The organism is Bacillus sp. RC51 (assembly GCF_044908115.1).
Classification (GTDB): Bacteria; Bacillota; Bacilli; order Bacillales; family Bacillaceae_G; genus Bacillus_A; species Bacillus_A mycoides.
The window spans coordinates 57672-173014 of sequence record NZ_JBIYCW010000005.1 but is presented as its reverse complement, the minus strand read 5'-3'; the positions used below and the strand labels follow the sequence as shown (position 1 = coordinate 173014).

Genomic DNA, 115343 nt, shown 5'->3' with positions numbered 1-115343 from the left:
TGATTTTAAAACATTCAAACCAGATTCATTTATTTTCGTTAATGTCGTGTTACTTGTCGTTGTTTCAGTAATAGGCGGCTCTGTTTCACTTACAGCAAATGTAGCCGTAACATCCACAAAGTTAACAACTGTTCCACCTTGAGGTATGCTCGTTACCATCTCTTGGTATGTGACAAGTACAAAATCACCTACAGGTATATCTGGAACTGTAAAGCCTATGAACGGATCTAATCCAGGTTCTGGTATTCCGTTTATACTCACACTTCCTGGAACAAATGCTACACCACTCGTACTAGAATCAAGAAATTGAACATTTGTTGCCGGCACTGTTCCAAAGTTAAAAATTAGTACATCGTAAGTTAATATTTCTCCAACCGTTGCTGCCTCTTTATCTACTAGTTTTAATGGGAAAATAGACGCTATATTAATCGTCGTAACGACTAAATTTGTTAATATCGTTTCCGTAATCGGTGGTTCCTGCGGATTTGGTTGTGAAGTAAATGTAACGTCAGCATCGTTTAATATGACTTCATTATCTGGAATCTCTGTAATCGTCACTTGGAATGTTACCGTAATACTTCCACCAGCATTTAATGACGGAGTAACTGTAAACCCTATTTCAGGATTTACACCAAGTTGCTGTATTCCACCTATCGTTACACTATTTGCGACAAATGTTGATCCTTCTGGAATGACATCTTGGAAGAGTACATCTGTAACAGGTATAATTCCTACATTCGTTATTAGAACGGTATACGTTAATACATCTCCAACAGCTCCAGCAGCAACATTTACAGTTTTTGTTGCTGTTACTTCACCAGGAGGAGGTAACGGTATTGTAACTACTGTCGTATTACTTGAATTTGTCGTTGTTACAGGCGGTTGTAAAGGATTTAATAAAAAAGTGGCTGTAGCAGATGCTGTGTTCAGTACTGCTCCACGTGTAGACGGTGCAACTACCGTAACTTGGAACGTTACTGTCAATGATGTTCCAGCTGCGATATTAGGGAGCGGGAAACCAACATTTGGGTCAAAGCCAGGTTGAGGCGTTCCATTTATCGTTACACTATTTGCGACAAATGTTGTTTCTGTTGCAATCGGATCAATGAAAGAAACATTCGTCGCTAGTACTGTGCCATTATTTCGAATGACAACAGAATACGTGTAAGTCTCTCCAAGTGCTGCTTGTTGTACAGATGAAGATTTTTGTATATTTAACTGTGCCGTATTTACCTGTGTCACTACAAAATTACTATTCGTAACAGTCGTTATAGGAGGTCCTGCCGGATTTATAAGGAAACTTGCAGTAACGTTCGATTGATTTCTTATATTCCCTCCACTTGGAACACTCGTCACTGTAACTTGAAACGTAATGGTAGCGGTTTGCCCGACTGGAATATTTGGTACTGGAAAACCTGTCATAGGATTCGCGCCTTGCTGAACAACTCCATTTATCGTTACACTATTCGCTACAAATGTAGCTCCAGTTGGGATTGGATCTTGAAAAATGATATTTGTTGCAGGAACAGTTCCTGTATTTTGAATAAGAATCGTATACGTTAACGTATCTCCTATACCTGCTTGTGGTGTATTTACACTCTTCATTACATTAAGTGATCCTACATTCACTCGCGTCACAACAATATTACTAATCGTTACAATTGTAATTGGTGGCTGGAGAGGACTTACTTGGAAATCAGCAGTGACATTCGCATTATTCGGAAGAACTCTATTTGATGGTACACTTGTAATTAACACTTGGAAAGTAACTGTTACCATCGTACCTACCGGAATATTAGCAAGCGGAAATCCAGTTGTCGGATCTAAACCAGGTTGAGATATCCCGTTTATTGTTACACTATTCGCAACAAACGTTGTTCCAGATGGAATCGGATCAACGAATGATACATTTGTCGCTGCTACTGTTCCACTATTTTGTATACGAACTGTATACGTTAGCGTATCTCCTACACCAGCTTCACTAGCACTTACGCTCTTCATTACATTTAGCCCTGAAGAATTCACAACTGTCATAACAGTATTACTTGGTACTGTTACAGTAATTGGTGGCTCTGTTGGATTTACAAGGAAATCTCCAGTTACATTCGCATTATTTACGACATTATTTCCTTGGGGAATTTCATCAATTAATACTTCAAACGAAACAATTACACTTGCGCCAGTAGGCAAATTATTTAGTGGGAATCCAAGTTCTGGATCTGCTCCTTCTTGTAAAACACCATTAACTAATACACTGTTTTCAATAAATAATGTCCCTTGCGGAATTGAATCTTGGAAAAATACATTTGTCGCTGGTACACTACCTGCATTTATGATTTCGATTGTATATACTAAAACATCCCCTACCGTTGCAACATCCGTATTGACTGATTTCACAACTTCAAAATTCCCTGATTGTACAGTTGTGTTAACAATGTTACTAGGAACATTAATTGTTACTGGTGGTTCACTCGGATTCACTTGAAAACTTGCTGTTACATTTGCTTGATTTAAAATATCTTCATTTTCTGGATCCTGTACAATTAATACGTCAAATGTGACGACGACTGTTTGAGCCGCAGGAATATTTGGAAGAGAAAATCCTGGATTCGGATTCAATCCACTTTGCGGTACTCCATTAATTGTCACAGAATTTGCAACAAATGAAACAGCAGAAGGAATAGGGTCTTGGAAAAATACATTTGTTAGCGGAACGTTTCCTGTATTTTGAACGGCAATCGTATACGTTAAAGTATCCCCTACTGCTGCTTGCGTTGTATTCACTTCTTTTATTACATTTAAACCACCTGTATTAACTTGTGTTACAACGGTATTCGTTTGCCTATTAATCGTTACTGGCGGTTGATTCGGAATAACGACGAAATTAGCAGATACATTACCGCGATTCGCAATCGTGCCTCCTGATGGGGTAGATGTAACTCGTACTTGAAAAGTCACCGTTCTACTTCCACCTGGAGATATATTCGCTACCGTAAACCCAGTCGCTGGATTTGCCCCAGGTTGCGAAACTCCATCAACAGTTACACTATTTGGTATAAAAGTCGTTCCAATTGGGATTGGATCTTGAAAAATAACGTTCGTCGCCAGTACATTTCCTGTATTTTCAATTGTAACGGTATACGTAAGAACGTCGTTAACCGTCGCAAAAGCTTTATCCACTGTTTTTCTCGTTCTTATATCAGCTATATTTATTGTAGTAAATACTGTATTACTTGTCGCTTGGCCTGAAATTGGTTGTTGACCAGGAACCGGAATAAAGTTAAACGTTGCACTTGCACGGTTCGGAATTGGATTTACAAGCGGATTAGATGTCACTCGAACTTGAAAGCGTACTACAGTCGTTTGCGAAGCATTAATACTTCCAAGATTAATACTACTTGCTGGATTCGCTCCTGGTCGAGCTACTCCATTTACCGTAACACTATTTGTTACAAACATTGTTCCAGCAGGTATACTATCGACAAAAATAACATTATTTGCAGCGACATTCCCATTGTTCGTGACATTCACTGTGTACGTTAATATGTCATTAAGTGTTGCCGTCTGTAGATCTACAGATTTTTGCAAACTTACATTTGCGCGATTTACCGTCGTCTGTACTGTATTTGAAGAAGCTGTACTTGTGATAGGAGGACTTCCAACAAAAGGACGGAATTGGTATGACACCATTGCACGATTTGAAATTGGATTTGGACTTGGGAATGACGTAACTCTCACTTGAAATGTAACAACTCTTTGAGCATTATTCGGTATCGTTCCTAAATTAATTCCACTAGCTGGATTGGCGCTCGGCTGAGTTACTCCACCTACTGTAACACTGCCTGCTATAAACGTCGTTCCATTCGGAATACTGTCTTGTAATACAACGTTTTCTGCACTTCCTGTCCCTGTATTCGGAACAGTAATCGTATAAGTGAGAATATCACCTACTGCTGCAACGGTTTTATCAACAGATTTAACGGGATTTATAATTGGCCCTGTCGCATCAATTTGAACACCAAAACCAGCTGCAGCATATCCATCTCCATTTGTAACGAAGCGAACAGTCGCTGACGTTTGATTATTTACTAAGGATGACGAAGCATCTACATTCGTAATATCCCATCCTTGTCTTCGGACGGCCAAAGCTATCCCTAACGGCTGATTCAAATTTCCAAAGGTGCCAGTTGTATCTAAATTCCCACTATCATTACAAATTTGTGACTGAAAGAAATTATTTGCGGGATTTCTCGGTCCGAATAAAGCAACTGTAGCATTTGCATTCGGTCCAAAGCGAAGCTGATCTCCAACAATGCTAGAATCACCTTCTTGAGCAGTTACGAGCACTCTTCCTGTAACAGCTCCTGTTGCCGGAGTTGCAAATCCTGAAATAGTAGCATCAACTGGTGGCGATGAAGCATCGATAATTTCTTGACCTGCATATACTGACAAATTCCGAAGTGGTAAACTTGCATTTTGATAAACTACCTCAAGCGTCCAGCCAGCTGAACGACTGATTGTTGGATCAGCTGAAGTTCTTGCAGCCGGTACAGCACCCGTTGTATATGTTCCCGCTCCCCCTGTATTAACAAGATTCGTTACATTAGCAGAGCGAACATAATAAAACTGGTTCCCAACTGAACCTTGCTGCGCAGTTGCAGGATCTGGTGCAACAGAAAATGTTCCTGCTGGTGTTGTAAATGAAATATTATCATTTAAAAATGCTGTAACATCCTCTGTATCGGTCCGGTATGTGCCGGCCCATACTAGTTCTGCGTATAAAACACTACTCCCTGCTGGAAGGTTCAAAATTGCACTTGAAGAATTTAATGGCCAGTCATTCGTTGTTCCTGCCGGGAATCCAGGTACTTGAAGCGATGTATTTATCGTTGTAAACACATCAATCGTACCGAAGTTATTGTTTGGTGCAGGTGAGGTAGGACTTAGTCCCAACGTGTTCCCGGTGAACGTGACGGCACCAGTTACTGTTGTTGTAAAACGATTCATAAAAGGCACACAATCATCTCATTTCATTTATAGTAAAAAGTGCTCTATACTATAAAATGTAGACAAACTATATAATGTACGTTGTCCAACAAAATTCCACATATATGGAGAGGAGTTTACTACACTATGCGCTACGTTATCGTAACAGGAACTTCACAAGGTTTAGGTGAGGCAATCGCCGTGCAATTGTTAGAAGAAAATACAACCGTTATCTCTATTTCTAGGAGAGAAAATAAAAACCTTACAAAACTCGCAGAGCAAAACGACAGCAATTGTATTTTCCATTCCATAGATCTTCAAGATGTACATAATTTAGAAACTCATTTTAACGAAATCTTTTCATCTATTCAAAAAGACAATGTCTCATCGATTCATTTAATTAATAATGCAGGCACAGTTGCACCAATGAAACCTATTGAAAAATCAGAAAGTGAACAATTCATTACGAACGTTCATATTAATTTAATCGCACCGATGATCCTTACTTCCACTTTCATGAAACAGACGAAAGACTGGAAAGTAGATAAACGCATTATAAATATTTCATCTGGTGCAGGAAAAAATCCTTATTTCGGATGGGGAGCTTATTGTACAACGAAAGCCGGTGTAAATATGTTTACACAGTGCGTAGCTACTGAAGAAGTGGAGAAAGAATATCCTGTAAAAACTGTCGCTTTCGCACCTGGTGTTGTTGATACAAATATGCAAGCACAAATTCGTAATACAAATAAAGAAGACTTTATTAACTTAGATCGATTCACCGCATTAAAAGAAGAAGGAAAGCTACTGTCACCTGAATATGTTGCGAAAGCTATTCGTAACTTACTAGAAACTGAGAATTTCCCGCAGGGTGAAGTAATTCGAATTGATGAATAACAAAGAGGCACGCTATAATAGCGTGCCTTTTCATTCTATTTCTCTAAAAATATGAGTACAGACTCCATCATCTTCTCATAACCAATCTCTTGATAAATTTTATTTGATGTTGGATTTGCCAGGTCCGTATATAATGTCGTTGTTTTGTAGCCTTCATCTAACATACGTTGACTAAGTGCAGCGACACAACTAGATGCGTACCCTTTTTTCCGAGCTTCTTTCGGTGTATATACAAAATTAACTGTTATATTGTTTGTAGTCGGTCTCGTTTTTGCAGCTACAGAAACAATCTTCCCGTCTACTTCTAAACCAAATAGACGATGATTAGTAATTAATGTATGAGCAGTTTGTTTCGCTTCTTCTTTCGTAGTAGGAAGCTTCACATCTTCGCAAAATTGATATATCCACTGCTCTATTAATGTTAGCTCATCACTACTTACTTCTCGAAAGATTCCATCTCCGTTCCACTTTTTCTTTACTTGTTTTAATTCATATATCCCTTGCTCCATTGCAACATTAGTTTTCTTATTCTCTAACACTGCAATCTCTTCCGCTAATTTCTGTACGATTTTTTATTACCAATCAATCCAGGAATATTTGGATATACTTTCGTTAACTCTTTTGCAAGTTCCTTAATAGCTACTGCCGAAATCTCAGACGTAGCAACAATTATTTGTTTCTTTTCTTCTGTTTGAAGAAATACAGCTGCAATTTCTTCCCCTTGTTTTGCTACTCCTATAAATATCGGTTCTTGGAACATTTGTAATACACCTAATATGAGATTATTTTCCTGCTCATTCTTCTCTAAAAATGGTGTAACCTCTTCTGTAAAATTAAGAATCTCTTCATATACATGTAATTGAATCATCGACAATCTCTTCTCTCTATTTATAGTTTCATTAAGTATTGGCGATTAATTCATTAAATCCCTCTTTTACGATTCAATAATATTCGAAGCTAACGTATTCAAATCATTTTCAGCTTGTAAAATTCTTTGTTTTTCCTTTTCAAATACCTCTTCTTCTTTTTGAAATGACTCTTTTCGATTTTTAATCATACGCTCCATCTCTTTTTTACTCGGTCCACCATATACATTTCTTTTTTGAATAAAAGCTTCTGGTGATATAATTTCTTTCCACTCTTCTTCTAATAAATTTACTTTCAAATTTTCTTGTAAGTATACATTTATGTCTTTGAAATTTAATTCATGTAACTCCTTTTTCTGCTCCAATGACATATTCGCAATCGCACTTGCTGCATGATGTGCATGCCGAAATGGTATTTCATAGTTTTTTGTTAAAACATCTGCGAAATCTGTAATCGTAATCGCGTGTTTATATGAACGACTTTTTAACGTTTCCTCTTCTACTTTCATCGTTCGAATAACTGCGTTCATCATACAAAAAACACGAATCGCCTTTTCGATTCCTTTATATAAATACGGCTGCAAGTCATCCTCCGTATCGACAATATCGCCAAATGGTGTATTATGAATCATTTGAAATACAGTAAATGCTTCCCCTAAAGCACTACTCGTAATAGCACGGGCATGTTCTATTGAAACAGGATTTCGTTTTTGCGGCATAATACTACTTATTTGCACATATGGCTTCGCTACAGTAATCCCATCATATTCTTTCGTCGCTAATAGTAAAAAATCATGAATCCACCTACTCGTATTCGTCATAATTACCATTAGTAACGAGCTAACTTCTAATAAATAATCCGCTCCAGCAACAGCATCATATGAGTTCTCAATTACATTTGTAAACCCAAGTAACTGTGCCACTCGTTCTCGCTTAATTGGGAAGCTTGTTGTAGAAAGGGCAGCTGCCCCCATTGGAGAATGATTTAAAAGATGATACGCTTTTTTCATTCTTTCTAAATCTCGTTGCATCGTATCGTAAATTGCCAAAACATAATGACCAAATGTTGTCGGCTGCGCTGGTTGGGTATGTGTATACGCGGGCATAATTGTTTCCATATGTTCACCGGCGAGCTCCAGCATACTTTCTTGCAGCAATAAATGATGTTCCATTAACCGCAATACAAATTGCCGTAAACTCATGCGATACATCGTTACACCCATATCATTTCTACTTCTACCGATATGCATATTACTTACAAATTCACACTTTGCTTCTTGAGAAAGCAAATGTTCAACTAAGAAAAAAAGATCTTCATGCTGCTCCGTATATAATAATCTCTCCTTGGGAATTGCCTCTACCTTTTTAAGTGCTGTTAGTATAACTTTAGCTTCTTCTCTTTTCATCAACTTTTCTTCAGTTAACATAATAATATGTGCCCTATGCACTTGAAACATATCTTTCAATAAATAATTGCGTTGAAAATCAAATACATGCTGTAATACACAATCCACATATGTTTTCCCAGGGAAATCAGCGCCTTCACTCTTTATAAACTCTTCTTTACTCTGTTTCATCACCTTTTCCCCTCTCACCTAAGTATTACTACCCATCATACCCAGGGATGGCAAAAAAGTGCTTGTACGTAAAAATAAACTCGGTGCTTATAGCACCGAGTTTATTTAATAAAAGTCGCATCATACTTATCACTTTGCAACACTTGGAAATGTAAATTTGCTAAGTGTTTACGTATTTCAGCACTGTCATCTTCATTTAAATTATTTGCTAAGAAAACAATTTCTGTACAGTTTCCGCGTTTATCCATTGCATAAACTGCTTTAGTTACCGTCCATGGTGTATAACCATTCTTTTGTCCAGCATGCCTGAATGTTTTACGATATTTCTTTGCGCTCATATCTGTTTCAACGATATTCGCCCACACTTTTTCTTCAGCTTCTGTAAGACCACCCTTATGATTTGCCTTTTGAAGTAATACCATATAATCATTTGCCGAAGCAGCAGGCAATCTATCCGACCAAATTTTGTCGTATCGTTCCTCTAAATAAAGAGGAATTTCCTTCTGTAATAATGGTCCCTTCTTTTTTAAGCGTTCATGAATAATCATGGCATACTCTCGATATTGCTCTTGGGACATTTCTTTTAACTTTTTCTCTATTTTATATTTTGGAACATGTAATTCTTTATGCAAATATCCTGGAATATATAATGATGAAACAATCGGAAATAGTGGTTGGTGTGCAGGGAGCGATAAGCTTTGTAAATTTCGATTAATGTTATCTAGCCCTAACAATTCCATTAAATATTCAGTATTTGCATTTGAACTGAACTTAACCATTCCTTTTGCAACTTCTTCTAAAGAAACCGCTCCTTCAGTTATCTTCCCTGTTTTTTGCAAATAATTTTGCCACCTGTCTTGTGCACCACCATCTGTATTTGGTACATAATAACGATTCACATCATTAATTGAGACGAAACTATACGGATCAATTTTCCCTTCGGTAACTTGTTTCGTATATTCAAGCGCCACAATTAATTTCATCGTACTAGCAACTGGCAATACAACATTTGGATTTACAGAATAAACAACTTTATCATTTCTCTTTACTAGAAGCGCGCTATTTTTTTCATCTTTATGTTCTTCAATAAAGGATGCTATATATTCCGCATCATCATTATTTGAACTCCACACTTTTTTCACTAAAAAGTTACCTGATATTAGCAAAACAAAAATACCCACAACCACTGCGCATACTATAGTTTTTTTCAAGTAAAATTCCTCTCCTATTGTGTAACTCTTCTCTATTTATCTTTTAAAAACAAAATAATGGAGATGATTATTTAAATAATCATCTCCATTATTTTAACTTGTATGTTCCTATTATGTCTACGTCATAATTTTCACAAAATCCTCTAGAAACTTTTTATAATGTAAAGACCAGCCAATTTTAACCCAATTTTTCAACGCTTTTGCTTCAGGTTGCGGGCGAAAATCAGCGATACTTTCCCCTTTCGCAACTCCAACCGTATCTACATCAACACGACGATACACGTAATCTAAAAGAGATGGATTTGCCGCTACCATCATTGTAACAACGTCATGTACTGGACTACCTGTTATTTTGGGATTTAACTTTTTATAAGCTTTATAATAATACGTAAATATCGGTTCGATTAACTTATTAAAACTTGTTTTAGAGTTTTTCGTAATATATTTTACCATCTCTGGTGTAATAATTGCTTCGGATGTAACGTTAAGCGGCACTACTGTCACATTTTTTGCGTTTTGCATAACTAATTGTGACGCAATAGGATCACCATGAAAATTCGCCTCTGCGACTGGTGTAACATTTCCAGGCATTAAGAACGCACCGCCCATTATATAATATTCTTTCACATACTTCATCATCGGTTTTTCTAAAATAAAAGCTGTTGCCAATGTTGTTGACCTACCAGCATCAACAATAATTAATTCTCCTTTATACTTTTCAAGAATATCGAAAAATGCACAAAAGGGTTTTATATTTGGTGAAAAAGCTTTTGGGGGTTTAATAGGTCCTAAGCCATCTACGCCGTGAATTTCTGGATAATACGTCACAAAATCACCAGACAAAGGTATTTTAGCACCATTAATAACAGGTATATCTTCCCTGCCAGCTATTTGCAATAAATACGCCGCATTACTCGTCGCCTTTTCCTGCGTTACATTCCCATATCCAGTTACGACTCCAACGATATCAATATCAGGATGCAACAATCCATACATAATTGCTAAAGAGTCATCAATTCCTGGGTCTCCTAAAAATAATATTTTTTTCATAGACCTCAACTCCATCCCATCAATTGTTATTACTTTATGAATACATGACGGAATACAGAATGAAAAAGATAAATTTTGTATAAACAAAAAACGTAGGAACTTCATATTAGAAGTTCCTACGTTTTTCTATATTTTTATGCTACTTTTTTCATCGTAACCATACTACCAATTATATAAGAGATAAATGCAAAGCAAATCGGGAAAACAACTGTATGTATACCGAATGGATTAGGGTAGCAAAGGTGAATAAACATATAGGAACCTACTCCAACTAAAATAGATGCGAGAGCTCCAGTTGCATTTCCTTTTTTCCAATATAAACCTAACACAATCGGCCAAATGAACGCTGCTTCTAAACCACCGAAAGAAAATAAATTTAACCAAATTAAAAAGTCTGGTGGCTTAATAGCGGCAGCATATACGAGTAATCCTACGATACCAGTAATCAATAGGCTACCTTTCTTTATCGTACTATCCGCGGCATCTTTATTTATATAGTTCACATATATATCTTTAATAATTGACGAACTTACAAGTAATAATAATGAGTTCACAGTAGACATTATCGCTGCCATTGGTGCAGCTAAGAAAACTCCAGCTAACCAAGGTGGCAACACTTCCATCGCGAGTAGCGGCATTACTTTATCTGGTACCGTTATGCCTGGAAGGACTACTCTTGCAAACACACCTGTTAAATGCATACCGATCATAATTGTACCGACGACAACCGTTCCAATGATTAATGCTTGGTGCATAGCTTTTGAATTTTTATAAGACATAGCACGCACACTAATTTGCGGTAATCCAACGACACCAATCCCAATTAAAATCCAAAATGATGTGACATATGATTTCGTTAAACTTCCATCCGCTCCGAACGGTGTTATTAGATTCGGATTAATTTGAATAAGTTCCTGCATAATCTTTTCAACTCCGCCACCAGCAATGACAGTAGCAATTAAAATGATTGTTGTTCCGACTAACATAATGATTCCTAATAACGTATCTGATAAAGCGACTGCACGAAATCCACCAATTAATACGTACACAAGTACAGAAAAAGTAAATAAAAATAGTGCTGTTGTATAAGATAAACCCGTTAGTGATTCAATTAATCGGCCACCGCCGACCCATTGAGCTACTGTTGCTGAAAATAAGAAGATAATAATACATAACGCTGAAAGTATAACAACTGCTTTATTATTGTATCTTCCCTTTAAATAATCGATAAGAGTAATGGCTTCCATCTTTCTAGCGATAATAGCAAACTTTTTACCAATAACCGTTAAAACGATATATCCTGTTACAACTTGAATCGCTGATAACAGCACCCATCCAAGACCCATATTGTAAGCAATACCAGGCCCGCCGATAAAGCTACTTGCACTACCGTACGTAGCAATCATCGTCATAGCTAATAATAAGCCACCAAGTTCACGCCCACCAAGAAAATATTCTTGTAAAAATTTATTATTAGCGGTTGCTTGTACACGTCTTGATGCATATACACCAATTAAAAACACAACGATAAAAGAAATTATCATTGGGATTATTACATACCAATTCATCTATCATTCCTCACTTTTTTCTTCCTCATCGAGTGAAATATCTTGAAATAAAAAACGAACAACTAAAATAAGCAAAATAACCATTACGATAAATCCAACGATACAGCTATAAAAAAACCATGCTGGAAAACCTAATACATATGTATATTCACTCGGATCCTTACTTCCAAGCCCATAAGCAAATCCATACCATATTATAAAATTAATAATAGCTAATCCAAGACCAATTAACGCTTCTCTATGGGCAACTCGAAAGCGCGGATCATCATGATAATTCTTCATTTTCCCCCTCCTCTCACGATGTATAATTGTACCATTGTTCTTCTAGTTTTTCCTACTAGAAAGCAAAAACAAGCAGGATTTTTTATAATCATATAGAAGACCCTCTTACATTACATATTTTTTACAATTGTAACACAAATGAAATTTGAATTTTCAGCATTTGTTAATTATGATTTAAATTAGAGGCTTTCCATCTAGTTCCTACATCCTTGATTTCGGAATAAACGCCGTCTCGTACTGCGTTTAAATTATATTTTCAAGGGGGTTATACAATGAGTCAACTAGCTGTAAATCTTCATGAAAAGGTAGAGAAATTTCTTCAAGGCACAAAGAAACTATATGTGAACGGATCGTTCATTGAAAGCGCTTCCGGAAAAACTTTTAAAACTCCTAACCCAGCAACTGGTGAAACACTCGCTATCGTTGCTGAAGCTGGTCGCGAAGACATTCATAAAGCTGTGGTAGCTGCTCGAATGGCTTTCGATGAAGGTCCTTGGTCACGCATGAGCACTGCTGAACGCAGCCGTCTTATGTACAAGCTCGCTGATTTAATGGAAGAGCATAAAGAAGAGCTCGCACAGCTCGAAACGTTAGATAACGGAAAGCCAATCCGTGAAACAATGGCGGCAGACATACCACTTGCAATTGAGCATATGCGCTATTATGCTGGCTGGGCGACGAAAATTGTTGGTCAAACAATTCCTGTTTCCGGTGATTACTTTAACTATACACGCCATGAGGCTGTTGGTGTCGTCGGTCAAATTATCCCTTGGAACTTCCCACTTCTTATGGCAATGTGGAAAATGGGAGCTGCGCTTGCTACAGGATGTACAATCGTTTTAAAACCTGCAGAACAAACTCCACTATCCGCTCTATACTTAGCTGAATTAATTGAAGAAGCTGGATTCCCGAAAGGTGTTATTAATATCGTTCCTGGATTCGGTGAATCAGCTGGACAAGCACTTGTTAATCATCCACTCGTTGATAAAATTGCATTTACTGGTTCTACTCCAGTCGGTAAACAAATTATGCGACAAGCATCTGAATCATTGAAACGTGTTACTTTAGAGCTTGGCGGTAAATCACCGAACATTATTTTACCAGACGCCGACTTATCTCGCGCGATTCCTGGTGCACTTTCTGGTGTTATGTTTAACCAAGGACAAGTATGCTCTGCTGGATCACGCTTATTTATTCCAAAGAAAATGTATGATAATGTCATGGCTGATCTCGTCCTCTATTCTAAAAAACTAAATCAAGGTGTCGGTCTTAACCCTGAAACAACAATCGGTCCTCTCGTTTCCGAAGAACAACAAAAACGTGTAATGAGCTACATTGAAAAAGGGATTGAAGAAGGCGCTGAAGTACTTTGCGGAGGAAGTAATCCATTCGATCAAGGCTACTTCGTTTCTCCTACAGTATTCGCTGACGTAAATGACGAAATGACGATCGCAAAAGAAGAAATTTTCGGTCCAGTTATTTCTGCAATACCTTTTAACGATATTGATGAAGTAATTGAACGTGCAAATAAATCACAATTCGGCTTAGCGGCTGGTGTGTGGACAGAAAATGTTAAAACAGCACACTATGTTGCAAGTAAAGTACGTGCTGGTACTGTATGGGTAAACTGTTATAACGTCTTTGATGCAGCATCTCCATTTGGAGGATTTAAACAATCTGGCCTTGGCCGCGAAATGGGATCTTACGCGCTGAACAACTATACAGAAGTGAAGAGCGTTTGGATTAACTTAAATTAACGAGAAAGAACCTGACCTACTCGGTCAGGTTCTTTTCATTATGTATTCATTTACACTTGCAACCCACCGCTCACATTTAATACCTCTCCTGTAATGTAAGAGGCATACTCTGATGCTAAAAAGGCAGCTGCGTTTGCAATATCTTCCGGCGTTCCGATTCTTCCAACTGGAATCGCTCCAACCATTTTCTCTTTTACTTTATCCGGTATTGTTTTTGTCATATCAGTATCCATAAACCCTGGACAAATCGCATTACACGTAATACCAAAACTTCCAACCTCTTTCGCTGCTGTTTTTGTTAAGCCTACAACCCCTGCTTTTGTAGCCGCATAATTTGCTTGTCCAATATTTCCTTCCCTACTAATAGAAGAAATATTAATAATCCGTCCATACTGTTGTTGTCTCATATAAAGAAGTGCTGGCTGCATACAATAAAAAACGCCAGTTAAGTTCACTTGTAATACTTGTTCCCAAGCAGACTTCTCCATCTTATGTAACATTGCATCTTTTGTAATCCCAGCGTTATTCACTAAAATATGTAATGTACCAAATTTTTGCACCGCATATTCAATTAAAGACTTCGCTTCATTTTGATTACTCACATCACATCGATATAAACTCACATCATACCCTTCATCTGATAATTCACGTGTCGTTTTTTGTAGCTTCTCTTCATTTACATCACTAATTAATACTTTGGCCCCTAGTTTTGCAAACACTCGTGCGATTTCTTTTCCAATCCCCTGCGCAGCACCCGTTACAACAGCTGTTTTCCCATTCAACAAGTCCATCTCTATCCCCCATTTCTATTAGTTATATTGTATATTTCGGCTCTATGCTTTCCAAATCCTCTTTGTATAAAAAAGTCTATTTGTGTCAAACTAACTTTGCAACACCGCATAAAACACAAGGAGATTGTGTCGAATGAAAAAAAAGAATGTAAATCGAAACAAAGCTGCCGATGGCATTGATGTTGAGTTCGCTCGCGAACTCGCTGACCACAATGACTTAGAAGCAAACGCACGTGCAAATGCCGCTGATGCACGTCAAAAATGCCAATCAACAGAAAAATAAGGCACTACAACGTTCCTTATTCTTTTCAACAGGGACCTACTACCCATCAAAATAAACCGAGAGTATCTCTCGGTTTATTTTCTATATTTCTTTACGTAGTGCGCTAAAGCAAGTAACGGATATATATGCCCATAACTATGATAGCGAATATAAAAGCCCCCCGGTAACCCTGTACCAGTAGGATATTTTTCATTCATAGTAGACTGCGCAAGCAAATATGAAATTCCTTTTCGAATAATCGGTGTTTCTTGATCGTAGTAAGAAATGAGTGCATCAAGTGCCCACGCTGTTTGTGACGGTGTACTAAAAGGTAAAGAAATAAATTTTTTCTCTACACTACTTTGACAGGATTCTCCCCACCCTCCGTCTTCATGCTGCAAATGTTCGAGCCATGAAGCTGCTTTTTTCAACGATGGATGAATAGAAGGCACTCCTAATGCACGTAAGCCTGTCATCGTTGCCCATGTCCCATATATATAACATATCCCCCATTTTCCATACCATGATCCATTCTGTTCCTGTACATCCATTAACCATTTGATAGCTTTCTTTTTTTGCTCTTCAAGCAATTCATTCGGTGCATACGTTCCGAATAATTCTAACACCCTACCTGTAATATCTGGTGTGGACGGATCGGTTATCATATCACTCGCATTTTCAATCGGCAAATTCGATAGTAACTTGCTCGTTACCCCTCGTTCAAAAGCTCCCCAGCCTCCATCATTGTTTTGCAATCCTTTTACCCATTCCACACCTCTTCCCCACGCATCATCTACTCTATCATTCCCTCTACTTCGCGCTAACGCTCTAAGGGCAGCTGTAGTATCGTCTATATCAGGGATCGTCGTATTAACATCTGAAAATCCCCAACCGCCAGCTACAAGTGATGATGCATGTACGCTCCAATCTACCTTTTTAGTTTGTTGTTTTTGCAATAAATACTCCGTCGCCCTTTGAATCATCTTATTTTCATTTGTAACTTTAGCTTCTTGCAATGAATAGCTAAGTAAAGCGGTATCCCATACGGTAGAAGGAGAATTTTGCAAATGACTTCCTCTGTCCATCTTCCATATATAAGATTTTAATCCTGTCACAGCTTTTTCAATAATTGGAGACTGAATAGAGTGCCCTAATGCAAGCAAAGCATAAATCATATAAAACGTAGCACTGGCGTAACTATATAATGTTCCATTTTCATCTATACGCTCCTTCATAAAGCGCTCTACTTCTTCGTATCCTTTATGATGTAACGATAATGGATAAGATATTACCTTTTTCACATCACCTAAAAACGATTGAAACAGCGGAGACCGCTCCTCTCGAAACCATTGTCCACCCCCGCCTGCAATATGATTTAAATTTGGCAATAACTTTTTCTCTACACGGAATCTCTTATTCATACAAATCATCATCGGAATTAAATGTATACGCGCTGAGCTACTTAGCCCAAATATACTGAGGGGGGAGTCATTTTGTAAAAATAAGATTGGCGTTGGAAAGTGAAAAAGCGCAGGAAATTCATATTCTCCATGAATCGCTAATAAAAATTTCGTCATAAAATGAGCACGAGAAACTCCCCCGTGTTCCTTAATAAACATTTCAGCTCGCCTCATATTCATATCTTCTTTCGAATATTTTTCCGAAGCAAGTAAAGCAGCATATGCTTGAATCGTCGCGGATAAATTCCCTCCCATTTCATCTTCGTATAATTTCCAAGTCCCTTCATTTGTTTGAAGAGATGCTAACCTTTTCACAAACGGTTCTATTTCGTCATTTCGTCCTAATAATTTGAGTAAAAAAATCATGTGACAATCCGTTAGCAAAGCTCCTTCAAAACAAAATTGCCACGTTCCGTCTTGCCTTTGCATCGTTTGAAGTGCAGTCGTTCTCCGCTCTATCTCCTCATGCACTTTGTCATATAGTAGCACACCGCTCACCCACCTTTTCTAAGTCCGTATACGATATTCGAAAACTCATCTAAATATGTATGAAAACAAAGAAAAGCAGAACGTGTATTACACACATTCTGCTTACAAACAATACCCAACCCCGACAACAATTCCTAATAGTGCACCAACAACAACTTGATACGGTGTATGTCCAACGAGCTCATTTAACTTTTTATATTCTGTTTGTCTACCATGAAAAAAATCATTCAATATTTTCGCTTGCTTACTTACCGCAAGCCTTACTCCTGAAGCATCGTACATAACAATAATGGCAAAAATAGCGGCAACCGCAAATATTGGACTCTCGACACCTTCCACCACTCCGACACCTGTAGCAAGTGCAGTAACAGTCGAAGCATGCGAACTTGGCATTCCACCTGAAGCAAAGAACTTAGCAAAATCAAACTCGCCTGTTTTTATTAATTTAAAAACGACTTTCGTTAACTGTGCTAAAAACCAAGAAATTATAGCTGCTATAAGTGGATCATTATGTAAAATTGTTTCCATGTTTTTCAGCTCCTCACTGACTATAATGGAATTTCTATATAATATAAGTATAAAGAAAAATGCGTAGAAAATACTACGCATTATGATACTTTTGCTGATTTATTTTTAATAAATTTTGGTTGCTTCTGTAGTAGAAACTTTGTTTTCGCCATTGAAAAGACAAATAAAGCAATCCATATACAGAAAAACGCAATCATATGAGTAGATGTGAAATGTTCACCAAAAACGAACACACCTAAAATTAAACTAATAGTCGGCGCGATGTATTGTAAAAACCCTATCATATAGAGCGGAATAAGTTGTGCTCCTTTAGCAAAATAAAAGAGTGGTAACGCTGTAACAATACCTGCCCCTATTAAAAGAAACGTTGATATTGCCGAAATAGAACCGAACGAACCGAAACCATGAACTCCTGTCATAAACAAATATATAAGTGCAAATGGCGTCACTAACATCGTTTCCATCGTAAGCCCAATTGTTGCATCATAATTTAATAATTTTTTCGTTAATCCATATAATCCAAATGAAAAAGCAAGTGAAAGAGAAACCCATGGAATTGATCCGAAACGTATCGTTAAAATAACAACGCCTAATCCAGCTAAACCAACCGCAACATATTGCCAAAAATTAAGTTTCTCTTTTAAAACAACTGTACCAAGTAAAATACTTATAAGTGGATTAATATAATACCCAAGACTTGCTTCGATTACATGGTTATGATTTACGGCCCATATGTATACAAACCAGTTTCCACTAATAAGTACCGAAGCAATTGTTAATGACATTAATAATTTAGGTCGTTTAAAAAGGGCCACTAACTCCCCACCAAACTGACGAAACCTCTTCGTTACTCCTAAAACTAACAACATAAAAACAAATGCCCAAACGATGCGATGCGCTAATATTTCATCTGCCGGTACTTCCTCCACCCATTTCCAATAAATCGGAAGGACTCCCCACATCGTATACGCACCTGCTGCATATATAATCCCCTGCTTTTGCTCTGCTGTTTGACTCCCCATCTTCCTTTTTCTCCTCTTCTCTTTTTTTCTTCATTATAAAGTCTCACATGCTTACTTTACCAATATTCAATCTGCATTTCTTTCGACATTCCTCTTGCAAATCCTTTATATGTATAAAAACACTCCTACTGTTATAATAACGAGCACTGGAATACCGAAGACAAATTTACTTTTATGTGTCTTATGATGAAACATATACATACCAATCCAAGCTCCAACCGCTCCTCCAGCTGCAGCTGATAAAAACAACGTACTTTCTGGCGTTCTCCACTGCTTTTTCTTTGCTTTTCGCTTATCAAGCCCCATCATACTAAATGCTATAACGTTAATAATAATAAAGTATATCCATTTCATCTTATTCTCTCCCTTAAAAAATTCGCTTTATTGTAACACGAAAAAACCACGCAGGCGAGTAGCCTGCATGGTTTTATAATTCAGTCTCTTGATTTTCTTGTTCTTTCTGTTCTTCCATTTGTTGTTCAGCGATTTCCGCTGAAATCATTCCATAATAAATTTCTGGATATAATCCAAATATTTGATATACACTTCCTAAAAATGGCATCGGAATCCCTCATTTCTAAAGTTGTATTGTCATTCTTAAGGATTCCCTTTTCACTCATTATACATTCGTTTTTGGCACTTCTTCTTCATCGGGAACATGTAATACATTTTGCCATTTTTTATAAGGCGCACTATTTGGATCCACATACCCTTTCGCATATGAACGATCCCACAATTGTTTCATAAACATCTCTTTCTCTTTCTTCGCAACCATATCTGCACCTGTTCCGTAATAGTTTTGGAAATACAGCTCAATTTCATCAAGGAATAGCCTTAACAAATCGTCAGATGTTTCTTCTAACGTCGGGTCATATTTTGCCTCACGGTCATACATTAAAATCATATCTAAAATATTATGAACATGCTCTTTACGGAGCCATCTTATATCTTGAGCGCCTAATACAAATGCATGTGTATATAAATGTCCACCTTGTATCATTGCCTTTTCTTGTTCTTCTTCAAATCGTGACAAGATGTTTTCATAAATAAACGGATTATGAAGCAATGCTCTGTGCAACTTATAACTTTCACTTGAAATATTTTTCCCCATCGACTGAATTAAAAAGCTACGGCCAACACCATTATATTGATACACGAATTGTCCATCAACAGCAACTAAGCTAATCCAGCGATACATATACGCGTATAGAAGAGCACGATTACATTTGTCGTAATCTAACTTCGTTTGCGTTGCATTCAAGTCTGGCATAAAGGCTGGTAAGTGCCAATATTTATCTAAATGCGGCGTCAAACTAGATTTTTTACTATTTAATTTGTTCACGCGGCGATAATACGATTGAAAATAATCACCTTTATCGTTCATAAAACCATTCGCAATATGTCCAGATGAAAGCTTAGGAAAATCTTGTAGCGATAATCCGTAATGAGCACGATAACAAATCACTTCAAATGGTGAAAACGCCTCGTTTACCGTATCTTTTTCTTTAAACATTTCTTGCAATAACTCTTCTTGCAATTCTTGTTTTAAAGATGGATGTACGCCCCAATATTGTAATTCTCTATGATGAGAAACTTTCGGAACGAACGGACTTGCTAAATGGAAAAGATCTTCAATTTTTTCACGAACGTATTCATCACGATCACGCTTCTTGAAATCTGCTTCTTTTCGCAATGCTTCAACGATATTAAGCTCTAATTTGTCACGATAGCGCACTTGAAGTTCGTCATAACAATAACTCAATATATGTTCACGATAGAAGTCTTCCACCTTTTTCGACTGAATTTCTTCGGCTTTCGCATCACGACAATATTCCCCGTACAAGCTCATATAAATTTCGGACGATATATCTTTCGGTAATACACCTAAATTTAAATGTTGCTGCATATCTTGCCAAATCTTTTCTTGCAATTTCTCTTCAGCTAATACGTATACATTCGTCGGGTTCGTTTTCCCCTCAAATTCCTTGCTTCGCTTTTGGATTTCAAACAATAAATTTTCACGTGTTTCGTATAAATTATCAAAGAATCTTTCCCAATATTGAATCATTTTATCAACTGCTTGGTATAGCGATTGATACACGAGTTCTAACAACATTTCTTTACGATACTCACTTAATTTGTGTACGTACTGCGTTACAATATCTTCAAATTCTTTTTTAAACAAACGCTGCTGATTATTAATCATTTTTCCAAACCAGCCTTGTTGCTGCGCAATTTCAACGCGGCGAACAGCCGTTACAGTTCCATCAATATTACTCACATTAAATTTCTTATCGTAGTTTTGAATTAAATTACGCTTTTGTTCATTATTTTCATGTAGTCGATTCATCTTCTCTACTAACTGCTTACGAATTTCATACAGCATAAAACGTGCTGCAACTGGATGAACTGGATCCGTTTTCTTTAAAAACCATGTATTTAATTGGTAAGACTGTCCTTCTGAGCCACTCGGTGTAAAGCGGTCTGATTCGATCATGTCATATAAAAGGGTAGTAACATGCTCATGTACACGGCTCGGAATGGCATAAGCATATAAACGAACCGCATGATCAACTCTCGCTACTTCCCCCTTCATTTGTTCCATCATTTTAAGCTTCGCAGCCGATATTTTGCACTCATGCTGCAGGCGGTTTAATTCCTCATCTTTTTGCACTGTACGGTGTACGTAACTCTCTACAGCATCTAAAAACAATTTTGATTTTGCAACACCGAGCTTACCACCCTCTGCCCCTTCACGTGTTTCATGGTACATTTGTCTATAAAAAATATGAGCTTGTTCTGGCCGAGTAGCAAGATGCTCTAAGTCTTCTAAATAACTTTTCCCGCGCTCTGGCTTTTCACGCTGCATACCACGTTTGACATCTTGGTCGTATCTTTGCTTTTTTTCTTGAAACAGTTGATCTAAATGAAGCCAAGATTCATCTAAACCTTGCACCGCCCATTTTAAAGCACAGTATTTCAAAACGTGCTCATACGGATAAATAAGTTTTGCCGTTCCTGCTCCACAATATCTCCCTTTCCCACTCGATTCTGCCAATTGCTGAATTTGATTATCTTCTTGTGCAAAATGATTTGCAGACATTGGACTAAATAACTGTAAATAAATCGTATTTGCCATTTGCTCCATATAATCCGATAAATTGTGCAAATGGTGCCCATGTAAATTTTCATAATCATATAAGAAACAATAATTGTACGGTAAATGATGCTGCTTTATCGTATGGTTTGTTCTTCCGTCCTCATCCACTTGATCAGGACGATATTCTAATTCAATCGTTACGCCGCCTCGTTTTGATAATTCACCAGTCGATCCAAGCGTAATAGCGTGCAACTCTTTTAACGATGCATAACCATTCGCTTGCACAGTTTCAAACTCTTTCGCACTAACCGTTCTCGTCTTAACTAAAACATCTGGCATTAAAAACGCACCGCGAATTAAAATGTTATGATGCTGCAATTTCTTCCGGAGCATCTCACGCAAATATAATGCGATTTGTAAAAACATCCCTGAGCCTGTTCCGCCGGCTAGTGATGTTACAATAATGACACGTACACCATATTCCGTCTGATCACTTGTAACTGGAAAAATCTTCTCGATTTCTTGCCAAAACGATGTGAGTTTATCTTCTTTCATCGCAGCACGTAACGCTAACCGTGAAATGACGCGTAACTGTCCAGCCCCTTCTGTTAACGGTTTATCGAGTATAGTCGGGTCCATCGGAAACCACTCTGGAATCGTTGGATCTCCCGCAATATACTCTCTCGGTGTTTTACTCGAGCTCGTTTGCGTCTTAAACTTCCGAATATGATCAAATTTACTCAATGTATTCACATCTGTATCAAATACATGCATCGCTACCTTTTTACGACGCTCCTCAGGTAATCTTTCATATATTTGATGTGTGACAGTACTACCGATTCCACCTAAGCCAATTAAAATTGTTGGAACTTGTAATGTCATGTGAACCACCTTCCTATTCTTGCTTGTTTGAAAAGAAGAATAAAGAGAGCCGGGCCTCCTCCGCCCCTCTTACACCCTATCTACTATTCACATTCGTACCGGTAAATCTCCTTACCATATCCTCTATCAATTACTAAAAGTTCATTTGGATACAACGTCTTATGCTCCATTCCTACCTCTTCCTCTGTTATAAACATCCCATCAATAATCATCCCAACCACTTGCGATTCTTTCGCTACAAATATAGATTTCGATCCTTTTTTCGCTATTAATGTTACAGATTGCACAGTCTTTCTTTCTGCTCGGAATGGAATGCCAAAATAGTGCTTCCACCATTTATTTTTAAGTAACTCTGGTTCAGATTGATAAAGCCAATCTTTCGCTACTTCTTGATCCCATTCGTAATATAGTAATGCTTTCCTATGAAATCTCGGACGAACAATCCATCCTAAAATAATAATTCCTACTATTAAAAGTAATAAAGTGATAGGAATTACAAATTTAAAAATGAGCGCATACTTCTCAAAAAACGGCGCATTTTCAATGTGCAGTACGATCTTTTCCTTTACTTCTTGTAATGTTGAATCATTGATCGTGATGGTAGCCTCTACGGTGCCGGTATCTGTAAAATTGAATGTGTCGGAGTAATAAGGTCGAGGATAAACATAAACTTGACTACCATGCTGTTTTAATTCATAGTTGATCGATTGATTCGATGTGACACCAGTAGATTTTAATAGTTTCTTTACAGCCTCTTCTGTCATCGGTTTACCATTTAACTGGGGCTGTAAAATAAATGGTTTACTATTTTCTAAATTTGTTACCTTTTCTTCATAATCTTTCGTAACAGCTTGAAGTGTTAATTTTGGTTTTTCAGCTGGTTCAATCTTGAATTCTTTCGTCTGTCTATAAAATCCCTTTATATTCATATGGACTTTCCCGCGTACTAACGCTTTACCAACCTGTGTCTCGTAATAAAACACATGTCTTTTATCATCCCACTTCATCGGATACTGCTTTCCATCTATTTCTACTTCTGCTTCGAAATAAGAAGTTTGAATTGGTAATTCAGTAGGTTTCGCTTCAATAACAGCTGTCACACCTTCATACATTTTCTCAACATTTTTTCTATCTTTATCATCTTTGTCGTACGTAGAAACAGTATAATTAAGCGCTGGTTCAACAAGTACTTGTAATCCCTCTTTCTCAATGTCCTGATCCACTTCTATCGTATATGTCCCTGGCTTAATCACTTCCTGGTTCGCTGTACTTACATGCACTATATTTCCGAATAATTTAGCTTCTCCTGGTGCATGTATAGAAAAAGAAGACTGCAATTGTAACGGTTTGGAAAGTTGCATAACTTTATAATTAGACAAAGAAGGTGATTGTCGTACAAGCGTCATACGCTTTAATGGAAACGGTGTTGTAATCTCTACTTTTTTCCCTACTATTTTCGTTTTGACAATCGACTCAACAGAAGAAAATGGATCACGATTTGCAACTAATGCTGCCACTTGATTCACACTTTGTACAATACCATCCTCACCGCTAGACGGCATGACAACTCCATTCATTTCTTTTTTCCAAATCTCTTTAAACGTATTTAACTGCAGCTTCTCTTGCTGCCCTAAATCCTCTTCCATCGTGATTAAAACTGGATGTAAAGAGATCTTTTTCGAATCCATTTCTTTCTTAAACTGCGCTAACTTCTGTGTAATTTGTTCTTTTCCGCCAATCTTATCTTTCTCCAAATCATTAAATGCCCCGTCAGTTAATACAATAAGCCAAAATTCACGTTTCCCATCTATATCTGCTTCCTTTTTTATAGATTGCATCGCCGTTTCTACTGCGCTAAATGGAGTATTTAAATATGTTTTCCACGCCCCAATCCCCTCAATTTCTGTTTGCCTTTGATCCTTTGTTAATGAAATGTTTAATGGAGCATCCGGCTTACTCATTGGAACGTAAGAAAATTTATCTTTCTCATCTAATAGCGCAACTAAACTTTGCAAGGCGTAATTGGCATACTTCCAGCGATCGTTATTTCTCATGCTGCCCGAATCATCATATACAAGTGAAACGACCCTTTCCTTTGCCTCCTCTCCTTTTGCAAAAACTGAAAAAGGTAAACATATAAATAGAAACAGCATGAACGTGGCACAAATTCGAATTTTCATGATGAGGCTTCGCCACCTTTGTAGACAAATTCCTATGTTTAAATTTATGAGAGGAAACAAGATATATGACTTGTATTTTAGGACAACGAACGCACCTTAACTTTATTATGTAAACATATATATAACTTGGTAATATTCCTTCTAGCATTTTCTATCCAATTATATAGGTAAAAAAGCCTGTTTAAGCTCCACCCTTAAAACAGACTTTTCCTACTTTTAAAATTGAAAACTCTTAACAAAAAGTTTGATTTTTAATCAGCACATCACTTCAATTGTATATCCTCCAGGTGCTTCGACATAAAACGTATACGCATGTGCATGTTTAGGCGGTTCGACTGAAAATCCGTCTTTCTTCAATCTTTGATTAATTTTATTAACTTGTTCTTCATTTTTTTGTGGAAATCCTACATGAAATGTTTTTGGATAATGAACTTCTTTTCCCTTCATTAAGGTTAATATAAACCCATCATTATCACGCATAACTGCGAAGCCATTTCCCGTTGTTCCACCACAAGTTAAACCAAAATACTTTTCTAAAAATTCTCTAGCAGCTGTTACATCTGTAACTGTTAAATTAAGATGATTAATTTTCAATTCACTCACCTTCTTTCTTAATTTTCTAACATTTTATCATATAAATAAAAAACACGCCTTTCACAGCGTGTTTCATTGCTTCACATATACCTCAACAATTGGATTATCTTTATTATCTGCATGTAAACGTATATTCTCTTCACCCGTATTATAAATGCTAGCTACCAGCATAACTGTTAACAAATTCGGTATTTTCGCATCACTCCCATATTTTCGTTCAAGAGCTTCTGTATACTCGAAATCCAAATCACCCTGCACATATGTATACACTTCAAAACCATCTTCCAAATTACAAACTACTGTATCTATAATATCCGCTCCTACTTGCTTCTTCATTTCACCTCGCAATGCTTCTATAAATTCTTCCCAAGGAACTTCGTACGTCTGAAATTGATCTGTAGATTTCATTTCATTTCCTCCTCACTATATATCCTGTTCGTATATTTCCCCTTTCCTATAACAATTATGATAGATAGGTCATTCGTACAAGCCGCACTTGTCCCCCTTACATATCGTATTACTGTAATGGGGGAAGGAGGAAAGAACATGCATAGACAAAAATGTTATAATACATGCCAACGTTATTTCGGAAAAGTTGTTCGAATTGAAGATCGTGATGGTCATATCCATTTAGGAAAAATAATAGACGTGACAAATGATTCTGTTTGGATTGAGCCAGTACAGCAGCGTTCATCTTTTGATACAGGATTTGGATACCATGGCGCATATTCAAACGGCGGATGTGATATTTGCGGCGGTCTTAGCAGATGTGATAACTGTGGATTTGGATGTGGTGGTGGATTCGATGGTGGATTCAGTGGTGGATTCGGTGGCTGCGGATGTGGCCGTCGTGGTTGCGGCGGTTGTGGCTTTGGTGGCGGCTGGGGATTTGAACTCGGATTTGGCTTTATTTTCGGAATTACTTTGGCTGCATTATTTTTCATCTAACATAGTAAAGAGTTGACTATCTTTAGCCAACTCTTTTTCTCTATTTTTCACATATAAAAATGCGATGCCCTAAAATATGTTGATACATAAGCAGTACTTGTTCGTGTTGCACCCACGCCTCATACAATTCTTCCGGAATAAACGGTGATACATTCCACTCTGGCTCTTCCATATGTCCTGCAACTGTTTCTGCAATAGTTCCGCCACCCCCAATTGTAATTCTTTTAAAATTTGCTGCTTTAAATAAATGAATCCACTCATTCTCAGTTAATAATTCTTTCATACCGTATAACTGTCCAATCTTTTCCTCCTCTTTCTTCTCAATATGTTTTTCGGTAATCATTTCAATGACAACAAGCTTTCCATCCTTTTGTAATACACGATAACATTCCGAAATAACCTTTTCTTTATTTGTAAAAGCGAGTATAGATTCTCCAAGTACAAGCTCAAAAGAATCATTTAAACACGGTAACCCTTCTACATCGCCTTGAATCAATTGTATATTTAAACCATCAAACAACCATCTATCTTTCGCTTTTTGAATCATAATTTCATTCTTTTCAACCGCTGTCACTTTATAACCCAATTCTTTTGTCATATACGCCGCTGTTTTCCCCGTGCCGCAACCTATCTCAAGGACACTAGCCCCATGTCTAAGTGGCAATTGAGATAATAATTGTTTTGTTAACGTAAAACCACCAGGATGAGCACTCCCTATTCCGTAATAAGCTAAGAAGTCGATGTAAGTATTCCGTTCCATACGATTCTCCCTTTTTTATTTTATATATTCCAGGAAGGAAGAAAAGTGCATAAAAAAAGGGCGCATCACGCGCCCTCTCTCTTACTTATCTTCACCAATATATGCCCATTTGTAGCTGTAATCTCCACCAACTGGATGGTGAATAATACCTTTTACTTTCGGTCTTTGAACAAGAGCATCACCACGTTGATATAATGGTGCAATTGCTGCATCGTCAAGTAACATTTTCTCAGCTTTCAGTAAGCTATCCCAACGCTCTTTCGTTTTCGTTAATAGCTCGCCTTTACCTTTTTCTACAATTTCATCATATTTTGGATTTGAATATCCAGTTTGGTTATGAGGACCATTTGTAACGAACATATCAATGAATGTCATTGGATCTAAATAGTCAGGTCCCCAGCCAGCGTAAGATAAATCATAATCTAGATCTGATTCTAATTTTAATTTTTGTTTAAACGGTTGGTTTTTCAAATTCACTGTTAATCCTGGTAAGTTCTTCTCAAGCTCTCCTTTTAAGAACTCCCCTACTTTTTTCGCATTATCGCTATCATAGTTTAATAGCTCTACAGTTACTTGCTCTTTTCCAAGTTCTTTTTTCGCCTTTTCCCAATGCTCTTTTGCTTTTTTCACATCTGTTTTTAAAATATCTCCATTTTCTTTACGGAAGTCTTTTCCATCTGGACTCTTCGCAAATTCTTTTGGTACTAAGTAATCTGCAGGTGTAGATCCGTCATTTAAAATAACATTCGTTAAGCCTTTTTTATCATACGCCATCGCAATCGCTAAACGTAAATCTTTACTCTTTAACACTGTATCTTGGCCACCACGTTTTTGGTTTAAACGTAAGAAGTACGTTGACGGTGTTTTTTGTGTAAAGAAGTCTGGATTTGATTTATATTTGTCAACCATTTCAGATGCAAGTGCAGCACGATCGATTTGTCCACTTTCATATAAGTTTACACGTGTACCACTATCTTTTACTACGTTAAAGTTGATTTCTTCTAACTTAACTGTTTTATTATCCCAGTATTGTGCATTTTTCTTTAACTTCCAACCTTCTTCATGTTTCCAGTCTGTTAATGTAAATGGTCCGTTGTATAACGTTGTATCTGATTCTAAACCGTATTTTTCTCCTTTTTCTTTTACGAATTTTTCATTTAACGGATAGAATGTTCCGAATGAAGTTAATTCTACAAAGTAAGGAACTGGATTTTCTAATTCTACTTCTAATGTGTAGTCATCTACAGCTTTTACACCTAACGTATCAAGTGGTGCTTTCCCATCATTAATTGCTTTTGCGTTCTTTAAATCAAACATAATGTATGCATATTCCGCTGCTGTATTTTTATCCACCGCACGTTTCCAAGCAAACACAAAATCCTTCGCTGTTACAGGGTCTCCATTTGACCATTTTGCATTTTTATTTAATGTGAATGTATATTTTTTACCATCATCACTCTTTTTATATGATTCAGCAACCCCTGGTGCTGCTTTATTATCTTTATCAAGTCGATATAAACCTTCCATTACGTTGTTTAAAGCAAGAAACGATACTTGGTCTGTCGCTTTAGCAGAATCCATAGATGGAATCTCTTGGCTCTCCGTTAAATTAAGTACTTGCTTTGCAGCTAATTTTCCGCCTTCTTTTTCGCCACTTTTCGGCGTTGTGCTTGCCTTATCTTTATCCCCTGATCCAGAGCAAGCTGTTAATGCCATACTCATTACTAGAACTGGTGCTACAACCGCTGTTAATTTTGTCATCTTTTTTCTCTTCATTTTTTTGTACCCTCCCCAATTATATGTACGATATTAACATTTAGAGATTCTCTATTAACTTTCGTTATCAGAAAATTCTTATTAATTAATATTCTACTGTTTTTTCGAGTTTTGTAAAGTAGTTTTGTAAACTTTCTAAATATTTATTTTTTTATGATAGTAACTTGTTGTTTTAACTACTATATGAATTATCCCCCGTCTACTATATGTAAACATATCTCCTCTTATTCTTCGCTATTGCTAAGTTCTATATTTTTCTTATAAAAATGATATCACTAGCTATTTTATTGAATCCCTTCTACTATTCCTACAGTAGAATTTTAAAGGTGACCTCAAAATTCCCATGTGTCTTATTCTCATATTCATACAAAAAAAGCATTTCAAAAGCATATTAACCACTTTTGAAATGCTTTCATATTATTTCTTTCCGCCATCCTCAGTTACATACGCCCACTTAAAGCTATATTCTGGACTAATGTTGTGTTTCACAATTCCTTTTACATTTGGCTTCATTACATATGATCTTCCTGTTTGATATAAAGGAACTAACCCTGCATCTTCTTCAAGGAATAATTTTTCTGCTTTTCCTAACGCTTCCCAACGTTTCTTCGGATCAGACAGTAATTCATTACCTGCTTTTTGTACCATTTCATCGTATTTCGGGTTTGAATAACCCATTTGGTTATACGGGCTCTTCGAGTCAAACATATCAATAAATGTCATTGGATCCGCATAATCTGGGCTCCAGCCTGCATAAGAGATTTCATAATCTTGCGCTGACTCTAATTTTAATTTTTGTTTGAACGGCTGAATTTTCGTATTAATCGTTACACCTTTTAAATTTTTCTCAATTTGATCTTTAACATAATCAGCAATCTTTTTCGCAGTTCCATCATCATAGCTTAGTAATTCAATTGTAACTTGATCTTTTCCAAGTTCCTTTTTCGCTTCTTCCCATGCAGCTGCTGCTTTTTTCGTATCTTGTTTCAGACCATTTTTAAACGTATCTTGGTAATCTTTACCATCAGGTCCTGTCGCAAGCCCTTTTGGAACCAATTGATCTGTTGCTTTTGATCCATTATTTAAAATAACGTTTGCTAAGCCCTTTTTATCAACTGATAACGCAATTGCTTCACGAAGTTTTTTGCTCTTTAACGGTGTATCTTGTCCGTTACGCTTTTGATTTAAACGTAAGAAGAATGTACTTGATTCTGCATACTCACCGTATTCATCTTTATTCGATTTATATTTATCTACAAATTCTCCTGACAGTAATGTAAAGTCAATCGATCCTGTATCATATAAATTTACTTTTGTAGCCACTTCTTTTACAACGCTGTAATTAATTTCTTCTAATTTCACAGTCTTATTATCCCAATACTTATCATTTTTCTTCAGCTGCCAACCTTGTTCATGTTTCCACGATGCCATTACAAATGGCCCGTTATACAATGTTGTATCTGCTTCTAAACCGAATTTCTCTCCTTTTTCTTTTACGAACTTTTCATTTAAAGGATAATATGACGGGAATGCTAATAGGTTTAAGAAGTACGGTACCGGTTTTTCTAATTCTACTTCTAGTGTATAATCATCTACAGCTTTTGCTCCTAATTCTGTTGCAGGTTTTTCACCTTTATTAATCGCTTCTGCATTTTTAATATAGTAAGCAATAAATGCATATTCTGCCGCTGTGTTTTTATCAAGTAAGCGCTGCCATCCATATACGAAATCTTTCGCTGTTACAGGATCTCCATTTGACCATTTCGCATCTTTACGCAGTTTAAACGTATATTTTTTACCATCTTCGCTTTTCGTACTTGATTCTGCAGCAGCCGGAATAGGCTTATTATCTTTATCAAGACGATATAATCCTTCCATTGTGTTCCCTAAAATTTGTGCCCCTAACGTATCAGTAGATTTAGAAGTATCCATCGTTGGAATCTCTTGGTTTTCCGTACGATTTAATACTTGCTTCGCTGCATATTTAATATCAGATTTTTTTTCTTCCCCACTATTAGATGTAGTAGTCGTTTTCTTCTCCCCACCTGATCCAGAGCACGCTGTCAATGCAACACTCATTGCTAAAACTGGTACTACAACCGCTGTTAATTTTTTCATCTTTTTTCTCTTCATTTTTGTACCCTCCCTAATTATATGTACATTACCAACCCTTGAGAGACCCCTTGCTAACAATTAGTTTTCTGAAAATTACAACTAATATTATTCTACTCTTTTTTTCGCATTTGTAAATAGTTTTATTTTAAATATTCTGATTTTAATATTCGTAATTTAGTATGATTTATCCCCCATCTACTATATGTACGTACTATACCCCTTATGCTTCTCTATTTAACTGAACTAAAAATTAGTATTTTTAGCTCAATAAAAAACATTCCAAAAGTAGAATAACCACTTTTGGAATGTTTTTTAAATTCTATTACTTTCCGTCTTTTTCAGTAATATAAGTCCATTTGAAGCTATACTCTGGACTGATGTTATGGTGAACAACGTCTTTTACATTCGATTTTTGAACGTAAGCATCACCACGTTGGTATAGAGGTACAAGCGCTACATCTTGCTCAATAAGTAGTTTTTCTGCTTTTCCTAACTCTTCCCAACGTTTCTTCGCATCACCCATTAATTCTCCGCCAGCCTTCTTAATCATTTCATCATATTTCGGATCAGAGAAGCTCATTTGGTTATGAGAATGCTTAGACTGGAACATATCTAAGAATGTCATTGGATCTGCGTAGTCAGGTCCCCAACCAGCATATGATAAATCATAATCTTGCTCTGTTTCTAACTTCAGTTTTTGTTTGAATGGTTGAAGTTTAATGGTAACTGTTACACCTTTTAAATTTTTCTCAATTTGATCTTTAACATATTCCCCAACTTTTTTCGCATTACCTGTATCATAGTTTAATAGTTCAATTGTAACTTGGTCTTTACCAAGTTCTTTTTTCGCTTCTTCCCATGCAGCAGCTGCTTTTTTCGCATCTGGCTTGATACCATTTTTAAATGTTTCTTGGAAGTCCTTACCGTCTGGTCCAGTTGCTAATCCCTTTGGTACTAAGAAGTCCGCAGGTTTAGATCCATCATTTAAAATAACACTTGCTAAATTTTTCTTATCGATTGAAAGTGCAATTGCTTCACGTAATTTTTGACTCTTTAATGGTGTATCTTGTCCACCACGTTGTTGGTTCATACGTAAGAAGTACGTACTTACTTGTGAGTATGTTCCAAACTCATCTTTATTATTTCTATACTTATCAACAAATTCTCCTGATAAAAGTGCAGAATCAACTGCACCTGTATCATATAGGTTTACCTTTGTAGCTACTTCTTTTACTACACTGTAATTAATTTCATCTAATTTTACAGTCTTTTTATCCCAATATTGATCATTTTTCTTTAGTTTCCAGCCTTGTTCATGTTTCCAATCAGTAAGAACGAATGGTCCGTTATAAACTGTTGTATCAGATTCTAAACCGTATTTATCGCCTTTTTCTTTTACGAATTTTTCATTTAATGGGTAGTACGATGGGAATGCAACTAGATTTAAGAAGTATGGTACTGCTTGTTCTAATTCAACTTCAAGCGTAAGGTCATCTACTGCTTTTACACCTAATGTAGATACTTCTGCTTTCCCTTGGTTAACTGCTTCTGCATTTTTAATTGGGAATGCGATAAACGCATACTCAGCAGTTGTTTTTGGATCTAATAGACGTTGCCATGCAAATACGAAATCTTTTGCTGTTACAGGATCACCATTTGACCATTTTGCATCTTTACGTAGTTTAAATGTATATTTTTTACCATCCTCACTCTTCGTGCTTGATTCTGCTGCAGCTGGGATTGGTTTGTTATCTTTATCTAATCGATATAAACCTTCCATCGTGTTCCCTAAAATTTGAGAACCTAATGTATCTGTATTTTTAGAAGTATCCATTGTTGGAATTTCATTTGTCTCTGTTCGATTTAATACTTGTTTCGCTGCTAATTTTTCCCCTGACTTGCTATCTCCACTTGAGCTAGAATTTGTACTTGTCTTCTTATCTCCACCTGATGTAGAACATGCTGTTAATGCCATGCTCATTGCTAAAACCGGTACTACAACTGCTGTTAGTTTTTTCATTTTTTTCTTTTTCATTTTCTGTACCCTCCCTAATTCTAAACGATATCTATTTAAGAATTTTCTGATAATTCTGTTTTTCTTTATATATTTATCAGACGATTCTTACTACTTCTTATTCTACTAATTTTTTAAAATTTGTAAAGTATTATTATTAAAAATTTTTAAAAAATTATTTTCTTACAGTAATATTCATAAAAATTCTATATAGTTTTTTAACATCATTTTTCCTCGTTACATATACACTATTTTAATAGTGTATATTATGTTTTTTAATAAACATACTGTAGATTATCGTTAATAAATAATGTATATTCTAGAAATCTTTTTCCTACAAAAACGAAAAAAGCCCACTTTCTCAGTGGACTTTCTAATTTACAACGGTAAATCCCTCTTCCTAAACACTACAATTGCTACTATGAAGATACTAAGCGCTCCAGCAGTTAAGCCTATACTTACTGGCCATATATTATATGTTCCTTCAGCAATTTCTTTCGGACGAAACAATGTAAATAAAGATATATTTCTCATCCACTCTAACTTATCACTTAATTTACCTACCATATCTAATACGAAAAATAAGATAGTTAAACTTGCTGAATAACTTAGTGCCTTTCTTTCGTCATTACATATACAAGAAAAGAAGAATGAATAAGCACTAACTACTAAAAATATTAGTCCTCCGACTACATTTATCTTCAAGAATAATTCTTTATTTAAGTTATTATCTTGTAGAAACCACTCTGCACCTACTATACCCGCTACATACGTAACAGTTACTATGATTAGTAGTCCCAATATGAGAATAGACGCTTGTGTAATAGCAATTTGCACCCTGGATACAGGTGTTGCTAATAAATATGCCATCGCCCCTTTATCTACATGACGAGCAATTAAATGCGTTGCAACCGTGACACAAAAGATTGTTAAAATGATAATAAACAATAGGCTATAATATTCACCAGCTAAAAAATCCATTACATTTTGAATTGGACTTTCCATTCCAACAATTTTTTTTACACTATCAGGCATGGCACTTATTAATTCATTTAACCCTTTCGCTGAAACCATCGATGGGAATATCCAAATTAATAACCATAAATAAAGAGCTGCACCAGTCGCATAACTCAAAATACTTTTTTGTGTTTCTTTCAAACTAGCTAAAAATAATTGTTTATTCATGCTTTATCCCTTCTTTCTTATCGTAATAATGCATAAATAAATGTTCTAAATCCATTGCTCTTGTTTGAAGTGCAGTTACATTATATTTTGAAAGTATTTGTAAAACAGTTTGATAGTTTCCTTGTACAATAATTGATGCTGTTTTCCCTTTCACAGCCTCGAATTGTAAATTTGATTGTGTAAGTGACTCAATTTCTTCTTGCGCTGATACTGTTACATCTATCACCTGTCGTCTCATTTCTTGTAAATCATGAATATTTTCAACTGTTACAAGGCAACCATCTTTAATAATCGCTACTCTGTCACAAGTTCTCTCAATTTCAGTGAAAATATGCGATGACATAAGAATCGTTTTCCCTCTTTGCTTTTCTTCTAATATTAAATCTATAAATATTTGCTGCATAAGTGGATCGAGTCCTGATGTCGGTTCATCTAAAATTAGCACTTCTGGATCATGCATAAATGCCGCAACTATACCTACTTTTTGTTTCATTCCTTTAGACATTTTTCGAATTGGTGTTTTCACATCGAATTGCAGACGCTCTATCAAGTCATCACGTCTCTTCGTTTCCTTTAACCCACGCATTCCTTGCATCAAATTTAAAAATTCTAATCCATTCATTCCTTCAATAAAAGAAATTTCTCCTGGTAAATAGCCAACTTCTCTTTGAATTTTCGCAGCATCTTCCCAACAATCTAATCCGAAAATTGTCGCTTTACCAGCCGTCGGTTTTATAAATCCCATTAAATTACGAATCGTTGTTGATTTCCCAGCACCATTTGGTCCTAAGTAGCCAAAAACTTCCCCTTCTTTCACTTCAAATGTAATATCAAACAAGCCTTTTCCATTTGAAAACTGTTTTGTGACATTTTGAACTGAAATCATAAGCCCACCTCATTTTTTGAAATATTTAATGTATGATATTTCAAAATTATTGTACTCCTCATCTTTCATATTCGCAACAACTTTTTGAAATATTTATATGTCCATATTTCAAAAATATTGTTTTCAATTATTTTTTCTTGTATATTTTAAATGAGGTGATTGCTTTGAACGGCTTTGAAAAAGTGAAAGAAAAGAAAAAACGTGCCATTAAAGATGCGGCCTTTAAATTATTTTCAGAACGTGGATTTAATGAAGTGAAAATAGAACATATTGCAAAAAAAGCAAACGTTTCTCAAGTTACAATTTATAATCATTTTGGAAGTAAAGATGCGTTATTTAGGGAGCTCATACAAGAATTTATAATATCTGAATTTCAATATTATAAAGATCTTGCAGAAGAAAACTTACCTTTTCATGATATGATGCAAAAAATGATTGTAAGAAAAATGAATACTGGTGGGTTATTTCAGCCAGATATGTTACTACAAATGATGCAAAGGGATGAAGAGCTCCGAGAGTTTATTTATAGTTATCAAAACGAAAAAATCCTGCCTTGGTATTTAGAAATACTAGAACAAGCACAGCAAAAAAATGAAATTAACCCTCACCTTACTAAAGAAATGATGTTACTATACATTCAAATGTTCACTAAGTTAGGTGATGATTTCGGGGCACAACTTCTTGAAGGAGATCGAGAAAAACATATACAAGATATAGTCACTATGTTTTTTTACGGTCTTTCTGTTCCACAAAAATAAAAAAGACACGAAATTCGTGTCTTTTTTATTTTACCGCAATGACTCTACCCGTTTCACTACTTTCAGTCGCCAATTGAATCAATTTAATAACGTCTAAACCTTCTTGAGCAGTTACAGGTAGTTTTTCACCATTTAATATGCTATCTCGCACGCCTTTATAATACATGTCATAGCAGCCGACTTCTGTTGGAATACGCTCTAAGCTTTCTTCTGTTTCTAAAGTAGCAAAATTCTCTTCAGGGTCTGCTCCATAACCATTATCTCCCGGCTTCATTCCAGTCTTTAATTGTTCTTCCTGTGAATCCATACCATACTTCACGATAGAACCTTTATCTCCATGCAGTGTAAAATGTGGTCCAGCTTGTTTCACATAACTGCTACTATGTAAAATGACACGCTTTACTCCGTAGTGAAGTACAACATGGAAGTAGTCATCAATTTCTGCACCTGGTCGTTGCTTTATTACATCAGCATGTATCGCATCTGGTTTCCCAAATAATGATAATGCTTGATCAATTAAATGTGAGCCTAAATCATATAAAATTCCTGATCCCGGTAAATTCTTTTCTCTCCAGCGATCACGTACATGTGGGCGGAAACGATCGAAATGCGCTTCATATGCGTATACATTCCCTATTCTTTTTTCTTCTAACAATTTCTTTATCGTTAAGAAATCATTATCCAAACGGCGATTATGATACACACTTAAAACGACATTATGTTGCTTCGCTAATGAAATAAGTTCTTCTCCTTCTTCAATTGAAACAACGAATGGTTTTTCCACAACAACATGCTTGCCGTGTACAATTGCTTCTTTTACATATGGAAAATGGGTTGTATTCGGCGAAGTAATAACCACTAAGTCAATATCAGCTCGGTTTACTAATTCATCAATTGTACCAACAACTTCAGCATTTGGTAATGCTTGTTTCACTACTTCTTCTTTTGATGATAAAATAGCACGAATATCGTATTCTTCTATCGTTTGTAATAACGGGATGTGAAATGTTGTACTAGAAAATCCAAATCCTACAATCCCTACACCTATTTTTTTCATGTTGCCCCTCCATTTATCCCGCTATTTGCGGGCAGTAAGATTCCTACCTCAAAATTCAGCGAAAGCAAAGAAATTAGGTGAGGAATCAACTGCTCGTAAAAGCCCGATTGGTGAAAGCTAATAATCAGTGGGGGATGAAGAAAACCCCCACTGATTAAAGTTTCACTTTATGAGAACGATTTCATCTCATTATTATAACAAGATTATTTTTATATACATAACGTTTTGCTCATACATACCTTTTCATAACTAAAAACCTTGCTAGTTATACACTAGCAAGGTTTTTTCACATTTACTCTGTTCGTTTTTTTGTCCACGTTTCAATTACTTCACCAGTATCATTAACATCTAGTACTAAACTACCATTACTATACCGGTCTTTATTTCGAAACGCTTTCGGATCAATTTCTTCTACAATGTGTTTCTCTGTCTTCATGTAAACTAATTCATCATCTCGAACAATTTCAATACCGACAATGCGGTACGGATTACGTTTTAACTCTTTAAAAATTACAAGGCCTCGCTTCGCCCTCGTTGATTTCTCAATTTCCGATGCCTTTATACGTTTCACAGCACCTCGCTGCGTAACGAGAATAAGTTGATCTTTTTCACCATTTAACGGTTTACCAGAAGCAACATAGTCATCTTCTTTTAAATTAATTGCTTTCACACCAGCTGCTCTGACACCAACTGGACTTACTTCTTCTTCATTGAATACAAGTGCATATGCACCATGTGTTGCAAGAACAATATCACTTGTCCCATCTGTCGCAAATATATCAACAACTTCATCATCTTTTTTCAAGTTTACAGCAACGAATGCCCGTGAATAACGCTGCACTTTATATTGGTTTAATTCTGTTTTCTTAATCATACCGTTTCGTGTAACAAATACGATAAATCGTTTTTCTTCTTCAAAATTCGGTACGACTGTTGCCCAAATTAACGATTCATCTCGCTCGAGTGAAACAAGATTCGCAACGTGTTGACCTAAATCTTTCCAACGAATTTCTGGCATTTCATACACAGGAAGATAAATATAATTTCCTTTGTTCGTAAATAAAAGAACGGTTTCTGTCGTGTTTGTATCGAAACGCTCAAGTAAGATGTCACCCTCTTTCATACCGAAGTATTTCCCGTTCGATGCATTATGCGAACGCCAACCTGTTCGTTTCACATAGCCTTCTTTCGTTACAGTAACGATGACATCTTCTTGCGGAATCATAACTTCCACATCGATTTTAATTTCTTCAATTTCCTCTTCAATTATCGCACGGCGATTATCACTATATGTTTTCTTTACTCTCTTCAAATCTGTTTTAATAACTTGAAAAAGTCTTTTTTCACTTTGTAAAATTGACTGTAACTCTATAATTTTCTTACTAAGTTCCGCTGCTTCTTGCTCTAGCGCTGTAATATCTGTATTCGTTAAACGATATAATTGCAGTGAAACAATTGCTTCTGACTGCGCCTCTGTAAATCCAAATTTCGCACTTAAATTATCTTTCGCATTACGCTTATCTTTAGACCCACGGATCGTTTCAATCACTTCATCTAAAATTGATAATGCTTTCTTTAAACCTTCTACAATATGCTGACGATTTTCTGCTTTTCTTAATTCATATTGTGAGCGTCTTGTAACAACTTCTTTCTGATGTCCAATATATGCATCCAAAATCTTAGGTAATGTCATAAGTGTCGGACGACGATTATTTATCGCTACCATATTAAAGTTGTATGGAATTTGTAAATCTGTATTTTTATATAAATAATTTAAAATACCTTCAGCATTCGCTTCTTTTTTTAATTCTACAACGATACGAAGACCTGTACGATCTGTCTCATCACGTACTTCAGCAATTCCATCTAGCTTTTTATCTATACGTAATTCATCCATTTTCTTAACAAGATTCGCTTTATTTACTTCGTACGGAATTTCTGTAATAACGATTTGTTGCTTCCCGCCACGAATCGTTTCAACCTCTGCTTTTCCGCGAATAATAATTTTCCCTTTACCTGTTTCATACGCTTTTTTAATGCCATCTATCCCTTGTATAATACCACCTGTAGGGAAATCTGGTCCTTTAATAACTGTTAACAAGTCATCCACAGAACTATTCGGTTGATCGATACGCATCATTGTAGCATCAATTACTTCTCCAAGATGATGTGGTGGAATTTCTGTTGCATAACCAGCGGAAATCCCTGTAGATCCGTTCACTAATAAGTTCGGGAACATTGCCGGTAATACAATAGGCTCTTCACTCGTATCATCAAAGTTTGACACGAATTCTACTGTTTCTTTATCAAGATCACGTAATAACTCAGATGCGATTGGTGATAAACGTGCTTCCGTATAACGCATTGCCGCTGCTGGATCCCCATCAACACTACCGTTATTTCCGTGCATTTCAACTAAAACATTACGTACTTTCCAAGTTTGACTTAAACGGACCATCGCCTCATATACAGAGGAATCACCATGTGGATGATAATTACCGATAACATTACCTACTGTTTTAGCTGATTTACGAAACGCTTTATCATGTACGTTTCCTTCTACATACATAGAATATAAAATACGTCTTTGTACCGGTTTTAAACCGTCACGCGCATCTGGAAGCGCGCGGTCTTGAATAATATATTTACTATAACGTGCAAAGCGGTCACCTAACACGTCTTCAAGCGGGAGGTCATGAAACTTCTCTGCCTGCATGTTATTCCACCTCCGTCTCCATAATCATTTCATTTTCTAAAATATTTCCTTCTTCTTGCATACCAAATTGTACATTACGCTCAATCCATTTACGGCGAGGTTCTACTTTATCCCCCATCAACGTCGTAACTCGGCGCTCAGCTCTTGATGCATCGTCAATTTTCACACGTATTAACGTACGTGTTTCAGGGTTCATCGTTGTTTCCCATAATTGATCGGCATTCATTTCGCCAAGTCCTTTATAGCGCTGCAACATGTAGCCTTTACCGACCTTTTTCGTTACATCACCTAATTCTTCATCAGACCATGCATATTCAATTACTTCACTTTTCCCTTTTCCTTTACTTACTTTATATAAAGGTGGAAGTGCGATAAATACTTTACCAGCTTCAATAAGTGGTTTCATATAACGGTAGAAGAACGTCAGTAGTAACACTTGAATATGTGCTCCATCCGTATCTGCATCAGTCATAATAACAACTTTATCGTAGTTAATATCTTCAACAGCGAACTCATTCCCTACGCCGCCGCCAATTGCGTAAATAATCGTATTGATCTCTTCATTCTTAAAAATATCAGCAAGCTTTGCTTTTTCCGTGTTAATTACTTTACCACGTAATGGTAGTACCGCTTGGAAACGACGATCTCGCCCTTGCTTTGCTGAACCACCAGCCGAGTCACCCTCTACTAAATACAATTCGTTTTTCTGAGGATTACGTGATTGTGCAGGTGTTAACTTCCCGCTTAAAGTACCTTCTGATTTTTTCTTCTTCTTACCAGTACGCGCTTCTTCTCTCGCTTTACGAGCAGCCTCGCGTGCTTGTGCTGCTTTAATTGCCTTTCTCACAAGAAGTGTAGCTACATCCGGGTTTTCTTCTAAAAAGTAAGCTAAATGCTCAGATACAATTGCATCAATTGAAGAACGAGCTTCACTTGTACCTAGTTTCCCTTTCGTTTGCCCTTCAAACTGGAGTACGTCTTCTGGTACACGTACAGAAACAATCGAAGCTAATCCTTCTCGAATATCTGTACCCTCTAAATTTTTGTCTTTTTCTTTTAATAAAGAAACTTTACGAGCATACTCATTGAACACACGTGTCATTGCCGTTTTAAATCCAGCTTCGTGTGTACCACCGTCTTTTGTACGTACATTATTTACAAACGAAAGAATGTTTTCTGAGTAACCATCATTAAACTGAAACGCTAACTCTGCTTCAATTCCATTTTGCTCACCCGAGAAATATACAACTGGATGAATCGAATCTTTCTCTTCGTTTAAGTATGAAACGAAAGCCTCAATTCCTGTTTCATAATGAAACACATCTTCTAAATCATTACGTTCATCTTTTATCGAGATTTTCATTCCTTTTAATAAGAATGCAGATTCACGTAATCTCTCACATAATGTTTCATAATTATAATTTGTTGTGCTGAAAATAGTTGTATCTGGTTTGAAGTGCATCGTTGTACCAGACTCTTTCGTTTTCCCGATTTTCTCTAACGTCGTTGCAGGAGTACCACCATTTTCAAAGCGTTGTTCATAAATGCTACCATCTCGCTTAATCGTTACTACTAGCCATTCTGATAAGGCGTTTACAACTGATGCCCCAACACCGTGTAAACCACCACTCGTTTTATAGCCTCCTTGGCCAAACTTACCACCAGCATGAAGTACAGTTAAGATAACTTCAGGTGTCGGCTTTCCAAGCTTATGCATTCCCGTAGGCATTCCTCGCCCTTTATCAATTACGCTAATACTATTATCTTTATGTATTACGACAGAAATTTCGTCGCCAAATCCCGCTAATGCTTCATCAACGGAGTTATCTACTATTTCATATACTAAATGATGCAATCCACGGCTATCCGTACTCCCGATATACATACCCGGGCGTTTTCGAACGGCTTCAAGTCCTTCTAACACTTGAATTGCATCTTCATTATATTGGAACTGATGCTTCGCCAAACTCCTTGCCCCTTTCCTAATCAAATCAGAACATATGTTTCTATTATAGAATAACGCCTCGACTATAGTTTTGGCAAGTTATCTTATCTCTTTTATATACTATTTTCAATAGAAAAATCCTTGTTTTTTTCACAAGGATTCCTCTAGGCTACTATTTCAGAAAAATAATCGTTTGTCAACGAGAAATGGATATGTATTCCAACATTATACATTCCAAACCTTTATCATGATCCAAATGATCAATATCCAAAATGGGATAACAAGTAATAATCCCCAAAAACAGCCTTTAAAAAATCTCATGATGAACACCTCGTTCATCCGCCCTACTTATGTAAAAAGCGAGGGCTGAATCAATCTTTCTATCTTTAAAATCTATACTATTTTGTCATTACATGCTCTACTTTAATGCAACGATCCATTATTACTGTGTAGCCTTTTTCTTGTAAAAGTTTATATGTATCTTCATCTTGTACTCCTAATTGTGCCCAGAAAACATCTGCATCAATCTCTACAAACTCTTCCGCAACATCCTTTAAAAATTCTGAGCGACGAAACACATTTACAATATCAACATGTTCTTTAATATCCGTCAGTGAAGAAACCGCCTTTTCTCCGAGTACTTCATCTACTGTTGGATTTACTGGAATAATGCGGTACCCAGCATCTTGCATTGCTTTTGAAACCATATACGATGTGCGTTCTGGCTTATCTGATAATCCAACAACTGCAATCGTTTTACTTTTCTTTAATACTTCACCAATTTCCGTACGAGTTGGGTTTTCAATTGCCATAATTAATCCCTCCTATTTCTTTAGTATATCCGATAAAGAAAGTCTCTTTCAACATGAAAGAGACTTTCTTTTATTCCGATTATTGATTCTTAGTAGCTGAATTATCTGCTAACGTAGCTGATTTCGTCATTTTTTGACCATTGCGATAGAATGTAACTTCTACTTTCTCGCCTACTTTTTTCTTTTCATATAAATATTTACGGAATTGAAGTGAATTTTCTACTTTTTGATCATCTAACGCTACTACTATATCATATTGCTCTAAACCAGCTTTTTCTGCAGGTGATATTGGATAAATTTTACTTAATACAACGCCGTTTGTTACTTCTTTCGGTACTTTCAATTGATTTACTGCATAAGCTTGCACATCTTCTAATGAAACGACACCGACTCCTAGTGCTGGACGTTTCACCACTCCATCTTTTTCAAGTGATTCAATAACTGGTTTTGCAATGTTAATTGGAATTGCAAAACCAATACCCTCTACTGATTGCTGAGCTATTTTACTTGAGTTAATACCGATTACCTCACCGTTTTGGTTAAATAGTGCACCACCACTGTTACCAGGGTTAATCGCTGCATCTGTTTGAATAACTTGTGCTTGCCAATCAGGACGTTTATCACCATCAATATCAACTGGAATTTCACGCTCTTTACTACTGATGATACCCTCCGTTACACTTCCATCAAATCCTAATGGATTACCGATTGCAATTGCTTTTTCACCCGCACGGATTTTACTGGAATCACCTAAACTTGCAACTTTATTCACATTAGATCCATCAATCTCTACAACAGCTAAGTCCAACCAAGGGTCCTTACCAACTAATTTTGCATCGACTTGCTTTCCATCGCTTAGTTTAACGGCAAGTTTATTTGCACCATCTACTACGTGGTTATTTGTTACGATATATGCTTTATTTCCTGCTTTTTTATAAATAACACCTGAGCCTGTACCAGCTGTTTGTTCTTGACCTGTCGGTTGCATCGCAAATGGATCAACACTTTGTTGCATATTAATCACACCTACAACAACATCCTTCGCGCCTTCGATCATTCCCGGTAAATCAGTTTCATTTTTCGCTTTATTTACAACTGGAACTACAGTTCCTTCTACTTGTTTATTAGAATTGAATGACGAAACAGCTGCATCATTATTTTGCACCCATGGCATGTACGGTGCTGCAAAACTAATCGAAACCGCCCCGACTACAGCTCCAACTAAACCTGTGAAAAAATATCCTTTTTTACTACCTGATTTTTTCACTTCTCTCGTTTCACTATGCTCTTCATTCAAATTCGGTCCGTCGTAATATCCCATGTTTTATTTCCCCTCCCTGGTGAATTCGTACTTTCAGTATAGTCACATTTTGTGTCCTTCTTGTGAACTCATCGTGAAATCCAATTAAAAAAATACTCCTATCTACCATTGTAGACAAGAAACGTATTTTTTGTACATTCCACCTACAAAGGAGAGTGTAAATTTGCTATATCCCAAAGCCGGGATGCATAGTAGCTTAAAGGTTATTCTTCGAATTTGTAACCTACTCGAATAACAGTGCCGATATGCTTCGCCTTATCTCCTAGCTTATTTCGCAGTTTTTTAATATGTGTATCAACTGTTCGGTCATCACCGTAGTAATCATATCCCCATAACTGATCTAATAAATGTTGACGTGACAACACAATTCCTTTGTTCTCCATTAAATAAACAAGAAGTTCAAACTCCTTATGTGTCAATATAATTTCTTCACCATCTACTAAAACTGTTCTAGATAGTCGATTCACTTCTATTCCAGCTAAAGACATAGTATTTTCTTCTGATACTCCTACTGCTCCATCCGCACGTTTCAATAACGTCTTTGCACGAGCTACTAACACTTTCGGACTAAAAGGTTTTGTTACATACTCATCTGCCCCTAGTTCAAAGCCTAGTAATGTATCATCCTCATCAGAACGTGCTGTCAGCATAATAATTGGTACCGCTGACTCTTTTCTAATTCGTCTACAAACAGACCAACCATCTATTTCTGGTAACATAATATCTAACATAATTAAATCAATTGTATGTTCAGCAAATAATTCTAGCGCTTTTTTTCCATCTTCCGCTTCGATTACTTCAAAGCCTTCATTACGAAAATAATCACTAACAATTTCACGTAATCTTCTTTCATCTTCAACAAGTAATACTGTTTTATTCATATAATCTATCCCGCCTTTTTACTCTTTCAATCGAATAATACGTTGATTGGAGCTTCCGCGAAATGGAAGTGTTAAATCTTTTTTCTCGATTTCAAATCTTCCATCGACTAAAACATCCCCATACTGTAACAACTCTATCATATCATTATTTCGAGAACTCTGTATCTCTTCTAACGTATAACCTGTATACATCCATAGATTTTTTTTCAAATCTTGCACAGCTTTTGCTACTTTTTTCACTTCAGCAGCTTGGAAGAATGGATCTCCACCTGAAAATGTTACATCTGTTAATGAATTACTTTCAATCTCTTTCACAATTTCTTCTACCGTCATTTCAGTTCCATTGCAAACATTCCAAGATTTCGGGTTATGGCATCCGAAACAACGATGCGGACAGCCCGCAAAAAACACGACTGTCCGCAACCCTTCTCCATCTACTACACTATCATGAATAATATTCATAACTTTCATTTATGCTTCACCCGATCCATCTCTTCACTACGTTTCGCGCTATTCCACTTTGACATATCTCCAACAAGATATCCTGTTATGCGGCGAATTCTTTCTATTTCATTCTCATCTTCATTCCCGCAACTCGGACATTCATTCCCGATAATGCCATGATAACTACAGCACTTACAACGATCAACAGGATGGTTAATTGAACCGTACCCCACTCCGTACTGCGCCATCGCTTGTACAATTTGCTTTAACGCTTTTTGATTATGCACAGCTGCACCATCTAGTTCAATGTACGTAATATGTCCGCCATTACAAAGAGCGTGGAACGGTCCTTCTAATCGAATTTTATCTATCGCTTGAATATTGTAATACACCGGTACATGGAACGAATTTGTATAATAATTATGATTTGTCACACCGCTAATTACACCAAATTCTTCTCTATCTTTTTTCACAAACTTTCCTGATAACCCTTCTGCTGGCGTTGCAATTACAGAGAAATTGAGTTGATGTTCTTCCATCGCCTTATCCATTCTCTCTCTCATAAAGGAAATAATTTCATATCCAAGCTTCCACGATTCTTCATTTTCTCCATGATGCTTTCCAGTTAACGCTACTAAACATTCTGCAAGACCGATAAAACCAAGACTTAACGTCCCTTGTTTTAAAATCGGTGCCACAGCATCTTCAGGTTGTAACGTCTCTCCACCGCGCCATACACCTTGTGAATATAAGAACTGAAAATCTCTTGCTCTCTTTGTACATTGATAAGCAAATCTCTCTAATAATTGCTTAACGCCTAAATCTAAATAATAACTTAGCGCTTCAAAAAACGCTTCTTTTGAACCACTAATTAGCGCTAATTTCACTAAATTAATAGAAGTAAACGATAAATTCCCTCTTCCAATTGCTGTTTCTTCCCCATGTATATTAGACATAACACGAGTACGGCACCCCATATAACATACTTCACTTTCAGGTCGACCGTCATAATGCACAGCATTAAACGGAGCATCTAAAAACGAAAAGTTAGGGAATAATCGCTCAGCGGTCGTTTCTAACGCTAATTCAAATAAATCATAGTTCGGATCACACTCTTCAAAGTTCACGCCTTTTTTCATTTTGAAAATTTGAATAGGAAAAATCGGTGTTTCCCCTTTACCAAGTCCAGCTTGCGTCGCTTTTAAAAGTTGCTTAATTAAAAGTCTTCCCTCTTTCGATGTGTCTGTTCCGTAGTTAATAGAAATAAATGGTACTTGTCCCCCGCCCCTACTATGCATACTATTTGAATTATGAACGAAAGCCTCACACGCCTGATACGTATCATTTTCTGTCTCTTTCCATGCAAATTCCTCTATTTGTTCTTTCGTAAGCGGATATGACTGTAGTCGTTTTTTATGTCTCTTTACTGTTTTTCTCACATATGGAGCTAAATCAATATCAAAGAGTGCAAACGATTGACCACCGTGCTGCATATTTTGATTCGCCTGAAAAATAATTGAAGAAAGCGCCAACGCACTTTTAATGTCTTGCGGTTGTCTCATATGTCCATGGCCAGTATGAAAACCGTTAGCTAGCATTTGCGCTAACGGAATTTGCGAACAAGTCGTCGTTCCTGTTGCATAAAAATCTAAATCATGTGGATATAATATATTTTGATCTATCGCTTTTTTCACTTGATCTGATAATAATTTTTCTACTGCATAATACTTTGCGCTCTCAGATGCGAACGTTCCCATTACTCCCATCGGAGATCGACCATCTACATTTGCATTTTCCTGCATTAAATCTTGTTCATTACCGTGGATAATTGTCTCAAATACTTTCATTAATTCTTCTCCACGTACATTTTGTTTCAACATTCATAACCCTCCACCAACATGTTGTTGTCTTTTGATTAAAATCATACAACATATAGTTCTTCTGTTCCTGTGAAAAATGTAACATTCCTGTGAAAGTTTTTTTAAAAATTAATGACTTTTTCATTTATAAAAAAGAAATGTGCTCTTTACAAATGTATGGTACAATAAATGGGAAAAACTCTTTTTACCCTTTATCAACACATTTGTATAAAGGAGACTGAACTCATGGTTATTACATATCTTTTATTTATCGTTGCCTATCTACTCGGTTCGATTCCATTTGCATTAGTCGTTGGAAAAATTGGTTATGGAATCGACATTCGTGAGCATGGAAGCGGTAATCTAGGCGGAACAAATACATTCCGTACATTAGGGAAAAAAGCAGGTTTTATCGTAACAATTGCTGACATTTTAAAAGGTACATTAGCAACAGGTCTACCGATTATTTTCGGGTCAGATATTCACCCACTATGGTTTGGATTAGCCGCTGTTCTTGGACATGTCTATCCGATCTTCGCAAAATTCCGCGGGGGGAAAGCAGTTGCAACTTCTGCTGGGGTGCTATTATGCTATTCACCAGTTGTTTTTGCAATATTAGCTGTTGTCTTTTTCAGCCTTTTATTTACAACAAGATACGTATCACTTTCTTCTATGATAACAGCTGTCGTTGCTGTTATTGCATCCATTGTTAGCGGGGATAAAATCTTCATTATTGCGATGTGTTTATTAGCAGGTATGGTTATTTATAAACACCGTGCAAATATCGGACGAATTATAAATAAAACTGAACCAAAAGCAAACTTTTCAAAAAAGCAAAAATAAGATCGTAACCCACATAACGCAAAAAGAAAACGTGAAGCATATTAATAGCGTCTTTTTGCGTTATTTTTTATACTAAAAGAAAAAGCAACATAATTTGGAGGAACTATACATGAATCTTTCCGTAACAAAAGAAGCAGCACAATGGTATAAAAACGAATTAAACTTACAATCGGGTGAAACAATACGCCTTTTCGTACAATACGGCGGTTGCAGTACTGTGCAAAAAGGACTTTCTTTAGGTATTCGTAAAGATGACCCTGCGCACCCTGCTGTTCAAACTCAAGAAGAAGGTATTAACTTCTTTATTGAAAGCGATGATGAGTGGTTCTTCGATGGACATAATTTATTAGTTACACTTAACGACGGTGATGATTTCCCTCAATTTAATTATGAAAAATAAAAAAGCGTGGCTTCTGCCACGCTTTTTTATTTCTTTTTAATTTCCTCATATTTCGCATACCACTCAGGATATAATTTTTTAAATGATACAGGGCGGAACCCTTCTTTTTTCGCACAAATATTCGTCGTGCTTGCAGTAATACAAAGTTCGCCATCACCATTATAAATTTCATATCCATATACAACGCGGAGCGGGCTCACAGTATCAACCCACGTTTTCACAATAGCTTTTTCTCCATAACGCATCGCTTTACGATATGAAATTTGTAAGTCTAACACAGGAGAAATAATTCCCTCTTTCTCCATTTCAACATATGAAAATCCTAAATCTTGTATAAGTTTCGTGCGCCCTAGTTCAAGCCACACTAAATAGTTTGAATGGTAAACAACACCCATTTGATCTGTTTCCGCATAACGGATTTCAACTTCATGTTCTGCTACAAACATTTCTATTCGCCTTCTTTCACTTCTGTTCCCTTGCATACATTTAATCATAATACAGTGGAATCAAAAATAAAATAAAAACAGTGAATCTTTTACCGAAAGGGGCAAGCACATGATTCAAATTGTAACTGTTCGTAGCGGTGATAGCGTATATAGTTTAGCCTCAAAATATGGATCTACACCTGAAGAGATTGTAAAAGACAATGGACTAAATCCAGCCGAAACACTCGTTGTTGGTCAGGCACTTATCGTTAATACGAAAGGCAATAATTATTATGTACAGCCTGGCGACAGCCTTTATCGAATTTCTCAAACGTATAACGTTCCTCTCGCCAGTTTAGCTAAAGTTAATAACCTTTCATTAAAATCTATTCTCCATGTCGGACAGCAATTATATATACCGAAAGGAACAAAACGAGCAGTAGAATCCATTGCTTATTTACAACCTTCAACAATACCGATAAAAGAAAGTTTAGTAACTGCTACACGTGCTATCAACCCATTTTTAACATATTTAGCCTACTTTAGTTTTGAAGCAAAAAGAGACGGTACATTAAAAGAACCAACCGAAACAGCGAAAATCGCTAATATTGCAACGCAAGGTAAAACCATCCCTATGCTCGTTATTACAAATATCGAAAATGGAAATTTCAGTGCCGATCTGACCTCGGTTATTTTACGCGATGCAACAATTCAAAACAAGTTTATTACTAACATTTTGCAAACAGCTGAAAAATATGGCATGCGAGACATTCATTTCGATTTCGAGAGTGTGGCACCTGAAGATCGCGAAGCCTATAATCGTTTTTTACGAAATGTGAAAACACGCTTACCTAGCGGGTACACATTAAGTACAACGCTTGTACCGAAAACAAGTTCCAATCAAAAAGGGAAATTTTTTGAGGCTCACGATTATAAAGCACAAGGACAAATTGTTGATTTCGTCGTCATTATGACATACGACTGGGGTTGGCAAGGTGGCCCACCAATGGCGATTTCCCCTATTGGTCCTGTGAAAGAAGTACTTCAATATGCAAAATCTCAAATGCCTCCACAAAAAATTATGATGGGGCAAAATTTATATGGATTTGATTGGAAACTTCCGTTCAAACAAGGGAATCCACCCGCAAAAGCAGTTAGCTCTGTCGCAGCTGTTGCACTTGCTCGTAAATACAATGTTCCTATCCGCTATGATTTCACAGCCCAAGCTCCACATTTTAATTACTTTGATGAAAACGGCGTACAACACGAGGTTTGGTTTGAAGATTCGAGGTCTATTCAAAGTAAATTCAATTTAATGAAAGAACAAGGCATTGGTGGTATTAGTTACTGGAAGATTGGTCTACCATTCCCACAAAATTGGCGTTTACTCGTTGAAAACTTTACAATTACGAAAAAAGGCTGACGAAAGTCAGCTTTTTAAATATTTTTATAATATTATCCAAACACACAAAAAGGAGAATGATGACATTCTCCTTTTTTTAACCGTTATCAACAATTGGTTGTTTGCCAGTTTGGTCTTGCATTTGCTTCCCTTTATTGCCACCAGCTTTTTTCGATTGTGTTCCAATTTGATTTGGTGCAAAGTCTTTTGAATTCTTTTTCGGATTACCCATTACTATCGCCTCCTTAACACTAGTATCGTACTAGTGTTAAGAATTATTCAGCCTGCTTAAAAAGTTTCATTTCATAACGTTTTTCAATTCGTTTTTCAATTCGATCCATTGCATCACGATCGCTTAATAATTGTTGTTTATTTTCATTTACAAGTTCTTCAAACGATCTACGGCGACTTCTTCTCATGTTGCTCACCCTTTCTTCTACGCTTTCTTATTACATAGTATGAGCAAATGAAAAACTCTTTAATCAGATTTGCAAGAAAATTTTATGTTTTGATAAAAAATACCATGCGCATATATTGCACATGGTATTTTTTACACCATCGTATTTAAATATTTTTTAATTTCTTCATCCGCATTTACTTTATTTGCTCTATATTCATCCAGCGCTCGTAATACAGAATCGTATTCTGCTACAATGTAGCTCTCTAGCTTCAAAATGTCCTCTACACTGTCAATCATAATTCTCGTGTTGCCAATCTCACTTTTCAATGCTGCCTCGTATGTTAAGCTCGTACAAATTTCTCTTACATCGTCTTCCATTTTTTCTGTTAACACATATTTCTTTCGCCCTTTGACCTTTAACCTTATAATTGGGTAAAAAGCTTTTATATCTAAATAACTCCCAACATTCATACAACGAATCCACTCAATATCACGTTTATTTCGTACAAGCATTTCTTTTACCGCTTCAAATACCGCTGTTTCATCAAGTACTTCCTTATTCGCTTTTCTTTTTCCTTCTTCTTCAACGGCTGCACATTTTTGATAAACAGCCGCACACGTAATACAGTCGTCAAATGCATTATGAGAACTTAAGCGAATTCCAAGCATTCGTTTTAACGTTTCAAGTTTGTGATTAGGCGCATGCTTCATATATTTTTTCGCTAAAAACACAGTATCAATAACGTTATTTTTAGGCTCAGGTAGTCCAAGCATATTTACATTACTCTTTAAAAAACGCATATCAAAAGAAGCATTATGTGCCACGATAATATTTGTATCTAGAAATGCCAAAAACAAAGGCAATACTTCTGCAATTGTTGGTGCGTCTGAAACACGATAATTCGTAATACCTGTTAAACTCGTAATTCGGCTCGGAATTGGACGCTCTGGATTCACATACGATACAAATTGATCTACTAGTTCATGATTACAATATTTCACTGCTGCAACTTGAATAATTTTATCATTATAAGGGTTAAATCCTGTTGTTTCAAAATCAATTACAACATAATCTAACGGTAAGGATACATTCCCCACTCCAGACACTCCTTTATCTCTAAACATTTATATTTCTTTTATCATATCACGAAGCTTTCACTACTTGAAAAAGAAAAGGCAGAAATGATTATATTCCATCTCCACCTTTTCACCGTTATTTTAATTTAGCAATCCGTTTCTCCATTTCTTTTTGCGTCATCGGTCCAATAAACTTATCTTGAATAACACCTTCTGTATCAATAAAATAAGAAGTTGGAATGGTAATTACTTTATACGCTGTTGTCACATCAATGTTCTTGTCCAATAAAATAGGAAAAGTAATTCCTTTTTCTTTAGCGAAGTTCTTTACCTTTTCTTCTCCCCCTCCTTTTTCTGAAGGAGTATAGTTTATAGCTAAAATTTCTACGTTTTCTTTATGTTCTTTATAAAAGGCCTCCATATCAGGCATTTCTTGCTGACAAGGCCCACACCACGTTGCCCAAAAGTTTAAAATAACTTTCTTTCCTTTTAAATCGGATAACTTTACATTCGTTCCATCTATCTTTGCTAATTCAAAATCTGGTGCGCTCTTTCCAATTTCAATACCGTTCCTTGCGAAAATCTCTTTCATAGCAGCTTCACTTTTGGCAGGCTTTTCTTGCATTACTTGATCCTCTTTACCAAACTGTTCATAAGCTGCATATCCCGCTAAACAAAGTAAAACTACAATAATGGTAAGCTTCCGCCACATTTTATATCACCCTAACGTGTTTATCTTCTTATAACATAATCATCAAAATACTATATACCTTATTTTAGCTTATACGGACAAGCTTGGAAATATTCACAGTCGAAATAGTTAGAATATTTATGGTCAATATGAAACATTTCCCTTTTTAACATATAATTAGAAATAAATACAAAACTTGCGAGGTGATATGTATTTTACAATTACTTATCAATCCTTTCACTTTTGTTTTTTTCACTTTACCATTACTATGTATTTTTTTAGCGCCTTACTATACAAATTCAAATGGGCTGCAATTATTATTTCTTTTACTGTTCCACTTATATTTTTCATTATCGTCTCTAAATTTAATATACACCTAGCTTTACAAAACTTAGACGCTTGGATTGTTTATAGTGCTGTTTATTCTGTACTTTCCTACATAACGGCAGCGCTAATACGAAGAAAACTGCACATGTAGAACTTTCAAAAAGGGGGATTTTTATGAATTTATTTGAAAAAATACTATTATATATTCTTAGTTTTATATTTTCCCCAATCGGGATTATCACTTGGATCATCTCGCTCTTCAGTAAAGATCCTGAAAAAAAGCAAGTTGGGCGTATTTGTCTCTTTATTGCTTTAATCTCATTTATCCTTTTAGCCGGTCTCGGTATTCTTAGTTTCTTCACGATGACTACCACTACTATACAATAGTTATAGAAAGGATGATTATTTTGGGAGAACATCCTATAAGTAAAGAACTTCGCTATATACGAATATGTTTAGTTGTTTTAGTGATTGTTCTTTTATTTTTCAACGGTGAAAGAGTTGTTGAAATTTCTACAAATCACGATGGCGTAGAAAATGTTTCCACCAGTAATATGACTCAGATTGCCGAAAATACATTTGCTATTCAAGAATATAATCCATCACTAAGTAGCGAACGTACAATCAAAATCTTTAAATATAATCCAGATACGAATCAACTTACTCTAGTCAAAGAATTTAGTACTAATGATCCTGATTCCTATACGTATCAACTTAATAATGCCGAGTAAAGATAAGAGCGCTATATAGCTCTTATCTTTTTATTAGCATCTCTTTAAACAATGACTTACAATTTAATAATTCTCTAGGATCCCCACATTCCACAATAATCCCATTCTTCATGACAACAATCCGATCCGCTATCATCGCCCTCTCGACATCATGTGTCGTCACAATTCTCGTTACATTCCCCTCTAGCCCTCTAAGCATATTCCAAACCACTTCTTGATTGCTCAGATCTAATCCCGCAGTCGGTTCATCTAGAATAATGAGATTCGGATTTGATACAATCGCTCGCAATAACGCAAGACGCTTTCTCTCTCCTCCCGAAAACTCTTCACCGCTTTTATGTAGTACAGTCTGAATCCCTTTAGATAAACTCCTAATAATTGACTTCGCATTTACAAGTTCAATATTTTTTTCTAACTGTTTTTCTAAGACCCCTTCCCCAAAATACATATTCTCTTTTACTGTCGTATGAAAGAAACGAGGTTCTTGCCACACTGTAGTCATACGAGCCCCATTACCATAATAAACAATGCTACCGTTAGATGGTTTATACAAACCCGTTATTAATTTTAAAAGCGTTGTTTTTCCTGCCCCACTTTCCCCCACAATAATAACGAGTTCGCCAGGATTAATTTGCAAATGTATATTTTTAATTCTACATCTCTCTTCACCGTTCTCTTGAAATGAAACGTTTGTTAATTTCATTCCCATCGCTCTTTCTACATTTCTGTCGTCAGCTCCTATATTTAAAAAACAAAAAACTCGATTTGCCGAAGCAATAGCAACTTGTGTCATCATCAATAAATCACTCGCATAACGAACGGGGAAAAATAACATCTCAATTGTAGCTAATACCGCCACAAGCGAACCGACTTCCATATCCCCTTTTATTATTTTTTTTGCTCCTACAATAAGAACAACTATATATGCTCCTGTTTCTATTACCGTTCCAACTATCCCAATACAATGTTGTATCATCGTCTTCTTTACTTCTGTTTTATAAGATTGTGCCGTCACTCCTTTAAACAAATGAATTGCCCATTTTTCTTTTTGTAAACTACGTAAATCTTGTATACCTTTTACAAACTGTGACATCATCTCTACAACACTTGATTGATTTTTTTGAGCAATACTTGCAATATTTCTTACTTTCCCCCCATAATCATTGGAACAATTGCACTTAAAAATAAAAACGGGGTTATCCACCATATGAACTGTACATCGATATGTTGTAGAGCTATGAACGCACCAATAAATTGTGCAATGGCGTGGATGTATTCTATTAATATAGATCCATATAACCTTACCCAATTCGGAATATCAGAAACGACTAATGTTTCTAACTCCCCTTGTTTTACCTTCTCACTTTCTTCAAACGGTAATAAGAAAAAATGACGTAATACATCTATACGCTTCTCTCGTAATATTCGCTGACTTACTTTTGAGCTTACATAATCAAATAACAGATTGTTCACCCACATCAAAAAGCGGCTCCCCGCAAACAAAGCAATATATACATACGTACCTTTTAAGTCCCGCTGAATAAGGTTATCTACAATTAGCCCCATAAATAGCGGACGGGATAAATTTAAAATGGCAGCTACTATTCCGCTACAAATCGCACTAATTAGCAATAGCTTTTCTTGCAACAGCGGCAACATTATTCTTCTATACTCATTCATTGTCATTCCCCCAATTTTGCATAATAAAAGGAAAGGGATGAAACCAAATGGTTTCATCCCTTTCCCTCTGTACATAAAGTAAGAAAGCTAACAAATGTTAGCTTCCTTATCATTCATTTCAATTATTTAGTTTGATACTTTAGACTCTTCGATTTTCGAACGAAGAACCATTTGCAAGATACCACCGTGACGGTAGTAGTCAATTTCAACTTCACTATCAAAACGAGCCACTACTTCAAATTGCTTCTCTTTGCCTTCTGCATCGATTGCAACTACTTTTACAAGATCGCGTGGTCTAACCGTTTTGTCAATTTGAATTTCAAATGACTCATCACCAACAAGACCTAATGTTTCAGCACTGTCGCCATCTTTAAATTGTAATGGTAATACGCCCATTAACACTAAGTTACTGCGGTGAATACGCTCGAAGCTTTCTGCGATTACTGCTTTAATACCTAATAAGTTTGTACCTTTCGCAGCCCAGTCACGAGAACTTCCCATACCGTAGTCTTTACCAGCAACAACTAGAAGGCCTGTGCCATCTTCTTTATATTTCATAGCAGCATCATAGATAGATGTTACTTCACCAGTTGGCCAATATGTTGTATATCCGCCTTCTGTTCCTGGTGCGATTTGGTTTTTAATACGGATGTTTGCGAATGTACCACGCATCATAACTTCATGGTTACCACGACGAGAACCGTAAGAGTTAAAGTCAACTGGTTGTACGCCGTTTTCTAGTAAATAACGTCCAGCTGGCGTGTGCTTACCAATTGAACCTGCTGGTGAAATGTGGTCTGTTGTTACAGAATCACCAAATTTACCAACTATGCGTAAACCTGATAACGTTTCAACTTCACCCGGCTCTTTAGATAATCCTTCGAAGAACGGTGGGTTTTGAATGTATGTTGAATCATTATCCCAAGTATATAAAGCTTCATTTGAAGTTTGGATTTCATTCCAGCGTTCATTGCTGTTAAATACTTGTGCATATTCTTTTTTGAACAATTCAGATGTAACAACACTTTGAACTACATCTTCAATTTCTTTAGCTGATGGCCAAATATCATTAAAGTAAACAGCATTACCATTTACATCTTTACCGATTTCATCATTTTTCAGGTCAATATCAACAGTACCTGCAAGTGCATATGCCACAACAAGTGGTGGTGATGCTAAGTAGTTTGCCTTTACAAGTGGGTGAATACGACCTTCAAAGTTACGGTTACCAGATAAAACAGATGTTACTAATAAATCATTTGCTGCGATTGCTTCTTCTAATTCCTCTGCTAATGGACCAGAGTTACCGATACAAGTCGTACAGCCGTAACCAACTGTTTGGAAACCTAATTGATCTAAATACGTTGTTAAACCAGACTTATCTAAGTACTCTGTAACAACTTTAGATCCTGGTGCTAACGATGTTTTTACGTAACCAGGTACTTTAAGTCCTTTTTCAATTGCTTTCTTCGCAACTAACCCTGCTCCAATTAACACGTACGGATTTGACGTATTTGTACAGCTTGTAATTGCAGCGATTGCAATTCCACCTGTTTTCATCGTTACTTCTTGATCTTTCAATGTAACTTTCACTTCTTTATCGAACTCTTGCTCATTGAATCCAAGTCCTTGTGTTCCAACTGGTGCTACAACAGCTTTATGGAACTCCTCTTTCATATTTGAAAGTGGGATTAAATCTTGCGGACGTTTCGGTCCAGAAAGATTAGATTCAATTGTATTTAAATCAATTTCAACAAGATCAGTATAGATTGGATCTTTGCTGTCTGCTGTATAGAATAAGCCATTTGCTTTACAATATTCTTCAACAACGCGAATTTGCTCTTCATCTCTACCTGTTAAACGTAAGTATTCTAATGAAATGTCGTCGATTGGGAAGAATCCACAAGTTGCACCGTATTCTGGTGCCATATTTGAAATTGTTGCGCGGTCAGCTAAAGGCATGCTCTTTAGTCCATTACCGAAGAACTCAACAAATTTACCAACTACACCTTTTTGACGTAATACTTGTGTTACTTTTAATGCAACGTCAGTTGCTGTTGTACCACTTGGAAGTGTACCAGTTAATTTCACACCAATTACTTCAGGTACTGGGAAATATGAAGGCTGTCCAAGCATTCCTGCTTCTGCTTCAATACCACCAACGCCCCATCCAAGAACACCGATACCATTAATCATTGTTGTATGTGAGTCTGTTCCAACTAATGAATCTGGGTATGCAACTAAGTCACCTTCAGCATTTTTCACCGCATGAACAACCGGTGCTAAATATTCAAGATTTACTTGGTGTACAATACCTGTTGCTGGTGGAACTGCACGGTAGTTATCAAATGATTTCTGTGCCCAGCTTAAAAATTTATAACGTTCTTCATTACGTTTAAACTCTAAGTCCATGTTGAATGCAAGCGAGTCTGCCGTACCCGCTCTATCAACCTGTACAGAGTGGTCAATTACAAGGTCTACAGTAATTTCAGGATTAATTTTGTCAGGATCCCCACCCATGTCTGCCATTGCTTTACGAAGCGAAGCCAAATCTACAACAGCTGGAACACCTGTGAAGTCTTGTAAGATTACGCGAGATGGTTTAAACGGAACATCGATATCTTGAACATCTTTCGTTCCCCATTTCGCTAAATTTGTAACGTGTTCTTCTGTAATTACGCGTCCGTCTACTTGACGAAGTACAGATTCAAGTAAAACTTTCACGGAATATGGTAATTGAGATACGTTGCCAACCCCTGCGTTTTCAAGCGCTTTCAATTGATAATAATGATACGTCTTTCCATCTAGTTCAAAAGTTGCACGTGATTGAAATGGATTATGTTTGACCATTATGTTTCCCCCCTGTTAAACGTGACTAATTTGTCTGAATATAAAATGTAGACAAACTTTTCAATACCTTACGATAATATCTTATTACAACTTTCTAAATAAGTAAATAATAAGAAACTTATGGATTATAATAAGTTTTCTTTATCTTTCTAAATTTGAATAGTGTCCATGCTCCTTATAAATACTATTATTGTAAAGTAAAGCACTCTACTTTACGTTCATATATGTTATGAACAACTCATGATTCATCTATAAAAAATATTATAGAGGTGAGAAAAAATGGGTAAACGAAAAGCAAATCATACTATTTCAGGAATGAATGCTGCATCCGCACAAGGACAAGGAACTGGTTATAACGAAGAGTTCGCAAATGAACCTTTAACTCCGGCAGAGCGACAAAATAATAAAAAACGAAAAAAGAATCAGTAACGAAAAATCCCAAAAGGTATACCTTTTGGGATTTTCTCTAATGTTTATAACGTAACAACTCCGAAACTGTTACAAATCGATAACCCTGCTTTTTCAGCTCAGGTAAAATTTTTGCTAATGCCGCCACTGTTTGACTACGATCACTTCCTCCATCGTGCAACAGTACAATATCTCCACTTTTAGCATTTTTCACAACATGATTTACTATGGATTCTGTACCTGGATTCGCCCAATCACGAGGGTCTTGATGCCATGACCATAGAACAATTTGATACCCAGCTTTTTTTGCCGTAGTAAATACAGCATCATTAATATATCCACCTGGCGGACGGAACAATAAAGGTTCTTTCACCCATTTTTCAAAATATTTCTTTCCATTTAAAATATCATGTTCTAATTTTTCATCTGATGAATTACTCGCATACAAATGATTCATCGTATGATTTCCGATTTCATGCCCTTCTTTCAACACTTGCTTTACTAAGTACGGATTACGCTGAACTCGAAAGCCAATCATAAAAAAAGTCGCTTCCGCTTTATATTGACGTAATAACTCTAATACTTGCGGTGTATAAGTTGGGTCCGGTCCATCATCAAATGTAATTGCGATAATTTTTTCATTATTTGGTACTTCCCATGTTACATAGCCAGTTGGCTCTAGCTCTTTTCTTAACAACATTTTAGCTTCCACTTTGTCCACTTGAAATATATGTACTGCACAAATTAAAGAAAAAATTGATAGAATAATTTTTCGTTTCAGCATAGTAGCACTAAAAGTAATGAGATTGTTGAATTCACAACAACCTTTTCACTTTTCTATTTGATCTACATTTCGCATAATATTTTGGAGATTACTTTCATATTGCTCAAGTTGTGGACGCTGCGTTTCTGATGCTACTTCAAGTGCATTTTGAATTTGTTCGTACGCCTCTTGCACTTCTTGGCGTAACTCTTTTAAATCATGGCCGTAATTCGGGTCATTTTTCACAATATTATTGAATATATTTTCCGCTTGAACAACCCCTTGCTGCGCGGCCTGAAAAGCCTGTTGCTTATCTTTATGATATGGCATAACACTTTCCCCTTCCTATATGAGTTAGTCCTACTTATCTTTACCCGTTTCTCAAAAAACATTCTCGTATAAATTCGCAAACTTCTCTCATTCTAAATAGGGAGAGGAGGTGTAAAATACAATGGGTAAAAACAATAATCAATCTAATCGTCAAAACGAGAAAAAAGGGCAATCTTCTGGACAGCCCGAACCTTTAAGTGGATCTCACAAAGTTAAAAATCGTAATCATTCACGTCAAAAAAATCATGCACATCATGATATGTAAAGCAAAAGCATTCACACACACTGTATCTTTCACATAAAATGTTTATATTTTTCTATTTGTTCTTCACCTCTATTTCATTCATGCATAACATAGTATGAATTGAGATTTTACGGAGGGTGTCTTTCATGGGCAAGAAAAAGAAGGATTGTCTTTTTCATGTTGATGGTTTCGAAGAATGGATGGATCAATTTTGTTCTGATTCTTGTAGCAACTTTAGTTTTCCAAATCAAATTCATATTGACCTTTGTGAAACAGAACAAGAATACATTTTGGAAACAGATGTACCAAATGCAACTGCACAAAATGTACTCATTAAAAAGATGGAGACAGGCCTAAACATTTGTATACTTTATAAAAACACTTCTTTACAGCGGATTGTTCCTTTACCTACTAATATCATTTATAACAAGATGCTAGCCTGTTTAGAGAATGGATGTTTAGCCATTCATATTTCCAAAAACGAAGTTGCCAATAAACATGAAAAGAAAGTTCTTTTTTCAAATTAAGGATTACTATAAACACAAACATGAGCCCGAGCAACCTTTTAGTTTGCTCGGGCTCATGTTATTTCGCATGTATTTCTATTTTAGAATTTCTAATATATCTTTTTTTCATTAAACCTTTTGTCACTAAAAGAACTGGGAACGCTATGCTTGAAAATATAGCTAATATTAAAAATACTATAAAGCCATTTTGATATCCATAATGATCGAGAAGTATCCCGCCAAACCAAGGACCAATTACTACTCCAATTCCTGAAAATCCCATAGCTCCAAAATATGTCCCTTTCAAATGTGGAACAGCTATCTCATCAATAAATACATCTGTCATTGAAAACATTAATACTTCTCCGAATGTAAAAATAATTGTACATATAGCAGCCCCTAACATAGATTCTACTAGTCCAAATCCAAACAATCCCCCGCTCACAAATAACGTTCCAACCATAATAGATGCTAACGGCGTATACTTTTTACACATTTGAATAACAGGGTATTGAATAACTACTACTGTAATCGCATTTAAAGTTAGCATATATGAGAACAACTTTACTCCATCTTGAAATATATGTGCATTTGCAAAATATTGAGATAGTGTCGTCGTTAAATGTGAAAAACCACTATTACTCAAAATGATTCCGACTAAAGCAACTAAAAATACTATGTCTTTTCGCAAAATCCGAACCGCACTTAACATTGTGACCGGATTTTCTGTAGCTACTTTCTTTTTATCAAGTGGATATTTCTTAAATTGAAACGCTAATATAACTGTATATAAAATGTACACTCCAGCGGCTACTAAAAAAGGAATCGTTGATTTTGCACTTCCAATCTGTAATCCAACAAGTGGACCCATCGCTACTCCAACATTTATTGCACCGTAACGCAAATTATATACGAGTAAACGATACTCTGGTTTCGTTAAATCTGATAATAAAGCTCTTGATGTCGGTTCAAAAAAAGAACGACATAAGCCATTCAAAGCGTTTAATAGAAAGAAACTCAAAACATGCTCTGCAACTGAAAATCCTATAAATACAAACACCCAAACAATCATGGACCATATTATAATCATCTTTCGACCAAATCGATCAGATAAATTGCCCCCAATAAAACTAGCAAACACTCCAACAAGCGCACTCGTTCCAATGATAGCACCGGTCATTCCAGCCGATACGTCTTTAACAGTCGTTAAATAAATCGCTAAAAAAGGAATGCTCATTGAAGTTGCAAACCTAGCAAATAATGTCCCTATAATGATACTCATTCCAAGTGGATGAATATTTTGTAACTTCCCCTTCATCTTTAAACCTACTCTCCCTTTTCTTACATAAAAAAAGAAAGCAAAGGATCTGCTTTCTTTTTCCTTTTTCTATACTTGAGATGTTTATACCCGAGCTGTTCTCGTTATTTCCATATCAATTCCATATGTAAACTGTAGTTCTTTACAAACATCTTTAATCAAAATAGCTACGTTATACTTTTCATTAAATTCTAAAACAATGCTTTCTACTTCTTCATATGTATACTTATATTCGCCAGTAATTACACTTTTTAAATCAAAGCATTCATTAATACAAAGCTGGACGAGTAATTGTTCATACTTCTCTATCACATCTTCTTTTTTCCAAAGTAACTCCTTTACATATAACCGATCAAATTTCACACTTTCTCGATTACAATCCGTTAAAATCCGGGTCATCTCATTTAATTCTCGATATAATTCGGAAATATTTCTGCTTAAACTAAGCAATTTATCTACGCCGTTTTCATATGGCATTTTCATTCCCCCCCGCATTTTCTTCTTATTATAGCAAGAAAATTCTAAAAAAAGTTTCTTTCTTCTGAAATATTAGGAAACTAATTTCAATTGCTTTACAATGAAACTAGCTAACACGAAAGGGGAAAGAAAATTGGAGAAAAAATTATATTACATCGATGCTTATCAGCAAACCTTTACAACTAAAGTTATAAAACAAGAGCATGATACAGAAGGAAACTTATATGTTGTCTTAAATGAAACTGCATTTTATCCAGCGGGCGGCGGGCAACCACACGACACTGGAACCTTAAATGGTATTCCGGTAAGTAACGTTCAAGAAGTAAATGGAGAAATTCGTCATTTCATAATAGAACAATTACATACAGAAGAAGTAGAGGGTAAAATAGATTGGGAGCGCCGTTTTGATCATATGCAGCAACATACAGCTCAGCACATTTTATCCGCTGCTTTTTGGGATCATTTTAACATACCGACGATCGGATTCCATCTTGGAAAAGAAACTATAACCATTGATTTAGAAACTGCTAACCTTTCTACAGAAACTGTTGAGAAGGCCGCACAAATTGCTAATCAAATTGTTTTTGAAAACCACCCTATTCGTATTAAATGGATGAACTTAGAAGAGGCCAAAGCATTACCCCTTCGCAAAGAACCGACTATGACAGAAAATATACGGGTTGTTATCATCGAAAACTATGACTACAACGGTTGTGGCGGAACACACCCGAAACATACAGGTGAAGTAGGCCCTATTCAAGTACTAGGATGGGAGCGCAATAAAGGTGGTATACGCTTAATATTTATTGCTGGTTGGCGTTCTCTTAAATTAATGGGACAACATCAACAAATATTAACAGATGTTTCTAAGCAATTGAACAGTAGCGAAACTGATATTCCAGTAAAAGTGGCACAACTTCTTACCTCTCAAAAAGAAAACGAAAAGGCAGTACAAGCAATGAATGAAAAACTATTATTTGTAGAAGCAAATGAACTACTGCAACAGCCTTTAGAAATACACGGTGGAATACTTATTTCTAAAGTATTTACAAACCGCCCTATGCAAGAAATTGCAAAACTGTCTGCTATTATTACAGAACAACAAGAACACGCAATTACATATTTCGTTATTGAAAATGAGGGAAAATTACAATGTATTCTCGCTTGTGGTAAAGCAGTGACACTCGATATGAATACACTTTTAAAAGATGCCCTCCCTTCTATTGAAGGAAAAGGCGGAGGAAATAAAAAGAGTGCTCGCGGCGGAGGAAAAGCGGTTATGACTGGGAACGAGTTTTTAAATCAACTTGTTTCTTCTTTACAGTCAGCAGTGTAAATTATTTTATGAATGGGATGTCATTGAACTGGATGATATCCTCTTTGCTGCTTTGCTTCATACATAGTAATACAGTAAATGAAATTATATTAACGATTTTTCAAATATATCTATCATAAATCAAAATATATCAACGATTCTATAAGAAATATCGATTTTCCAACAAAATACGAGAATAAACACAACTTATAGAGTAAGAGGAGGCTGTTCTAAAATAACAGCCTCCTCTTATGTTTACAAACCAATATTTTGTTTTAATCCTTGATAACTTCCTGCGTTCAAGAACTTTTCAGATGCAAGTTTAATGAACTTCTCAGAAAAACCATATCTACTCAATTCTTCTATCGCTACCATTTGTACATCATGAATTGGATTAAGATCAAATTCATTAGACGGAAGCTTGATTTCACCTGCAATCCTTTCAAGCAGAAATGTAATATGCAATAAAGATGGGGTAGCATCTGGTTTATCACAAACATAGAGTAGTCTCTTAATCCTAACTTCTAATCCGGTTTCTTCTCTCATTTCTCGAATCATCGCTTCTTCTAACGTTTCACCGTTCTCTACTCTTCCCCCAGGTAAAGACCAATTCCGATTCACAACTTTTTGTTTTACTAGCAATACCTTTTCACCTTCAATTAAAATCCCAGTAACACGAACTTGCATTACATTTTCCATATGTAATCTCCTCTTCCTATTAAATTTATAAATTAATCCTTCCACAAAAAGAACATACGTTTTATAATTAAAGGAAATTATGGAAGAAAGAAGTTGTTATATGCATGCGCCCACCTTTAACAAAGCCTATATCCCTTGAAGATTTCCAAAACTATTATTGGTTAAAAACAGAACTGCAAACATTTTGTCGTGAGCATGATTTACCAGCTAGTGGCTCTAAAATCGAAATAACCGAGCGTATCTCACACTATTTAACTACAGGTAAAATATTAAAAAACTGTTCTCATCAAAAGGTAAGTAAAGCTTCCCTCTCTTATAAAGATCTTTCTCTTCAAACAATTATTACTGAAAATCACCGCTGTAGTGAAGATGTGCGTGCTTTTTTCAAAGAAAAAATTGGAGCAAACTTCCGCTTTACAGTAGCCCTTCAAAAGTTTTTTAAAAAGAATACCGGAAAAACGTATGAAGACGCGATAACGTTTTGGTACGAAGAAAACGAACGTAAAAAAGAACCATCCTATAAAACAACTATCGGTACACAGTTTGAATACAATCGTTTTACTCGCGCTTTTTTCGAAGACCCATACAACAAAGGAAAATCAAAAACAGATGCTATCGCTGCTTGGAACAAAATAAAAGCAAAACCTGGTAACAACGTCTATATTCCTGAAAAAGTAGAAAACTAGTTATCTTGCTAGTTTTCTACTTTCTCAAATAATAGAGCAAGCCCTATCCCTCCCCCAATTCCTAATGTAGCAATTCCATATTTCATATACTCTCTTTTAGCCTGATAAAACAAGCGCGTTACAAGCATAGCTCCAGACGCACCGTACGGATGACCAAGTGCTATTGCACCACCATTTACATTTAACTTTTCATACGGAATTTGTAACGTTTGCGCACATGCAACAACTTTAGCGGCGAACGCTTCATTCATCTCAATACAATCAATATCTTCTATTACTAAATTCATTTCTCTAAGTAGTTTTTGTACGGCAAATATCGGACCAGTTCCTGGAATATTTGGGTCAACTCCAACTACAGCACTATGAACGAAACGAAGAACTGGCTTGTACCCTAATTTCCGAGCTTGCCCCTCTTCCATTACAAGAACAGCACATGCCCCGTCATTTACACCACACGAATTCCCTGCTGTTACCGTTCCATTTTGCAAAAATACAGGTTTCGTTCTCTTAATCATTCTTTCATAATTCATTTCTCGCTTTATAGATTCATCTAATAATCCATTAAAATAATGAGGTAATATCTCTTCTTGTATATATCCTTTTTCTAATGCTTGCAGCGTTCTTTTATAGCTAAGACAAGCATATTCATCTTGCATCTCTTTTGTTATGTTATATTGCTCTGCAACATACTCAGCTGCCACTCCCATATCAGGATCCCCAATTGTTTCAGGCGAAAACCGCGCTCTATTTTGAAAAGGTGACGTACTTGTACTCTCTACGCCCCCAGCAATATAACAATTACCTGCATCCCCTTGAATAAAATGACACGCAGTACGAATTGCTTCCAATCCAGCGCCGCATTGCCGGTCAATCGTTACACCAGGTATATGATAACCAAGCCCAGCTTCTAAAGCAGATAATCTTGCAACATTACCTCCCGGTCCAACAACATTCCCTAATATAACATCGTCTATTTCTCTCTCAATTCCTTTACTTAAAAACGTAAGAAGTGTTGCTGCTAATTGCTGAACTTCATAATCTTTCAACATCCCGTTTTTTTTACCAATAGGTGTTCTCTTCGCTTCTACAATAACCGCCCTATTCATATATCTTCTCCCGGTTTTCAATCATACTTTTTGCTGCATTGCGAGCTATTTTCCCGCTATTTGTATAAGGTATTTCATCAACAAAGTACCATTCTTTCGGTATTTTAAAAGATGATAATCGTTGTAAGCAAAAACTCTTTAATTGTTGCTTTGTAGCACTTCCTTTTACGATAGCGACAGGCTTTTCACCCCAGTAACTATCTTCTACACCAACCACAACTATTTCTTCAACAGCTGGATGCGTATATAACACACTTTCTATCTCTTCTGGGTAAATATTGATTCCTCCAAATAAAATCATATTCTTCTCTCTACCAACAATATATATAAAGCCTTCTTCATCTTGGTAGCCCACATCCTGCACTGTCATCCAGCCACCTTCGGACAATTGCGGGATTATAGCTCCATCCGATACATAGCCCATAAAAAACTGATCACTTTTCACATACACAGTTCCTACCTCACCTGTCTGTACTTCTTCTCCTGCTTCATTACATATTCGAACTTGTACATTATGACAAGGTTTCCCTACTGAATTCGGTTTTCTTTCACTCTCTTCATCAACCAATGCCGTTACAAAGCTTAGCTCAGACGCACCATAAAACTCATATCTTTTTGCATAAGGAAGCACATTCTTCATCTTCTCTTTTGCTTCAACTTCCCATTTCGCTCCTGACGAAATAATTTTCATTTCACTTTCAATTACTTTATTTTCTTTATACAAAGACTCAAGCATTGTAGGAACTGTATACATTACAGAAATATTCTCTATCTTTATACTAGATAGCACTTGAACTGGTACAAACTTTCTCATTATGTGTACCGTTTGTCCTAGAAATAATGCACTTATTGCCCCGTATAAGAAAAGAGAATGAACAAGCGTCCCAGCTATTAAAATAGAATCTTCCTTTTTCATATAAAAATCATGTACATTACAATCAAAACTATGTACCCACGACTGTTGAGCACGTAAAAACGCTTTTGCTTTTCCAGTCGATCCTGATGTAAATCCCATATAAAAAGGAGCGTTTTGTACATTTTCTACAGAATGATATGCAGGAAGATAGTTCTCAATCATTTCTTTCCATTCTTCAATCTCAATAATCCTTCCTTCTTCGCACGATATATCACTAAGCCTATACTGCTCCGCCACAATAATATCCGGTCTACTAATCGCTATTCTTTCTTTAAGTTCATCTCGTTTCCATTTTATATCTAGCGGCACACAAACCCATCCAGCCATTGCGGAACCTGCAAATATTTGTAAAAATCCCATACTATTCTCTAATAAAATTGCTATCGTTTTATTCTGCGATTCTTTTTCATTCAACCAGTTTGCTACTTTACAAACTGACTCAAACCATTCTTTATATGTTAAAACTCGATCATTTTCCTTTAGCGCTATTTTATTTGGTTGTAAAGAGGCATGTTTTTTATATTCTTTCGTAATTCCCATATGAGATGTCCTTTCTCTACAAAATAATAAAAAGAAACACGCAATGAACGTGTTTCTTCTCTTTCTTATCTCGCATTTGTATATTTCCCACTCTTTAGAGCAGGCGTAATAATATGTTTCAATGAGCGATGTAATCTTGTCACAAGAATCGCTGCTATAATTGCTTTTATGCAATCCCCCGGTAAGAACACAGCACTTACTTTCATCGTTTCCCATACGGAAACCCCCATTAAGAAAGCTTGTACAGTAATACCAAATACATAAACTACGAAAATACCACCAATTATATTAATGCATAGTACTTTTATAATAGAAACTTCACGTAAACGCTCAATTAAATATCCAATGACAAACGCTCCAACGATATAACCAAGTAAATATCCTGCACTTGGTCCAACAAATACACCTGGCCCCCCGCGTCCACCAGCAAGTAATGGTGCTCCAACTCCAACTATAAGTAAGAAAATAAGCTGACTTAACGCACCGAGACGTGAGCCTAACAACCCACCAGCAAGCATAACACCGAGTGATTGTAATGTAATTGGAACTGGTGTAATAGCAAGAGCAATTGGAGGTATTAACCCTAACACTCCCATAATAGAACTAAATAAAGCGACGAAAACTAAGTTTTTTGTATTCATATTTGCTTCTCCTATTTGTAAACTTAAATCAGATTTTAGATAACATATTATAGGAGTTATATTATCTTTCCTTTTGACGTTTGTCAACCGTAATTAAAAATAAGTTTACAAATAAAAGTTCGGTTATTTCTCTTTATGCAAATGCTCAAGTTCTTTTCGAAGTGCCTGTTTTAAAAACTTCCCAACAGATGTTTTCGGTATTTCTTCCATAAATACAATATCATCTGGTAACCACCACTTCGCAAACTGCGGTTTTAAAAACTCATATATTTCTTCTTTTGTAACCGTACTATTTTTCTTTTGAACAACGCAGGCAACTGGGCGTTCTTGCCACTGCGGATGAGGAATTGCAACGACAGCCGCTTCAAATATAGCATCATGTGCCATTAAAGCATTTTCAAGATCCACTGAAGAAATCCATTCTCCTCCGCTTTTAATAACATCTTTCGTACGATCAACAATTTTCACGCAGCCTTCCTCATCAACTGTAACAACATCACCAGTATATAACCAACCGTCTCGGAATCCTTCGACAGTACGATCATCGTTATAATAGCTTTCAGCGATCCAAGGTGCTCGTAAGCATAACTCTCCCATCTCAGTACCATCCCACTTCACTTCACCGTTTGTACCGACTACTTTCATCTCTACACCAGGGACAAGATATCCTTGTTTTGAGCGGATTTCTAATTGCTCTTCATATGATAATTCTGTTTCATAACTTTTTAAACGTGCAAGTGTTACGAGCGGGCTTGTTTCAGTCATACCATATGCATGTACGAAAGGAACATTATATTTTTGCTCAAATGCTTTAATAACGCTTTTCGGTGCAGCAGCACCACCGCATAATATTCTCGTTATACTAGATAAATCGTAACTATTATTTTCTAACTCTTGTAATACACCGAGCCAAATTGTCGGCACACCTGCTGCTATCGTTACTTTTTCAGCTTGAATCATCTCTAATAAAATTTTCGGAGTAAACATTGGTCCTGGCAGAACTTGTTTAGTTCCAAACCAAGTAGCTGCAAAAGGAAGCCCCCAAGCATTCACGTGGAACATTGGTACAATTGCCATAGCCGCATCACTTTCCGATAAAGCAGCTGTATCGGCTAAACCGAGTGCCATACAATGCAAAACCGTACTACGATGCGTATAAACAACGCCTTTTGGATTCCCTGTGGTCGCTGACGTATAACACATACCAGCAGGTGTATTTTCATCAATATCTTTTACAAATTGGAAATTGGGATCGCCTTCTTCTAATAGCTTTTCATAATGATATACAGGCTCCAGTGTAGTTTTGGGAAGTTCGTCTTTATCAGTCATAATAATGTAGGCTTGTACAGTTGATAATTGCGATTGAATATTTTCAACAAGTGGTACGAGATCTTCATCAATGAGTAAAATGCGATCTTCTGCGTGCTGAATAATGTATGAAATATGTTGAGGAGATAAACGAATATTAATTGTGTGTAAAACGGAAGCAATACCTGGAATAGCAAAATATGCTTCTACATGTCGATGATGATTCCACGCTAACGTTCCTATGCGTTCGCCTTCTTTAATCCCAAGCTTTGTTAACGCACTGGAAAGTCTTCTTGTCCTTTCCCCTAGCTGCTTATACGTTAAGGTCGTAACTGTATCATGCGTCCGTGAAATGATTTCTTTCTTCGGGAATAGTTTTTCTGCCCTTTCCATCATAGAACTAATTGTTAGAGGTACATTCATCATCATATTGTTTACATCCTCCCTTTAAAGCGTTTTCATTTCTGTATATTATAACAGACTTCTACAAAAAATTACGATATTTTTCTGTATTTTCTGAATTATTTCTTTGGAAATAATTCTAATAAATAAAAACCATGTTTTGAATACATACGATACAAAACATGGTTCTCTCCTATTTAAAAACTATCTACCTTTTTTCTTACTTTCTTTTTTAATTTAAAAATGACACGATTACTATATTCTTTATTTTCTACTAAAATTCGATACATCTCCCACACTCCTACAACACGAACAAAAAGATAGACTCCAATAGCAATAAGTACAACACAGTACGGATAATACTGCACTAATTCGCCTGAAGTGATATGCTTTTTCTCAAATAAAAACGGTATCGCTCCTGCTGCAATAAAACAAAATCCAACAATCATCACTGCAGCATACCTCTTCTTAATTACTTCATATCTTTTTGTCAATTCTTTTAAAAAGTTTTGATCAAATAGTAATTCTTCTTTTTTTAATACATTGTATCGACTCTCTTCTATCGTTGCAGGTACCATCATTGCTCCAATTCCAAGGACAGCAATAATAATGACAAGAAATGTCGACATTGTTACATCTTCTTTGAATAATAAATACGGTATTGTAGATAAAATAAGCAAACTAAACCCTAACGCGATATATTTTGAAATCTTTTGTCCGTACACTATATACCCTTCTGCCATTTCCGTACTTACATAATAACCATGTTCAGTTTCATTAATTTGTTCAGCAGTTTCTTTTAATAAGTAATCAAGAGATACTTCAAATACATTTCCAATCATTATTAACTTTTCAGTTTCAGGAAATCCTTGACCGCTTTCCCATTTACTAACTGCTTGCCTTGTTGTGTTTAATTTCTCAGCTAATGCTTCTTGAGAAAGGCCCTTTTCCTTTCTTAATTTAAAAAGCTTTTCACCAAATCCCATATGTGTGTCCCCCTTTGTTTTCTTAACTAAATTGTATGCAAACATTGCCCCTATCTCTATCTTCCTGTGGTTGCACTTTGTCAACTTACGGTTGCGATTGTGTTATATAGCGGTTTTCTATACGATTTAGCTAGTTTTCTTCTATGATTGTGGTATTAAGAAAAACAATATCCCTCAATAACCAATTATAACAATTAAAGGTAATTATTGTTATATGCAAAACAAAAACCCCCTTATTCAATTAAAGGAGTTTTCAATATAAAATATTTCATTGATTCATATATCTTTTCCTAGATATACAATACCTCTTCGTATCACGATACTTACCTTTAATGAACAGATCCTTTTGAATTGTACAATCGTATTCCATATTCAAACGTTTCATTAATTTTTCAGATGCTTCATTTTCTGAATTACATCCTGCTTCAATACTATTAAGACGTAACTCATTAAAACCATAGCTAAAAAAAGCTGAAGCCGCCTCGGTAGCTAATCCTCTACCCCAATATTTTCGTGATAAGGCGTATGCAATTTCCGCTTTATGTTCAGTTACATCATATTTTATAAATCCACAAGTCCCTATGAGTTTTTGTTCCTCTCTTAATACAATTCCAAGGGGAGCTACTTTTTCTTTCTCATATTGACTCACAATTTCTTCTATATATTTTTGTGTGTCATGTAACGATTGATGAGCATCCCATACTGTATACGTTGACATTCCTTTATCTGAGGCATACTCATATATATGTAAAATATCACTCATATTAATTCCCCTTAATATAAGACGTTTCGTATACAACGCTGGATATGACCACTTCTCAACAATCATAGCGGCTTCTGCTTAAACCTTTCATAATTCCGTACCTTTAATGAAAGGATATTCCCGCAATCTGTACAAATATAAGCATCCACTGGTGAAGATGTGAACATCGTTTCCTTTTTCCGTATTTGTGCATAACCGATAAACTCACCTTCTCCTATGTTTTGAGAACCGCAATGAGAGCATGTCTGCACGTCTTTCTGTTTCATGAGAGCACCACCTTTAATCTGTTTTCACTCCCTTCGACAGTTCGCTTCCATTTCCCTTCCAAAAAACCTCTTATTCTCTTACATTTCAACAGGAATTTCAGAAGAAAAATCGTATATGTACTATGAAATATATTTATTGACGGAGGAATCGTATGAGTACAATTATGACAGTCAATACAGCACAAGAAATTGAGAACGCAGAAATAAATATGCTTTCTTCTAGATTAGAGGCACTACAAGAAATAAACGGAAATCCAATGCAAGTACAAATGAAAAAGTTCGGGAGTGCCACTGCCTTTTCATCAAAATTAATTGCTGGTCCTGCTTTTAATACAGTAAAGGGCATTACATTTATAAATACAGATGAGATAGATGAAATCATCGCTTATTATCAATCACTACAAATCCCTTGCCGTTTTGAAATTACACCTGCTCAAGGTACAACTGAACTATTTCAATACTTATCTCAAAAAGGCTTTTACCAGTCTAGTTTCCATACCGCTTTATATAGCATACCGGGACAAGATTTTCCGCTTCCCCCTTCTAACATTTCAGTACGCAAACTGAAAGAAAATGAGTTTCATACTTTTGCAGATATTTATGTACGTGGATTTAATATGCCGTCCTTTACAAAATGTGGTGTGCACCAAAATAACGAAATTCTCTACAATAAATCCGGCTGGCATTTTTTCATAGCCGAAGTTCAAAACACTCCTGCTAGTATAGGGGTACTTTATATAAATAAAGGTGTTGCTTCATTAGCTGCTTCTGCTACTTTGCCAGAATTTCAACGTAAAGGGTGTCATACCGTATTAATTCAAAAACGAATTGAGACCGCTCTTGAATCCAATTGTAATTTAATAGTTGGACAAGCAAGATTCGGTAGCGGCAGTCAAAATAATATGGAACGTGCCCATATGAAAATTGCTTATACAAAATCAATATGGACTGCGAAAGACATATAATTAACTTTCTTTTTCTTTCCATTACGAATGTATACATTTTATGACAATTACCTTTCTATCCTGTTACTCATTTGAATATTCAAACTAAATTTGTTACGCTATTACTAGATACATCATTCAACTTGCAATATGAAAAGAGAATTCTACTCAAACTACAAGGAGGAGAAATGTATGACTAAACATGATCATGGTTTAAAAGAAAAAGTAGAAGGTGCCATTGATAAGGTAAAGGGTGAAGTAAAGGAAGTTGTTGGGAAAGTAACTGACAATAAAAAATTACAAGCCGAGGGAAAATGGGATAAGGTGAAAGGCACTGCTAAAGATACGGTTGGTAATATAAAAGAAAAAGCACATGAATATAAGGAACATAAATAATAAAAAACACGTTAGATGCATTTTCATCTAGCGTGTTTTTTATTTCAGTTTATATACATAATTAACCAAATATTACACGGTATATTTTTATTTCTCTATACTCTTTGTAAGTGGTTCTTTAAATGCATTTCTATTCCATACAGCAAAAACAATAAGAGAAATAATAAAGAATACAACAAGACATATACCCAAATAATCAAAATTAACTACCTGAATGAGATTCCAAAACGGTCCCTGTAAATTATAGCTTTCAATAAGTAAAGATAATAGTTGATAACCCCCTATTAAAAAAGCCGTTATAACAGATATTGAGGTAATTAATACGTTATATGAATTTCTAATTCGACTATTTTCCATTGCCCACTTATAATTCGTATTCATGAATGTACTATCTAATGTATCCATCAACGACATTCCTGCAGCAAACAAAATGGGAAAAGCAAATATACTTACAAGCGGGATAGATTGACTTGTTGCAGTTACTGTAGAAAGAGCAATTAATCCGATTTCACTTGCTGTATCAAAACCAAGCCCAAATAAAAAACCGATCATATACAATTGCTTTTGACTATCAATAAACCTAAATAAGCGCTGCGTGAAACGATATATAAATCCTAAGTTTTCTGGTTGCTTATCCTCTTGGCTTCGTAACACTTTAATAAGGTACAACAGATTGGTAAGCCCAATAATAATAAGAAATGTACTAGAAACAATTGTGCCGATAATACCGCCTATAGTAGAAAAACTCTCCATTCCATGTTTTGCTGTTTTTCCAATTAAAGCAATTAATACGATCATCACAAATACTACAGTAGAGTGTCCTAATGAGAAGTAAAACCCCACCCCCTGTGAGTTTTTACCTTTTTCAATTAATTTCCGAACAGTATTATCAATTGCGACAATATGATCACTATCAAACGCATGACGCAATCCTAAAGAATATGCAATAATAGCCATTCCAATTATGCTATTGCCTTTATACAGTGCAGGTAATAATAAGAGAATTCCAAGCACATGAAGAAATATAATAATAACAAAAAAATTAGTTGCTTTTTTCAGTTCACTTTTCCACATAGTTACTAACCCTTTCTACTTTAGATTGAATGCTCTTGAAAAAGAAAAGTGCCATAATAAAAACTACAATCGTTATAATAGTCACTAAAATAATTACAAAATCATTTAACATGCCTGTATTATTTGTAAGTGTTAACAGGGCTGGTATCGTTGCAGTAATCCAAGATTCAATGAAGCAAACAATCCCTACATAAATATGAATCTTCTTTTTCAACCCATCTTGCAAGAAAAATAAAAACCAAAGGAACGCCCAAAAGAACCAAATTATTGTACTTTGTAGACTTCCACTCTCATGTAATTGATTCGCTATTCCCATAACCGTTGCAATAATAGCAACCCAAAGAGAATAGTAGCCTACACCTGAAGAATCAAGTTCTAATATATTCGTAAGGCCAACATATAAATAAGTAAAACCAAATAAAAAAATAGTTCCATTAGATAGGATAGTCCACTCATTAGATTGACTTCCTGTAAATAATAAATATAGTGGTGTCAAAGTTTGTAATGCCCCTACAAATAAATTGAAGTACCCTACACTTTTGCTATCAATGAGTTTAAAAGCTGCTAGTGCATTCATAAATAGAACTGCACCGACAAATAATAATCCCACATTAGTCATAGTATCCCCTTCTCCTACTTAATATTTTCGATAGGATGTTAATTTTTCATGCAGACAATTCTCTCTAACAAAACGATGACACTGAAAAAATATAGACTCCATATCCTCTGTATTATGACTAAGTATGCGTATGACAAAGCCTTTACATGGCATAGAAGATATTCCAATCTTCATATTGTTAGTGTTAGAAAGCGAAGTTTTTAATGCTACAATTAAATCATTTGTAATGTTCTCATTAATAACCATGAAAGTACCATAATGGGAATATTGATTTAATATTCCCATTTGATCTAACGACTCTTTGAAAGGGTTTAACAATAAATGATCGTAAACTACAAGTTTGTTTTCCATATATACTTTTGTTAGCGAATCAAAATACTGGTATGTGAACTTCTCCATATTTGGAGACCAACCAGGCGTAACTGAATCGCATAAAATCAATGTAGAATTATTTTGCATATATATATTTGTTTTTTGCTTATATGCTGCATCCTTGTACATAATCAACGGATCTGGTAAATACTCCATAACAGCATTTTCACCAATATAAACATTCAATTCTTGCAAAGCATAGCTATTTGGAGTCTTGTAAACTTTCGTTGCTGATTGGCTTGTTATATATGTTTTCGCATCTTCATGAACATTTATATTTATAGAATAGAAGTCTCCTTTTAAATAACCTCCACCAGAATTCATGATATAGTAATATGCTCTACCATAATCGTCCAAATATATTGGCTGCGTTACTTTTAAGGCATCTTTATGATAAACCTTAATAGGTACCGTTTTATGTCTCTTTTCCATCACATCAATGTTTAAGACACCTGTAGGGGCTTTCATTTCTTCAATCCTTCTAACATGATGTTTTGTCGCATCCAATTTATTAATCCCTGTAAGCCTTCCTCATCCTTCAAATTTGTAAAAAAATATGGTTTATTATGTCGGTAATTTTTCGTATCCTGCTCCATAACTCCAAGATCAGCCCCTACATAAGGTGCCAAATCCGTTTTATTAATCACAAATACATCAGATTTGATCATTCCTTGTCCACCTTTACGAGGAATCTTTTCTCCTTGTGCTACATCAATAATATAAATTGAAAAATCCACTAGCTCTGGACTAAATGTGGCAGCTAAATTATCACCCCCACTTTCAATAAAAATAATATCTAAATTACTATGTCTAATCATGAGCTCTTCAATTGCTTCAAAATTCATAGAAGCATCCTCTCGAATTGCTGTATGTGGACACCCTCCTGTCTCTACACCAATAATTCTATCTTCTGGTAAAACACCCGTTTTCAATAAAATCTTTGCATCTTCTTTCGTATAAATATCGTTTGTAATTGCTGCAATTTCATAATCTGTATTTAAATATTTTGTTAACTTTTCAACTAACATTGTTTTCCCAGCACCTACCGGGCCACCAATACCAATTTTAATAGGCTTTATCATTTTATTTTTCCTCCCTATGACATGAAGACTCTTATATTTACATCTTCATGTTGCATTTGATTTATTTCGAATTCAGGATCATTCAATCCAAAATCCTCTAATGAAAGCATTTGAATTCTATCAATAGATTCACAGATCAATTCATGGCATTCTTGTAATAGTTTTTGACCATCCGTCTGTCCAAGAGGAATGGCTCTCACACCATTTTGAATAATACTTCCAACACATGAATATAAGAAAACTAAGAGCGTTTCTTCTACTGTCATTTTCAATTCCGCCCCTAATATTCCGTATACGATACTCGGATGACCTTGTAATTTATTACCCATAACATCTTCTTTGTATATATTTAAATTTGCAAATGAGAACAGTTCACACAATAGTTTAGAAGTACTTTTACTAATCATTCTATTTGCTCTTCTACATTCAAAAGGCAATGTTTGTGCTGTTATTAAATCATCTAAAAATGTAATTTGTTTTCCATCATTATTCTTAGTGGCTTCGTAAGTATATTTGCAAATTAAGCCGTCCGTGTGTGTTAATTGCACTTTTACATATCGATTAATCCATTTGAAAAATTCTCCTTTATTTGTAACTTGTCCCTCTTGAATAAATGTTTCTAATCCAAAAGAGTGACTAAAACTTCCTGTTGGGAAGTTCGAATCACTAATTTGGAGTAGGTTAAGTAGGTTAAATATGTTTGTGTGAAGCATGCTTGAACGGTTTGGGTAATACTCTATTTTCTTTTTGATAAGGAACACCTTCCTTTTTGAGTAAATCTTCTACTAAGTAGTCGTTCGCCAAAATCATACACCCTTCATCGAATTGTGCTGGCAAATGTCTATTTCCTAAGTTATGAGCAATAATTCCCATTTCTTTTATTGACGTTGGAGTAATTACAATTACCTCTTCTGGTAACACTTCAATATATACAATACGATGTTCATCTTCATATAAAATATCACCGTTCTTTAATGTTTCTCCATTATCTAAAGACACCCCAATTTCAAAACCAGATTCTGAATATAATTTCTGAACCCTCTTTAGTAAAAGCTCACTAGAAATCAATATTTTATCAAGATGCTTTTTTGTATTTGCAAAATCATTCATATTGCATACGTTGTTATTAATTTTTTCAATAATCATTTTATCTCCTCCGTTATATCAAAATAAAAAATATCTTTGAGCCATAGGTAATACATCTACTGCTTCACACGTAATAACTTGTCCATCAACTTTAACTTCATATGTCTGCGGATCTACTTCAATTTCTGGTGTTGCATTATTCAGCTTCATATCTTGCTTAGAAATCTCTCTCGTATTTCTAACAGGTAATACAACTTTATTTAAACCTAATTTTTCTTTAATATTATTCTCATAAGCTACTTTAGATACAAATGTAATCGAACTTGACTGTACCGCTTTTCCATATGCACCAAACATCTTTTTTTCATAATATGGTTGTGGTGTGGGGATCGAAGCATTCTCGTCTCCCATTAATGCCATCACTACCATCCCGTTTTTCAAAACCATATCTGGCTTAACACCGAAAAATTGTGGATCCCATATTACAAGGTCTGCATATTTCCCAGCTTCAATAGAGCCGACATATTCTGAAATCCCATGTGTAATAGCTGGATTAATTGTATACTTAGCTATATAGCGTTGAATTCTATTATTATCGTTATACTCTTTATCTCCCTCTAAACTACCAATCTGCTTTTTCATTTTATCGGCGGTTTGCCAATTGCGAATAATAACCTCTCCAACCCTTCCCATCGCCTGCGAGTCAGAGCTAATCATGCTGAAAACCCCTAAATCTTGCAAAATATCCTCTGCCGCAATTGTTTCTTTTCGAATCCTTGAATCCGCAAACATTACATCTTCTGGAATATTTGCTTTTAAATGATGACATACCATGAGCATATCTAAATGTTCATCCAACGTATTCACTGTATATGGCAAGGTCGGGTTCGTTGAAGAAGGTAAAATATTATTCAGTGCAGCAATCTTTATAATATCTGGTGCATGCCCACCACCAGCCCCTTCAGTGTGGTACGTATGAATAACACGATTATCAATAGCCTTTATCGTTTCTTCCACAAAACCACATTCATTTAACGTATCAGTATGAATAGCAACTTGAATATCATATTTATCAGCAATCTGTAACGAGTGATTAATTGCTGAAGAAGTCGCTCCCCAATCTTCATGAATTTTTAATCCAATAGCTCCTGCAAATATTTGTTCTTCCAGGGCAGGTAAACTTGAACTATTTCCTTTCCCTAAAAACCCAATATTTATAGGAAAAGCTTCTGCTGCCTCTAGCATTTTTCTTAAATTCCAAGATCCAGGCGTTATTGTAGTTGCCTTAGTACCCTCTGCCGGTCCTGTTCCTCCCCCAATTAAAGTTGTTATACCTGAAGCTAATGCTGTATCAATTTGTTGTGGGGATATGAAATGCACGTGTGTATCAATACCTCCAGCTGTAACGATTTTTCGTTCACCAGAAATTACTTCCGTTGATGTTCCAATGATGATATCAATATTATCCATAACTGAAGGATTACCACTCTTACCAATTGCTGAAATCTTTCCATCTTTTATACCAATATCCGCTTTATATACTCCTGTATAATCAATAATAATTGCATTCGTAATAACAACATCAACAACACCCTGTTCCCTTGTAAGTTGCGAATTTTGTCCCATACCATCCCTAATTGATTTTCCTCCACCAAAGACAGCTTCATCACCATATACCGTGTAATTTCGATCAATATGTGCGAATAATTGTGTATCCGCTAAACGAATAGAATCTCCTGTAGTTGGACCATATAAATCAGCATATTGTTTACGTGACATCTTAAAACTCATGCTATCTCCCTCTTTTTTTGTAAGATTGAATATCGCCATCCACTTTATTTTTAAATCCATATACTTCTTGCTTCCCTGAGTACGGAACTAATTCAATCGTTTTTTCATCCCCAGGCTCGAATCTTACCGCTGTACCCGCTGGAATATTTAAATGTTGTCCAATTGCTACACTACGATTGAATTTTAACGCCTCATTCACTTCATAAAAGTGGTAATGAGACCCAATTTGAATCGGTCTATCTCCCTGATTTAACACCTTAACTTTCGTTGCTTTTTTATTTCCATTACATACTATGTCTTCTTTCGCAAGGATATATTGCCCTGGAATCATAACATTCACTTCCTTTAATGAATTGGTTGATGAATAGTTACTAATTTTGTTCCATCAGGAAAAGTTGCCTCAACTTGAATATCTGATATCATGTCTGCAATCCCATCCATAACATCTTCAGCACTTAAAATATTTTTTCCAAGCTCCATTAATTCCGCTACATTTTTACCATCTCTTGCTCCTTCCAAAATTTCATACGTAATAATAGCGATACTTTCTGGATAGTTTAACTTAAGCCCTCTCTCCTTTCGTCGATAAGCTAAATCAGCCGCAACAACTACCAGCAGTTTATCAATTTCTCTTGGAGTTAATCTCATTACAATCTTCCTTTCTAAAATATTTTAAAACTAAGAATATTCTAAAAATAAAAGATGTACTTCCAATGTCCTTTCCGTGTTTTCTCCATGTTTTTTTCTGCTAATCAAATAAAAAAAGACTAGAATTTCTAGTCTTTTTTTATTTCCCTTCATTCTTCTCTAACACATATAAATCTTCTTCAATATTCGTTAATTTCTCACTTACAAGTTTTCTTGCATCTCCAATTGCTTGATTGTATGCAAATGGTCCTACTAACTTTATCATTTCTTCTATTAAACGTTCTGCTTGGAAACGTCCAATTTCATCTAAATCTTCTTCAACGAAAAATTGCTGAATTTGTGCTACAAGCTTTTCTTTTTTATCATTCGTTATTTTTATGTTCATCATCATTCGTTACTCCTCTATATTTAAGATAATACTTTTCTTAACTCTACCATAGAAAATCGATTTCCTGGACAAGTTTTTGTAACCCCTTCTAACTCCCTATGGCCGAGTATATTTCCTTTCTCTATGGCAAACTGCTTCATAAACATTTTACATAAAGAATATAATGAATTCATTTGTGCAGTAGTTGGATCATATTTATCAAAATTCCCCGTCATACATATTCCAATTGTATCACTATTATTATCTTTCGCATGTGCTCCAATATGTAAACCTCGCCCTTCGACTACAGTTCCATCTTCTTCAATAAAATAATTGTAACCAATCCCGCTCCATCCTCTTACCTTTTGATGAAATTCGTGAGTTTTATACACATCCCATCCATCTTCTGACGTATGGTGGATGATCAGTTTATTTACTTTTTCTAAAGGAACTAACTCATTTTGAAATGTTAAATTTACACATTTAATTTCCATTTGAACTTCCTCCCCTTAAAAATCAATTATAATAATTGTTTTATCATCTGGTCTTATTCTATTTTCTCCTTCTAGCCTTTCAATGATTGCTACATATTCTTTTATACTATTCTTTCTTATATATATCACAATTTGTTCTAACGACCACTCCGGATGGAACAATCCGTCCGAACAAATAAAGATCCCACTTACATCAGCTACATGTAATTCCCCATGTTGTAAATAAGTCATTGCTTCTTTCATCCCATTTGCAACTGCGTAACCGTTTGGCACATTCGCAAGATAGCGGTTGTATTTCAACTGCTCCCGAACATCTTGAAAAACATGTTCTTCCGGGACTGGTAATCCTTTTTTACAATCCTCTTCTCTCTTCTGTTTTGCGCGTTTACTAATTCCCTTAACTGTATCTTTCGTTAATACTCTTATCGCTCCATCCTGAAGTATTGCAACGATCATACAATCACCTAATTGTGCATATTCAAGTTTTTCGCCTTCTATTTGAACTGCTGCAATACATGTACACCACAGATGGTCTTTTTTTCTCGTATCAACCTTGTACTCTAGCATCTTGTTTTGCAATAATTCATTCGCCTTTGCAACTTCATCTTGTAAACTATTGACCTCTCGTAGCGAAGTAAAATGACTTGCAAATAAATGTGAAGCGATGTATGCTCCATTATGTCCTTCTTCATCACAAAATGGAACTAACGGTGTTGCTCCATCGCATACACCGTAAATCATTTTATCTTCATTACAAAAAAATGAATCCTCACACTCTTGTTTTAAAGGACTCTTCTGTTGATACGTCGTTATCTTCATATCTGTATCCCCTCCTAATTTATCAAACACTCGAACTATTTAGATTAATCTAATTTTCCAAAATAAACTGTTTTCCCCAAAAACTTTCAATTTCATATATAATCTTGAAATAATATGATTATTTAGTGAAGGACGGGAAAGAAATGGTCAGATTTCTTGGTGTTATTTTTGGTTCTATTATTATCGCAATTGCCTTTAATCTTTTCCTTATCCCCCATAAAATTTTAAGTAGTGGAATTGGCGGAATTGCTATTATTTTAGGGATTGTAACCCCTGTAAACACAGGTATTATTAACTTTGTATTGAACTTACCTATCCTTATTTTAGGATACATAGGTCTTGGAAAAAAAGTAATTTTTAACACGGTTGTTTCTGTAATTGTATTATCTGTTGCATTATACTATGTTCCAGTAAAAGTCGTAGCAACAGACCCACTTTTATCATCTGTATTTGGCGGTGTCATCGCCGGCGCTGGTATTGGTCTTGTCTTTAACTGCCATGGTTCAACTGGTGGCTTTGATATTATCGGTATGTTGTTATCTCGCAAGCGAGATATTAAACTTGGTGGATTCCTTATTGCATTAAATACAGTTGTTGTTGTCATTGCAGGATTTTTCTTCACTTGGGATGTTGCCCTTACAAGCTTACTTTCAATTTATGTAACTGGTAAAGTAATTGATGCCGTTCATACAAAACATCGTAAAGTTACACTTATGATTGTAACAAATCAAGCGGAAGAAATGAAAAAAAAGCTTCTTTCAACTGTAGTACGTGGAATTACGTTACTTGATGGTGAAGGTGCTTATTCAAACGAGAAAAAACGTGTACTTATGACAGTCGTTTCACGTGAAGAATTAGCAAGTATGAAACTAACGATTTCGGAAATTGATCCTCATGCATTCGTTAATATTACGGAGACTGTTGAAGTATTAGGATTGTTTAGAAAAGTGTAAAAAACTAGGTGGATCTCCACCTAGTTTTTATTTTCCATAAATTCAATTCGATTTCCAAACGGATCTGACACGTAAAATCTGATTACATCTGGTCGCGCATGATCATCTATTACTTCAATACCTCGCTTTATTAACCCTTGTTTAAATTCATTAATTTTCAAAACATAAAAAGCTGGATGCGCTTTTTTAGCTGGATTAAAATTTTGCTCAACTCCGATATGAATCTCTTGATTTCCACACTTAAACCAACACCCACCACGCTTCTTTAATTCCTCTGGCTTTGGGATTTCCTCCATACCAATTTTATTACCATAAAATTCTCGTGCTTCTTCTTCACATCCTACTGGCGCCGCTACTTGTACATGATCAATTCCTTGAATATAATTTTTCATATTCCTTCCCCCTCTTCTATTCTAATGTTATAACGAAAATACATTCATGTAACTTAGAAAATATTAATAAAGCAATATAAGATTCTCTTATTACTACCTTTTTTTACCTTCCACTAAAAATAAAAAAGAAAATTTATTATATAATTTCCATTTTTTATAGAAATACACATTGCACCTATATTATAGTTAGTACTAGATTCATCTTTTTTAGATGCTAGTTGTACGGAGGAAATATTATGAGTCGTAAAAAACATTCATCTACGCAAAAAAAGCGTCACCCAAACGTCTCGGAGCGCTTGCGAAACCATATACAAAATCGTTCTTTAGCAGAAATGTATGCATCTCTTTTTGAACATAACCCTGATAGTATTATTTCATTGAATTTAGAAGGAGTTATTTTACATATTAACCCCTCTGCGGAAAGAATATTAGGTTATACTTCTAACGAATTAGAGCGGAAAACAATCACTTCTATTTTAGAAGCACATATTTCTGATCAAGTGCTACAATACATAAAAAATGCTGCAGCTGACAATCAAAAAGAGTATATCGTCTCTATTTATCATAAAGACGGATATTTACTAGATGTCGTAACAAAATTAGTTCCTATTTTTGTTAAAAACCGTTTAACAGGTGTATACGCCATTATGAAACCCCTTGAAAAATCAGAAAGAATTGAGAAAGTATTACAAGAGAGTGAGAAACGATTACGCACATTAATGAATTCAATGCCTGCATTTGTTATTTTTAAGGACCATGAAGGACGCTGGCTTGAAGCGAATGACTATGCGCTTTCTTGTTTCAATTTCCATAACGTTCCTTATCATGGAAAAAGAGATAATGAACTCATTCAATATAACGAAGCATACCGCGAATCTTTTTTGCATTGTGAAGAAGTCGATGAACTAACATGGCAAAAAGGACAAATTCTTCACGGAGAGGAATTTATTATACATAGAAATGATTTCGACCTAGTTTTAAGCATTTCAAAAGTCCCACTCTTCCATCCTGATGGCTCACGCAAAGGTCTTATAGTGATGGGAAGAGACGTTACCGAACTAAAAGAAACTGAAAAGTTATTACGGAAATCCGAAAAACTTGCAGTAGTAGGACAACTGACAGCTGGAATCGCTCATGAAATTAGAAACCCGCTCACTTCATTAAAAGGATTTTTAACGTTATTACATCCAGAAATAAATGAGGAAAATAAATGGTATGTGGACGTTATGTTGAGTGAAATTTCACAAATGGAATCTATAACAAGCCAATTTATGGCGATGTCTAAACCACAAGTGTTATTTATTCATACATGCAACGTACAAACATTAATTGAAGAAGTTGTAACTTTTATTTTACCAACAGCAATTATGCATAGCGTTCATATCATCATGGATCATTTCGATTATATTTCTGACATTCAATGTGACAGTAATCAATTAAAACAAGTTTTGATTAACATATTAAAAAATGCAATCGAGGCGATGCCTGATGGTGGTAACATTTTCATTCAAACAACTTCGTTAGAAAGTGATTTTGTTTCAATACGCATTATGGATGAAGGTTGTGGGATTCCTGAAGAGCGCATGGCTCGTCTTGGCGAACCTTTTTATAGCTTGAAAGAAAAAGGAACTGGCCTTGGCTTAATGATGTGCTATAAAATCATTCAAGAGCATCACGGGAAATTATTCATTTCCAGTGAATTAAACATAGGAACAACTGTCGATATCCAATTACCGATTGCTACAGCTCATCCTGTAACAAACTCTTAACTATACATCTACAAGATATTATAAGTAGTTCAGTTATTGTGGAAAACATCTACACTAAAAAGCTCAAAGTCCCTATATGACTCTGAGCTTTATTTTTGTATACGATTTATTTTATTAGATCCACTCTTTTCCATGTTTACGAATAAACTGAATATCATTTTCATAATGTTCAAGATGCCCTTCATCTATCATCTTTTGGAAGTTCATATCGCCTTCTAGTACTTTTCTTTCCACATATTTACATAACCCTTCTAATCGTAGCAATACCATCTCCAGATAATCTTCTTCCATACCCCCACCGTAAGATTCAAAAAACAATTTAACCCTTTGCTTTATGCGGTCTGCATGCTGTAATGAATTATAATAAACCGCCTCACTTGTTTCCTTATAATAAACTCTACTTAATGGGACACAAGTGTAAAGAGTATAGGCTATGTCCCAAAGTCTTGGCCCAGGACCAGCAACATCAAAATCGATAATACCTACTGGTTTTTCGTTATTAAAAATAATGTTGTATATTGCAAAATCATTATGGCATACAACCTCTATTTTATTTGGAGTATTATCCATCGGTTTCCAATCATCTGATAACGGGAAGTCACTCACAGCATCATGATAAAGACGGAGCATCTTCGCTATTTCTTTTAAAACATCATTAGACCACATATACTTTTTTAAAGGATAATTACCAGCTTCTCCTTCAATAAATGATAATATCTCTCTATCTTTATCATCAATACCTAAAAACTTTGGTGCATAACTAAAACCTTTGTTTTCCAAATGATTTAATAGCTTATGAATTTTGGTACTGCCTTGCTTTAATTCTCGTCGAACAGTATCTTCCGAACGATATACGTTTGAGACATTCCCTCCCGTTAACATTTCTTCATTTTCGTAGTTTGACATCTAATAGTTCCCCTCCATTATTCTACATTTTCTTTATATTTTAACATAACTTTCCTATTCTCTTTTAACCCCTTAAATTGCAACAAAAAAATCGAGTATAAAGTCTTTATGATTTTACACTCGATTTAGTCTACTATTTATGCATGTGAAAATATTTTTTCATACCATTCTGTTGCCTTCTCTACTTCATTCATCGTTAATTGATGTCCTCTATTTTCCCAATGCATTGTTACATTAGCATCTACATTTTCTAATAGCATCTTCAATTCCTCTGACTCAGAAGGTGAACAAATTGGATCATTTGTTCCAGCAGCGATAAATACGAATTTCTCTGCTAAATTAGGTAATTCTATTCCTCTTCTAGGCACCATTGGGTGATGAAGGACTGCACCTTTTAATGCATTTTCGTAATGGAATAATAAGCTCGCCGCAATATTTGCTCCATTTGAATACCCAACAGCTACGATATTATCTCTATCAAATTCATATGTTTTTGCTGCTTCATTTAAAAATTCATTTAATTCCTTCGTACGGAAAACAAGATCCTCTTCATCAAAAATACCTTCTGCTAATCGGCGGAAGAAACGAGGCATCCCATTTTCTAATACATTTCCACGAACACTTAATACAGAAGCTTCCCGATCAATTCTTTCTGCAAGCGGTAATAAATCTAATTCATTTCCTCCTGTACCATGAAGCAATAACAACACTGGTTTTGACGTATCTTTTCCTTTTTGAAAAACATGTTTCATCATATTCCTTTTCCCCTTTCAATCACTTTAATCTAGATTTCTCACTTCAAATGGTAAGAGTGTCTGTTCAATTTGTTTTCTATGTTGTTCATATCGATCCGGTAATTTTAACTCCTCACCCATCGTCTCTAAAGATTCGTCATGGGCAAAACCAGGAGGGTCTGTTGCAATTTCAAATAAGATTTCGCCGTGTTCTCTAAAATAAATTGCGTTAAAATAGTTTCGATCTTGTACAGGGGTTACACCATATCCAAAGCGAGACACATGCTCTTTCCAGTCTAATTGATCAGCATCATCATTCGCTCTCCAAGCAATATGATGAACTGTACCAACACCCATTTGCCCACGTCCAATTGTTGATAATCTCAAATCGATAATATTTCCAATATCAGCAGAAGAACGGAACCGCATAAACTCTCCCTCTTCTCCTACTTTCTCAAGACCCATAACATGCTCTAGCAATTCAGCAGTTTTTTGAGGTTGTGCAGATAAAAGAACAGCACCGCCAAATCCTTTAATTGCTACTTCTGGCGTAACTTCCCCAAAAGTCCAATTATTTAATTCGCCCTCTTCTCTTTCAACTAATTCTATATGCAAACCATGTGGATCATCAAATTCTATATACTGTTCTCCAAACCGAGTCATTTTTGTATACGGTACGTCGAATTTTTCTAATCTATTTTCCCAAAACTCCATTGTGCCTTTTGATACGACATAAGACGTAATGCCTACTTGACCGTCCCCAATAATACCTTGACGAGCACCTGCCCATGGGAAAAACGTAATAATTGTTCCAGGCTTTCCTCCTGTATTACCAAAATAAAGATGATACGTACCTGGATCATCAAAATTCACTGTTTGTTTTACTAAACGCAATCCTAATACACCTGCATAAAAATCTACATTTTCTTGTGGGTGACCTACGATTGCTGTAATGTGATGAATTCCCATCGTTTTCTTTTCCACTTTCTCCACCCCCTTTTTTATTTCATTACAAAAAACGTTTATTCGCTAAAATTCATTATTCATTTTGTCCATATGATAAAGTTCAATCCGCAATACTATCTTTTTCAAAATTGAGGTATTTCTCTAAAAAACTAACACATTTCATTTAGTTCAAAAAATATCTCGAATTCGAGATATTTTACAAAAAAACTACAGTTCTTATGATTATATTTTAAATATTGATTTTATGATTTTGACTATCCTTCAAAAAATATCTTGAATTCGAGATTTATTATAGTCTAATTAGTTTTTATTGTCAATGCGGATATCATTTCATTTTTTCATCAAAAACAATATTCTGATAACTCATCTCCATCAAACAATTTGTTTGAAAAAGAGCAACCGAAAAGCGGGAACATTCATGTAATAAATTTCTACTTTTCCCATAACCAAAAAAGCCATACAAATGTATGACTTTTTTGATTTTTTTTGTTCAGCTACATATTTACTTCCCAATTACGGAAGGAAACAATTCCGAAAGTGGAACTACTCTCCCCATCTCATCTTTAAACACAATATGCTCTCTCGTTAAATGGCGTGGGCTCTTTACCCCTGCTGCTGCCGCTAATGAAAACAAACTATATCTCATACTAATAACATAGTTCATTACTCGCCATTTTTTCTCATACGGATCTAATGCTTTTTGGTAGTGTGGATTCGTAGTTGCAACCCCCGATGGGCATTGCCCTGAATTACATTGAAGTGCCATAATACAACCACTTGCCATCATGAATCCACGTGCTGAATTTACGGCATCTGCACCGATAGCTAAAGCAATCGCTACTTTATCTGGCGTGATTAATTTCCCGGAGGCAAACACCTTTAATTTATCCCTGACACCGTAATGATTTGCTGTATCAATAAATGTAAGTAGTGCCGGTATAAGCGGAAGCCCCATACTATCTGCCATCGATTTATATGTTGCCCCTGATCCACCTTCTGAACCGTCGATTGTAATAAAATCTGGATAGATGTTTAATTCTTTCATTGCTTTTAATAAATCTTCCAAAGGCTTCTGTTGACCAATTACAATTTTCATACCCACTGGTTTACCACCGTTTTCTTGTAAATCTTGAATAAAATATAAAGCCTCTGCGGCACTACTAATAAATGAAAAACGATTTGGCGAATTAATCGTTTCTCCTTCTCGTACTTTCCGAACGGAAGCGATTTTCTCATTTACCTTCTGTCCTTCTAAATGACCACCACGTATTTTTGCTCCTTGCCCAAATTTCAATTCAAACGCTTTAATATTACTTTCTTTCGCCTTCTCCATAAATTCCTTCATCGAAAAATTCCCGTCCTCGTCACGGTATCCAAATAATCCCGGACCAATTTGGGCAATGATATTTGCACCCGTATGTAAATGTTCTGGAATGACACCCCCTTCCCCAGTATTAATCCACGAACCACCTGCCATTTTTGCACCAAACCCAGCTGATAAAATATAATTTTCTCCAATCGCACCGTAAGATGTCGCTGACGCTCCAAACATCCCATACAGTTTCCATGGATATTTACGATTTTCGCCGACTACAATTGCATCATCTTCTTCATACAACCAAAGGTTTGTTGTATCCGCTGTCAATTTTTCTCTTCTTGAAAATAACCCTTCTTTATGAATCATATATTTTTTCCCCTCACGTTCTTGCGTGAGATTCACACTTAATTCATCTGTTAATGTGGGGAATAATGTATTAGCAATATAATAGCCAGATTCCTCAAAATCTCGTTTTGATCCAAAACCAAGTATTTCAGAACGGTATTTTGCTAGAAACATAACACTTTGAAAATCGTAGCGCGAAAAGGGCTTTCCGTCAGTATCATGATCAAACCAATATTGCCGAAATTCCGGGCCTATTTTTTCGAGCAAATAGCGCATTCTACCTAAGTATGGATGCAGTTTTAATATAGAATGATGCGTCCGTTTTTTAATAAAAAATGTAATGATAAAAAAGACAATTAAAAGTAGCATCAAAAAGAGCAATATACTAATAATAATGAGTAGCGCTTCACTCATTCCGCTTCCCCCTATATATGAAATTCCATAATAAAAAGAGAACACTCCATGTGTTCTCTTTTTATCCTTATTCACACTAACGTAGCAAGATGCTCTTTCGCGTCATATTCAACCAAACTTTCAGCATTTTTAATTCGCTGAACAAAATCTGGATTAGCGATTAATGGTCTTCCGAACGCCGCTACATCAATTGTTCCTTCTTGCAGTGCTTCTTCTGCCTCTTTCGGATTCAAATTACCTACTCCTACGATAGTACCATCCCAATACTTTCTTACTAATTGATGAAAATTCTTGCCGTCAGCAATAACTTGCGTATAATTCATCGTTGAAGGGTGAATCATCGTTAATCCAACTTCTTTAAACATATTTACAAACGTTTCAATTGCAAGTTCAGGATGTTCCCACATATAAGTAGGATTATCACCTTTAAAGGCAGAGAAGCGAAGAAGCGTTTTATCAGCTCCAACTGCTTCAATTACAGCCTGAACAACTTCTTTCATAAACGTTAACCTTTGTTTTAAGTCACCGCCGTATTTATCAGTACGCTTATTCGCAAATTCATAAGTAAATTGGTCAATTAAATATCCGTGTGCACCGTGAATTTCTACACCATCAAATCCAGCTTCTATCGCATTCTTTGCGGCTTGTGCATATTGACCGATAACTTCTTTTATTTCTTCTATTGTCATTGCTTCTGGTGTATCAAACGGTTTACGAAAACGCGGAACATTCCCCTCCGCAGCAATAGCAGAAGGTGCTTGCGGCATTTGACCACCAATTATTTCGTGATGACTCATACGTCCAACATGCCATATTTGAGCAATAATCGTTCCACCTTCTTTATGTACTGCCTCTGTAACAGGTTTCCAAGAATCGACTTGCGCTTGTGTATAAATACCTGGTACTCCTGGATTCCCTTTTGCTCTCTGACTAATGACAATTCCTTCTGTAATAATTAGTCCAATCCCATCAGCAGCACGTTTTCGGTAATATTCGACTACGTCAGCACCAACGACTCCAGTCTCATTATTTGCAAAACATCTCGTCATCGGTGCCATCGCTATGCGATTACGAAGAGACCAAGATCCAATTTGAATCGGATGAAATAACTTCGTTTCTTCAATATTTTCAAAAGACCCCCAAGCGTTTATATTTGTTCCTTCATAAATACTTGCCGCTTTATTATTTGAACTTGTCATTTTTCTTCCCCCTAAAAAAATCTAACTATAATCGCATCATACTTACTTTTAGATAGTAACGTCAATTTATACGTCTTTACCATTAAAGATTCGAATATTAAACAAACAGAATGATAAAAACAAAAATTAAAAAGGTTTCCTAAGTAGGAAACCTTTTTTAGTTGACCATATAAGGCTAACAATTCGTTTATCTCTTTTAAATAAAGAAAATAAACAATTATTATCTCCTCACATATGGAAAATCTCTTAACAATAGAAGTGGGAGTGGTTCAGTATTCTTCTAAAAATAATAACTTATATACCTAAAACAATGAAAGCCCTACCTCTCTTTCATCCTTACGGCTCCTCGTCCGTGCCAGTGTGAATCAGGATTGCAAAAATCAAGTAACTATTTTATTGAGTTATTTAATTAAACTTCGAACATTCGTAAAAGAAATTAAAAAATAAAAATGGATTAAATTGTAGTAATAACAAAAGAGGTTAATGCTCTAAAAGTGGTTTGAAAGAGTTGAATGTCTTTGAAATGATTGATTTTCTATAATTATATTCCCAAAAAATTCAAGATCTTTTTTGGGATGTAATACATTATCTACAATGAATCTTAACAAAAGCTTTTTATTTGATTTTCTGTGATACCTTCAATTAATCCCAGCTCACTAATCAAAAATTCATGTGCGTTATCTAACATTTTCTTTTCGCTTGCATTAAGTGCTTTTTCTTTCTGCATACGTAATAAATCACGTACAACTTCAGCACCTTCTTGTATTTTACCCGTTTTTATTTTATCAGTGTTTAATTTATACCTTTGTTTCCACGTAAGTAATCTATCTGATTCCCCATGCTGAAAAATATCTATTATGTTTGTTAATGCCTTTATATCTGTAACTGGTCGTATATTTGAACTCAATATTTTCCCCATAGGAATCATTACTTCCATATTACTAGCCGACATTTTTATAACATAATACTGTCTTTTTTCTCCTGAGATTTCCTTTTCTTCTATGGCTTTAATTATACCTGCTCCGTGCATTGGATAAACGATGTTATCGCCAATTTGAAACAAATAATCCACCTCCATATATGGTAACCTTCTCAATCTTAACACACATTTATTTTTTTAGCAAAATTTTTATAATATCACAAAATTATTTTCTATGTCAATTTATTTACACATAAAAATTCAAGCTGTACAGAAACACTAAAAAACCCGCGATTTTGTTACATTTCTACACCCATTTCCTCCAATTTTATATACCTTGTAAAACAAAAAAATACATCACTACATATAAGTAGCGATGTATTTTTATATACTGACAAAGACGGTTGCTTCAAAACTTCACACACGATCCTTCGCTTATATACTAACCTGTTTACTAATCGTTTCTCGCGCTAAAAGAAAACTCATAATCACTTGCGCAGCTACTCTACTCGTCATATCCCTAAAATCAAGAGTTGGATCAATTTCTACTATATCCATCCCTTGAACGAGTGGCTCTTTACCCAGGAATTCAATTGCATCAAGTAAAGTTGTACTATCCATCCCACCAGGGCCAATTGCTGGACAGCCTGGCGCAAACGCTTGGTCTAGTACGTCCATATCAAGGGAAATATAAATAGAAGTCACATCTTGTTTTCTTAATACTTCAATACTTTCTGAAATAAGATCTTTTATTTTTCGCTCTCTTACATCTTTCATTGTATACACTGTCACGCCATGCTCTTTTGCATATTCATGGTACGCTCGTGCATTTGAAAAATTACGAATCCCAATTTGAACGAGTTGTTTTCCTGTAATCACATCATTTTCTAGCAAACTACGGAACGGTGTACCATTTGATGGACCACCATCATCTAAATTACGTAAATCATGATGAGCATCAAATTGAATAATACCGACCTTCCCTTTACTATTTGCAAAACCAGTTATACTCGGAAAACTAATCGAGTGATCACCACCAAGAACGATTGGTATCATTTTCGGATTTACTTTCGTCAAGTGACCAACTGTTTTCGCAATTCGGTTATGACTCTCTTTTATATCTGTCACATGCATCGTAATATCACCGCAATCATGAAGAACACTTTCTTTCATATCGTGTTCTTCTGTAATTGCGTACGTGCTATATGCATCCAACATTGAACGAATTGTTTTTGGCGCAAAACATGCTCCTGAATGACTAATAGATGGTTTAGAAAGGGGCGCTCCAATTAAGGCAGCACCGAATATTTCCACTCCTTCCCCCCAATTTTTAATCATTTCGCTCCATTTCGTCACTTCACGATCGATAAACTTTGCATTTTTCTTTAAATAGTGGCCGTGCTCCACGATTGTTCACCTCTTGTATATGCGATATTCCCATTCTTCCATACTGTATTTACATGACTTACGCCGTAATGGTACGGTACGTAAGCGTAATTATAAGCATCCCATAAAACTAAATCCGCCTTACGACCAACTCTAATTTTCCCAGCTACATCGCCTCGATTAATGGCATAAGATGAGTTCACTGTTACCGCATTCCAGACTTCTTCTGGTGTCATTTTCAGTTTCAGCATCGCAATGCTCATAATAAGCTGAATATTTTCAGTTGGACAGCTACCTGGGTTAAAGTCTGTAGCTAAAGCAACTGCAACACCTTCATCAATCATTTTGCGGCCGCGTGCGAAGCTTTCTTTATTTAAATAGAAAGTTGTTCCTGGTAATAAAGTTGCTACTGTATTAGAATTCGCAAGCATTTCAATTCCTTTATCAGAAGCGCCAACTAAATGATCCGCTGATGCTGCACCAATTTCAGCTGCTGCTTCTGCACCACCTAGAGGGTCGATTTCATCCGCGTGAATTTTCACGTCAAAGCCAAGCTCTTTCGCTTTTAATAAAAATTCTTTTGATTCTTCTACAGAGAACACACCTGTTTCACAGAAAATATCAACGAACTCAGCTAATTGCTTCTCTTTCATTTCTGGTAATAGATCTAGCATCCATTGTAAAAATTCTTTCGATCTTCCTTTATACTCTTTCGGAACTGCATGAGCGCCTAAAAATGTTGAAACTAAATCAATTGAATGCTCTTTTTGTAATTGTGCAGTTGCCTCTAATTGTTTCCATTCCGTCTCATCATCTAATCCGTAACCACTCTTCGCTTCTACGGTTGTTACACCGAAAGATAGCATACGGTCTAAATGGAATTTTGCTTTTTGAACAAGTTCTTCTTTCGACGCTTGTTTCGTTGCATTTACAGTTGAAAGAATACCTCCGCCTTGTTCTAAAATTTCCAAGTACGGAACTCCTTGTAGTTTTAGCGCGATTTCATTTTCACGAGATCCACCAAATACAAGATGAGTATGCGGATCAACAAGACCAGGAGAAACCATTTTCCCACCGCAATCAATAACCTCTTTCGCTTGTAATCCTTTAGCTTCTTCCGCTGTTCCAACGAAAGTAATTACACCATTTTCAATTCCAACCGCACCGTTTTCAATAACAGGAAGCGTATTCATCGCTTCCCGTCTTAACAAGCCATCTTCTTGATCCATTGTTAGTAATTGACCGATATTTATTAGTAAAGTGTCCAGCATGTTTCTTCCTCCTTATTTCATCATTGGAATGTTAACGCCTTTTTCTTTCGCAGTTTGAACCGCTAAGTCATAGCCTGCATCAACGTGACGAACAACACCCATACCAGGGTCAGAAGTTAATACGCGTTCAATACGTTTTGCCGCTGCTTCTGTTCCATCTGCAACGATAACCATTCCAGCGTGAAGTGAATAACCCATACCAACGCCACCACCGTGATGAACAGACACCCAGCTTGCACCGTTTACACTGTTAATTAATGCATTTAAAATTGGCCAGTCTGCTACTGCATCACTACCGTCTTTCATAGATTCTGTTTCACGGTTTGGAGATGCTACTGATCCACAATCTAAATGGTCACGGCCGATAACGATCGGTGCTGATAATTCACCATTAGCCACCATTTCATTAATAATGCGGCCAAATTTCGCACGCTCGCCATAACCAAGCCAACAAATACGTGATGGAAGACCTTGGAACTCAACTTGCTGACGTGCCATACGAATCCAATTACATAAATGCTCATTATCCGCGAACTCGCGTAAAATAACTTCGTCTGTTTTATAAATATCTTCTGGATCACCAGAAAGTGCTACCCAGCGGAATGGTCCTTTTCCTTCACAGAATAATGGACGGATAAATGCTGGAACGAATCCCGGGAAATCGAAAGCATTTTTTAATCCTTCATCGAAAGCAACTTGGCGAATGTTATTTCCGTAATCAAATGTAATCGCGCCTTTTTCTTGCATTGCAAGCATTGCTTCTACATGTTTTTTCATACTTTCTTTTGATAATTGTACGTAACGTTCTGGATCTTCTTCACGAAGCTTCGCTGCTTCTTCTACTGTGTAACCTACTGGAATATAACCGTTTAATGGATCATGAGCAGATGTTTGATCCGTAACTAAATCTGGCGTAATATTACGCTTCACTAGCTCTGGTAAAATCTCTGCCGCATTTCCTAGCAATCCAATTGAAATCGGTTCTTTCTTCTCTTTATACTCGTTCGCAATAGTTAACGCTTCTTCTAAAGACTCTGTATACAGATCACAATATCTCTTTTCAATACGACGATCGATACTACGCTTATCTACATCAATAGCAATTACAACACCGCCGTTCATCGTTACAGCAAGCGGTTGTGCACCACCCATACCTCCTAAACCAGCAGTAATCGTTACAGTACCTTTTAATGAACCATCGAAATGTTGACGTGCCGCTTCACCAAATGTTTCATATGTTCCTTGTAAAATCCCTTGTGTTCCAATGTAAATCCAGCTACCCGCTGTCATTTGTCCGTACATCATAAGACCTTTTTTCTCTAGTTCACGGAAGTGATCCCAGTTCGCCCACTTCGGTACTAAGTTTGAGTTCGCTAAAAGAACGCGAGGCGCATCTTCATGTGATTTAAAAATTGCTACCGGTTTTCCTGATTGAACAAGTAACGTTTCATCGTTTTCTAACGTTTTTAATGAATCAACAATTGCATGGTAGCTTTCCCAATTACGAGCTGCACGGCCAATTCCGCCATATACAACTAATTCTTCTGGTTTTTCAGCTACTTCAGGATCTAAATTGTTCATTAACATTCGAAGTGCAGCTTCTTGAACCCATCCTTTCGTTTGTAACTCAGTACCTCTTGCCGCACGAATTGTTTGTTGTACTTTTTCCATTTCAATCTCTCCCTTTTCTCGTTTTATAGTGCTGCATTTACATCCAATCTTTCCTTTATTGAATAATTCGTTTTTAACCAATGCGCGATATTTTCAATATCCGTTGAGAATATACGGTCATTTGTAATAGAAGGCACTTGCTGACGACCTTGATGATAGAACGTTTTTGTAACTGTACTCATGTTTTCAATTCCGCGATATTCTGCTGCTTGCATCGCACAGATCATCTCAATTGCAAGAACGCGTCTTGCATTTTGAATAATTTGATGCGCATGACGTGAAGCGATTGTTCCCATACTTACGTGATCTTCTTGGTTAGCTGAAGACGGAATTGAATCTACACTCGCTGGATGAGCTAACGTTTTATTTTCTGAAACGAGTGAAGCCGCTGCATATTGCATAATCATGGCACCTGATTGAAGTCCTGGTTCTGGACTTAAAAATGGTGGTAAGTCATTTAATTGCGGATTTACTAGGCGTTCAATACGGCGCTCTGAAATATTTGCAAGCTCCGCCATCCCTACTTTTAAGAAGTCCATTGCAAATGCAATCGGTTGTCCGTGGAAATTACCACCAGAGATTACTTTTTCCCCGCCATCAAAAATAAGTGGATTATCTGTTGCTGCATTCATTTCAATTTCTAATTTTTCTTTCACATAATTTAAAACTTGCCAAGAAGCACCGTGAACTTGCGGGATACAACGAAGTGAATATGCATCTTGTACACGAAGTTCTCCTTGTTTTGTCACAAGTTTACTATCATGAAGAATATCACGAATTCTGCTTGCCACTTCGACTTGCTCTTTATAACCACGCGCTTTATGAACATTTTCATCGAATGCATCAATAATGCCGCGTAATCCTTCCATTGTCATCGATGCAATTAATTCTGATTGATAAGCACTTGCTTCAGCTTCTATATAAGAAAGAACCCCTTGCGCTGTCATTGCCTGCGTACCATTGATTAACGCAAGACCTTCTTTTGCTTCAAGTTCAATAGGTTCAAGTCCTTCTTCTGTAAGAGCAACCATCGCATGAACTCGTTTTCCTTTGTAGAACACTTCACCTTCACCTAATAAAACGAGAGCAAGATGAGATAAAGGTGCTAAATCACCGCTCGCTCCTAGTGATCCTTGTTGCGGAACGACTGGATGAATTTTACGATTTACAAACTCAAGAAGCATGTTTACAACAAGTGGTCTAACACCCGATACTCCTTTTAACATCGTATTAGCTCGTAAGATTAACATACCGCGTGATACTTCTTCAGGGAATGGATCGCCTATTCCGCACGCATGTGACTGAATTAAGTTGTGCTGAAGTGCTTTTACATCATCTTTTTGAATAAGTACATCACTAAACTTTCCAAATCCAGTTGTAATACCGTAAACGACTTTTCCGTCCTCTACAATTTTCTCGACAACTTCGCGGCACTCTGCCACTTTTTGCATACTAGTTGGGCAAGCTGTTACACCTTCACCTTCAAGTAACAACCTCTTCATTTCTTCAACTGTCAATGTGTGTCCTGTTAACGTAATCATTCTTTTTCCTCCTTATAAAGGCAAAAGGGGACCTTATCTTTTTAAGACAGACTTCTGTCCTAAAAAATAAGGCCCCCTTCTAACTAATAGACTATGGGCAAATCATATGTGATTAATTCCTAAACCAATCGCCTCATGCTCAGATCCTTTTACAGGTGCACCAATCGTTCCATAAAGTGCAACAGCAACCCATTCGCCTTCTTTTTTTCCGTCGTATGGTGTACCGCGCACAATCGCAAAACGAAGTCCTACTGTACGAAGAACGTCTGCTAACTGAATTTGACCTCTCGTCACTCCGTACAAAGCTTCCATAATTGCATGATAAAGTGCATGTGTTTCTCTGTAAACATCTGTTTCAATAACTCGGTTGCTCTTAGCCGCTGTTTCCATTGCTGCTACTACTTTTTGCGAATTCATAGAACCAACTTTCCCAGTACAATATTTCCAACCTTTCGGAATAGATAATACGGGACTTTCATTCTCATCCGCAAGTGCCAACAGCATGGCCATACGACCAATTCGATGTGTTCCTTGAAGAAGCATGTGACTCTCTCATTTCTTTTGAATTATTTGAATATTACTTAATTTAAGAATATATGAAAACGGTTAAATCGTCAATAGTTTAAAATATTATTCAAGCAATTTTTTATCCCTCTCATACTTGTACTTGTGTACACAATTTATTTACAGATTTTTTTCAGACGTGCTATAGTCTCACTAACAGATGCAAAGGGGCGAAATTTCAGTGGCGAAGCGAAAAGATATTCATTTTCGAATTGAAGAAAAATTTCTTACAAGGTTTGAAGACGTACTCCATTACGAAGGTTTAAATAAAACAGACGTATTAACACATGCGATTCAGCAATTTTGCATAAAGGTGGAATGTGAAAAAATGAATGATGTAAAACGCCAATACAACGTTAGTGACCATTTACAAACACGTATCGATACGCATAAACATTACGAAGAAAAACAAGTGAATGTAGATGAAGTCGTCATTGAACATTTACAACTCCAAGGGGAAGAAAAAATATTAGAGGTCGGGTGTGCTAACGGAAAATTTCTTTCCCTTTTGCAAACTAATGGTCATAAAGGACATCTAACTGGTTTTGATCAATCCGAAACTATGCTTTCTGAAGCTGCTATAACGAATAATATGATTGAATGGAAACTCGGTGACGCTAGTAAACTTCCTTTCGAAGCTAATTGTTATGACCTGCTAATCGCAAGGCATATGTTATACCACATGAAAGATGTCGAAAAAACTATTCAAGGATTCCATAAGATAATTCGTCCTGGCGGCGCCCTTTTAGCTACAACAAATTCTAAAGTTTCATTACCTCGTATAGATGAAATGTGTAACAAAATGTTAGTCACATTTGATTTACCAAAAACATCACCGTCAGTAGCTCCATTTTGTTTAGAAAATGGTAAAGATCTATTGCACTCTGTTTTTTCAACTGTTGAAGAAACAATTATTCATAATGCACTTGTTTTTCATCATGCCACTCCAATCGTTAACTATATTTCTAGCATGTTCCCGTCGTTGAATATACCTGATAATATGTCCCTTCACATCGAAATGAAGGACTGGCTAAAAAAAGAAATAGAAAATGAATTAACAATTCATAACAGTATATGGAGCGATCCGAAAACGTTAGTGATTTATCGATGTAAAAAAGAAAAGAGCTAGCATTCGCTAGCTTTTACACGTTTTCCGGTAAAAGATTCTCCATCATTATATTGCCCTTTCCGCTATAAAAATTTGTATTATGTTCATTCACTACTCCAAAATAGGAGGCAATCGCTAGTCCAAATGGCACAAATGCATGTCCTTGTGCTGTAATAATATTTGCGTGCTGTACAACTTCTGTATACACAAAATTTTCTACTGGAAAACAATCTAATTTTTGATAATCTATGGTCACTGTATAAGAGATTTCTTTAAATAAACCTGCTTTTGCTAATGCATACGGCCCAGCACAAATCGCTGCCACTAACTTTTCTCCCTCAGAAAATTGACGAATAACTGAAAAAAGCAGTTCTGCCTCTTTCATATGTATTGCATCTCCGCCTGGAATGATAATCCCCTCATATTCTTCTACACACACTTCACTTAATTCTATATGCGGCTGTACTTGTAAGCCTGTTTCACTTATAATCAATTCTTTTGTTAAACCCGCTGTAATGATTTCATATTTCTTTTTCAGCAATGCTGTTGCTACCGTTATTTCAAACTCTGCAAATGTCGGGTATACGAATAATAATATTTTTTTCATAGCCTTTTCTCCCTTAGCCACCCTATAAAATATGCCTCTAATTCGTCCACTGATAATATATTAGTGTCCACATAAGTTACGGAAAATTGTTTATACCATTCTTTTTCAACTTCTACTAATTTAAATTGTTCCTCAAATGTACTTCGATTTCTTGTCCTATCATTATTTCTCCTATCATACAAACTCTCTTTCGAAACATCTAAATAAAAAATTGCATCCGAACGGCATTCTCTTAATTTATACAATTCATCTTTTAATTCTGTTTCTATATCCCACTCTTTCCCTATCATCTTCGGATAAAAGAGTGTATAAAATTCAATATCTTCTGGTCCGCGGTCAAAAATCATGACTGATTTCACATTTTGAAACTCTTTTATTTTTGCTTCAATAAACATTTTTTGATTTGTAATAAACCCCTCTTTTGTGTAAATATCCAAATTTAATTCTTTCCGCTTTTCTACAATTGGATAAGGGTTTTCATATATAACTGAAAGCCCACATCGCTCTAAGCTTTTGGCCAATGTTGTTTTTCCACTTGCCATCGGTCCTTGGAGTGAAATTACGTATGTCATCTCTCTCATTCCCTTGTACTGTAATACATAAATAATAAACAGAATTTTGAAAACTATCAACAAGATATATATCATCTTGTTTCTTATTCTTATCTAACTTATAATAAAAAATAGAGATTATGACGGACGCAAAATAATGTAAGCTTGGAAATCCAAGCTTACATTATTTTTTGCTTTCCCTTTTCTTATAAAAAGAGTATACTAGATTAGAACGTATGTTCTTAATAATTACATACAGTAAGGAGATAGAACAATGGTATACGACACAAAAGCAATTTCTTGGAATGCATCTTTAAAACAACTTCAACGCCGCTATACAAACAAACAAGTTGACCGAAAAGAATTTGAAGATATTGAACTAATGGAATTCTTCCGCGATAACGACTACATTCCTTTACCTACACATATAAGCGGCCTATCAACAGCACGTTTTACTTCTTACTCTATTTTCACAACTGAAGATAAAGATCGTAAAGTTGGCACACTCATCATTGAATATGTAGAAAATGACAATGATATTTTATGTGTTGAACAACTATACTTCGTTTAAACTACAACGCTTGGTCAAATTGACCAAGCGTTCTTGCTTTCTATGAATCTCACTGTTTATAATATGAATAAAAGAAAACCGCAATCATTAAGGGGGGATACACTTGCTCGAAGGATGGTTCAGTTGGTTTATTGTATTATGGACTGTTATTTTATTAGGACTTATGTCTATCGGTGGATACTTTATGTTCAGAAAATTTTTAAAACGATTACCGAAAGAAGACGGTATGTCCATTTTAGATTGGGAAGAGCATTACATAAATAAAACGAGACATTTATGGGCTGACGAACAAAAACAATTGTTAGAAGAACTAGTAAGTCCCGTTCCTGAACTATTTCGTGATGTTGCCAAATCAAAAATTGCCGGTAAAATTGGGGAACTTGCAATAAAGGAAAACGCTCCAAAAATTACACAAGATTTAATCATACAAGGATATATCGTTGCCACACCGAAGCGCGACCATAAATTTTTAATTAAGAAACTTCAAGAAAAAAAGATTGATTATTCAAATTACAAATCTTTACTTGCAAAATAATCTTCATTTTTTATTTCCCTATTTTCGACAAGTTACGTTTTATACGTCGTGGTTGGGACAGAAGGTGCTAACCATACCAATAAAAAATACAGCGTCAAAGACGCTGTATTTTTTATTTTATACATGTACAATTTTCACGTCAACTTCATATCTTTTTCGTTATAAAAACCGTCTTCTTTTTCCATTTCCTTCTGTAATTTCGTAAAGGAACGGTACATTGCAATTCTCCATGAAACGATCATTGCAAACGCAAGTAAGAAGAACATGCCACTAAGTTGTCCTAAATCAAGAGATTGGCTTAAGTATGTTTTAAATACAATCCGCACGACAAGTAATCCAATTAGTATAAAAACAAATGCTTTTGAACGCTTCAAATAAATCTCTTGTCCTCTAATTTCAAATTTAGATGTTTTAATAAGAAAAATAGAGAAAAACAAACCGACGCCAATTGCTTCTAACATTTCTGCTGGAGTTAATCGAAATTCAGGAAAAACAAACATCAACGCTCCCGTGCTCATAAAAAATGGGGGAAGTATAATTTTTTTCAATGTTGCAGGTTTCTTAGCTGCTTTTAAACGAATAAACATCGCACCGACAGCCATACAAACAGCAACGATACTTGATAACAGAACTATGTTCATATTTTCTCATCCTTTTTTGTGGCTATATGCAAAATATAATTTTATTATATGCTTTTCCGTTAGTATTTCCAACATTTTCACAGAATAATACTAAAAACCGGTAAAACCACCAAATAAACTTGAGAAATATACGATAATTTTCGTCATCCAGTTAAAATATAGGAAGATACCCATGACAATCATAACGTATCCTCCAATCTTCATGAATTTCATACTATTTCTTTTAATCCAAGACATTTTCGTAATAAAGAATGAAAGTACGAAAAACGGGATAGCAAATCCAAGTATGTAAGCAATCATATAAATCATTGCCGATTCTGGATTTGTTGCAGCTAATCCAATTACAGACACTAATATAGGTCCAGTACAAGGTGTCCATCCAGCAGCAAAAGCCAATCCAATTAAAACTGAACCAAAATAACCACTCGGACGATTTTTAAACGTAAATTTACGGTCTTGCATTAAAAACTTCGGTTTAAACACACCGACAATAATAAGACCAAACACGATGATAAATATACCGCCTAACTGTCTAATTAAATCTTTATAATTTGTAAAGATGCCTCCAATAAAACTTGTACCAAATCCAATTGCAATAAAAATAATTGAAAAACCAAGTAAGAAAAACGCTGTATGTATCATACTTCTTTTGCGAAGCATTGCATTTTCTTCTTTCAATTCAGAAACCGACATACCTGTTATGTATGATAAAAATGCCGGATAAAGCGGTAAGCAACATGGGGATATAAATGATAAGAACCCAGCTCCGAACGCTAAAAAAATACTAATATCTTGCATTATTCCACTCCTCTCCTCTTCAATATTGTAGCAAAAACAATTGAAAATACTATGGACATTTCATGAATTCACTTTTCCAACATGACAATAAGAAAAACTACCCTTTCACACATTTTCTAATAAAACGTTTTCATTCCCTTCTATTATATAGAAAAATCTCAATTGAATTATGAAACTCTTTCTAATTGTTACTAACATAACAAAGGTTCCACAGTTTCTCAAATGATTAGCACATTACAATTGACTTCACACCTATTGGCCTTAAAATTTTTTTTCAAATGCTGTCTTTATACAACATAAAGCTGATTTTACAATACTTTAATTATTATTAATTTCAAGATTATGCATAAATATCATACTTTTATTATTATTCTATAAAATTTTGCACTTTTCTTTCATTTGACCCTTCATTTTTAATTTTGTATACTTCCCTCTAGTTATATATGTCCGTTACGGAACAATTTCATATAGATGGGAGGAATTTTTCATGCTTCGTTATTCTCTTTTAGTTTTATTAGGAGCGTGTAGTTATGGGGTTTTAGCTATTTTTGTTAAACTTGCATATGCAGAAGGGTTTTCACTTGGAGAGGTAATTGGTAGCCAGTATTTGTTCGGTTGGATTATTTTACTTGCTATTACACTTCTATTTTCTAGACATCGTGTTCCACTAAAACAAATGTTAATTTTATTCGTCGCAGGAACGTCTGCAAGTTTTACTGGAATTTTTTATTACGCTTCTTTAAAAACTGTACCAGCTTCTATTGCAATTATACTTTTATTCCAGTTCGTTTGGGTTGGGATTATCATTGAAGCAGTCGCAACAAAAACATTACCTTCAAGAGAAAAAGTTATTTCAGTAATCTTCTTACTTGCAGGTACATTTTTATCAAGTGGGTTATTAGAAACATCAGCTGGTGATTTCGATACGACTGGAATCATTTTAGGCTTATTATCTGCTGTTACATTTGCAACATACATTTTCGTAAGCGGGAAAGTTGCCGTTGAAGTACCTTCTTTACCACGTGGTGTCCTTTTAATGGCTGGCGCTTTAACTTTAGTCATGATCGTATTCCCGCCAACATTTATTTTTAACGGGGCGATCTCTCAAGGCCTTTGGAAATACGGCTTAGGATTAGGAATATTTAGTATCGTTATTCCATCTATTGCCTTTACAATTGGCATTCCAAAAATCGGTTCTGGATTAGCAACTATTCTTGGTGCAGCAGAACTGCCAGTTACAACAATTATGTCTGTATTCGTTTTAAAAGAAGCTGTACTATCTTCACAATGGATCGGTGTATCACTTATTTTAATCGGTATCGCAATTCCGCAAATTGCATACGCAATGCGTGGACGTTATAAAAAACAGCATACTCATAAAAAAGTTGCCGCATAAAACGAGAGAGGATTTTCATTTGAGAATCCTCTCTTTTATTATTGTATAATTAATACAAATACTTCACTTAAGAAAGAGGGCATAATAAGTGGCATCTATTCCTGATCAATTAACAGAAAAACTTATTTCCATTCGTCGGCATTTACATGAAAATCCAGAACTATCATACGAAGAATTTGAAACGACAAAAGCGATAAAAAATTGGTTAGACGAGGCCAATATCACTATTATTGATTCCAATTTAGAGACAGGAGTTATCGCTGAAATTTCTGGTAATAAAAAAGGACCGGTTGTAGCGCTTCGTGCTGATATCGATGCCCTTCCTATCCAAGAAGAAACAGACCTTCCATACACTTCAAAAATACAAGGTAAAATGCATGCTTGTGGGCATGATTTTCATACAGCTGCTGTATTGGGTGCGGCTTACTTATTAAAAGAAAAAGAAGCTTCTCTTAACGGAACTGTCCGCCTTATATTCCAGCCAGCTGAAGAAAGTAGTAATGGTGCTTGCAAAGTTATTGAGGCTGGGCATTTACGTGGCGTGCAAGCTATTTTCGGTATGCATAATAAACCTGATTTACCAGTAGGTACAATCGGTATTAAAGATGGGCCACTAATGGCCGGAGTCGATCGATTTGAAATTGAAATCCATGGTGTTGGTACACATGCAGCTGTGCCTGATGCCGGCGTCGATCCTATCGTTGCATCATCTCAAATCGTGATGGCACTTCAAACGATTGTAAGCCGAAATATTAGTTCTTCTCATAACGCTGTCGTAAGTGTAACAAACATTCATTCAGGGAATACGTGGAACGTTATTCCCGAAAAAGCAATATTAGAAGGAACTGTCCGTACATTCCAAGCTGAAACACGTGAAAAGATTCCGGCATTAATGAAACGTATCATTAATGGCGTTTCTGATGCACTAGGTGTAAAAACAGAATTTCGATTTTACCCAGGTCCTCCTGCTGTTCAAAACGATAAAGTACTCACTGATTTTTCTATTCATATTGCAGAGAAAATGAATCTAAACGTTATCTCTCCTACACCATCAATGGCAGGAGAAGACTTTTCTTTTTACCAACAAGAAATACCAGGTTCATTCGTCTTTATGGGAACAAGTGGTACACATGAATGGCATCATCCAGCTTTTACAGTAGATGAAAAAGCATTGCCTATTAGCGCAGAGTATTTCGCCTTATTAGCCGAAGAGGCTATTCACCAATTAGCACATACAAAAAGCCGTTAAGTTAATCCTTAACGGCTTTTGCTTATGCTGTTAAATCTCGTTTTATAAATACTGTATAGGAAATCCCTAAAAATACAGCTAAGTATAGAAGAAGCATACAAGAAGCAAATGGGAATGTTACTCCATCAATAAAGCTTCCACCCTTTAAAAGCCCATATAAATCTGTATTCGCTGGTAATAAATATTTCGCCCATTCATATCTTGCTGCCGGAATTAGCGCTATTCCCCCTGACAATGCAAGAAATAAAGAAATCCCGATTGCACCTCCGCTCGATCTCGTTAAAACGGAAATCATAAAGGCAAATGCAGCATACACAAGAGTTGGTAACCAAGATAAAATATAATATTTACTTGCTTCTACGAAAATATTTTGTTTTATTATATTTCCATTTTGAACGACAAATTCAGCCCAAGCTGGTTGTTGGAATTTATAAATAATCAACCCGCATAATACGGAAAAAATCATATTAAATATAAATAATAATGCCGCAAATATAACGATTGCCAAAAACTTAGATGTTAAAATTTTAAATCGGCTCGCTGGACGAATTGTTAAAAATTTATATGTTCCCCAGCTATATTCATTCGCAAAAATCGTACTCGCATATACGAGAATAAACGGAAGTAAAATTGGAAATACGATAAAACCTGTATCTCTCATAAATGAAAGCGGAGAACTACTTGCTGGTGCTGTATTCGTATCTAAATGCTTCATTTTAAGCTGGTATTCCTTTACAAGCTCGTCTCCTGACTTTTCTGTTAAAATATCCTCTTTTTTCATGCCGAGCTTTTTCTCAATTTCTACAGTGCGTTCTGTATAATCCGCTTTCCACCCTTTTGTTTCTGGCTCTAAATATTTTACCGTAACCCATCCTAATCCAATAATTAATACCGCAATAACTGCAAAAGGAATAATCGTTCGCTTTCGCTTAAATATTTTATACAGCTCGTTATAAACTAAATTAAACAATATCTTTTCCTCCTGTTAATTCTAAAAACTGCTCTTCTAGCGTTTTTCTTTCTTCATATACACGATAAACTTGAATGTTTTTCTCCATCAATGTACGAAGAATATTTGGAACTTCTTCATCTTTCACGTTTATAATTAATTCGTTTTCTTTTACTAAAACATCGTATTCTAAAACCTCTGCCGCTTTATTCGCATCATCTACACGTATATGTATTTCTTCTGTTTCTTTCTTTTTATCACTTTGAATATTTTGTGTTGCGACATATTCTCCATGCTGAATAATAATAACCCTGTCACACATTAATTCAACTTCTGAGAGTAAGTGACTAGAAACAAGAACAGCTTTTCCTTGTTCATGCGCAATTTTCTTTATGTACATCCGCATTTCATGTATACCACTAGGATCTAATCCGTTCGTCGGTTCGTCTAGTATTAATACATCTGGATTATGTATAAGTGCCTGAGCAATTCCTAAACGCTGTCTCATACCGAGTGAATATGCTTTTACTTTACGGTCAATTACTTGTCCCATTCCTAACAATTGCACTACTTCATCGATACGCTCTTCAGTCACATTCCCATTCATTCGTCCGAAATATGTTAAATTTTCATAGCCGCTTAAGAAAGGATAAAATTCTGGTGTCTCAATTACAGCACCAATTTTCGCAGCAGTTTTTTCAAATTGCTGTTTTACAGATTGACCATCAATCCATACTTCTCCTTCTGTCATACGAATCATTCCGACCATCATTCGCATTAATGTCGTTTTTCCAGCACCATTTGGTCCTAATAAGCCAACTACTTCACCTTTTTTCACTTCAAAACTAATATTTTCTACTAACGTCTTTGAACCAATTCGCTTTGTTAATCGATCAACTTTTACGATCGCTTGCTCATTTATCATTCCATACAACCTTTCTTCTTAACTCTTTTTTTCAGTTCTTCCCACTGTATCATGATTAATAACATGTGTAAAATGAAGAAAAAGCCATGATTTCTCATGCCTTTCTCCTCGTTTCATATGACTTTTCACCCTTTAACCTTTGTGTAAACCTACAACATTGCCACATTGATATTATAATGACGGTTATCATAACAACTGCTGTTATCACTACCGCATACATCGGAATCGGTGCATTGGTTATCCCTTGGATTCCTACTGCTTTCATAAAAATAATAATAAATAATTTCAAAAATAACATACCATGAATTAATCCGAAAACAAAAGCTCCTCCGTAAGTTAATAATTGCTCCTGACATAATAAACATAACATTTCTTTTCTTGTCATCTTCACTACTTCATACGATTTAAACTCCTCTCTTCTTACCTGTAAAAGAGAGCTTGTCATTTTATATGTAACGAAAATACACACAAAAACTATAAATAGAAACATAGCATAAAACCACTTTACAAACATAGGTGTATATTCCGCTTTACTTATTACAGCTTCATTGAATCGGAATGATATCATAAAAAAACAAAGCATTGTATTCATAGCAATCCACATAAATTGTTTTAACCTTTGGGCAGCAAATGTTTGTATATTTTTTCTCGCTAACCGAAATAAAGACATAATTTCCCCCTACCTTGCTTCATAACATACGCATTCTATACTACTAGTGTATAAAAATATGACATTTTAAACATCGCACTTCAATCGGAATCTTTACTAAGCCTTTAGTCCTAGAAACCAAGCATATTTACCTCTTTAGCATTGAATAAAAAACAAAAAACGGAAATGCACTTTAGTTACATTTCCGTTTTTTTGTTTAACGAGGTGAACCTTTATATAACTTAATTATCATGACTGCCTTGTAACTCCATCAACTATTCAGCCTTCGCATCTTCCACTTCAATCCTTTTTTTCTCTCTTGCAATTTTCAAAAACTCTAACAACTCTGGATTGTTATTCATTTTTTTATAAGCCACTGACATTTCTGCAACAAAATTAGAATCACATAACTCTTTATATACAACTTCTGTTTTATACAATTTATTTGCGGATACAGGTATTACTGTAATTCCAATACCTGCTGCTACAAGCCCCATGACAGTTTGATACTCCGTTGCTTCTTGTACAATGTGCGGACTAAAACCTACATCGCGGCAAAGCGATAAAATTGTATCGTATAACGCTGGCCATACTGGTCTCGTAATAAATACGAACGGTTCATCCCTTAAATCTTCGATATGTATTTCGTCCTTTTCAGCAAGTGGATGTGCCTTCGGTAAGCATAACGTACACGAAAGTTTTTGAATTGGTTCTAACTCAAGTAATTGCGTTGGAATTGGCGGACGTAAAAATCCAATATCAATTCGATTATCATGAAGTGCATGCACCTGATCCGGTGTTGACAATTCATGTAATGCAACAGACACTCTTGGAAATTTCTTCCTATACTCCCTGACGATTGACGGTAAAATATCATATATCGCCGCACCTACAAAACCAATTGAAAGTGATCCAACTTCTCCCCTTTGAGCACTTTGTGCAACTTCTACTGCTTTTTCAATTTGTTCAAACGCTTTTTTCACTTCTTTTAAAAACATTTCTCCAGCTTCTGTTAATTCAACCTTTCTCTTCGTTCTTGAAAATAACATAACTCCCATTTCTTTTTCTAATTGCTGAATTTGTTGACTAAGCGGTGGTTGTGTCATTTGTAGACGAGCAGCCGCTCGTCCAAAGTGCAATTCCTCTGCCACTACAACAAAATATTGCAAATGCCGTAATTCCATTTTGGACACCCTTTTCATTTCCGATTAATACATCTAATATATTAATAACATATAATTTATATATTAGACAAATATTTCGAATGAACGTATAGTAGAAATTGTGAATTATTTTTTACAATTTTTATGTAAAAAACAAAGAGGTGGTTACTGTATGAAATGGTGGAAGTTAAGCGGACAAATTTTATTATTATTTTGTTTCGCTTGGACAGGTGAATGGATTGCAAAACAGGCACACCTCCCAGTTCCAGGAAGTATAATCGGTATTTTTTTATTATTAATCTCATTAAAATTTAATATAGTGAAAAAAGAATGGGTACAAGACGGTGCAGACTTTTTATTAAAAGAACTTATTTTATTTTTCATCCCTTCTGCAGTCGCTGTCATTCGTTACAAAGATACATTATCACAATATGGAATCGATCTCATTTTAATTATCGTGATTAGTACACTTTGTGTCACTCTCGTAACAGGACTTTTAACAGAATTGCTATTAAAGCGGAAAGGATCAACACAATGATCGGCTTTCTTTGTTTACTATTAACACTATTCACATATTGGGTATCTAAAAAAATGTATCAACGCTGGAATTGGAGTTTGCTTTCTCCCCTTCTTGTATGCCCAATCATTTTAATCGCTTTATTACTTGGATTAGATACACCATACGAAATCTACGAATCTGGTAGTCATTGGCTAACAGAATTATTAAAACCTGCAACAGTTGCTTTCGCATGGCCAATCTATAAACATTTTGATCTATTAAAAAAACACGGCACTGCTATTTTAATTAATGTCATTGTCGGTTCTTTTCTATCTGTTATTACTTCCGCACTACTAGCTAATTTTTTTCAAATTGACTCTACAATAGAACAAAGTTTAGCACCGCACATTGTAACAACACCTATTGCAATGGCTATTTCAGAAATGATTGGCGGCATGTCACAATTAACAGCAGTTTTCGTTGTATTAACTGCCTTAACTGGAGCTTTATTTGGTCCTACACTCATACGCATATGCCGTATTAAAACAGCGCTCGCAAAAGGTATAATGCTAGGTACTAGCGCGAATGGGACTGGAACATCAAAAGCATTTGAAATCGGTCCTGTAGAAGGTACAATTGCAAGTTTATCAATGCTTTTAACAGCTGGAGCTAGTTTAGTTATCGTTCCACTTTTCTTATCTTGGATACACTAAAAAAGCAAGTATTTACACACTTGCTTTTTTATTTATATATCGGTATATTAGCTCGTAATCCTCCGGAAAAGCTAATGATAATTTTCCAACTTCATGTATCCCTTTCCAATCAATCTCATGTATTAACTCATCCGGATCTTGGATTTTCATATTACCGCCTATTTTTTTAACAAAGTAATAATGAACATACACCGGAATCCCGTATGTAATACCTTCTTTTTCGTATATTTTATTTACAACCTCCACATTGTAGCCTGTTTCCTCCCAAACTTCCCTGATACAACATTCTTCTAGTGTTTCTCCCTTTTCAAGTCCTCCACTTGGGACAGACCACCTTTTTTCTTCCCCTTCTTTTCCTTGCAATACCATTAAAATTTCATTTCTTTCATTCATACAAATAGCTGCCGTGCCTATCCATCTCTCCATATACATCCCTCCCCTACTAAAATTCGTCTTCTTTTTTATTTCCCCTTTGAAAAAAGAGGAAATAAGTAAAAAGATGCCGAAAGTTTACATCAACTTCATGAGCAGTCCCTTCTTAGAAATTCAAACCGGAAGGATGAAATTATGATTTCTAAATATGTTGTGGAATGTGTTTTTTGTGAAGAAAACCGAAAACCTCGGCAAGCCATTGTCACAGTGCCTGCTACTTCTCAGCTACTAGCCATTCAAAAAGTACGAGCTGAATGTAAACGTCGCTTCGGAAAAACTTTATTATTGCAAACAGAAATTAAAGAAGTCTTACTCATTGAACAAAAAGAAAGCTGACCATAAATTGGCCAGCTTTCTTATCCGATCATATTTTCACATGAAGATTAGGGGCATCCTCTTTAAGGATCGGGATTTACCCATTATGTGCGTTCCATAATGGTCATCGAACAATATATTTCTATACAATAAACTATTGAATAGAATAGGGCAAAACTTGTTCGCATTTTTAGAAAAGGGATAGGGATATAATTCAAGTAATACTTCGAATACTCGAACTTTACACTCATTATATTAAAGCAAATCCTTTTATATGGGAAATATGAATTACTTATATAATTCATTCGTAAAATATATTAATAGTTTTCTTTACTCTACTAACAACATACATCCAGCTAGTATTGGTGTCATAATCATCGAAAACCTTAGAAGCATGCGAGGTGCATAATTTGTAAACTTAGCTCCTATATATGCTCCTAACATTGTCCCGATTAAAACTTGTACTAATAATACATAATCTAAATACCCTTCCGAACTATATCCAAACCCACCTCCAATTGCGATTGGTAATATAACAAGCATTGTCGTTCCTATAGATTGCTGAATTGTTAATCCTAATAGAACTATTAATCCAAGTTGGATAAAGGGGGCTGAACCAATCCCAAATGAACCAGCCAACATTCCAGTAACCAGTCCGAGACATATACATTTAATCAAGTTATCTTTCGAAAGCTCGTTATGCCCTTTTAAAGACGACCGTTCCTTTTTTTGAAATATAATTAATCGAATAAACATAAAAATTGCAGATAAAAATAACATTCCCGCTGTAAACCAATGTAGAAGATTCGCTGGTATTAGCGAACCAAACTTCGAACCAATAAAGGAACCAATCGCTCCAAATCCCCCAACAATTCCGCCTATTACAAATACAACATTCCCTTCTCTATAATGACTTACTACCCCAGATAATGTCGTAAATGCCATAGCAGTTAGAGATGTTGCAAGAGCAACGTGAATAGGGATATGGAATACTAAAGTGAGTATTGCGATGATAAATCCAGCTCCTCCTGCTCCGACAAACCCTAATAAAACTCCCATTAATAGCATTGTTATAATAATTTCCACATATTCCCCCTCCAATATTCCAATTATCTATCACATGCGCACTTCTATACAAACAAAAAGCACCCTAAATGGATGCTCTTATTACTTTTCTTTATTAATACTATGTACTTACTCTTGATTAATCAAAATAACAGCGGGACCAGAAACAACTACTCCGGCCACTTCTATCTTTTCAAATTCCATCACTGTAATAGATATAACCCCTTCTCTTTCCATTAATTCCTTACTCAGGACTTCAGTCGGTATTGATTTCACCGTCCTACCTCCTTTTCATTTTATACGAAATTACAAAAAACTACCCAATGCATCTAAATATATGCATCACCTCCACTTTCATTCCTTATTCCAGCCAAAATTCACATCCCCTTTCTATAACATATTGAAAAATAAAAAAGCACTCGCCAAAGCGAATGCCTTTCCATTATTTACTCTCTATTACCTTTAACATTCTATTAATAAATGCTGCCGATTCCCCACGTGTTGCAGAACCTTTTGGCATAAACTCATTATTCTCATTCCCTTTTACGATACCTAACCCATAAACACGTTGAACCGCCTGTTTATCATACGCTAAATTTTGATCCGTAAATGGTAATGAAACTAAATTACCTTTTATATTTTTGTATTGCAATGCACGATCAATCATAATAACAGCTTCATCACGTTTAATCGTATCATTCGGAGCAAATATATCATTTCCTCGTCCACTTATAATCCCAGCACTAGCTGCACGATTAATACCATCTACTAACGATGGATGGGCTGTGCTTAAATCTTTGAAATTCGATTTCCCCTCTGGTAATTGCAATGATCTTGAAACTAAATTCGCAAATTCACCACGTGTTACAAGGCGTTCTGGCCAGTAAGAACCCTTTCCGTCTCCAACCATAATACCTCTTTTATCTAATTCACGAATATCTGCTTCATACCAACCACCAGTTATATCATCTTTATGATTCGCATCATAATAAGCTTTCGTTCCCTGTAAAAATGGCTCCCACGCATTATTTTTTATCATAATGGCCGGACAATTCTTTCCGCTCCAAAATTGATGTTTTTTCACATTTTCTAAAGGAATATTTAATTCCCCCATTAAATATGCTGCTAGTTTGCGAGCATTTTCCACAGCTTTATTATAATCACCATCTTGGTTGACAGCAATTTCAATTGCAATTGATTCTCTGTTACCAGTTCCTTCTGATCCATCTCCAGCATGCCAACCATTTTCATTTAATGGTAGATGTTGATAAATTTCTTTATCATCTACTGTAAAATGCCAAGATGCTGAACGATCAGTCGTTCCTGTTGCTTGACTGTATAAATATTGTGCATGGTTTCTAGCATTTGCTCCAACACTATAATTATCTGTCTCATGAATTGTAATATATTTTGGTTTCATCGCATAACCTGGACGAATATTTTCATTACCTGTTGGTACAATCATTTCCTTTAATGGTACACCGTAAATATCCGTTGTTTTCTCTTCTATTGGTGCAGTATACATAACCGCTGCACGTTTCGTACGAGTTGGAGTTGTGCTTTGAATAAGAGATGCTTTTGTACCCTCAAATTTTGCTGAAGGTGAATAAATCCATTTCACCTCATTATCTATTTGGACTTGGAACCACTCTCCAACTTGTCCAATTGCAATAATTGTTTGCGGTTGTAACACTTTCTCGTCTTTATATGAATTAAATGGTGCGGAATATGTAGCTGTCTCTTCATTAATTACTAATTTTTCGTTTGCCAAGTGATAAACTTCCTTAATCTCTACATTTCCTTCACTACTTTGTATCCACCCAGCTCCAGATTCTGTTTGTATATAGTAAGCGTTTCCTTTTTGTTTTTCGGCTTTCACTACTTGATTAGAAAGCTGAACACCTGTCGCTTTTTGTAACTCAGCAGAATCAAATAAAGATGCTGAACCTATTATATGTACAAAAAAATCTCCTTGTACTTCATTTGTTATTCCTTTTCTCTCTCCACGTCCATCTTCATCTTTCATATGGCTTTCAATACTTTTTAATGCTTGCTCGTCTGTTGAAATCGTTACGGTCTTTTCTACTGTGTCGGCATAGGAAAAACTTGGAATCGTTACCATACTAAATACAATTGATGCAGCTAAAACATTATAAAATTCTTTTTTCATACTAATTATTTAACACGTTTATATCTTAATTCGTGTTAACTTCCCTCCCTAATCTAAAATATTTAAGACTATCTAGCAAACTTCTAAACTAAATAACCCTTTACAATATAACAAACTCTATCTCATTCGTATAGATAGGAATGACTACTATTTGCCTACTTTTTCTATATTGGAATATAGAAAAGAAGCTATAAAAGATATAGCTTCTCCTCTCACTATTTCAATCTCGTTGTACCTTATACTCTATAACTCTACCATCTTTATCAAATTGCAAAATAAGACATTCACTATCTATAGGAATGAAACTACGTTCATTCCCAAGATAGTATAGTGTAGTAATTCCCGTTTCCAAACTGCTTGTTTTCGTAGGGCCCCTAACAATTTTATGATTTCCTCGTTTGATTTCCCTATCAATTTATGCTGCTGTAATAGGTCATCTACCATATGTACTCGTTTTTCTTCATAATTTAACCACCGATCCTGATTAAAGTTTGAAGTATATTTATTTACACTTAATTGTACAGTGCATACTATCAATGGAATGAGAGCAACCATCATTACAGTGAACAGTTGTTTCTTATCTTTATCACGTCTTGCTGATACATGTAATATAAACTTTTGAATAATAACTAATAAAATAAAAGGCATTACTACCACAAACATACTCATTACACTCAATGGCACATGAACCATATCGATAACAAAGATAAACACAAGATACATTAATATATACAAACAAAAATAAATGTACAATATTCCCCACAATATAGAGCTTTTACCTTTCTCCATCCAAATAACACCTTCTTTATCCCGCTATTTGCAAACAGTTATACTCCCACCTCAAAATTCGGCTGTACAGGGTAGGAGCCGGGATGCCCATAAAACCCTACTGATTAAAGTTTTACTTCGCGACATAATTCATCTGACCAATCATATCTCTAATCTTTCTTAGTTCTTGTGCTGTATATATTACTTTACTTGTTAAAACTTCATTTCTGAAAAACGTTACAATTTGCTCTCTATCTTTAAATCTCGGCAATTCTTCATTAGAAAGATCAATAACTTCTTTTCCATTCTCATTTTCAAAATATACAATCGGTTTTATTTTTTCCTTTACAATATCTATTTGCATTTCTTCCAAACAATTATATAAAGTTTGAGATAATATTTTCGCTTTATACGCTGGATTCCCTTCATTTCTTACTTGCAAAGTTAATGACGTTCCATCCGTAATAAATTCAAATGTCTCTTCTTTTTCAATTTCATGTTGATGCTTGCCAATTTCCTCAATCATAAATGAATATATACCTGCATTTTCTCTCGTTAAGCCATGGATTAATTTCCCTGTCCATTTTTTCGTCTCAAGTAGATAAATACCAGTTTTACATAAAATGAGGTGATGGATTCGATTTTCGTTTATGTCACGTTTATGTCTAGATTTATTGCGTATCATAAAAACGTTCGGCATAATATGAAATTCATCTTCTA

General features: G+C 35.7%; 112 protein-coding genes and 3 pseudogenes (2 of these 115 cut by a window edge). 27 read left to right on the top strand and 88 right to left on the bottom strand.

Annotated elements, in window-relative coordinates; translation table 11 throughout:
* Positions 1 to 5016, bottom strand: the 5' portion of a protein-coding gene (locus ABH959_RS13075) for a DUF7507 domain-containing protein (RefSeq protein ID WP_404492682.1). The gene continues 2457 nt to the left of window position 1, outside the view; the window shows 5016 of its 7473 coding nt (coding positions 1-5016); the start codon lies at positions 5014 to 5016; its stop codon lies beyond the left edge, outside the window.
* Between the two features lie 117 nt (positions 5017 to 5133).
* On the opposite strand from ABH959_RS13075, the gene ABH959_RS13070 reads away from it, so the two are divergent.
* On the top strand, positions 5134 to 5883 hold the full coding sequence (locus ABH959_RS13070) for a (S)-benzoin forming benzil reductase (protein WP_113936061.1): 750 nt from the start codon (positions 5134 to 5136) through the stop codon (positions 5881 to 5883).
* A gap of 35 nt (positions 5884 to 5918) precedes the next feature.
* Here ABH959_RS13070 and ABH959_RS13065 read toward each other — a convergent pair.
* From ABH959_RS13065 to ABH959_RS13040, 6 genes and pseudogenes are all read right to left on the bottom strand, one after another.
* Positions 5919 to 6751 (bottom strand): annotated as a pseudogene (locus ABH959_RS13065) (GNAT family N-acetyltransferase).
* Between the two features lie 66 nt (positions 6752 to 6817).
* Positions 6818 to 8326, bottom strand: coding sequence for an argininosuccinate lyase (gene argH / locus ABH959_RS13060; protein WP_404492681.1), 1509 nt, complete (start codon positions 8324 to 8326; stop codon positions 6818 to 6820).
* Positions 8327 to 8427: 101 nt separating this feature from the next.
* The gene (locus tag ABH959_RS13055; protein WP_113936064.1) at positions 8428 to 9537 is read right to left on the bottom strand and encodes a serine hydrolase; all 1110 of its coding nucleotides are present in this window, start codon (positions 9535 to 9537) and stop codon (positions 8428 to 8430) included.
* A 117-nt stretch (positions 9538 to 9654) separates the two neighbouring features.
* Positions 9655 to 10587: a nucleoside hydrolase gene (locus tag ABH959_RS13050; protein WP_043313738.1), complete on the bottom strand. Its 933-nt coding sequence runs from the start codon at positions 10585 to 10587 to the stop codon at positions 9655 to 9657.
* Between the two features lie 134 nt (positions 10588 to 10721).
* On the bottom strand, positions 10722 to 12155 hold the full coding sequence (gene panF / locus ABH959_RS13045) for a sodium/pantothenate symporter (protein ID WP_404492680.1): 1434 nt from the start codon (positions 12153 to 12155) through the stop codon (positions 10722 to 10724).
* Between the two features lie 3 nt (positions 12156 to 12158).
* On the bottom strand, positions 12159 to 12437 hold the full coding sequence (locus ABH959_RS13040; RefSeq protein WP_002014357.1) for a YhdT family protein: 279 nt from the start codon (positions 12435 to 12437) through the stop codon (positions 12159 to 12161).
* Positions 12438 to 12709: 272 nt separating this feature from the next.
* Between ABH959_RS13040 and dhaS the strand changes: the two genes are divergently transcribed.
* Positions 12710 to 14194 carry an aldehyde dehydrogenase DhaS gene (gene dhaS, locus ABH959_RS13035; RefSeq protein ID WP_002066470.1) on the top strand — a complete coding sequence of 495 codons (1485 nt, stop codon included), beginning with the start codon at positions 12710 to 12712 and terminating at the stop codon, positions 14192 to 14194.
* Between the two features lie 50 nt (positions 14195 to 14244).
* Here the strand turns inward: dhaS and fabG are convergent, their stop codons facing one another.
* Complete coding sequence (gene fabG / locus ABH959_RS13030) at positions 14245 to 14985, bottom strand: 3-oxoacyl-ACP reductase FabG (protein WP_113936065.1); 741 nt, start codon at positions 14983 to 14985, stop codon at positions 14245 to 14247.
* Between the two features lie 133 nt (positions 14986 to 15118).
* On the opposite strand from fabG, the gene ABH959_RS13025 reads away from it, so the two are divergent.
* Positions 15119 to 15268 (top strand): YfhD family protein, encoded by a 150-nt coding sequence (locus tag ABH959_RS13025; protein ID WP_404492737.1) that lies wholly within the window; start codon positions 15119 to 15121, stop codon positions 15266 to 15268.
* Between the two features lie 74 nt (positions 15269 to 15342).
* Here ABH959_RS13025 and ABH959_RS13020 read toward each other — a convergent pair whose 3' ends face one another.
* From ABH959_RS13020 to ABH959_RS12980, 9 genes are all read right to left on the bottom strand, one after another.
* The gene (locus ABH959_RS13020; RefSeq protein ID WP_404492678.1) at positions 15343 to 17196 is read right to left on the bottom strand and encodes a terpene cyclase/mutase family protein; all 1854 of its coding nucleotides are present in this window, start codon (positions 17194 to 17196) and stop codon (positions 15343 to 15345) included.
* A gap of 102 nt (positions 17197 to 17298) precedes the next feature.
* Positions 17299 to 17724 carry a divergent PAP2 family protein gene (locus ABH959_RS13015; protein ID WP_000447809.1) on the bottom strand — a complete coding sequence of 142 codons (426 nt, stop codon included), beginning with the start codon at positions 17722 to 17724 and terminating at the stop codon, positions 17299 to 17301.
* A gap of 80 nt (positions 17725 to 17804) precedes the next feature.
* Positions 17805 to 18746 carry an EamA family transporter RarD gene (rarD, locus tag ABH959_RS13010; protein ID WP_002014350.1) on the bottom strand — a complete coding sequence of 314 codons (942 nt, stop codon included), beginning with the start codon at positions 18744 to 18746 and terminating at the stop codon, positions 17805 to 17807.
* 105 nt (positions 18747 to 18851) lie between these two features.
* On the bottom strand, positions 18852 to 19100 hold the full coding sequence (locus ABH959_RS13005) for a DUF1294 domain-containing protein (protein ID WP_000871335.1): 249 nt from the start codon (positions 19098 to 19100) through the stop codon (positions 18852 to 18854).
* A gap of 73 nt (positions 19101 to 19173) precedes the next feature.
* The gene (locus tag ABH959_RS13000; RefSeq protein WP_002014348.1) at positions 19174 to 19308 is read right to left on the bottom strand and encodes a hypothetical protein; all 135 of its coding nucleotides are present in this window, start codon (positions 19306 to 19308) and stop codon (positions 19174 to 19176) included.
* A gap of 57 nt (positions 19309 to 19365) precedes the next feature.
* The gene (locus ABH959_RS12995; protein ID WP_242310414.1) at positions 19366 to 22728 is read right to left on the bottom strand and encodes a tubulin-like doman-containing protein; all 3363 of its coding nucleotides are present in this window, start codon (positions 22726 to 22728) and stop codon (positions 19366 to 19368) included.
* An 83-nt stretch (positions 22729 to 22811) separates the two neighbouring features.
* On the bottom strand, positions 22812 to 24908 hold the full coding sequence (locus tag ABH959_RS12990; protein ID WP_002128472.1) for a vWA domain-containing protein: 2097 nt from the start codon (positions 24906 to 24908) through the stop codon (positions 22812 to 22814).
* Positions 24909 to 25163: 255 nt separating this feature from the next.
* Positions 25164 to 25502 (bottom strand): VOC family protein, encoded by a 339-nt coding sequence (locus ABH959_RS12985; protein WP_002185202.1) that lies wholly within the window; start codon positions 25500 to 25502, stop codon positions 25164 to 25166.
* Positions 25503 to 25574: 72 nt separating this feature from the next.
* A complete protein-coding gene (locus ABH959_RS12980; RefSeq protein WP_002185200.1) occupies positions 25575 to 25910 on the bottom strand; it encodes a hypothetical protein in 336 nt (111 codons plus the stop codon).
* Between the two features lie 138 nt (positions 25911 to 26048).
* Here ABH959_RS12980 and ABH959_RS12975 point away from each other — a divergent pair, with 138 nt between their 5' ends.
* Positions 26049 to 26450: a hypothetical protein gene (locus tag ABH959_RS12975; protein ID WP_016096373.1), complete on the top strand. Its 402-nt coding sequence runs from the start codon at positions 26049 to 26051 to the stop codon at positions 26448 to 26450.
* A 40-nt stretch (positions 26451 to 26490) separates the two neighbouring features.
* Here the strand turns inward: ABH959_RS12975 and ABH959_RS12970 are convergent, their stop codons facing one another.
* The 6 genes from ABH959_RS12970 to ABH959_RS12945 form a co-directional block, all read right to left on the bottom strand.
* Positions 26491 to 27210, bottom strand: coding sequence for a class I SAM-dependent methyltransferase (locus ABH959_RS12970; protein ID WP_078178703.1), 720 nt, complete (start codon positions 27208 to 27210; stop codon positions 26491 to 26493).
* Positions 27211 to 27291: 81 nt separating this feature from the next.
* Entirely contained in the window at positions 27292 to 28986 is a 1695-nt protein-coding gene (locus ABH959_RS12965) for a peptide ABC transporter substrate-binding protein (protein WP_404467711.1), read from the bottom strand.
* A 417-nt stretch (positions 28987 to 29403) separates the two neighbouring features.
* Positions 29404 to 31119, bottom strand: a complete 1716-nt coding sequence (locus ABH959_RS12960) for a peptide ABC transporter substrate-binding protein (RefSeq protein WP_078178701.1) — start codon at positions 31117 to 31119, stop codon at positions 29404 to 29406.
* Between the two features lie 304 nt (positions 31120 to 31423).
* Positions 31424 to 33136, bottom strand: coding sequence for a peptide ABC transporter substrate-binding protein (locus ABH959_RS12955; RefSeq protein ID WP_242310421.1), 1713 nt, complete (start codon positions 33134 to 33136; stop codon positions 31424 to 31426).
* A 357-nt stretch (positions 33137 to 33493) separates the two neighbouring features.
* Positions 33494 to 34300 (bottom strand): ABC transporter permease subunit, encoded by an 807-nt coding sequence (locus tag ABH959_RS12950; protein WP_404490796.1) that lies wholly within the window; start codon positions 34298 to 34300, stop codon positions 33494 to 33496.
* Positions 34293 to 35186 (bottom strand): ABC transporter ATP-binding protein, encoded by an 894-nt coding sequence (locus ABH959_RS12945; protein ID WP_002014324.1) that lies wholly within the window; start codon positions 35184 to 35186, stop codon positions 34293 to 34295. Before ABH959_RS12945 ends, ABH959_RS12950 begins: the two co-directional genes overlap by 8 nt.
* A 164-nt stretch (positions 35187 to 35350) precedes the next feature.
* On the opposite strand from ABH959_RS12945, the gene ABH959_RS12940 reads away from it, so the two are divergent.
* A complete protein-coding gene (locus tag ABH959_RS12940; RefSeq protein WP_404492677.1) occupies positions 35351 to 35944 on the top strand; it encodes a TetR/AcrR family transcriptional regulator in 594 nt (197 codons plus the stop codon).
* A 25-nt stretch (positions 35945 to 35969) separates the two neighbouring features.
* Here ABH959_RS12940 and ABH959_RS12935 read toward each other — a convergent pair whose 3' ends face one another.
* The 8 genes from ABH959_RS12935 to ABH959_RS12900 all read right to left on the bottom strand — a co-directional run bounded on the left by ABH959_RS12935 (position 35970) and on the right by ABH959_RS12900 (position 47000).
* Positions 35970 to 37001: an oxidoreductase gene (locus ABH959_RS12935; RefSeq protein WP_404492676.1), complete on the bottom strand. Its 1032-nt coding sequence runs from the start codon at positions 36999 to 37001 to the stop codon at positions 35970 to 35972.
* 292 nt (positions 37002 to 37293) lie between these two features.
* Positions 37294 to 39717, bottom strand: a complete 2424-nt coding sequence (parC, locus tag ABH959_RS12930) for a DNA topoisomerase IV subunit A (protein ID WP_002087770.1) — start codon at positions 39715 to 39717, stop codon at positions 37294 to 37296.
* A 1-nt stretch (position 39718) separates the two neighbouring features.
* On the bottom strand, positions 39719 to 41683 hold the full coding sequence (gene parE / locus ABH959_RS12925; protein WP_002014314.1) for a DNA topoisomerase IV subunit B: 1965 nt from the start codon (positions 41681 to 41683) through the stop codon (positions 39719 to 39721).
* A gap of 377 nt (positions 41684 to 42060) precedes the next feature.
* Positions 42061 to 42474, bottom strand: coding sequence for a CoA-binding protein (locus tag ABH959_RS12920; protein WP_016092071.1), 414 nt, complete (start codon positions 42472 to 42474; stop codon positions 42061 to 42063).
* Positions 42475 to 42553: 79 nt separating this feature from the next.
* On the bottom strand, positions 42554 to 43795 hold the full coding sequence (locus ABH959_RS12915) for a S1C family serine protease (RefSeq protein ID WP_404492674.1): 1242 nt from the start codon (positions 43793 to 43795) through the stop codon (positions 42554 to 42556).
* Positions 43796 to 43998: 203 nt separating this feature from the next.
* Positions 43999 to 44676, bottom strand: a complete 678-nt coding sequence (locus ABH959_RS12910; protein ID WP_002087776.1) for a response regulator transcription factor — start codon at positions 44674 to 44676, stop codon at positions 43999 to 44001.
* Between the two features lie 18 nt (positions 44677 to 44694).
* Positions 44695 to 45147, bottom strand: coding sequence for an anaerobic ribonucleoside-triphosphate reductase activating protein (gene nrdG, locus ABH959_RS12905; protein WP_016092073.1), 453 nt, complete (start codon positions 45145 to 45147; stop codon positions 44695 to 44697).
* Complete coding sequence (locus ABH959_RS12900) at positions 45144 to 47000, bottom strand: anaerobic ribonucleoside triphosphate reductase (RefSeq protein WP_328009876.1); 1857 nt, start codon at positions 46998 to 47000, stop codon at positions 45144 to 45146. The genes nrdG and ABH959_RS12900 overlap by 4 nt, the downstream gene beginning before the upstream one ends.
* 225 nt (positions 47001 to 47225) lie before the next feature.
* Between ABH959_RS12900 and plsY the strand changes: the two genes are divergently transcribed.
* On the top strand, positions 47226 to 47822 hold the full coding sequence (gene plsY / locus ABH959_RS12895) for a glycerol-3-phosphate 1-O-acyltransferase PlsY (protein WP_002014306.1): 597 nt from the start codon (positions 47226 to 47228) through the stop codon (positions 47820 to 47822).
* A gap of 109 nt (positions 47823 to 47931) precedes the next feature.
* A complete protein-coding gene (locus ABH959_RS12890; protein ID WP_002014303.1) occupies positions 47932 to 48222 on the top strand; it encodes a HesB/YadR/YfhF family protein in 291 nt (96 codons plus the stop codon).
* A gap of 26 nt (positions 48223 to 48248) precedes the next feature.
* On the opposite strand, the gene ABH959_RS12885 is transcribed toward ABH959_RS12890, so the two are convergent.
* On the bottom strand, positions 48249 to 48668 hold the full coding sequence (locus ABH959_RS12885; protein ID WP_000495812.1) for an acyl-CoA thioesterase: 420 nt from the start codon (positions 48666 to 48668) through the stop codon (positions 48249 to 48251).
* Positions 48669 to 48777: 109 nt separating this feature from the next.
* Between ABH959_RS12885 and ABH959_RS12880 the strand changes: the two genes are divergently transcribed.
* A complete protein-coding gene (locus tag ABH959_RS12880; RefSeq protein WP_002014302.1) occupies positions 48778 to 50070 on the top strand; it encodes a glycoside hydrolase family 18 protein in 1293 nt (430 codons plus the stop codon).
* A 76-nt stretch (positions 50071 to 50146) separates the two neighbouring features.
* Here the strand turns inward: ABH959_RS12880 and sspN are convergent, their stop codons facing one another.
* The 4 genes from sspN to ABH959_RS12860 form a co-directional block, all read right to left on the bottom strand.
* A complete protein-coding gene (gene sspN / locus ABH959_RS12875) occupies positions 50147 to 50281 on the bottom strand; it encodes an acid-soluble spore protein SspN (protein ID WP_000527988.1) in 135 nt (44 codons plus the stop codon).
* Positions 50282 to 50324: 43 nt separating this feature from the next.
* Positions 50325 to 50468, bottom strand: a complete 144-nt coding sequence (locus tag ABH959_RS12870) for an FbpB family small basic protein (protein WP_002014298.1) — start codon at positions 50466 to 50468, stop codon at positions 50325 to 50327.
* Positions 50469 to 50599: 131 nt separating this feature from the next.
* Complete coding sequence (locus tag ABH959_RS12865; protein ID WP_002190374.1) at positions 50600 to 51547, bottom strand: 3'-5' exonuclease; 948 nt, start codon at positions 51545 to 51547, stop codon at positions 50600 to 50602.
* A 115-nt stretch (positions 51548 to 51662) separates the two neighbouring features.
* Entirely contained in the window at positions 51663 to 52238 is a 576-nt protein-coding gene (locus ABH959_RS12860; RefSeq protein WP_061689982.1) for a TlpA family protein disulfide reductase, read from the bottom strand.
* 480 nt (positions 52239 to 52718) lie between these two features.
* On the opposite strand from ABH959_RS12860, the gene ABH959_RS12855 reads away from it, so the two are divergent.
* Together ABH959_RS12855 and ABH959_RS12850 are read left to right on the top strand one after the other, a co-directional pair.
* Positions 52719 to 52931: a hypothetical protein gene (locus ABH959_RS12855; RefSeq protein WP_002033553.1), complete on the top strand. Its 213-nt coding sequence runs from the start codon at positions 52719 to 52721 to the stop codon at positions 52929 to 52931.
* 11 nt (positions 52932 to 52942) lie between these two features.
* Complete coding sequence (locus tag ABH959_RS12850; protein WP_002014292.1) at positions 52943 to 53275, top strand: YmzC family protein; 333 nt, start codon at positions 52943 to 52945, stop codon at positions 53273 to 53275.
* Positions 53276 to 53297: 22 nt separating this feature from the next.
* On the opposite strand, the pseudogene ABH959_RS12845 reads toward ABH959_RS12850, so the two are convergent.
* Both ABH959_RS12845 and acnA read right to left on the bottom strand, forming a co-directional pair.
* Positions 53298 to 55012 (bottom strand): annotated as a pseudogene (locus ABH959_RS12845) (ABC transporter ATP-binding protein).
* A gap of 69 nt (positions 55013 to 55081) precedes the next feature.
* Positions 55082 to 57805, bottom strand: coding sequence for an aconitate hydratase AcnA (gene acnA / locus ABH959_RS12840; protein WP_002014285.1), 2724 nt, complete (start codon positions 57803 to 57805; stop codon positions 55082 to 55084).
* Between the two features lie 279 nt (positions 57806 to 58084).
* Here acnA and sspO point away from each other — a divergent pair, with 279 nt between their 5' ends.
* Positions 58085 to 58234, top strand: a complete 150-nt coding sequence (gene sspO / locus ABH959_RS12835; RefSeq protein ID WP_000518057.1) for an acid-soluble spore protein SspO — start codon at positions 58085 to 58087, stop codon at positions 58232 to 58234.
* A 37-nt stretch (positions 58235 to 58271) separates the two neighbouring features.
* Here sspO and pdaB read toward each other — a convergent pair whose 3' ends face one another.
* Both pdaB and ABH959_RS12825 read right to left on the bottom strand, forming a co-directional pair.
* Positions 58272 to 58997 carry a polysaccharide deacetylase family sporulation protein PdaB gene (pdaB, locus tag ABH959_RS12830; RefSeq protein WP_002066634.1) on the bottom strand — a complete coding sequence of 242 codons (726 nt, stop codon included), beginning with the start codon at positions 58995 to 58997 and terminating at the stop codon, positions 58272 to 58274.
* Positions 58998 to 59042: 45 nt separating this feature from the next.
* Positions 59043 to 59306, bottom strand: a complete 264-nt coding sequence (locus ABH959_RS12825) for a hypothetical protein (RefSeq protein WP_002014282.1) — start codon at positions 59304 to 59306, stop codon at positions 59043 to 59045.
* A 121-nt stretch (positions 59307 to 59427) separates the two neighbouring features.
* Here ABH959_RS12825 and ABH959_RS12820 point away from each other — a divergent pair, with 121 nt between their 5' ends.
* Together ABH959_RS12820 and ABH959_RS12815 are read left to right on the top strand one after the other, a co-directional pair.
* Positions 59428 to 59571 carry a small acid-soluble spore protein P gene (locus ABH959_RS12820; protein WP_002014281.1) on the top strand — a complete coding sequence of 48 codons (144 nt, stop codon included), beginning with the start codon at positions 59428 to 59430 and terminating at the stop codon, positions 59569 to 59571.
* A 125-nt stretch (positions 59572 to 59696) separates the two neighbouring features.
* Positions 59697 to 60077, top strand: a complete 381-nt coding sequence (locus ABH959_RS12815) for an Hsp20/alpha crystallin family protein (protein ID WP_002014278.1) — start codon at positions 59697 to 59699, stop codon at positions 60075 to 60077.
* Between the two features lie 58 nt (positions 60078 to 60135).
* On the opposite strand, the gene ABH959_RS12810 is transcribed toward ABH959_RS12815, so the two are convergent.
* Positions 60136 to 61374, bottom strand: a complete 1239-nt coding sequence (locus tag ABH959_RS12810) for an MDR family MFS transporter (RefSeq protein WP_002014277.1) — start codon at positions 61372 to 61374, stop codon at positions 60136 to 60138.
* 84 nt (positions 61375 to 61458) lie between these two features.
* Positions 61459 to 61851 (bottom strand): hypothetical protein, encoded by a 393-nt coding sequence (locus ABH959_RS12805; RefSeq protein ID WP_002137716.1) that lies wholly within the window; start codon positions 61849 to 61851, stop codon positions 61459 to 61461.
* 133 nt (positions 61852 to 61984) lie between these two features.
* Here ABH959_RS12805 and ABH959_RS12800 point away from each other — a divergent pair, with 133 nt between their 5' ends.
* Positions 61985 to 63187 carry an alanyl-tRNA editing protein gene (locus ABH959_RS12800; RefSeq protein WP_404492673.1) on the top strand — a complete coding sequence of 401 codons (1203 nt, stop codon included), beginning with the start codon at positions 61985 to 61987 and terminating at the stop codon, positions 63185 to 63187.
* 234 nt (positions 63188 to 63421) lie between these two features.
* Here ABH959_RS12800 and ABH959_RS12795 read toward each other — a convergent pair whose 3' ends face one another.
* Entirely contained in the window at positions 63422 to 63865 is a 444-nt protein-coding gene (locus ABH959_RS12795) for an NUDIX hydrolase (RefSeq protein ID WP_113936080.1), read from the bottom strand.
* Positions 63866 to 63969: 104 nt separating this feature from the next.
* Here ABH959_RS12795 and ABH959_RS12790 point away from each other — a divergent pair, with 104 nt between their 5' ends.
* Positions 63970 to 64551 (top strand): DUF6434 domain-containing protein, encoded by a 582-nt coding sequence (locus tag ABH959_RS12790; protein WP_113936081.1) that lies wholly within the window; start codon positions 63970 to 63972, stop codon positions 64549 to 64551.
* An 8-nt stretch (positions 64552 to 64559) separates the two neighbouring features.
* On the opposite strand, the gene ABH959_RS12785 is transcribed toward ABH959_RS12790, so the two are convergent.
* The 7 genes from ABH959_RS12785 to ABH959_RS12755 all read right to left on the bottom strand — a co-directional run bounded on the left by ABH959_RS12785 (position 64560) and on the right by ABH959_RS12755 (position 71479).
* Positions 64560 to 65657 carry an acetyl-CoA C-acyltransferase gene (locus ABH959_RS12785; protein WP_113936082.1) on the bottom strand — a complete coding sequence of 366 codons (1098 nt, stop codon included), beginning with the start codon at positions 65655 to 65657 and terminating at the stop codon, positions 64560 to 64562.
* Positions 65650 to 67113 carry an acyl-CoA synthetase gene (locus ABH959_RS12780; protein ID WP_113936083.1) on the bottom strand — a complete coding sequence of 488 codons (1464 nt, stop codon included), beginning with the start codon at positions 67111 to 67113 and terminating at the stop codon, positions 65650 to 65652. The genes ABH959_RS12785 and ABH959_RS12780 overlap by 8 nt, the downstream gene beginning before the upstream one ends.
* 65 nt (positions 67114 to 67178) lie before the next feature.
* On the bottom strand, positions 67179 to 67754 hold the full coding sequence (locus ABH959_RS12775) for a biotin transporter BioY (RefSeq protein ID WP_113936084.1): 576 nt from the start codon (positions 67752 to 67754) through the stop codon (positions 67179 to 67181).
* A gap of 123 nt (positions 67755 to 67877) precedes the next feature.
* Positions 67878 to 69491 (bottom strand): long-chain fatty acid--CoA ligase, encoded by a 1614-nt coding sequence (locus ABH959_RS12770; protein WP_219375458.1) that lies wholly within the window; start codon positions 69489 to 69491, stop codon positions 67878 to 67880.
* Positions 69492 to 69661: 170 nt separating this feature from the next.
* The gene (locus ABH959_RS12765) at positions 69662 to 70450 is read right to left on the bottom strand and encodes a helix-turn-helix domain-containing protein (protein WP_404492671.1); all 789 of its coding nucleotides are present in this window, start codon (positions 70448 to 70450) and stop codon (positions 69662 to 69664) included.
* A gap of 268 nt (positions 70451 to 70718) precedes the next feature.
* Positions 70719 to 71279: a GNAT family N-acetyltransferase gene (locus ABH959_RS12760; RefSeq protein ID WP_404492670.1), complete on the bottom strand. Its 561-nt coding sequence runs from the start codon at positions 71277 to 71279 to the stop codon at positions 70719 to 70721.
* On the bottom strand, positions 71276 to 71479 hold the full coding sequence (locus ABH959_RS12755; RefSeq protein ID WP_033708017.1) for a hypothetical protein: 204 nt from the start codon (positions 71477 to 71479) through the stop codon (positions 71276 to 71278). The genes ABH959_RS12760 and ABH959_RS12755 overlap by 4 nt, the downstream gene beginning before the upstream one ends.
* Before the next feature lie 152 nt (positions 71480 to 71631).
* On the opposite strand from ABH959_RS12755, the gene ABH959_RS12750 reads away from it, so the two are divergent.
* Positions 71632 to 72444: a GNAT family N-acetyltransferase gene (locus ABH959_RS12750; RefSeq protein ID WP_404492669.1), complete on the top strand. Its 813-nt coding sequence runs from the start codon at positions 71632 to 71634 to the stop codon at positions 72442 to 72444.
* Positions 72445 to 72615: 171 nt separating this feature from the next.
* Positions 72616 to 72819, top strand: coding sequence for a CsbD family protein (locus tag ABH959_RS12745; RefSeq protein ID WP_002137730.1), 204 nt, complete (start codon positions 72616 to 72618; stop codon positions 72817 to 72819).
* An 87-nt stretch (positions 72820 to 72906) separates the two neighbouring features.
* Here ABH959_RS12745 and ABH959_RS12740 read toward each other — a convergent pair whose 3' ends face one another.
* From ABH959_RS12740 to ABH959_RS12685, 12 genes are all read right to left on the bottom strand, one after another.
* Entirely contained in the window at positions 72907 to 73893 is a 987-nt protein-coding gene (locus ABH959_RS12740; RefSeq protein WP_002128522.1) for a HoxN/HupN/NixA family nickel/cobalt transporter, read from the bottom strand.
* On the bottom strand, positions 73880 to 74512 hold the full coding sequence (locus ABH959_RS12735; RefSeq protein WP_113936088.1) for an AmiS/UreI family transporter: 633 nt from the start codon (positions 74510 to 74512) through the stop codon (positions 73880 to 73882). Before ABH959_RS12735 ends, ABH959_RS12740 begins: the two co-directional genes overlap by 14 nt.
* Before the next feature lie 18 nt (positions 74513 to 74530).
* On the bottom strand, positions 74531 to 75352 hold the full coding sequence (locus tag ABH959_RS12730; protein ID WP_113936089.1) for an urease accessory protein UreD: 822 nt from the start codon (positions 75350 to 75352) through the stop codon (positions 74531 to 74533).
* Entirely contained in the window at positions 75349 to 75966 is a 618-nt protein-coding gene (gene ureG / locus ABH959_RS12725; RefSeq protein ID WP_000594929.1) for an urease accessory protein UreG, read from the bottom strand. The genes ABH959_RS12730 and ureG overlap by 4 nt, the downstream gene beginning before the upstream one ends.
* Before the next feature lie 14 nt (positions 75967 to 75980).
* Entirely contained in the window at positions 75981 to 76679 is a 699-nt protein-coding gene (locus tag ABH959_RS12720; protein WP_404492735.1) for an urease accessory protein UreF, read from the bottom strand.
* A complete protein-coding gene (locus ABH959_RS12715; RefSeq protein ID WP_113936091.1) occupies positions 76657 to 77112 on the bottom strand; it encodes an urease accessory protein UreE in 456 nt (151 codons plus the stop codon). The genes ABH959_RS12720 and ABH959_RS12715 overlap by 23 nt, the downstream gene beginning before the upstream one ends.
* Before the next feature lie 18 nt (positions 77113 to 77130).
* The gene (gene ureC / locus ABH959_RS12710) at positions 77131 to 78843 is read right to left on the bottom strand and encodes an urease subunit alpha (RefSeq protein ID WP_002128526.1); all 1713 of its coding nucleotides are present in this window, start codon (positions 78841 to 78843) and stop codon (positions 77131 to 77133) included.
* Between the two features lies 1 nt (position 78844).
* Positions 78845 to 79174 carry an urease subunit beta gene (locus tag ABH959_RS12705; protein ID WP_000612162.1) on the bottom strand — a complete coding sequence of 110 codons (330 nt, stop codon included), beginning with the start codon at positions 79172 to 79174 and terminating at the stop codon, positions 78845 to 78847.
* Positions 79175 to 79188: 14 nt separating this feature from the next.
* Positions 79189 to 79491, bottom strand: coding sequence for an urease subunit gamma (locus ABH959_RS12700; protein WP_001241327.1), 303 nt, complete (start codon positions 79489 to 79491; stop codon positions 79189 to 79191).
* Between the two features lie 139 nt (positions 79492 to 79630).
* Entirely contained in the window at positions 79631 to 79882 is a 252-nt protein-coding gene (locus ABH959_RS12695; RefSeq protein WP_404492667.1) for a DUF2164 domain-containing protein, read from the bottom strand.
* Between the two features lie 17 nt (positions 79883 to 79899).
* Positions 79900 to 80352, bottom strand: a complete 453-nt coding sequence (locus ABH959_RS12690; protein ID WP_002066601.1) for a peptidoglycan recognition protein family protein — start codon at positions 80350 to 80352, stop codon at positions 79900 to 79902.
* 15 nt (positions 80353 to 80367) lie between these two features.
* A complete protein-coding gene (locus ABH959_RS12685) occupies positions 80368 to 81171 on the bottom strand; it encodes a protein phosphatase 2C domain-containing protein (RefSeq protein ID WP_404492666.1) in 804 nt (267 codons plus the stop codon).
* Between the two features lie 143 nt (positions 81172 to 81314).
* Here ABH959_RS12685 and ABH959_RS12680 point away from each other — a divergent pair, with 143 nt between their 5' ends.
* Positions 81315 to 82124: a YitT family protein gene (locus ABH959_RS12680; RefSeq protein WP_000251329.1), complete on the top strand. Its 810-nt coding sequence runs from the start codon at positions 81315 to 81317 to the stop codon at positions 82122 to 82124.
* Positions 82125 to 82144: 20 nt separating this feature from the next.
* Here the strand turns inward: ABH959_RS12680 and ABH959_RS12675 are convergent, their stop codons facing one another.
* Positions 82145 to 82516: a VOC family protein gene (locus ABH959_RS12675; protein ID WP_242310463.1), complete on the bottom strand. Its 372-nt coding sequence runs from the start codon at positions 82514 to 82516 to the stop codon at positions 82145 to 82147.
* A 236-nt stretch (positions 82517 to 82752) separates the two neighbouring features.
* Here ABH959_RS12675 and ABH959_RS12670 point away from each other — a divergent pair, with 236 nt between their 5' ends.
* The gene (locus tag ABH959_RS12670) at positions 82753 to 84285 is read left to right on the top strand and encodes a BA3702 family sensor histidine kinase (RefSeq protein WP_113936949.1); all 1533 of its coding nucleotides are present in this window, start codon (positions 82753 to 82755) and stop codon (positions 84283 to 84285) included.
* Positions 84286 to 84399: 114 nt separating this feature from the next.
* On the opposite strand, the gene ABH959_RS12665 is transcribed toward ABH959_RS12670, so the two are convergent.
* The 11 genes from ABH959_RS12665 to hutP form a co-directional block, all read right to left on the bottom strand.
* Positions 84400 to 85191: a phosphotransferase gene (locus ABH959_RS12665; protein WP_404492665.1), complete on the bottom strand. Its 792-nt coding sequence runs from the start codon at positions 85189 to 85191 to the stop codon at positions 84400 to 84402.
* Between the two features lie 137 nt (positions 85192 to 85328).
* Positions 85329 to 85943, bottom strand: coding sequence for an alpha/beta hydrolase (locus ABH959_RS12660; RefSeq protein WP_002087830.1), 615 nt, complete (start codon positions 85941 to 85943; stop codon positions 85329 to 85331).
* A 27-nt stretch (positions 85944 to 85970) separates the two neighbouring features.
* The gene (locus ABH959_RS12655; RefSeq protein ID WP_404492664.1) at positions 85971 to 86909 is read right to left on the bottom strand and encodes a ring-cleaving dioxygenase; all 939 of its coding nucleotides are present in this window, start codon (positions 86907 to 86909) and stop codon (positions 85971 to 85973) included.
* A gap of 484 nt (positions 86910 to 87393) precedes the next feature.
* Entirely contained in the window at positions 87394 to 88968 is a 1575-nt protein-coding gene (locus ABH959_RS12650; RefSeq protein WP_113936946.1) for an FMN-binding glutamate synthase family protein, read from the bottom strand.
* A gap of 71 nt (positions 88969 to 89039) precedes the next feature.
* Positions 89040 to 90167, bottom strand: coding sequence for an alkene reductase (locus ABH959_RS12645; protein WP_113936945.1), 1128 nt, complete (start codon positions 90165 to 90167; stop codon positions 89040 to 89042).
* Between the two features lie 601 nt (positions 90168 to 90768).
* Positions 90769 to 91230, bottom strand: coding sequence for a CarD family transcriptional regulator (locus tag ABH959_RS12640; RefSeq protein ID WP_170935206.1), 462 nt, complete (start codon positions 91228 to 91230; stop codon positions 90769 to 90771).
* A gap of 291 nt (positions 91231 to 91521) precedes the next feature.
* The gene (gene hutG / locus ABH959_RS12635) at positions 91522 to 92493 is read right to left on the bottom strand and encodes a formimidoylglutamase (RefSeq protein ID WP_404492663.1); all 972 of its coding nucleotides are present in this window, start codon (positions 92491 to 92493) and stop codon (positions 91522 to 91524) included.
* The gene (gene hutI, locus ABH959_RS12630; protein ID WP_000887531.1) at positions 92472 to 93743 is read right to left on the bottom strand and encodes an imidazolonepropionase; all 1272 of its coding nucleotides are present in this window, start codon (positions 93741 to 93743) and stop codon (positions 92472 to 92474) included. Before hutI ends, hutG begins: the two co-directional genes overlap by 22 nt.
* A gap of 12 nt (positions 93744 to 93755) precedes the next feature.
* Positions 93756 to 95414 (bottom strand): urocanate hydratase, encoded by a 1659-nt coding sequence (hutU, locus tag ABH959_RS12625; protein ID WP_002137750.1) that lies wholly within the window; start codon positions 95412 to 95414, stop codon positions 93756 to 93758.
* A 23-nt stretch (positions 95415 to 95437) separates the two neighbouring features.
* Entirely contained in the window at positions 95438 to 96955 is a 1518-nt protein-coding gene (hutH, locus tag ABH959_RS12620) for a histidine ammonia-lyase (protein ID WP_002033511.1), read from the bottom strand.
* Positions 96956 to 97057: 102 nt separating this feature from the next.
* Complete coding sequence (gene hutP, locus ABH959_RS12615) at positions 97058 to 97498, bottom strand: histidine utilization transcription antiterminator HutP (RefSeq protein ID WP_000926519.1); 441 nt, start codon at positions 97496 to 97498, stop codon at positions 97058 to 97060.
* Positions 97499 to 97700: 202 nt separating this feature from the next.
* Between hutP and ABH959_RS12610 the strand changes: the two genes are divergently transcribed.
* Positions 97701 to 98648, top strand: a complete 948-nt coding sequence (locus ABH959_RS12610; RefSeq protein ID WP_404492662.1) for a class I SAM-dependent methyltransferase — start codon at positions 97701 to 97703, stop codon at positions 98646 to 98648.
* 13 nt (positions 98649 to 98661) lie between these two features.
* Here ABH959_RS12610 and ABH959_RS12605 read toward each other — a convergent pair whose 3' ends face one another.
* On the bottom strand, positions 98662 to 99234 hold the full coding sequence (locus tag ABH959_RS12605) for a DJ-1/PfpI family protein (RefSeq protein ID WP_404492661.1): 573 nt from the start codon (positions 99232 to 99234) through the stop codon (positions 98662 to 98664).
* Complete coding sequence (locus tag ABH959_RS12600) at positions 99231 to 99806, bottom strand: AAA family ATPase (RefSeq protein WP_404492660.1); 576 nt, start codon at positions 99804 to 99806, stop codon at positions 99231 to 99233. Before ABH959_RS12600 ends, ABH959_RS12605 begins: the two co-directional genes overlap by 4 nt.
* A 253-nt stretch (positions 99807 to 100059) precedes the next feature.
* On the opposite strand from ABH959_RS12600, the gene ABH959_RS12595 reads away from it, so the two are divergent.
* Both ABH959_RS12595 and ABH959_RS12590 read left to right on the top strand, forming a co-directional pair.
* Entirely contained in the window at positions 100060 to 100356 is a 297-nt protein-coding gene (locus tag ABH959_RS12595) for a hypothetical protein (protein ID WP_002014228.1), read from the top strand.
* A 103-nt stretch (positions 100357 to 100459) separates the two neighbouring features.
* Positions 100460 to 100891 (top strand): DUF2621 domain-containing protein, encoded by a 432-nt coding sequence (locus ABH959_RS12590; protein ID WP_404492659.1) that lies wholly within the window; start codon positions 100460 to 100462, stop codon positions 100889 to 100891.
* A 134-nt stretch (positions 100892 to 101025) separates the two neighbouring features.
* Here the strand turns inward: ABH959_RS12590 and ABH959_RS12585 are convergent, their stop codons facing one another.
* Positions 101026 to 101532 carry a CcdC family protein gene (locus ABH959_RS12585; protein WP_002014224.1) on the bottom strand — a complete coding sequence of 169 codons (507 nt, stop codon included), beginning with the start codon at positions 101530 to 101532 and terminating at the stop codon, positions 101026 to 101028.
* A 90-nt stretch (positions 101533 to 101622) separates the two neighbouring features.
* Positions 101623 to 102330, bottom strand: coding sequence for a cytochrome c-type biogenesis protein CcdA (gene ccdA / locus ABH959_RS12580; RefSeq protein WP_001152684.1), 708 nt, complete (start codon positions 102328 to 102330; stop codon positions 101623 to 101625).
* Between the two features lie 487 nt (positions 102331 to 102817).
* On the opposite strand from ccdA, the gene ABH959_RS12575 reads away from it, so the two are divergent.
* Positions 102818 to 103726 carry an EamA family transporter gene (locus tag ABH959_RS12575; RefSeq protein WP_002137757.1) on the top strand — a complete coding sequence of 303 codons (909 nt, stop codon included), beginning with the start codon at positions 102818 to 102820 and terminating at the stop codon, positions 103724 to 103726.
* An 88-nt stretch (positions 103727 to 103814) separates the two neighbouring features.
* On the top strand, positions 103815 to 104975 hold the full coding sequence (locus ABH959_RS12570; protein WP_113936938.1) for a M20 peptidase aminoacylase family protein: 1161 nt from the start codon (positions 103815 to 103817) through the stop codon (positions 104973 to 104975).
* A 22-nt stretch (positions 104976 to 104997) separates the two neighbouring features.
* Here ABH959_RS12570 and ABH959_RS12565 read toward each other — a convergent pair whose 3' ends face one another.
* The 4 genes from ABH959_RS12565 to alsR form a co-directional block, all read right to left on the bottom strand.
* Positions 104998 to 105945 carry an ABC transporter permease gene (locus tag ABH959_RS12565; RefSeq protein ID WP_113936937.1) on the bottom strand — a complete coding sequence of 316 codons (948 nt, stop codon included), beginning with the start codon at positions 105943 to 105945 and terminating at the stop codon, positions 104998 to 105000.
* Positions 105938 to 106849 carry an ABC transporter ATP-binding protein gene (locus tag ABH959_RS12560; protein ID WP_113936936.1) on the bottom strand — a complete coding sequence of 304 codons (912 nt, stop codon included), beginning with the start codon at positions 106847 to 106849 and terminating at the stop codon, positions 105938 to 105940. The genes ABH959_RS12565 and ABH959_RS12560 overlap by 8 nt, the downstream gene beginning before the upstream one ends.
* A 94-nt stretch (positions 106850 to 106943) precedes the next feature.
* The gene (locus ABH959_RS12555; protein ID WP_113936935.1) at positions 106944 to 107519 is read right to left on the bottom strand and encodes an FtsX-like permease family protein; all 576 of its coding nucleotides are present in this window, start codon (positions 107517 to 107519) and stop codon (positions 106944 to 106946) included.
* Positions 107520 to 107773: 254 nt separating this feature from the next.
* Positions 107774 to 108682 carry an acetoin biosynthesis transcriptional regulator AlsR gene (gene alsR, locus ABH959_RS12550; RefSeq protein WP_002033496.1) on the bottom strand — a complete coding sequence of 303 codons (909 nt, stop codon included), beginning with the start codon at positions 108680 to 108682 and terminating at the stop codon, positions 107774 to 107776.
* 151 nt (positions 108683 to 108833) lie between these two features.
* On the opposite strand from alsR, the gene ABH959_RS12545 reads away from it, so the two are divergent.
* Positions 108834 to 109199, top strand: a complete 366-nt coding sequence (locus tag ABH959_RS12545) for a CidA/LrgA family holin-like protein (protein WP_404492658.1) — start codon at positions 108834 to 108836, stop codon at positions 109197 to 109199.
* Entirely contained in the window at positions 109196 to 109873 is a 678-nt protein-coding gene (locus tag ABH959_RS12540; protein ID WP_404492657.1) for an LrgB family protein, read from the top strand. Before ABH959_RS12545 ends, ABH959_RS12540 begins: the two co-directional genes overlap by 4 nt.
* Before the next feature lie 12 nt (positions 109874 to 109885).
* Here the strand turns inward: ABH959_RS12540 and ABH959_RS12535 are convergent, their stop codons facing one another.
* Positions 109886 to 110299, bottom strand: coding sequence for an NUDIX hydrolase (locus tag ABH959_RS12535; protein WP_002142750.1), 414 nt, complete (start codon positions 110297 to 110299; stop codon positions 109886 to 109888).
* Positions 110300 to 110440: 141 nt separating this feature from the next.
* Between ABH959_RS12535 and ABH959_RS12530 the strand changes: the two genes are divergently transcribed.
* The gene (locus tag ABH959_RS12530; protein WP_113936933.1) at positions 110441 to 110641 is read left to right on the top strand and encodes a DUF3903 domain-containing protein; all 201 of its coding nucleotides are present in this window, start codon (positions 110441 to 110443) and stop codon (positions 110639 to 110641) included.
* 309 nt (positions 110642 to 110950) lie between these two features.
* Here the strand turns inward: ABH959_RS12530 and ABH959_RS12525 are convergent, their stop codons facing one another.
* From ABH959_RS12525 to ABH959_RS12505, 5 genes and pseudogenes are all read right to left on the bottom strand, one after another.
* Entirely contained in the window at positions 110951 to 111706 is a 756-nt protein-coding gene (locus ABH959_RS12525) for a sulfite exporter TauE/SafE family protein (protein WP_404492656.1), read from the bottom strand.
* Positions 111707 to 111814: 108 nt separating this feature from the next.
* Entirely contained in the window at positions 111815 to 111961 is a 147-nt protein-coding gene (locus ABH959_RS12520) for a BC1881 family protein (RefSeq protein ID WP_000836278.1), read from the bottom strand.
* 166 nt (positions 111962 to 112127) lie between these two features.
* Entirely contained in the window at positions 112128 to 113855 is a 1728-nt protein-coding gene (locus tag ABH959_RS12515; RefSeq protein WP_404492655.1) for an S-layer homology domain-containing protein, read from the bottom strand.
* Positions 113856 to 114075: 220 nt separating this feature from the next.
* Positions 114076 to 114644, bottom strand: a pseudogene (locus tag ABH959_RS12510) (hypothetical protein).
* Between the two features lie 112 nt (positions 114645 to 114756).
* Positions 114757 to 115343 carry the 3' portion of a nuclease-related domain-containing protein gene (locus ABH959_RS12505; RefSeq protein ID WP_113936930.1) on the bottom strand. 448 nt of this gene lie beyond the right edge of the window, so only the last 587 of its 1035 coding nucleotides appear in the window; the start codon falls outside the window, past its right edge; it ends in the stop codon at positions 114757 to 114759.

Excerpts from the sequence above, each read along its gene's own strand:
- ABH959_RS12530 (WP_113936933.1), top strand. The coding sequence starts at position 110,441 with ATGATTTCTAAATATGTTGTGGAATGTGTTTTTTGTGAAGAAAACCGA.
- ABH959_RS12805 (WP_002137716.1), bottom strand. The coding sequence starts at position 61,851 with ATGCCATATGAAAACGGCGTAGATAAATTGCTTAGTTTAAGCAGAAAT.
- fabG (WP_113936065.1), bottom strand. The coding sequence starts at position 14,985 with ATGGACTTGTTGAATGGGAAAACAGCTGTTGTAACGGGTGCTGCGCAG.
- parC (WP_002087770.1), bottom strand. The coding sequence starts at position 39,717 with ATGCAGGCAGAGAAGTTTCATGACCTCCCGCTTGAAGACGTGTTAGGT.
- ABH959_RS13025 (WP_404492737.1), top strand. The coding sequence starts at position 15,119 with ATGAAAAAAAAGAATGTAAATCGAAACAAAGCTGCCGATGGCATTGAT.
- ABH959_RS12735 (WP_113936088.1), bottom strand. The coding sequence starts at position 74,512 with ATGACTAATGTGGGATTATTATTTGTCGGTGCAGTTCTATTTATGAAT.
- ABH959_RS13005 (WP_000871335.1), bottom strand. The coding sequence starts at position 19,100 with ATGAAATGGATATACTTTATTATTATTAACGTTATAGCATTTAGTATG.
- ABH959_RS12560 (WP_113936936.1), bottom strand. The coding sequence starts at position 106,849 with ATGATAAATGAGCAAGCGATCGTAAAAGTTGATCGATTAACAAAGCGA.
- argH (WP_404492681.1), bottom strand. The coding sequence starts at position 8,326 with ATGAAACAGAGTAAAGAAGAGTTTATAAAGAGTGAAGGCGCTGATTTC.
- ABH959_RS12745 (WP_002137730.1), top strand. The coding sequence starts at position 72,616 with ATGACTAAACATGATCATGGTTTAAAAGAAAAAGTAGAAGGTGCCATT.
- ABH959_RS12600 (WP_404492660.1), bottom strand. The coding sequence starts at position 99,806 with ATGACATACGTAATTTCACTCCAAGGACCGATGGCAAGTGGAAAAACA.
- plsY (WP_002014306.1), top strand. The coding sequence starts at position 47,226 with ATGGTTATTACATATCTTTTATTTATCGTTGCCTATCTACTCGGTTCG.
- ABH959_RS12645 (WP_113936945.1), bottom strand. The coding sequence starts at position 90,167 with ATGACAAGTTCAAATAATAAAGCGGCAAGTATTTATGAAGGAACAAAT.
- ABH959_RS12945 (WP_002014324.1), bottom strand. The coding sequence starts at position 35,186 with ATGATTTCAGTTCAAAATGTCACAAAACAGTTTTCAAATGGAAAAGGC.
- ABH959_RS12680 (WP_000251329.1), top strand. The coding sequence starts at position 81,315 with ATGGTCAGATTTCTTGGTGTTATTTTTGGTTCTATTATTATCGCAATT.
- ABH959_RS13000 (WP_002014348.1), bottom strand. The coding sequence starts at position 19,308 with ATGCCATTTTTAGGAAGTGTATATCAAATATTTGGATTATATCCAGAA.
- ABH959_RS12910 (WP_002087776.1), bottom strand. The coding sequence starts at position 44,676 with ATGAATAAAACAGTATTACTTGTTGAAGATGAAAGAAGATTACGTGAA.
- ABH959_RS12665 (WP_404492665.1), bottom strand. The coding sequence starts at position 85,191 with ATGTCAAACTACGAAAATGAAGAAATGTTAACGGGAGGGAATGTCTCA.
- ABH959_RS12760 (WP_404492670.1), bottom strand. The coding sequence starts at position 71,279 with ATGATTGTTGAGAAGTGGTCATATCCAGCGTTGTATACGAAACGTCTT.
- ABH959_RS12860 (WP_061689982.1), bottom strand. The coding sequence starts at position 52,238 with ATGTGGCGGAAGCTTACCATTATTGTAGTTTTACTTTGTTTAGCGGGA.
- ABH959_RS12980 (WP_002185200.1), bottom strand. The coding sequence starts at position 25,910 with ATGAAATCTACAGATCAATTTCAGACGTACGAAGTTCCTTGGGAAGAA.
- ABH959_RS12675 (WP_242310463.1), bottom strand. The coding sequence starts at position 82,516 with ATGAAAAATTATATTCAAGGAATTGATCATGTACAAGTAGCGGCGCCA.
- ureC (WP_002128526.1), bottom strand. The coding sequence starts at position 78,843 with ATGAGTTTTAAGATGTCACGTAAACAATATGCTGATTTATATGGTCCA.
- sspN (WP_000527988.1), bottom strand. The coding sequence starts at position 50,281 with ATGGGTAATCCGAAAAAGAATTCAAAAGACTTTGCACCAAATCAAATT.
- ABH959_RS12750 (WP_404492669.1), top strand. The coding sequence starts at position 71,632 with ATGAGTACAATTATGACAGTCAATACAGCACAAGAAATTGAGAACGCA.
- sspO (WP_000518057.1), top strand. The coding sequence starts at position 58,085 with ATGGGTAAACGAAAAGCAAATCATACTATTTCAGGAATGAATGCTGCA.
- ABH959_RS12915 (WP_404492674.1), bottom strand. The coding sequence starts at position 43,795 with ATGGGATATTACGACGGACCGAATTTGAATGAAGAGCATAGTGAAACG.
- ABH959_RS12765 (WP_404492671.1), bottom strand. The coding sequence starts at position 70,450 with ATGGGATTTGGTGAAAAGCTTTTTAAATTAAGAAAGGAAAAGGGCCTT.
- ABH959_RS12920 (WP_016092071.1), bottom strand. The coding sequence starts at position 42,474 with ATGGCAATTGAAAACCCAACTCGTACGGAAATTGGTGAAGTATTAAAG.
- ABH959_RS12705 (WP_000612162.1), bottom strand. The coding sequence starts at position 79,174 with ATGATTCCAGGGCAATATATCCTTGCGAAAGAAGACATAGTATGTAAT.
- panF (WP_404492680.1), bottom strand. The coding sequence starts at position 12,155 with ATGAATTGGTATGTAATAATCCCAATGATAATTTCTTTTATCGTTGTG.
- ABH959_RS12775 (WP_113936084.1), bottom strand. The coding sequence starts at position 67,754 with ATGAATACAAAAAACTTAGTTTTCGTCGCTTTATTTAGTTCTATTATG.
- ABH959_RS12690 (WP_002066601.1), bottom strand. The coding sequence starts at position 80,352 with ATGGAAATTAAATGTGTAAATTTAACATTTCAAAATGAGTTAGTTCCT.
- ABH959_RS12740 (WP_002128522.1), bottom strand. The coding sequence starts at position 73,893 with ATGTGGAAAAGTGAACTGAAAAAAGCAACTAATTTTTTTGTTATTATT.
- ABH959_RS12695 (WP_404492667.1), bottom strand. The coding sequence starts at position 79,882 with ATGATGATGAACATAAAAATAACGAATGATAAAAAAGAAAAGCTTGTA.
- ABH959_RS12950 (WP_404490796.1), bottom strand. The coding sequence starts at position 34,300 with ATGAATAAACAATTATTTTTAGCTAGTTTGAAAGAAACACAAAAAAGT.
- ABH959_RS12720 (WP_404492735.1), bottom strand. The coding sequence starts at position 76,679 with ATGCTTCACACAAACATATTTAACCTACTTAACCTACTCCAAATTAGT.
- ABH959_RS13015 (WP_000447809.1), bottom strand. The coding sequence starts at position 17,724 with ATGGAAACAATTTTACATAATGATCCACTTATAGCAGCTATAATTTCT.
- ABH959_RS12955 (WP_242310421.1), bottom strand. The coding sequence starts at position 33,136 with ATGAAAAAGAAAAAAATGAAAAAACTAACAGCAGTTGTAGTACCGGTT.
- ABH959_RS12975 (WP_016096373.1), top strand. The coding sequence starts at position 26,049 with ATGCATAGACAAAAATGTTATAATACATGCCAACGTTATTTCGGAAAA.
- ABH959_RS12595 (WP_002014228.1), top strand. The coding sequence starts at position 100,060 with ATGGTATACGACACAAAAGCAATTTCTTGGAATGCATCTTTAAAACAA.
- ABH959_RS12780 (WP_113936083.1), bottom strand. The coding sequence starts at position 67,113 with ATGGGAATTACGAAAGAATATAAAAAACATGCCTCTTTACAACCAAAT.
- ABH959_RS12685 (WP_404492666.1), bottom strand. The coding sequence starts at position 81,171 with ATGAAGATAACGACGTATCAACAGAAGAGTCCTTTAAAACAAGAGTGT.
- ABH959_RS12585 (WP_002014224.1), bottom strand. The coding sequence starts at position 101,532 with ATGAACATAGTTCTGTTATCAAGTATCGTTGCTGTTTGTATGGCTGTC.
- ABH959_RS12670 (WP_113936949.1), top strand. The coding sequence starts at position 82,753 with ATGAGTCGTAAAAAACATTCATCTACGCAAAAAAAGCGTCACCCAAAC.
- ABH959_RS12825 (WP_002014282.1), bottom strand. The coding sequence starts at position 59,306 with ATGCCATATCATAAAGATAAGCAACAGGCTTTTCAGGCCGCGCAGCAA.
- ABH959_RS12855 (WP_002033553.1), top strand. The coding sequence starts at position 52,719 with ATGAATTTATTTGAAAAAATACTATTATATATTCTTAGTTTTATATTT.
- rarD (WP_002014350.1), bottom strand. The coding sequence starts at position 18,746 with ATGGGGAGTCAAACAGCAGAGCAAAAGCAGGGGATTATATATGCAGCA.
- ccdA (WP_001152684.1), bottom strand. The coding sequence starts at position 102,330 with ATGCAAGATATTAGTATTTTTTTAGCGTTCGGAGCTGGGTTCTTATCA.
- ABH959_RS12850 (WP_002014292.1), top strand. The coding sequence starts at position 52,943 with ATGATTATTTTGGGAGAACATCCTATAAGTAAAGAACTTCGCTATATA.
- pdaB (WP_002066634.1), bottom strand. The coding sequence starts at position 58,997 with ATGCTGAAACGAAAAATTATTCTATCAATTTTTTCTTTAATTTGTGCA.
- hutP (WP_000926519.1), bottom strand. The coding sequence starts at position 97,498 with ATGCTTCTTCAAGGAACACATCGAATTGGTCGTATGGCCATGCTGTTG.
- ABH959_RS12785 (WP_113936082.1), bottom strand. The coding sequence starts at position 65,657 with ATGAATAGGGCGGTTATTGTAGAAGCGAAGAGAACACCTATTGGTAAA.
- ABH959_RS12700 (WP_001241327.1), bottom strand. The coding sequence starts at position 79,491 with ATGAGATTAACTCCAAGAGAAATTGATAAACTGCTGGTAGTTGTTGCG.
- ureG (WP_000594929.1), bottom strand. The coding sequence starts at position 75,966 with ATGATAAAGCCTATTAAAATTGGTATTGGTGGCCCGGTAGGTGCTGGG.
- ABH959_RS12995 (WP_242310414.1), bottom strand. The coding sequence starts at position 22,728 with ATGACATTACAAGTTCCAACAATTTTAATTGGCTTAGGTGGAATCGGT.
- ABH959_RS12555 (WP_113936935.1), bottom strand. The coding sequence starts at position 107,519 with ATGTCTTTATTTCGGTTAGCGAGAAAAAATATACAAACATTTGCTGCC.
- hutU (WP_002137750.1), bottom strand. The coding sequence starts at position 95,414 with ATGGAAAAAGTACAACAAACAATTCGTGCGGCAAGAGGTACTGAGTTA.
- hutI (WP_000887531.1), bottom strand. The coding sequence starts at position 93,743 with ATGCTGGACACTTTACTAATAAATATCGGTCAATTACTAACAATGGAT.
- ABH959_RS12900 (WP_328009876.1), bottom strand. The coding sequence starts at position 47,000 with ATGTTGAAACAAAATGTACGTGGAGAAGAATTAATGAAAGTATTTGAG.
- ABH959_RS12535 (WP_002142750.1), bottom strand. The coding sequence starts at position 110,299 with ATGGAGAGATGGATAGGCACGGCAGCTATTTGTATGAATGAAAGAAAT.
- ABH959_RS12545 (WP_404492658.1), top strand. The coding sequence starts at position 108,834 with ATGAAATGGTGGAAGTTAAGCGGACAAATTTTATTATTATTTTGTTTC.
- ABH959_RS12650 (WP_113936946.1), bottom strand. The coding sequence starts at position 88,968 with ATGAGTGAAGCGCTACTCATTATTATTAGTATATTGCTCTTTTTGATG.
- ABH959_RS12715 (WP_113936091.1), bottom strand. The coding sequence starts at position 77,112 with ATGATTATTGAAAAAATTAATAACAACGTATGCAATATGAATGATTTT.
- ABH959_RS12755 (WP_033708017.1), bottom strand. The coding sequence starts at position 71,479 with ATGAAACAGAAAGACGTGCAGACATGCTCTCATTGCGGTTCTCAAAAC.
- nrdG (WP_016092073.1), bottom strand. The coding sequence starts at position 45,147 with ATGAAAGTTATGAATATTATTCATGATAGTGTAGTAGATGGAGAAGGG.
- ABH959_RS12575 (WP_002137757.1), top strand. The coding sequence starts at position 102,818 with ATGCTTCGTTATTCTCTTTTAGTTTTATTAGGAGCGTGTAGTTATGGG.
- ABH959_RS12770 (WP_219375458.1), bottom strand. The coding sequence starts at position 69,491 with ATGATGATGAATGTACCTCTAACAATTAGTTCTATGATGGAAAGGGCA.
- ABH959_RS12935 (WP_404492676.1), bottom strand. The coding sequence starts at position 37,001 with ATGAAAAAAATAGGTGTAGGGATTGTAGGATTTGGATTTTCTAGTACA.
- ABH959_RS13070 (WP_113936061.1), top strand. The coding sequence starts at position 5,134 with ATGCGCTACGTTATCGTAACAGGAACTTCACAAGGTTTAGGTGAGGCA.
- ABH959_RS12790 (WP_113936081.1), top strand. The coding sequence starts at position 63,970 with ATGCGCCCACCTTTAACAAAGCCTATATCCCTTGAAGATTTCCAAAAC.
- ABH959_RS12810 (WP_002014277.1), bottom strand. The coding sequence starts at position 61,374 with ATGAAGGGGAAGTTACAAAATATTCATCCACTTGGAATGAGTATCATT.
- hutH (WP_002033511.1), bottom strand. The coding sequence starts at position 96,955 with ATGATTACGTTAACAGGACACACATTGACAGTTGAAGAAATGAAGAGG.
- ABH959_RS12965 (WP_404467711.1), bottom strand. The coding sequence starts at position 28,986 with ATGAAGAGAAAAAAGATGACAAAATTAACAGCGGTTGTAGCACCAGTT.
- ABH959_RS12795 (WP_113936080.1), bottom strand. The coding sequence starts at position 63,865 with ATGGAAAATGTAATGCAAGTTCGTGTTACTGGGATTTTAATTGAAGGT.
- ABH959_RS12515 (WP_404492655.1), bottom strand. The coding sequence starts at position 113,855 with ATGAAAAAAGAATTTTATAATGTTTTAGCTGCATCAATTGTATTTAGT.
- ABH959_RS12540 (WP_404492657.1), top strand. The coding sequence starts at position 109,196 with ATGATCGGCTTTCTTTGTTTACTATTAACACTATTCACATATTGGGTA.
- ABH959_RS12970 (WP_078178703.1), bottom strand. The coding sequence starts at position 27,210 with ATGGAACGGAATACTTACATCGACTTCTTAGCTTATTACGGAATAGGG.
- ABH959_RS12890 (WP_002014303.1), top strand. The coding sequence starts at position 47,932 with ATGAATCTTTCCGTAACAAAAGAAGCAGCACAATGGTATAAAAACGAA.
- dhaS (WP_002066470.1), top strand. The coding sequence starts at position 12,710 with ATGAGTCAACTAGCTGTAAATCTTCATGAAAAGGTAGAGAAATTTCTT.
- ABH959_RS12605 (WP_404492661.1), bottom strand. The coding sequence starts at position 99,234 with ATGAAAAAAATATTATTATTCGTATACCCGACATTTGCAGAGTTTGAA.
- alsR (WP_002033496.1), bottom strand. The coding sequence starts at position 108,682 with ATGGAATTACGGCATTTGCAATATTTTGTTGTAGTGGCAGAGGAATTG.
- ABH959_RS12815 (WP_002014278.1), top strand. The coding sequence starts at position 59,697 with ATGGGCAAGAAAAAGAAGGATTGTCTTTTTCATGTTGATGGTTTCGAA.
- ABH959_RS12885 (WP_000495812.1), bottom strand. The coding sequence starts at position 48,668 with ATGTTTGTAGCAGAACATGAAGTTGAAATCCGTTATGCGGAAACAGAT.
- ABH959_RS12870 (WP_002014298.1), bottom strand. The coding sequence starts at position 50,468 with ATGAGAAGAAGTCGCCGTAGATCGTTTGAAGAACTTGTAAATGAAAAT.
- ABH959_RS12820 (WP_002014281.1), top strand. The coding sequence starts at position 59,428 with ATGGGTAAAAACAATAATCAATCTAATCGTCAAAACGAGAAAAAAGGG.
- ABH959_RS12960 (WP_078178701.1), bottom strand. The coding sequence starts at position 31,119 with ATGAAGAGAAAAAAGATGAAAAAATTAACAGCGGTTGTAGTACCAGTT.
- ABH959_RS13050 (WP_043313738.1), bottom strand. The coding sequence starts at position 10,587 with ATGAAAAAAATATTATTTTTAGGAGACCCAGGAATTGATGACTCTTTA.
- ABH959_RS12990 (WP_002128472.1), bottom strand. The coding sequence starts at position 24,908 with ATGAAAATTCGAATTTGTGCCACGTTCATGCTGTTTCTATTTATATGT.
- ABH959_RS12880 (WP_002014302.1), top strand. The coding sequence starts at position 48,778 with ATGATTCAAATTGTAACTGTTCGTAGCGGTGATAGCGTATATAGTTTA.
- acnA (WP_002014285.1), bottom strand. The coding sequence starts at position 57,805 with ATGGTCAAACATAATCCATTTCAATCACGTGCAACTTTTGAACTAGAT.
- ABH959_RS12730 (WP_113936089.1), bottom strand. The coding sequence starts at position 75,352 with ATGAAAGCCCCTACAGGTGTCTTAAACATTGATGTGATGGAAAAGAGA.
- ABH959_RS13040 (WP_002014357.1), bottom strand. The coding sequence starts at position 12,437 with ATGAAGAATTATCATGATGATCCGCGCTTTCGAGTTGCCCATAGAGAA.
- ABH959_RS12660 (WP_002087830.1), bottom strand. The coding sequence starts at position 85,943 with ATGAAACATGTTTTTCAAAAAGGAAAAGATACGTCAAAACCAGTGTTG.